Source organism: Mycolicibacterium cosmeticum, from assembly GCF_000613185.1.
GTDB classification, from domain to species: Bacteria; Actinomycetota; Actinomycetes; order Mycobacteriales; family Mycobacteriaceae; genus Mycobacterium; species Mycobacterium cosmeticum.
In genome coordinates, this window is the sequence record NZ_CCBB010000003.1 from 1861780 (window position 1) to 1972051 (window position 110272).

General features: G+C 66.4%; 119 protein-coding genes, 4 tRNA genes and 1 pseudogene (2 of these 124 running past the window's edge). 60 read left to right on the forward strand and 64 right to left on the reverse strand.

Annotated elements, in window-relative coordinates; genetic code table 11:
• Positions 1-1482: the 5' portion of an alpha/beta hydrolase gene (locus BN977_RS28230; protein WP_036403230.1), read on the reverse strand. 75 nt of this gene lie to the left of the window's left edge; 1482 of the gene's 1557 nt are visible here — the first part of the coding sequence; its start codon is at positions 1480-1482; the stop codon falls past the left edge of the window.
• 58 nt (positions 1483-1540) lie between these two features.
• Entirely contained in the window at positions 1541-2308 is a 768-nt protein-coding gene (locus tag BN977_RS28235; RefSeq protein ID WP_036404649.1) for a pyrimidine reductase family protein, read from the reverse strand.
• A 35-nt stretch (positions 2309-2343) separates the two neighbouring features.
• On the opposite strand from BN977_RS28235, the gene zapE reads away from it, so the two are divergent.
• The gene (gene zapE / locus BN977_RS28240) at positions 2344-3381 is read left to right on the forward strand and encodes a cell division protein ZapE (protein ID WP_036403232.1); all 1038 of its coding nucleotides are present in this window, start codon (positions 2344-2346) and stop codon (positions 3379-3381) included.
• A 32-nt stretch (positions 3382-3413) separates the two neighbouring features.
• Here the strand turns inward: zapE and BN977_RS28245 are convergent, their stop codons facing one another.
• From BN977_RS28245 to BN977_RS28260, 4 genes are read right to left on the reverse strand one after another with little or no spacing between them, the layout of a single operon-like run.
• Complete coding sequence (locus BN977_RS28245) at positions 3414-3938, reverse strand: GNAT family N-acetyltransferase (protein ID WP_036403235.1); 525 nt, start codon at positions 3936-3938, stop codon at positions 3414-3416.
• A 5-nt stretch (positions 3939-3943) separates the two neighbouring features.
• A complete protein-coding gene (locus tag BN977_RS28250) occupies positions 3944-4477 on the reverse strand; it encodes a hypothetical protein (protein WP_227456132.1) in 534 nt (177 codons plus the stop codon).
• A 52-nt stretch (positions 4478-4529) separates the two neighbouring features.
• Positions 4530-4955: a PPOX class F420-dependent oxidoreductase gene (locus tag BN977_RS28255; RefSeq protein WP_036403237.1), complete on the reverse strand. Its 426-nt coding sequence runs from the start codon at positions 4953-4955 to the stop codon at positions 4530-4532.
• A gap of 8 nt (positions 4956-4963) precedes the next feature.
• Complete coding sequence (locus tag BN977_RS28260; protein ID WP_036403239.1) at positions 4964-5692, reverse strand: Clp protease N-terminal domain-containing protein; 729 nt, start codon at positions 5690-5692, stop codon at positions 4964-4966.
• A gap of 86 nt (positions 5693-5778) precedes the next feature.
• Between BN977_RS28260 and BN977_RS28265 the strand changes: the two genes are divergently transcribed.
• A complete protein-coding gene (locus BN977_RS28265; RefSeq protein ID WP_024449804.1) occupies positions 5779-5964 on the forward strand; it encodes a hypothetical protein in 186 nt (61 codons plus the stop codon).
• 3 nt (positions 5965-5967) lie between these two features.
• On the opposite strand, the gene BN977_RS28270 is transcribed toward BN977_RS28265, so the two are convergent.
• Positions 5968-6465, reverse strand: a complete 498-nt coding sequence (locus tag BN977_RS28270) for a UCP032817 domain-containing protein (RefSeq protein ID WP_024449805.1) — start codon at positions 6463-6465, stop codon at positions 5968-5970.
• 109 nt (positions 6466-6574) lie between these two features.
• Here BN977_RS28270 and BN977_RS28275 point away from each other — a divergent pair, with 109 nt between their 5' ends.
• A complete protein-coding gene (locus tag BN977_RS28275) occupies positions 6575-6847 on the forward strand; it encodes a hypothetical protein (RefSeq protein WP_036403241.1) in 273 nt (90 codons plus the stop codon).
• A 62-nt stretch (positions 6848-6909) separates the two neighbouring features.
• The gene (locus BN977_RS28280; protein ID WP_036403243.1) at positions 6910-7206 is read left to right on the forward strand and encodes a hypothetical protein; all 297 of its coding nucleotides are present in this window, start codon (positions 6910-6912) and stop codon (positions 7204-7206) included.
• A gap of 12 nt (positions 7207-7218) precedes the next feature.
• Here the strand turns inward: BN977_RS28280 and BN977_RS28285 are convergent, their stop codons facing one another.
• A complete protein-coding gene (locus BN977_RS28285; protein WP_036403245.1) occupies positions 7219-7518 on the reverse strand; it encodes a hypothetical protein in 300 nt (99 codons plus the stop codon).
• 83 nt (positions 7519-7601) lie between these two features.
• Here BN977_RS28285 and BN977_RS32555 point away from each other — a divergent pair, with 83 nt between their 5' ends.
• A complete protein-coding gene (locus BN977_RS32555) occupies positions 7602-8315 on the forward strand; it encodes a hypothetical protein (protein WP_051561960.1) in 714 nt (237 codons plus the stop codon).
• Positions 8316-8357: 42 nt separating this feature from the next.
• Here the strand turns inward: BN977_RS32555 and BN977_RS28295 are convergent.
• From BN977_RS28295 to BN977_RS28310, 4 genes are all read right to left on the reverse strand, one after another.
• Positions 8358-8432, reverse strand: a tRNA-Val gene (locus BN977_RS28295).
• 13 nt (positions 8433-8445) lie between these two features.
• Positions 8446-8519 (reverse strand) — tRNA-Cys (locus tag BN977_RS28300).
• A 27-nt stretch (positions 8520-8546) separates the two neighbouring features.
• Positions 8547-8619: transfer RNA gene (locus BN977_RS28305), tRNA-Gly, on the reverse strand.
• A gap of 95 nt (positions 8620-8714) precedes the next feature.
• A complete protein-coding gene (locus BN977_RS28310) occupies positions 8715-9134 on the reverse strand; it encodes a DUF6636 domain-containing protein (protein WP_407661215.1) in 420 nt (139 codons plus the stop codon).
• A gap of 86 nt (positions 9135-9220) precedes the next feature.
• Between BN977_RS28310 and BN977_RS28315 the strand changes: the two genes are divergently transcribed.
• Positions 9221-9295, forward strand: a tRNA-Val gene (locus tag BN977_RS28315).
• Between the two features lie 223 nt (positions 9296-9518).
• Positions 9519-9797: a mycothiol transferase gene (locus BN977_RS28320; RefSeq protein ID WP_051561961.1), complete on the forward strand. Its 279-nt coding sequence runs from the start codon at positions 9519-9521 to the stop codon at positions 9795-9797.
• A gap of 52 nt (positions 9798-9849) precedes the next feature.
• On the opposite strand, the gene BN977_RS28325 is transcribed toward BN977_RS28320, so the two are convergent.
• From BN977_RS28325 to BN977_RS28335, 3 genes are read right to left on the reverse strand one after another with little or no spacing between them, the layout of a single operon-like run.
• Positions 9850-10542 (reverse strand): TetR family transcriptional regulator, encoded by a 693-nt coding sequence (locus BN977_RS28325; protein WP_084172697.1) that lies wholly within the window; start codon positions 10540-10542, stop codon positions 9850-9852.
• The gene (locus BN977_RS28330; protein WP_051561965.1) at positions 10539-11162 is read right to left on the reverse strand and encodes a PaaI family thioesterase; all 624 of its coding nucleotides are present in this window, start codon (positions 11160-11162) and stop codon (positions 10539-10541) included. The genes BN977_RS28325 and BN977_RS28330 overlap by 4 nt, the downstream gene beginning before the upstream one ends.
• A gap of 6 nt (positions 11163-11168) precedes the next feature.
• Positions 11169-11696 (reverse strand): flavin reductase family protein, encoded by a 528-nt coding sequence (locus BN977_RS28335; RefSeq protein WP_036403248.1) that lies wholly within the window; start codon positions 11694-11696, stop codon positions 11169-11171.
• A 123-nt stretch (positions 11697-11819) separates the two neighbouring features.
• Here BN977_RS28335 and BN977_RS28340 point away from each other — a divergent pair, with 123 nt between their 5' ends.
• Positions 11820-12485 carry a PadR family transcriptional regulator gene (locus BN977_RS28340; protein ID WP_024449833.1) on the forward strand — a complete coding sequence of 222 codons (666 nt, stop codon included), beginning with the start codon at positions 11820-11822 and terminating at the stop codon, positions 12483-12485.
• A 21-nt stretch (positions 12486-12506) separates the two neighbouring features.
• Here the strand turns inward: BN977_RS28340 and BN977_RS28345 are convergent, their stop codons facing one another.
• Positions 12507-14210, reverse strand: a complete 1704-nt coding sequence (locus tag BN977_RS28345; RefSeq protein ID WP_036403251.1) for a 3-ketosteroid-delta-1-dehydrogenase — start codon at positions 14208-14210, stop codon at positions 12507-12509.
• Between the two features lie 137 nt (positions 14211-14347).
• Here BN977_RS28345 and BN977_RS28350 point away from each other — a divergent pair, with 137 nt between their 5' ends.
• The gene (locus BN977_RS28350; RefSeq protein WP_024449835.1) at positions 14348-15493 is read left to right on the forward strand and encodes a 3-ketosteroid-9-alpha-monooxygenase, oxygenase component; all 1146 of its coding nucleotides are present in this window, start codon (positions 14348-14350) and stop codon (positions 15491-15493) included.
• Positions 15490-15768 carry a ferredoxin gene (locus tag BN977_RS28355; protein ID WP_036403254.1) on the forward strand — a complete coding sequence of 93 codons (279 nt, stop codon included), beginning with the start codon at positions 15490-15492 and terminating at the stop codon, positions 15766-15768. Before BN977_RS28350 ends, BN977_RS28355 begins: the two co-directional genes overlap by 4 nt.
• A gap of 22 nt (positions 15769-15790) precedes the next feature.
• Here the strand turns inward: BN977_RS28355 and BN977_RS28360 are convergent, their stop codons facing one another.
• Positions 15791-16408: a TetR/AcrR family transcriptional regulator gene (locus BN977_RS28360; RefSeq protein ID WP_024449837.1), complete on the reverse strand. Its 618-nt coding sequence runs from the start codon at positions 16406-16408 to the stop codon at positions 15791-15793.
• A gap of 239 nt (positions 16409-16647) precedes the next feature.
• Between BN977_RS28360 and BN977_RS28365 the strand changes: the two genes are divergently transcribed.
• The gene (locus tag BN977_RS28365; RefSeq protein WP_036403257.1) at positions 16648-17559 is read left to right on the forward strand and encodes a hypothetical protein; all 912 of its coding nucleotides are present in this window, start codon (positions 16648-16650) and stop codon (positions 17557-17559) included.
• A gap of 75 nt (positions 17560-17634) precedes the next feature.
• On the opposite strand, the gene BN977_RS28370 is transcribed toward BN977_RS28365, so the two are convergent.
• The 11 genes from BN977_RS28370 to BN977_RS28420 all read right to left on the reverse strand — a co-directional run bounded on the left by BN977_RS28370 (position 17635) and on the right by BN977_RS28420 (position 29136).
• Positions 17635-18417, reverse strand: a complete 783-nt coding sequence (locus BN977_RS28370; RefSeq protein ID WP_036403259.1) for an SDR family NAD(P)-dependent oxidoreductase — start codon at positions 18415-18417, stop codon at positions 17635-17637.
• Positions 18418-18437: 20 nt separating this feature from the next.
• Positions 18438-19514: a hypothetical protein gene (locus BN977_RS28375; protein WP_036403261.1), complete on the reverse strand. Its 1077-nt coding sequence runs from the start codon at positions 19512-19514 to the stop codon at positions 18438-18440.
• On the reverse strand, positions 19501-20541 hold the full coding sequence (locus BN977_RS28380) for an alpha/beta hydrolase (protein ID WP_036403264.1): 1041 nt from the start codon (positions 20539-20541) through the stop codon (positions 19501-19503). The genes BN977_RS28375 and BN977_RS28380 overlap by 14 nt, the downstream gene beginning before the upstream one ends.
• Position 20542: 1 nt before the next feature.
• On the reverse strand, positions 20543-21406 hold the full coding sequence (locus BN977_RS28385) for an SDR family NAD(P)-dependent oxidoreductase (protein ID WP_036403267.1): 864 nt from the start codon (positions 21404-21406) through the stop codon (positions 20543-20545).
• Positions 21403-21903 (reverse strand): hypothetical protein, encoded by a 501-nt coding sequence (locus BN977_RS28390; protein WP_024449843.1) that lies wholly within the window; start codon positions 21901-21903, stop codon positions 21403-21405. Before BN977_RS28390 ends, BN977_RS28385 begins: the two co-directional genes overlap by 4 nt.
• 73 nt (positions 21904-21976) lie before the next feature.
• Positions 21977-23044, reverse strand: a complete 1068-nt coding sequence (locus tag BN977_RS28395; RefSeq protein WP_051561967.1) for an acyl-CoA dehydrogenase family protein — start codon at positions 23042-23044, stop codon at positions 21977-21979.
• Positions 23041-24204, reverse strand: coding sequence for an acyl-CoA dehydrogenase family protein (locus BN977_RS28400; protein ID WP_036404673.1), 1164 nt, complete (start codon positions 24202-24204; stop codon positions 23041-23043). Before BN977_RS28400 ends, BN977_RS28395 begins: the two co-directional genes overlap by 4 nt.
• Before the next feature lie 2 nt (positions 24205-24206).
• Positions 24207-24983, reverse strand: a complete 777-nt coding sequence (locus BN977_RS28405) for a crotonase/enoyl-CoA hydratase family protein (protein WP_036403270.1) — start codon at positions 24981-24983, stop codon at positions 24207-24209.
• On the reverse strand, positions 24980-26404 hold the full coding sequence (locus BN977_RS28410) for an aldehyde dehydrogenase family protein (RefSeq protein ID WP_036403273.1): 1425 nt from the start codon (positions 26402-26404) through the stop codon (positions 24980-24982). Before BN977_RS28410 ends, BN977_RS28405 begins: the two co-directional genes overlap by 4 nt.
• Before the next feature lie 27 nt (positions 26405-26431).
• On the reverse strand, positions 26432-27538 hold the full coding sequence (locus BN977_RS28415) for a zinc-binding dehydrogenase (RefSeq protein WP_036403275.1): 1107 nt from the start codon (positions 27536-27538) through the stop codon (positions 26432-26434).
• Between the two features lie 11 nt (positions 27539-27549).
• The gene (locus BN977_RS28420) at positions 27550-29136 is read right to left on the reverse strand and encodes a fatty acyl-CoA synthetase (RefSeq protein WP_051562184.1); all 1587 of its coding nucleotides are present in this window, start codon (positions 29134-29136) and stop codon (positions 27550-27552) included.
• A 102-nt stretch (positions 29137-29238) separates the two neighbouring features.
• Here BN977_RS28420 and BN977_RS28425 point away from each other — a divergent pair, with 102 nt between their 5' ends.
• Together BN977_RS28425 and BN977_RS28430 are read left to right on the forward strand one after the other, a co-directional pair.
• Positions 29239-31164, forward strand: a complete 1926-nt coding sequence (locus BN977_RS28425; RefSeq protein ID WP_036403277.1) for a flavin-containing monooxygenase — start codon at positions 29239-29241, stop codon at positions 31162-31164.
• Positions 31161-32048, forward strand: coding sequence for an SDR family NAD(P)-dependent oxidoreductase (locus BN977_RS28430; RefSeq protein WP_036403279.1), 888 nt, complete (start codon positions 31161-31163; stop codon positions 32046-32048). The genes BN977_RS28425 and BN977_RS28430 overlap by 4 nt, the downstream gene beginning before the upstream one ends.
• Here the strand turns inward: BN977_RS28430 and BN977_RS33600 are convergent.
• A complete protein-coding gene (locus BN977_RS33600) occupies positions 32045-32614 on the reverse strand; it encodes a Dabb family protein (RefSeq protein WP_046873004.1) in 570 nt (189 codons plus the stop codon). The genes BN977_RS28430 and BN977_RS33600 overlap by 4 nt on opposite strands.
• A 528-nt stretch (positions 32615-33142) precedes the next feature.
• On the opposite strand from BN977_RS33600, the gene BN977_RS28440 reads away from it, so the two are divergent.
• On the forward strand, positions 33143-34378 hold the full coding sequence (locus tag BN977_RS28440) for an NADH:flavin oxidoreductase (protein ID WP_036403280.1): 1236 nt from the start codon (positions 33143-33145) through the stop codon (positions 34376-34378).
• Here BN977_RS28440 and BN977_RS28445 read toward each other — a convergent pair.
• The 6 genes from BN977_RS28445 to BN977_RS28470 all read right to left on the reverse strand — a co-directional run bounded on the left by BN977_RS28445 (position 34355) and on the right by BN977_RS28470 (position 41051).
• A complete protein-coding gene (locus BN977_RS28445; RefSeq protein ID WP_024449854.1) occupies positions 34355-35278 on the reverse strand; it encodes a LipP1 family hormone-sensitive lipase in 924 nt (307 codons plus the stop codon). The two genes, BN977_RS28440 and BN977_RS28445, sit on opposite strands and share 24 nt — an antisense overlap.
• The gene (locus BN977_RS28450) at positions 35275-36111 is read right to left on the reverse strand and encodes an IclR family transcriptional regulator (protein ID WP_024449855.1); all 837 of its coding nucleotides are present in this window, start codon (positions 36109-36111) and stop codon (positions 35275-35277) included. The genes BN977_RS28445 and BN977_RS28450 overlap by 4 nt, the downstream gene beginning before the upstream one ends.
• Before the next feature lie 178 nt (positions 36112-36289).
• Complete coding sequence (locus tag BN977_RS28455; RefSeq protein WP_036403285.1) at positions 36290-37756, reverse strand: FAD-dependent oxidoreductase; 1467 nt, start codon at positions 37754-37756, stop codon at positions 36290-36292.
• Positions 37753-38661 carry a biphenyl-2,3-diol 1,2-dioxygenase gene (gene bphC, locus BN977_RS28460; RefSeq protein ID WP_036403288.1) on the reverse strand — a complete coding sequence of 303 codons (909 nt, stop codon included), beginning with the start codon at positions 38659-38661 and terminating at the stop codon, positions 37753-37755. Before bphC ends, BN977_RS28455 begins: the two co-directional genes overlap by 4 nt.
• 13 nt (positions 38662-38674) lie before the next feature.
• Positions 38675-39856, reverse strand: coding sequence for an acyl-CoA dehydrogenase family protein (locus BN977_RS28465; RefSeq protein ID WP_036404680.1), 1182 nt, complete (start codon positions 39854-39856; stop codon positions 38675-38677).
• Between the two features lie 103 nt (positions 39857-39959).
• The gene (locus tag BN977_RS28470; protein ID WP_036403291.1) at positions 39960-41051 is read right to left on the reverse strand and encodes a ferredoxin--NADP reductase; all 1092 of its coding nucleotides are present in this window, start codon (positions 41049-41051) and stop codon (positions 39960-39962) included.
• 213 nt (positions 41052-41264) lie between these two features.
• Between BN977_RS28470 and BN977_RS28475 the strand changes: the two genes are divergently transcribed.
• From BN977_RS28475 to BN977_RS28490, 4 genes are read left to right on the forward strand one after another with little or no spacing between them, the layout of a single operon-like run.
• Positions 41265-42791 (forward strand): flavin-containing monooxygenase, encoded by a 1527-nt coding sequence (locus BN977_RS28475; RefSeq protein WP_234709724.1) that lies wholly within the window; start codon positions 41265-41267, stop codon positions 42789-42791.
• The gene (locus BN977_RS28480) at positions 42791-43594 is read left to right on the forward strand and encodes a mycofactocin-coupled SDR family oxidoreductase (protein ID WP_036403295.1); all 804 of its coding nucleotides are present in this window, start codon (positions 42791-42793) and stop codon (positions 43592-43594) included. The genes BN977_RS28475 and BN977_RS28480 overlap by 1 nt, the downstream gene beginning before the upstream one ends.
• Entirely contained in the window at positions 43591-44424 is an 834-nt protein-coding gene (locus tag BN977_RS28485; protein WP_024449862.1) for a mycofactocin-coupled SDR family oxidoreductase, read from the forward strand. Before BN977_RS28480 ends, BN977_RS28485 begins: the two co-directional genes overlap by 4 nt.
• 20 nt (positions 44425-44444) lie before the next feature.
• The gene (locus tag BN977_RS28490) at positions 44445-45305 is read left to right on the forward strand and encodes an SDR family oxidoreductase (RefSeq protein WP_036404683.1); all 861 of its coding nucleotides are present in this window, start codon (positions 44445-44447) and stop codon (positions 45303-45305) included.
• An 81-nt stretch (positions 45306-45386) separates the two neighbouring features.
• Here the strand turns inward: BN977_RS28490 and BN977_RS28495 are convergent, their stop codons facing one another.
• A complete protein-coding gene (locus tag BN977_RS28495; protein WP_024449867.1) occupies positions 45387-46253 on the reverse strand; it encodes an alpha/beta fold hydrolase in 867 nt (288 codons plus the stop codon).
• 252 nt (positions 46254-46505) lie between these two features.
• Here BN977_RS28495 and BN977_RS28500 point away from each other — a divergent pair, with 252 nt between their 5' ends.
• From BN977_RS28500 to BN977_RS28535, 8 genes are read left to right on the forward strand one after another with little or no spacing between them, the layout of a single operon-like run.
• Entirely contained in the window at positions 46506-47276 is a 771-nt protein-coding gene (locus BN977_RS28500) for an MlaE family ABC transporter permease (RefSeq protein WP_024449868.1), read from the forward strand.
• A complete protein-coding gene (locus BN977_RS28505) occupies positions 47273-48133 on the forward strand; it encodes an ABC transporter permease (RefSeq protein ID WP_036403298.1) in 861 nt (286 codons plus the stop codon). The genes BN977_RS28500 and BN977_RS28505 overlap by 4 nt, the downstream gene beginning before the upstream one ends.
• Before the next feature lie 9 nt (positions 48134-48142).
• Positions 48143-49330 carry an MCE family protein gene (locus tag BN977_RS28510; RefSeq protein WP_036403301.1) on the forward strand — a complete coding sequence of 396 codons (1188 nt, stop codon included), beginning with the start codon at positions 48143-48145 and terminating at the stop codon, positions 49328-49330.
• Positions 49327-50358 carry an MCE family protein gene (locus BN977_RS28515; RefSeq protein WP_024449871.1) on the forward strand — a complete coding sequence of 344 codons (1032 nt, stop codon included), beginning with the start codon at positions 49327-49329 and terminating at the stop codon, positions 50356-50358. Before BN977_RS28510 ends, BN977_RS28515 begins: the two co-directional genes overlap by 4 nt.
• Positions 50358-51440: an MCE family protein gene (locus tag BN977_RS28520; protein WP_024449872.1), complete on the forward strand. Its 1083-nt coding sequence runs from the start codon at positions 50358-50360 to the stop codon at positions 51438-51440. The genes BN977_RS28515 and BN977_RS28520 overlap by 1 nt, the downstream gene beginning before the upstream one ends.
• Complete coding sequence (locus tag BN977_RS28525) at positions 51437-52882, forward strand: MCE family protein (protein ID WP_051561969.1); 1446 nt, start codon at positions 51437-51439, stop codon at positions 52880-52882. Before BN977_RS28520 ends, BN977_RS28525 begins: the two co-directional genes overlap by 4 nt.
• The gene (locus tag BN977_RS28530; protein ID WP_036403304.1) at positions 52879-54096 is read left to right on the forward strand and encodes an MCE family protein; all 1218 of its coding nucleotides are present in this window, start codon (positions 52879-52881) and stop codon (positions 54094-54096) included. The genes BN977_RS28525 and BN977_RS28530 overlap by 4 nt, the downstream gene beginning before the upstream one ends.
• Positions 54096-55682, forward strand: a complete 1587-nt coding sequence (locus BN977_RS28535; protein ID WP_036403306.1) for an MCE family protein — start codon at positions 54096-54098, stop codon at positions 55680-55682. The genes BN977_RS28530 and BN977_RS28535 overlap by 1 nt, the downstream gene beginning before the upstream one ends.
• 18 nt (positions 55683-55700) lie before the next feature.
• On the opposite strand, the gene BN977_RS28540 is transcribed toward BN977_RS28535, so the two are convergent.
• Positions 55701-56180, reverse strand: coding sequence for an Rv2253/PknI dimerization domain-containing protein (locus tag BN977_RS28540; RefSeq protein WP_234709680.1), 480 nt, complete (start codon positions 56178-56180; stop codon positions 55701-55703).
• Between the two features lie 171 nt (positions 56181-56351).
• Here BN977_RS28540 and BN977_RS31605 point away from each other — a divergent pair, with 171 nt between their 5' ends.
• The 5 genes from BN977_RS31605 to BN977_RS28560 all read left to right on the forward strand — a co-directional run bounded on the left by BN977_RS31605 (position 56352) and on the right by BN977_RS28560 (position 59409).
• Positions 56352-56732, forward strand: a complete 381-nt coding sequence (locus BN977_RS31605; RefSeq protein WP_084172780.1) for a hypothetical protein — start codon at positions 56352-56354, stop codon at positions 56730-56732.
• A 1-nt stretch (position 56733) separates the two neighbouring features.
• Positions 56734-57156 carry an Rv2576c family protein gene (locus tag BN977_RS28545; RefSeq protein ID WP_051561973.1) on the forward strand — a complete coding sequence of 141 codons (423 nt, stop codon included), beginning with the start codon at positions 56734-56736 and terminating at the stop codon, positions 57154-57156.
• 122 nt (positions 57157-57278) lie between these two features.
• On the forward strand, positions 57279-57902 hold the full coding sequence (locus BN977_RS28550) for an Rv1363c family protein (protein WP_191262575.1): 624 nt from the start codon (positions 57279-57281) through the stop codon (positions 57900-57902).
• Positions 57899-58435, forward strand: coding sequence for an Rv1363c family protein (locus tag BN977_RS28555; RefSeq protein WP_191262577.1), 537 nt, complete (start codon positions 57899-57901; stop codon positions 58433-58435). Before BN977_RS28550 ends, BN977_RS28555 begins: the two co-directional genes overlap by 4 nt.
• Positions 58436-58551: 116 nt before the next feature.
• Entirely contained in the window at positions 58552-59409 is an 858-nt protein-coding gene (locus BN977_RS28560) for an enoyl-CoA hydratase (RefSeq protein WP_234709681.1), read from the forward strand.
• On the opposite strand, the gene BN977_RS28565 is transcribed toward BN977_RS28560, so the two are convergent.
• From BN977_RS28565 to BN977_RS31610, 6 genes are all read right to left on the reverse strand, one after another.
• The gene (locus BN977_RS28565) at positions 59396-59830 is read right to left on the reverse strand and encodes a hypothetical protein (protein WP_036403314.1); all 435 of its coding nucleotides are present in this window, start codon (positions 59828-59830) and stop codon (positions 59396-59398) included. The two genes, BN977_RS28560 and BN977_RS28565, sit on opposite strands and share 14 nt — an antisense overlap.
• A gap of 100 nt (positions 59831-59930) precedes the next feature.
• Complete coding sequence (locus BN977_RS28570) at positions 59931-60623, reverse strand: MspA family porin (protein WP_036404698.1); 693 nt, start codon at positions 60621-60623, stop codon at positions 59931-59933.
• Between the two features lie 462 nt (positions 60624-61085).
• On the reverse strand, positions 61086-61586 hold the full coding sequence (locus tag BN977_RS28580) for a DUF2510 domain-containing protein (protein WP_036403318.1): 501 nt from the start codon (positions 61584-61586) through the stop codon (positions 61086-61088).
• Positions 61587-61931: a hypothetical protein gene (locus BN977_RS28585; RefSeq protein WP_131590232.1), complete on the reverse strand. Its 345-nt coding sequence runs from the start codon at positions 61929-61931 to the stop codon at positions 61587-61589.
• 84 nt (positions 61932-62015) lie between these two features.
• On the reverse strand, positions 62016-62372 hold the full coding sequence (locus BN977_RS28590; RefSeq protein WP_036403321.1) for an STAS domain-containing protein: 357 nt from the start codon (positions 62370-62372) through the stop codon (positions 62016-62018).
• 28 nt (positions 62373-62400) lie between these two features.
• Complete coding sequence (locus BN977_RS31610) at positions 62401-62994, reverse strand: TetR family transcriptional regulator (RefSeq protein ID WP_051561981.1); 594 nt, start codon at positions 62992-62994, stop codon at positions 62401-62403.
• A gap of 74 nt (positions 62995-63068) precedes the next feature.
• Between BN977_RS31610 and BN977_RS28600 the strand changes: the two genes are divergently transcribed.
• Both BN977_RS28600 and BN977_RS28605 read left to right on the forward strand, forming a co-directional pair.
• Positions 63069-64205, forward strand: a complete 1137-nt coding sequence (locus BN977_RS28600; protein WP_036403323.1) for a 3-ketosteroid-9-alpha-monooxygenase, oxygenase component — start codon at positions 63069-63071, stop codon at positions 64203-64205.
• Positions 64205-64945 (forward strand): SDR family NAD(P)-dependent oxidoreductase, encoded by a 741-nt coding sequence (locus BN977_RS28605; protein WP_036403325.1) that lies wholly within the window; start codon positions 64205-64207, stop codon positions 64943-64945. Before BN977_RS28600 ends, BN977_RS28605 begins: the two co-directional genes overlap by 1 nt.
• 10 nt (positions 64946-64955) lie before the next feature.
• Here the strand turns inward: BN977_RS28605 and BN977_RS28610 are convergent, their stop codons facing one another.
• Entirely contained in the window at positions 64956-65666 is a 711-nt protein-coding gene (locus BN977_RS28610; RefSeq protein ID WP_036403328.1) for a VIT1/CCC1 transporter family protein, read from the reverse strand.
• A gap of 216 nt (positions 65667-65882) precedes the next feature.
• Between BN977_RS28610 and ctaD the strand changes: the two genes are divergently transcribed.
• A complete protein-coding gene (gene ctaD / locus BN977_RS28615; protein WP_036403331.1) occupies positions 65883-67628 on the forward strand; it encodes an aa3-type cytochrome oxidase subunit I in 1746 nt (581 codons plus the stop codon).
• Here the strand turns inward: ctaD and BN977_RS28620 are convergent.
• The 4 genes from BN977_RS28620 to BN977_RS28635 are packed head-to-tail and all read right to left on the reverse strand — an operon-like array spanning position 67611 to position 70630.
• Positions 67611-68483 carry a universal stress protein gene (locus BN977_RS28620; protein WP_084172699.1) on the reverse strand — a complete coding sequence of 291 codons (873 nt, stop codon included), beginning with the start codon at positions 68481-68483 and terminating at the stop codon, positions 67611-67613. The two genes, ctaD and BN977_RS28620, sit on opposite strands and share 18 nt — an antisense overlap.
• Before the next feature lie 34 nt (positions 68484-68517).
• Positions 68518-68982 (reverse strand): hypothetical protein, encoded by a 465-nt coding sequence (locus tag BN977_RS28625; RefSeq protein ID WP_234709682.1) that lies wholly within the window; start codon positions 68980-68982, stop codon positions 68518-68520.
• Positions 68979-69896, reverse strand: a complete 918-nt coding sequence (locus tag BN977_RS28630; RefSeq protein WP_036404710.1) for a nitroreductase family protein — start codon at positions 69894-69896, stop codon at positions 68979-68981. The genes BN977_RS28625 and BN977_RS28630 overlap by 4 nt, the downstream gene beginning before the upstream one ends.
• Positions 69893-70630 carry a Crp/Fnr family transcriptional regulator gene (locus BN977_RS28635; protein ID WP_051561988.1) on the reverse strand — a complete coding sequence of 246 codons (738 nt, stop codon included), beginning with the start codon at positions 70628-70630 and terminating at the stop codon, positions 69893-69895. The genes BN977_RS28630 and BN977_RS28635 overlap by 4 nt, the downstream gene beginning before the upstream one ends.
• A gap of 248 nt (positions 70631-70878) precedes the next feature.
• Between BN977_RS28635 and BN977_RS28640 the strand changes: the two genes are divergently transcribed.
• From BN977_RS28640 to BN977_RS28650, 3 genes are all read left to right on the forward strand, one after another.
• Positions 70879-72246, forward strand: coding sequence for a wax ester/triacylglycerol synthase family O-acyltransferase (locus BN977_RS28640; protein WP_036403333.1), 1368 nt, complete (start codon positions 70879-70881; stop codon positions 72244-72246).
• Positions 72247-72384: 138 nt separating this feature from the next.
• Positions 72385-72675, forward strand: a complete 291-nt coding sequence (locus BN977_RS28645; RefSeq protein WP_036403334.1) for a hypothetical protein — start codon at positions 72385-72387, stop codon at positions 72673-72675.
• A 74-nt stretch (positions 72676-72749) separates the two neighbouring features.
• Positions 72750-74114: a wax ester/triacylglycerol synthase domain-containing protein gene (locus BN977_RS28650; RefSeq protein ID WP_036403336.1), complete on the forward strand. Its 1365-nt coding sequence runs from the start codon at positions 72750-72752 to the stop codon at positions 74112-74114.
• On the opposite strand, the gene fdhF is transcribed toward BN977_RS28650, so the two are convergent.
• The 3 genes from fdhF to BN977_RS28665 form a co-directional block, all read right to left on the reverse strand.
• On the reverse strand, positions 74107-76827 hold the full coding sequence (gene fdhF, locus BN977_RS28655; protein ID WP_051561991.1) for a formate dehydrogenase subunit alpha: 2721 nt from the start codon (positions 76825-76827) through the stop codon (positions 74107-74109). The genes BN977_RS28650 and fdhF overlap by 8 nt on opposite strands.
• On the reverse strand, positions 76808-78004 hold the full coding sequence (locus tag BN977_RS28660; protein ID WP_234709683.1) for a complex I 51 kDa subunit family protein: 1197 nt from the start codon (positions 78002-78004) through the stop codon (positions 76808-76810). The genes fdhF and BN977_RS28660 overlap by 20 nt, the downstream gene beginning before the upstream one ends.
• 324 nt (positions 78005-78328) lie before the next feature.
• Positions 78329-79195 carry a universal stress protein gene (locus tag BN977_RS28665; protein ID WP_036403338.1) on the reverse strand — a complete coding sequence of 289 codons (867 nt, stop codon included), beginning with the start codon at positions 79193-79195 and terminating at the stop codon, positions 78329-78331.
• Positions 79196-79375: 180 nt separating this feature from the next.
• Here BN977_RS28665 and BN977_RS28670 point away from each other — a divergent pair, with 180 nt between their 5' ends.
• Positions 79376-80275, forward strand: coding sequence for a universal stress protein (locus tag BN977_RS28670; RefSeq protein WP_036404722.1), 900 nt, complete (start codon positions 79376-79378; stop codon positions 80273-80275).
• A gap of 22 nt (positions 80276-80297) precedes the next feature.
• On the opposite strand, the gene BN977_RS28675 is transcribed toward BN977_RS28670, so the two are convergent.
• The 3 genes from BN977_RS28675 to BN977_RS28685 are packed head-to-tail and all read right to left on the reverse strand — an operon-like array spanning position 80298 to position 82324.
• Positions 80298-80507, reverse strand: a complete 210-nt coding sequence (locus BN977_RS28675) for a hypothetical protein (protein WP_036403341.1) — start codon at positions 80505-80507, stop codon at positions 80298-80300.
• Between the two features lie 36 nt (positions 80508-80543).
• Positions 80544-81440, reverse strand: a complete 897-nt coding sequence (locus tag BN977_RS28680; protein WP_036403343.1) for a universal stress protein — start codon at positions 81438-81440, stop codon at positions 80544-80546.
• A 59-nt stretch (positions 81441-81499) separates the two neighbouring features.
• Positions 81500-82324 carry a universal stress protein gene (locus tag BN977_RS28685; RefSeq protein WP_036403345.1) on the reverse strand — a complete coding sequence of 275 codons (825 nt, stop codon included), beginning with the start codon at positions 82322-82324 and terminating at the stop codon, positions 81500-81502.
• A gap of 423 nt (positions 82325-82747) precedes the next feature.
• On the opposite strand from BN977_RS28685, the gene BN977_RS28690 reads away from it, so the two are divergent.
• The 3 genes from BN977_RS28690 to BN977_RS28700 are packed head-to-tail and all read left to right on the forward strand — an operon-like array spanning position 82748 to position 86567.
• Positions 82748-83584 (forward strand): ribosome hibernation promotion factor, encoded by an 837-nt coding sequence (locus tag BN977_RS28690; RefSeq protein ID WP_024450661.1) that lies wholly within the window; start codon positions 82748-82750, stop codon positions 83582-83584.
• A complete protein-coding gene (locus tag BN977_RS28695) occupies positions 83581-85626 on the forward strand; it encodes an erythromycin esterase family protein (protein WP_191262579.1) in 2046 nt (681 codons plus the stop codon). The genes BN977_RS28690 and BN977_RS28695 overlap by 4 nt, the downstream gene beginning before the upstream one ends.
• On the forward strand, positions 85623-86567 hold the full coding sequence (locus tag BN977_RS28700) for a 1-phosphofructokinase family hexose kinase (RefSeq protein WP_036403351.1): 945 nt from the start codon (positions 85623-85625) through the stop codon (positions 86565-86567). Before BN977_RS28695 ends, BN977_RS28700 begins: the two co-directional genes overlap by 4 nt.
• Here the strand turns inward: BN977_RS28700 and BN977_RS32995 are convergent.
• Positions 86551-86706: a hypothetical protein gene (locus BN977_RS32995; protein ID WP_165576379.1), complete on the reverse strand. Its 156-nt coding sequence runs from the start codon at positions 86704-86706 to the stop codon at positions 86551-86553. The two genes, BN977_RS28700 and BN977_RS32995, sit on opposite strands and share 17 nt — an antisense overlap.
• Positions 86706-86966 carry an Rv2628 protein family gene (locus BN977_RS28705; protein ID WP_036403354.1) on the reverse strand — a complete coding sequence of 87 codons (261 nt, stop codon included), beginning with the start codon at positions 86964-86966 and terminating at the stop codon, positions 86706-86708. Before BN977_RS28705 ends, BN977_RS32995 begins: the two co-directional genes overlap by 1 nt.
• A gap of 196 nt (positions 86967-87162) precedes the next feature.
• Here BN977_RS28705 and BN977_RS28710 point away from each other — a divergent pair, with 196 nt between their 5' ends.
• Positions 87163-87354 carry a DUF1918 domain-containing protein gene (locus BN977_RS28710; RefSeq protein WP_036403356.1) on the forward strand — a complete coding sequence of 64 codons (192 nt, stop codon included), beginning with the start codon at positions 87163-87165 and terminating at the stop codon, positions 87352-87354.
• 18 nt (positions 87355-87372) lie between these two features.
• Here BN977_RS28710 and BN977_RS28715 read toward each other — a convergent pair.
• The 5 genes and pseudogenes from BN977_RS28715 to BN977_RS28735 form a co-directional block, all read right to left on the reverse strand.
• Positions 87373-87972 (reverse strand): annotated as a pseudogene (locus BN977_RS28715) (dienelactone hydrolase family protein); the annotation flags it as partial.
• Between the two features lie 104 nt (positions 87973-88076).
• On the reverse strand, positions 88077-88553 hold the full coding sequence (locus tag BN977_RS28720) for a DUF5709 domain-containing protein (protein WP_036403358.1): 477 nt from the start codon (positions 88551-88553) through the stop codon (positions 88077-88079).
• A gap of 23 nt (positions 88554-88576) precedes the next feature.
• Positions 88577-89011, reverse strand: a complete 435-nt coding sequence (locus tag BN977_RS28725; RefSeq protein WP_036404730.1) for a CBS domain-containing protein — start codon at positions 89009-89011, stop codon at positions 88577-88579.
• A gap of 82 nt (positions 89012-89093) precedes the next feature.
• The gene (locus BN977_RS28730) at positions 89094-90209 is read right to left on the reverse strand and encodes an Rv2629 family ribosome hibernation factor (protein ID WP_036403360.1); all 1116 of its coding nucleotides are present in this window, start codon (positions 90207-90209) and stop codon (positions 89094-89096) included.
• Entirely contained in the window at positions 90199-90696 is a 498-nt protein-coding gene (locus BN977_RS28735) for a nitroreductase family deazaflavin-dependent oxidoreductase (RefSeq protein WP_306372267.1), read from the reverse strand. The genes BN977_RS28730 and BN977_RS28735 overlap by 11 nt, the downstream gene beginning before the upstream one ends.
• 90 nt (positions 90697-90786) lie before the next feature.
• Here BN977_RS28735 and BN977_RS28740 point away from each other — a divergent pair, with 90 nt between their 5' ends.
• The 6 genes from BN977_RS28740 to BN977_RS28765 are packed head-to-tail and all read left to right on the forward strand — an operon-like array spanning position 90787 to position 96234.
• Entirely contained in the window at positions 90787-91056 is a 270-nt protein-coding gene (locus BN977_RS28740; protein WP_036404733.1) for a hypothetical protein, read from the forward strand.
• Positions 91053-92855 (forward strand): acetate--CoA ligase, encoded by a 1803-nt coding sequence (acsA, locus tag BN977_RS28745; protein WP_051561995.1) that lies wholly within the window; start codon positions 91053-91055, stop codon positions 92853-92855. The genes BN977_RS28740 and acsA overlap by 4 nt, the downstream gene beginning before the upstream one ends.
• Complete coding sequence (pdhA, locus tag BN977_RS28750; RefSeq protein ID WP_036404738.1) at positions 92855-93841, forward strand: pyruvate dehydrogenase (acetyl-transferring) E1 component subunit alpha; 987 nt, start codon at positions 92855-92857, stop codon at positions 93839-93841. Before acsA ends, pdhA begins: the two co-directional genes overlap by 1 nt.
• Positions 93838-94815 (forward strand): alpha-ketoacid dehydrogenase subunit beta, encoded by a 978-nt coding sequence (locus tag BN977_RS28755; protein ID WP_036403365.1) that lies wholly within the window; start codon positions 93838-93840, stop codon positions 94813-94815. The genes pdhA and BN977_RS28755 overlap by 4 nt, the downstream gene beginning before the upstream one ends.
• Complete coding sequence (locus tag BN977_RS28760) at positions 94812-95957, forward strand: dihydrolipoamide acetyltransferase family protein (RefSeq protein WP_036403367.1); 1146 nt, start codon at positions 94812-94814, stop codon at positions 95955-95957. Before BN977_RS28755 ends, BN977_RS28760 begins: the two co-directional genes overlap by 4 nt.
• A 7-nt stretch (positions 95958-95964) precedes the next feature.
• Positions 95965-96234 (forward strand): acyl carrier protein, encoded by a 270-nt coding sequence (locus BN977_RS28765; RefSeq protein WP_036403370.1) that lies wholly within the window; start codon positions 95965-95967, stop codon positions 96232-96234.
• On the opposite strand, the gene BN977_RS32735 is transcribed toward BN977_RS28765, so the two are convergent.
• Positions 96194-96475: a hypothetical protein gene (locus BN977_RS32735; protein WP_036403373.1), complete on the reverse strand. Its 282-nt coding sequence runs from the start codon at positions 96473-96475 to the stop codon at positions 96194-96196. The two genes, BN977_RS28765 and BN977_RS32735, sit on opposite strands and share 41 nt — an antisense overlap.
• Positions 96476-96716: 241 nt before the next feature.
• On the opposite strand from BN977_RS32735, the gene BN977_RS28775 reads away from it, so the two are divergent.
• The 9 genes from BN977_RS28775 (at position 96717) to BN977_RS28815 (ending at position 106178) form a co-directional block, all read left to right on the forward strand.
• Entirely contained in the window at positions 96717-98327 is a 1611-nt protein-coding gene (locus BN977_RS28775) for a GAF domain-containing sensor histidine kinase (protein WP_084172781.1), read from the forward strand.
• Between the two features lie 91 nt (positions 98328-98418).
• On the forward strand, positions 98419-99897 hold the full coding sequence (gene arcD / locus BN977_RS28780; protein WP_084172703.1) for an arginine-ornithine antiporter: 1479 nt from the start codon (positions 98419-98421) through the stop codon (positions 99895-99897).
• Positions 99894-101153 carry an arginine deiminase gene (locus tag BN977_RS28785; protein ID WP_036403376.1) on the forward strand — a complete coding sequence of 420 codons (1260 nt, stop codon included), beginning with the start codon at positions 99894-99896 and terminating at the stop codon, positions 101151-101153. The genes arcD and BN977_RS28785 overlap by 4 nt, the downstream gene beginning before the upstream one ends.
• A 28-nt stretch (positions 101154-101181) precedes the next feature.
• Positions 101182-102186: an ornithine carbamoyltransferase gene (locus BN977_RS28790; RefSeq protein ID WP_036403378.1), complete on the forward strand. Its 1005-nt coding sequence runs from the start codon at positions 101182-101184 to the stop codon at positions 102184-102186.
• 9 nt (positions 102187-102195) lie between these two features.
• Positions 102196-103161, forward strand: coding sequence for a carbamate kinase (gene arcC, locus BN977_RS28795; RefSeq protein WP_036403381.1), 966 nt, complete (start codon positions 102196-102198; stop codon positions 103159-103161).
• A 66-nt stretch (positions 103162-103227) separates the two neighbouring features.
• Positions 103228-104076, forward strand: coding sequence for a universal stress protein (locus tag BN977_RS28800; RefSeq protein ID WP_036403384.1), 849 nt, complete (start codon positions 103228-103230; stop codon positions 104074-104076).
• Positions 104073-104351: a DUF1876 domain-containing protein gene (locus tag BN977_RS28805; RefSeq protein WP_036403387.1), complete on the forward strand. Its 279-nt coding sequence runs from the start codon at positions 104073-104075 to the stop codon at positions 104349-104351. Before BN977_RS28800 ends, BN977_RS28805 begins: the two co-directional genes overlap by 4 nt.
• 3 nt (positions 104352-104354) lie before the next feature.
• Positions 104355-104897 (forward strand): hypothetical protein, encoded by a 543-nt coding sequence (locus tag BN977_RS28810; RefSeq protein WP_051562001.1) that lies wholly within the window; start codon positions 104355-104357, stop codon positions 104895-104897.
• A gap of 81 nt (positions 104898-104978) precedes the next feature.
• Positions 104979-106178 (forward strand): alpha/beta hydrolase family protein, encoded by a 1200-nt coding sequence (locus BN977_RS28815; protein WP_036404749.1) that lies wholly within the window; start codon positions 104979-104981, stop codon positions 106176-106178.
• A gap of 14 nt (positions 106179-106192) precedes the next feature.
• Here the strand turns inward: BN977_RS28815 and BN977_RS28820 are convergent, their stop codons facing one another.
• Positions 106193-107056, reverse strand: a complete 864-nt coding sequence (locus BN977_RS28820) for a universal stress protein (protein WP_036403390.1) — start codon at positions 107054-107056, stop codon at positions 106193-106195.
• Positions 107057-107266: 210 nt separating this feature from the next.
• Here BN977_RS28820 and BN977_RS28825 point away from each other — a divergent pair, with 210 nt between their 5' ends.
• The gene (locus BN977_RS28825; RefSeq protein ID WP_036403392.1) at positions 107267-107626 is read left to right on the forward strand and encodes a hypothetical protein; all 360 of its coding nucleotides are present in this window, start codon (positions 107267-107269) and stop codon (positions 107624-107626) included.
• A gap of 95 nt (positions 107627-107721) precedes the next feature.
• Positions 107722-108714, forward strand: coding sequence for an Acg family FMN-binding oxidoreductase (locus BN977_RS28830; protein ID WP_036403394.1), 993 nt, complete (start codon positions 107722-107724; stop codon positions 108712-108714).
• Positions 108715-108726: 12 nt separating this feature from the next.
• On the opposite strand, the gene BN977_RS28835 is transcribed toward BN977_RS28830, so the two are convergent.
• Positions 108727-109548: a universal stress protein gene (locus BN977_RS28835; protein WP_165576380.1), complete on the reverse strand. Its 822-nt coding sequence runs from the start codon at positions 109546-109548 to the stop codon at positions 108727-108729.
• 191 nt (positions 109549-109739) lie between these two features.
• Here BN977_RS28835 and BN977_RS28840 point away from each other — a divergent pair, with 191 nt between their 5' ends.
• Positions 109740-110272, forward strand: the 5' portion of a protein-coding gene (locus tag BN977_RS28840) for an Rv1733c family protein (RefSeq protein ID WP_036403399.1). It continues 70 nt past the right edge of the window; 533 of the gene's 603 nt are visible here — the first part of the coding sequence; the start codon lies at positions 109740-109742; its stop codon lies off the right edge, out of view.

The window sequence follows — 110272 nt, forward strand, 5'->3', positions numbered from 1 at the left end:
GGGCGAGTAGATCGTCGCGCCGTGGCCGATGCCCTGCCAGATCACCCGACGGCTGGTGGCGCCGGCGTTGATGATGGTCGCGGCCACCGCGGCGACGCCCTCGTTGCCGATGATCGGGTCGTTCTGGACGCCGAGCAGCAGTACCGGAATCTTGAGGTCCTTGGGGTCCTTCGGGGCGTTGCCACTGGGCCAGCTCAGGCAGTTCACCATGCGCAGCGCACCGACACCGCCGAACTGCGGGTAGAGCTTCGGCCAGGCGACGACCAGCTCGCGCACCCGGTCGGGGGTGGGCCGGTTGAGGGCGTCGCTGCAGCCGTTGACGAACTGGCCGTCGGTCTGGCGCATCGCGTCGGCCTGGCTGATCAGATCGTTCAGGCCGCCGGCGTCACCGCCGCGGGCCGCGGCGAGCGCGCCGGCCACCGCGTTGGTGGCGGCCACCCGGTCACCCCGCGGGAAGGCCAGTGCGGTGCTGATGGCGTCGGCGACGGCGGCGACGCTGGCACCGCCGGGTCCGTTGCCGGCGCGGGCGGCGGCCAGGATCGCGTCGACGGCGCCCTTGGGGTCGGGCCCGAGCGGGCAGTTGACGGCGGCGCACTGGGCGGCGAAGGCGTCCAGTGCGGCCTGCTGACCCTTCACCTTCTGTTCGGCGGTGGCCTCGGCGTTGATCGCCAGCGGCAGCGGCGAATCCAGCACCAGGCGCGACACCTTGTTCGGGTGCGACCCGGCGTAGGCCAGCGCGACCTGGGCCCCGTTGCCGATGCCGAGCAGGGCTATGGTGTCTACGTTCCAGGTGCTGCGCAGTCGTTCGATGTCCTCGGCGGCGTGTGCGTTGTCGTAGGCCGAGTCGCCGGGGGCGATGGTGTCGGTGCAGCTGGTGGTGGCGGTTTGGGCGATGGCGCTCAGGTTGGCCACCGGATCGTCACCGGACTCGAACTGGGCCTGGTCGATCATCTCCTGGCGGTCGTAGGCGTCGCGGCAGTTGATGGCCGCCGAGGTGCCGGTGCCGCGGCGGTCCACCGCGACGATCGGGTGCGTCTTGAGCACGTCGGTGCCGCTGCGGCTCAGCCAGGCGGGCAGCTGGATCGACGACGGCAGGTCGGTGCCGGTGGTCATCACCAACGGTCCGGCGTCGGCGGGGGTGTCGGCCCGCGACGCCCGCACTACGCCGATCTCGAGGGTGCCGTTGGCGCCGCTGATCGGGTCGAGGTCGGCCTCGAAGGCGGTGCACTCCAGCTTGACGCCGGGCACCGGCGCCACCGCGGCCGTGCTGAACGTCTGCGCCGTGCAGTCCCGCCAGCCCTGCAGGTCGTTCTTGGGGGCGGCGATCGGGGGCGGCCCGGCCACCGTGCTGGTGGTCGGGGGCTGGCCCTGCGGGTGGGCGCCGGAGTCGGTGGCGTAGCGCGGGTTTGCGGCCAGCAAGGGAGCGCACGAGGTGAGCAGCATGACGGTCACACCCAGACCGATGGCCGCAAGTGGACGCATTCCCGGGGCCGTACGCATGCCGACCACAGTAGCGATGGTCAGCGCCTGCACTTGTGCACTAGCGGCTGTAGCGCGTGTACAGGTAGCCCTGCGAATCGGTGAGCACATGCCGGGGCTGCAGGCGGTGCAGCGCCTCGCGCGGGCTGTCGGTGACGCGTTTGGCGGTGCCGCCGACGACGAACGGGGCGATGGTCAGGCACAGCTCGTCGAGCAGGTCGGCGGCGATGAAGGTGCCGAGCAGGCTGGGGCCGCCCTCGGTCAGCACCCTGGTCAGCCCGAGGCGGCCCAGGGCGGCGACCATGGCGTGCGGGTCCACCTCGTCGGGGTCGCCGGCCGAGCAGTCGTGCACCTCGGCCAGCCCGGCCAGCCGGCCGCGCGCACCGCCGGCCGCGTTGTGCGAGGTGAGCACCAGCGGCGGCACCTCGGTGTGGGTGAACACCAGCAGATCGTTGTCCAGATGACCGGACCGGGTGACGATGGCGATGGGCGGGACCTCGGCCTGGCCACGGCTCTGGCGCCGGGCGCGTTCACCGGCGCCCAGGTGGGCCCCGGAGTAGTTCTCGGTGCGCACCGTGCCCGCACCCACCACGACGACGTCGGCGAGTTCCCGCATCACCCCGAACAGCGCCCGGTCGCCGGCCCCACCCAGCCCGCCGGAGCGTCCGCCGGTGGTGGCGGCACCGTCCAGGCTGGTGATGAAGTTGGCCCGGACCCAGCAGTCGGTGAGCCCGTCCGGATACGCGTAATGCTCGGCGAGCTGGCCGTCGGTGGTGCTCCCGGTGGGTTGCAGTGTTGTGAGTTCTGTCCCAGCGGCGGCATCCGGCATGGGGATCATTGCAGCACGTCGATAGGGTGCACGACATGCAAAGCGGCGAAGGTGTCGAAGCTCTGGTGGATCGGCACCCCAAGGTCACGCCGGAACAGCTGGTGGCGCGGCTGGTTCCGCCGCCGACGTTCGCCGATGTCAGCTTCGACACCTACCGGCCCGATCCGGCCGAGCCGTCGCAGGCCGAGGCCGTGGTGAAGTGCCGCTCGTTCTGCGAGCAGGCGCTGGCGCGGCGGGCCGGCAAGAAGAAACTGTTCGGCAAGCGTGAGGTGCTGCCCGGGGTGGGGGTGTACCTGGATGGCGGGTTCGGCGTCGGCAAGACCCACCTGCTGGCCTCGACCTATTACGCCCTGTCGGCGGCCGACGTGGCGCCGACCGCGTTCGCGACGTTCGGCGAGCTGACGCAGCTGGCCGGGGTGTTCGGTTTCACCGAGTGCATCGATCTGCTGGCCGACTACGTGGTGGTGTGCATCGACGAGTTCGAACTCGACGATCCGGGCAACACCACGCTGATCTCGCGGTTGCTCTCGGCACTGGTGGAGCGCGGGGTGTCGATCGCGGCCACCTCCAACACGCTGCCCGAGCAGCTGGGTGAGGGCCGGTTCGCCGCGCAGGATTTCCTGCGCGAAATCAACACGCTGGCGGCGATCTTCACCACGGTGCGGGTGGAGGGTCCCGACTACCGGCACCGCGGACTGCCGCCCGCGCCCGAACCGCTGTCCGACGATGACGTGCGGGCCCGTGCCCAAGGGGTGCCCGGGGCGACGCTGGACGATTTCGACGCGTTGTGCGCGCACCTGGCCACCATGCACCCGTCGCGCTATCACGCGCTGATCGACGGGGTGCGCGAGGTGTTCATCACCGGGGTGCACCCGATCGAGGACCAGAGCGTGGCGCTGCGGTTGGTGTCACTGACCGACCGGCTCTACGACGAAGGTATCCCGGTGCTGGCGTCGGGCACCAAGCTGGACACCATCTTCAGCGCCGAGATGCTGGCCGGCGGTTTCCGCAAGAAGTACCTGCGGGCCACCTCGCGCCTGCTGGCACTGACCGCGGCCGCGCAGAACGCCTAGCGGAGCGCAGGAGCGCAGCGACCCGGGAATTGTTACAGCGCCCGCACCATGACGTAGTCGTTCTCGACGTGCTCGCCGAGCCGAAAGGTCTTGGTACCGCTGACCGAGAATCCCGCTTTGGCGTAGAAGCATTGGGCCCGTTGGTTTTCCTGGTTGACGCCCAACCAGACACAGGCCGCGCCCAGCGCCGCGGCGCGCTTCAGCACCTCGGTCATCAGCGCCGTCGACACGCCGGCGCCGTGCACGTCGGGCAGCGCGTACATCTTGGACAGCTCGACTGCCGGCCGCAGGGGCACCGCCGCCGCCACGCCTGCGTCGTCGGGCGCCCCGCGAATCAGCATGGCGTAGCCCAGGATTCGGGCGTCGTCGCGGGCCAGCAGCACCACCCGCTGCGGGTCGTCGAGGTGGCCCGCGAAGTGGTCGGCGGACAGGTTGGCGGCGATGAACGCGGCGACGTTGGCGGGCGACACCGCGGGCGGGCAGGCCAGCGGGAAGGTGGTCGCGGCGACCTGCGCCAGTTCGGACAGATCTGCGGGGCCGGCCGGCTCGACGTGCACGGTCCCTACGGTAGCGGGGTGCCCGGCTGCCAGATGTTCCACTGCGCCAGGTGCGTGCCGGTCTGCGGGTTGAGCATCACCACGTTGGTCACCAGACCGCGGTAGACGTCCCAGTACACCGCGCCGTTCACGGTCGAGCCCGGGGGAGCGTTGAGCAGTGCGGTCTCCAGCGCGTCCGGGGCGTCGGTGTGCTTGGCGGTGTACGCGTCGGCGTACGGGGTGACACCGCTGAAGGTGGTGCTGATGGAGAGCTGGTACGGGTTCGGCGCGGAGATGACGTGCACCGTGATCGGCGCCTTCCACGGCCCGCCGGTGGCTCGCCAGCGCGGCGAACCGTTCCAGCCCCAGCCCGGCGGGACGTCGGTGGGCACTACGTCGTGCACGGTGACATCGGCGGCGAAATCGCCGAACCGCACGTGCAACGTGTCACCCAGATTGCCGATCGGGGCGATGGCGTCGGTGAACTTCGGTGCCGCCGATGCCTGCGGCGCCAGCCCGAACGCCATCGCCGCCGTCAATCCAGCAATCATTGCCGCCATCGCGCGAAGCATGTCTGGCATCTTGGCACATGCCTTCGCGCGCGTCGGAGGTTTAGTCGACCCAGGGGCCGTGCCCGCCCACCGCGTCGATGCGGATCCTGGTCAGGAAGCCGTCGGGGGCGTCCGCGGGCGGGAAGTGTTCGGCGGAGCCGAGCAGCGCGGTCGCCAGGTCCTTGAGCAGTTCGGGGGCGCCGCCCTCGACGATGCGCGCGGTCCCGTTCACCGACAGGTACTCGCGCTGCTGTCCGGGTTTGGGCGGAGCCAGGATGGTCAGCGCCACGTTCGGGTTGCGGCGCACGTTGCGAACCTTCTTGTAGGCGTCGGACAGGTGCGCGGATACCAGTTCGTCGCCGTCGGGGGTGGATTGCAGCGCAACCCACACCACCGACACCTGCGGGGTGCCGTCCGGGTTGATGGTGACCAGCGTGGCGTCGGCGCCCGCCCCGATCAGTGTGCGTGCGGCTTCGTTGAGTGTCATGGCATTCTCTACTCCGCGGCGCCGGAATTCATTCCCGACAGGGAGGACAGCAGCGACACCAGATCGGTCTCGGCGCGTTCTTTGTCGATGCCGACGCGGTGCAGCGGGCCGGTGCCATCCTCGGACTCCAGCAGTGCGAGCAGGATGTGCTCGGTGCCGATGTAGTTGTGTCCCAAGCGAAGTGCCTCGCGGAAGGTCAGCTCCAGCACCTTCTTGGCGGGCCCGCTGAAGGGCACCAGGCTCAGCTTCTCACCGGTGTCGGCGGGCAGGCGGACCGCGTCGCGCACGGCGGCCGGGGTGATGTCCTGCGCCTTGACAACGGCGATGCCCAGCGAGCCCTCGTCGCCGAGCAGGCCCAGGATGAGGTGGTCGGGGGTGATCTCGGTGTTGCCGGCGTCGCGCGCGGCGTCCTGGGCGGCGACGATCGCGGCCCGCGCGCGGGGGGTGAAGCGGGCGAAACCCTCGTTCGGGTCGATGGTGTCGGCCTTGGGGACGAAGCGCTTCTGCGCGGCCTGTTTGGTGACGCCCATGCGGGCGCCGATATCGGTCCAGGACGCGCCGGAGCGCCGGGCCTGGTCGACGAAGTGGCCGATGAGGTGATCGGCCACCTCACCGAGGTGTTCGGCGGCCAGCATCGCGTCGGTGAGTTGGTCGAGTGCGTCGTCGTGGACCGACTTGATGGCGCGGATCAGGGTGTCGAGGCTGACGGAGGACGTGGGCGACGGTGTATCGGTCATGCGTCAACCCTAGGTTGACTCTGGCTCGTCGTCAACCACTGGTTGACGACACGCGCGTGGTCGGCGCGGCGGCCTACTGTGGAGGCGTGCGTTACTTCGTGATCGGTATCGGCGTGGTGCTGGCGTTCTTCGGGACGGTGTGGGCCCTGCAGGGCTTCGGTGCGTTACAGGGCAGTCCGATGAGCAACACCACCACGTGGTCGATCATCGGTCCGATCACCGCGCTGATCGGCGTCGGAATCGCGGTCTATGCGTGGCGCCTGCGCAAGTAGCGGCTAACGACGTTGTCGCGCAGGTAGATTCGCCAGCGCCTCGTCGATCTGCCGGACCTTTTCCAAGTCGACACCCCACGGGTGCTCGACGCCGACGCGGCGGTCCAGGTCCCACAGCACGCACTGCTCGCCGGGTTCGGCGACCAACGACCACGCGATGACGGTGCGGCGCAACTGCTCGGCCATCGAGTCCGCGGTGGCCGGCGTGTCGCCATCCGGGTGGTGGTGCAGGAAGCGGCCGTAGGCTCGGTCGCAGAATGCGGCGTAGCGGGCGGTGCACAGGATCAGGCCGTGCCAGGCCTCGTCGACGGCGTGCGAGGGCATCCCGATCACCTGGTTGTCGCGCAGTGCTGCGCCGCAGCACCGAAGCCATTGGCGCAGACCGGTTTCGACAAGGTCGCGCGGTTGCCACGGGCACGTCTTGAACACCGCGTCGGGCAGCTCCAGGGCGGCGACGGCGGCGGCCGTCTGCCCGGGGTGGTGTCGGCGCTGCGTTCGCACAGTCCCACGATAGTGCTCACAACGGGCCGGCGGTCGCCGTGAACACATCGTGACACGCTGGTGAATCGGGCGCTGTGTCCGGGAAATAACCGTCTGACACCGTGCGCTGATGCAGACCTCAGCCGCGCGTGCTGTGCGGCCGGCCGTCGCCCACCGTGGCGATGTGCGCCAGGCCGAGTATTACCTGGACCTGCTCGACGAGTTGCGGGTGGCGGTCACCGAAGATCTGGCGCATCAGCGGGCGTCGCTGGCCAGGCGCGAACTCGACGGTGTGGGCTTCGGCGTGAGCCGGCTGCAGCGGGCCATCAAGATGAAAGAGACCGAACTCGCCACGCTCACCCGGTTGGCCGAGGCGCTCAGCTCCCGGTTTCCGACGGGGTAGGTGGCCAGATTCGCTCGTTCGTAGGACACCTGTGGCCGACGGGCTGCGCGTAGCGTTCTGGCATGAGCCTGCTGGCCGCGATCGGCGTTGCCGCCGTCGCCCTGTCGCTGGTGATCGGCGGCGCAGTCGTCGGGTGGCGGCGCCGAGCGGCCCGGCTGCGTGGCGAGACGCCGCTGCAGCGGTACCGGCACGAGGCGCGCAATCTGCGCGGTGCCTCCGGCCCGGCGCGGGGCGCCTTGGGTGGCGCGGCGGGGTTCTGGGCAACCGGTGACGGGACCGGATCCGGTGACGGCGGTCATGGTCACAGCGGTTGCGGCGGTGGCTGTGGTGGCGGCGGCTGTGGCGGTGGCGGAAGCTGACGGGTGCTCAGCTCACGCGATCGCGCGGGTGTCGGCACCGGCGTGGCGCACGGTCCAGCCGGCCAAGCTCAGCCGGCGGATCACCCGTGTCGACTGCTGCCGGACGTCGCCGTCGCGGCCCAGGCTGGTATGTCGGACGCTGATCAGGAACGGCCACTGCTCGGCGGCGTCGTAATGCACCACCGCAAAGACCGCTTCGCGGTCCAGCCAGACGCTGGCGATGCTGCCCAGTGGGCGCGGATGGTCGGGGGCGAGGGCAGACACCAGCGCAGCCAGCGACGCCGGGCCGCTCACCTCGAGGAGATCTGTCATGACTCAACTTTCTCGTGAATGGGGAACCGGATTCAACCGGTTTTGGTGGTAGACGTCGAAGGGTGACCGTCCGGAGGCTTGCGGTGCCCGTTCTGCCGATCCTGGCGGCGGTGCTCGCCGTGGCGTTTGTCGTGGCGCCGTCGCCGTTGGCCGCATCGGCGGGGGTGGGGTTCGGCGGTGAGGCGGATCTGCGGGCGGCTGCCGGTGTGGCGGTGCTCGACTACTGGGCGGCCGACACCCGGAATCTGACGGCGGGTCTGAGTGTCCTGACGGACTTCTGGTTTCGCTTCCACCTCGTCAAGGCCGTGTTGGCGGCGCTGCTGGTCCCCGTGTTCATCGCGCTGGCGTGGCGCTGTCGGCGCGCGGCGCCGTGGGGGCGGTGGTGGCGGGCCGGCGCCGCGTTCGGTGGGGCCGTGAGCGTCGGGCTGGCGGTGCTCTCGCTGCTGGCGGTGATGGCGAATGTGCAGGGTGCGGTGGCGCCGCTGTCGTCGCTGCTGCCGATGGTGCCCGACGAGGTGCGGAGCAGATTCGGTGGTGCGCTACGGGTGGGCGCGCAGGAACCCGCGGCGTTGCCGGTGTTGATCGGTGACTTCTCTCGGTATCACGCCGCGATGGCGGTGGTCGCCGGGCTGGTGGCCGCGGGGCTCATCGTCGCGGCGGTGTACTGGCGGCGAACCAGGGTCGGGGTCTGTGCAGCCGTGCTGGCGTGCGGGGCGCTCGTCATCGGGGTGGTGAACACGAAGACCGCGCTGGACCCGGTGCCGGCGCTGCAGGCCTTCTTCGACGGCGGATGGTGATTCGCCTCGCGGAATATGGCCGCTGAGCTGGGATGATGTTGCTGGTGCGCGATACTGGGATTGAACCAGTGACCTCTTCCGTGTCAGGGAAGCGCTCTCCCGCTGAGCTAATCGCGCCGGGTCCAACTTTTGGAGGTGGAGACGGGAATCGAACCCGTGTGCACGGCTTTGCAGGCCGTTGCCTCACCACTCGGCCACTCCACCGCTGGGGTTGATGCCACTGCACCTTCGAGCGGATGACGGGATTCGAACCCGCGACCCTCACCTTGGCAAGGTGATGCGCTACCAACTGCGCTACATCCGCGTGCCTCGGGTGAGATCGTCACCCGGTGCGGGATGGAACATTAGTCCAACCATGCGAAGAACCACAAATCACTTGGAACCGAACGGCAATCAGACTCAAAACAGCTGGTAAATCTCCCGTGAGAGCGAGAACCCGCGGCCACTGCTCGTATCGCGGCACGCGATCCCGTTCTCGGAGCTCTCGCACGTGAGCCGCCCGCGGGTCAGCGAGTCGCCGTAGCCGAGCACCCGTTCGCCGCCCAGGGTGGTGTCGCCGGCGCAGACGAACGCCGCGCGATCGCCCGGCGCGAGCCCGATGCCCTGGCCGTAGTCGAATTCGCAGTCGGCGGGTCGGGGCGGGGGATTCCAGTCGCGGTCGACGATGTCGCAGCGGGCGTAGTCGGCATCCAGCGCGCAGCCGACGTTGCCGCTCGGTGAGATGAACGTCACCAGATCGTCGGCGCCGGCCGTCGCCGCCGGGGCGGTCAGCGGCAACAGTGCGGCCGTCGTGATGAGGGCGAGTCTCCAACGCGTCACGGGCCAGACGCTACTGGCCGGGCGGCCACGGATGGTGCGATTCGGAGCCGGTGTCAGCGCCGTGCTAGTCTTCCCTCTCGTTCCCCGGTCTCGTAGCTCAGGGGGAGAGCGTCCGCCTCACACGCGGAAGGTCACTGGTTCGATCCCAGTCGGGACCACCACAAGAACCCCACTCAGGTGGGGTTTTGTGGTTTCTGGGCAGGGGGCTCTACACCCCTGCCGATCGAGATCCGGCCGAACTGGCGGCGTTGCGGTCGGTCGGCATCTCGCTGCGGTGCTGGCCGCCGCCTCTTTCGTCCACGCCGGAATGTCGTCCGGCAATAGGAGTCTCGCCGGGGCGTCACCTATTCGTCGTACCCAGCTTAAGTGCTGAAGGAGCCTGCTGTGACCGCTGTCCTGAACCCGGGGCGACCGTTCGCCGGCGGCGAGCGTGAACTGCTGGAGGACACGCTGAACCTCAACCGCGCCGAGCTGGTGCGCGCGGTCGAGGACCTCTCCGATGCCGAAGCGCATGAGAGGCGGGTGCCCTCGTTCACGGTCGAGCATCACATCGTCGGCACGGTCAGCCTGCGGTTCATCTATCTGGTCATGATCGCCGAAGTGGCCCGCCATGCTGGGCATGCCGACATCCTGGCCGAACAGATCAGAGCCCACCGGCGTTGAGCGAAAACGGTGGTCGTGAGGATCCAACGCACGGATCAGTTCTGGACCCGCGTCATACCGCCAGCGAGCGCGACGCCGCCCCGGGTCGTCCGGGACGGGTATGTGGTTCCGTTGCATCGCGCCGAATGCGGGCGTCCTCCCGGCGTTCGACCGCCGCGAGGACGTGGGCGAGTCGTGTCGTGAGTTCGGTGAGCGGTGTTCGCTGCTGTGCGACCGAGGACAGGTTGGTCGCCCACACGTCGGTCACCATGTCCGCAATGTTGCTGCGCAGCGCAGCGGGATAGCTGTCTGCCATTGCGGCGCTGAAGATTTCGACGATCTGGTCGCGTACCCGCTGTGCGTGCTCGGCAGCGGGTCCCTGTGCGTAGAGATACGGCCGGATCATCGCATCGGCCAGCCCGGGCGTGCCCGACAACCTGGCGGTGAGCAGCTCGAACACCAGAAGAAGTCGCGCGTAGCCGTTGGCCGATCCGCCCTCTGAGGTGTGGATTTCATCACCGAATGCCCGCAGCCAGCGGCGCAGGCAGGCCAGCAGCAAGTCGTCCTTGGAGGGGAAGTAGAGGTAGACCGTGCTGGCCGCGACGCCGGCAATTGCCGCGACCGCTCTCATCTGGCAGCTGTCGTAGCCAAAGTGTGCCAATTCTGTTGCGGCCGTGACAATCCGATCGCGCCGCTGCACTTTCGCTGTGGCCAGGTCAGGGGTGACAGCGGGCGACGACGGGAACACACGGCGGCGGTCGGTCATGTCGACTCTTTCGGACGGGAGTGCTGCCCAACAGCTGGATGGAAGAACACGCCCTCTGCGCACACCGAAACACCCTCGGCGGTCTCCAAGTGGCCGACGACGAACGTCTTGCGGCCCTCGACCCGGTCGATGCGCGCCTCGGCGTGTAGTCGGCCGAGCGGCGTGCCGGCCGCGTAGCGCACCGTGAGTGTTCCCGTCACTGCCGGGCGCCCGGGTCGGTGCGCGGCGGCACCGAGTACATGATCGAGCAGCAATGCGCACACGCCGCCGTGCACGTGTCCAGCAGGTCCCTCGTAGGCCGCGCCGAGTATCACATCGGCCCAAACGCTTCCATCGGACCGGTGGTGAACGACCACGGGGGGCGCCAGGGCATTGCGCAGTCCGATGACGGCGTTACCCCACGTCAAAATGCGGCCGTCACCGGATCGGGGCAGCCCGAATGATCCGGGTATCAGCGATCCGCTGAGTTCCTCCACTATCGCGTCCACCCTCGATCGGGCGGCCGCGATGGTGGCACGGTCGGCTCGGCTGCGAATGGTGACATCGACGAGGCGGCGGACGGAGTCTGTCAGTGCGGCGTACTCCGCTTCGCCGGCCGCGAAGTCGTCGGCAATTGACACTTTCGGCTAGCCCGTCGCGGACGATTCGGCTTCCAAGGCGGCGAACCCGCCGTAACCCCCGCGGTAGAACAGCAGCGGCCGTCCCGTCTCGGCCCGCAGGTTGGTGACGTGGGCGATGACGATCGTGTGGTCACCCGCTCCGTGCTCGAATTCGAGGTCGGCTTCGATGGTGGCCAGCGCGCCGTGGAGGCGTGGTGCACCGTTGGTGGCAGGACTCCAACCGACGGCGGCGAACTTGTCGATGCCGGCGCGAGCGAACTGAGCGCACACGGCTTCCTGGTCGTCGGCCAGGATGTTGATACACATCCGCCCGGTGGCGCGGATCAAGGGCCAACTCGTCGACGCCAGCGCTGGACAGAAGGACACGTATGGCGGCTCCAGCGATACCGAGGTGACCGATTGACAGGTGAAGCCCAGAGGCCGTTGTCCGTCATGGCCGGTGATCACGGCGATACCGGTGCAGAAGTGGCCCAAAACCTTGCGCATGTCATGCGGCTCCGGCGGTAGTGGCGCTGCGGTCTCGCTCGGTCTCATCGGCGTTCTCCTCGTGTCGTCCCAGGACCCAGGATCGAGACTGCGGTGGCGCCGTGCAACGGCGTATCCCGGCCAGCGGTTCATCGAACGCGGCCCGGTGACCTCGGTTGTTACCCTGGGCGAGTGGAAGAACCGGATCGGCCGACTGCGCCTCAGTTGACGCCCACCGGCTGGGCGCTCCTCGGGATGCTGTCCTATGAGCACGAGCTGTCCGGTTATGACATCCGCAAGTGGACCGAATGGAGCATGCGGTTCTTCTACGGCAGTCCGGCCTACAGCCAGATCTATTCGGAGCTCAAGAAGCTGGAGAACCTCGGGTTACTGACCTCGCGGGTGGAGAACAACGGTACGCGGTCGCGGCGGCTCTACAAGATCACCGAGACCGGCCTGGCGGCGGCAACCCAGTGGGCCCGCGAGACTCCGGCCGAACCACCATCCTTGAGACATCCGGCGATCTTGCGAGTCACGCTGGGGCACCTCAGCGATCCCCGGGCACTCAAAGAGATGTTGCAGGAGCACATCTCCTACGTCGACCAGATGCAGCGCGATGCGGCCAAGGAGGCCAAGTGGGCAGCTGCCGACCCGTCGTGGGCGTACGCGAAGATCGCGTTGGATTGGGCGAGCCGCTATTACACGGCCGAACGGGAGCTGGCCTTGGAGTTGATCAAGGATCTCGACGAAGCCGAGGCGAACTTCCCCAAAGTCGGTCAGGGCGCGAAGATTCCGTGGCCGGATCCCGAGTACTGGTATGAGATCGAGAAGAAGGCCGACGCCGACGACGCCGGCTGATCTTCCCGCCGCTGGGGACCCCTACCGGGTGGCCGCGTCGAGTGCGGCGATGTAGCCGTACACCAGGCCCTGGGCGATCGTCGCTCCGGCTCCGGGGTAGGTGTGCCCGAACGCATTGGCAGCGGTGTTGCCGATCGCGTACAGGCCGTCGATGACGGTGCCGTCTTCGCGGAGCACCCGGGCGTGATCGTCAGCCATCAGACCGCCGCAGGTACCGAGATCGCTGAGCACCATCTTGACGGCGTAGAACGGCCCTTTGGTGATCGGCCGTAGGTTCGGGTTCGGGGTGACGGTCGGGTCGCCGTAGTACCGGTCGTAGGCGCTGCGACCGCGCTCGAAGTCAGGATCCTCACCGGCGAACGCGTGTTCGTTGAACCTGGCGACGGTGGCGCTGAATTCGTCGACCGGGACACCCATTCGTGCGCCCAGCGCACTGAGATCGTCCGCGCGCACCGCGATTCCGGCGTCGTACCATTTCTGCGGAATGGGCATCCGGGGGAACAGTTCGGCGGCGAAGACATAGCTGTTGCGGTACTGCTGGTCGAAGACGATCCACATCGATTCCACCGCTGTACCGGCGTTCTCCCGCTGCAAGATGCGTTGCCCGAAGCTCATGTAATCGGCCGACTCGTTGGCGAACCGTCGGCCGTGTTGGTCGACGATGAACGATCCGGGCAGCGAACGCTCTGCCAACATGACCGCCGGCGCGGCGCCCGGTAGCGGCGCGACCGCCGGGAACCACCACGATTGGTCCATCAACCCGATGGCCGCTCCCACGTCCTGACCGAGGCGGATCGCATCGCCGGTGTTGGATTCGGCACCCAGACTCAGATTGCTGCCCAGTGACTCGGATTGGAATTTCCACCGCATGTCCATGCGGTGGTCGAAGCCGCCGGCGGCCAGCACCACCCCGCGCCGGGCGGTGATCGTGTACCGCACTCCGTCGTGTTCGACGATGGCCCCGCTGACGCGGTCCTGTTCGGAAATCAGTTCGGTCAAGGCCGTATTGAGCCAGATCGGGATTCCGGCGCGGATCGCCCCGGCGAACAGACCGGCCGCCAGCGCCTGACCGCCGGCGGCGTATCGCCGACCCAGCAGCAGCCCACCGACTCCTTGCGCTAGTCGTTTGACGAAGGTTGGGATGCCCTTGCGCGGGACACGGCTCATCAGGTTGAGCCAGCGGTAGTCCGCGCCCGTCGTGGGCATAGGGAAGCTGACTTCCATCACACCGGGGCGCAACGCCGACAGGTATTTCCCGAGGATCGCGGTATTCAGTGGCCGGCATTCGCAGGTGCGGCCGGCGGCGGAACCACCCGGAGCTTCGGGATGGTAGTCGGAGTACTCCTTGGCCCAGAACAGTTTCATCGGTGTGGTGCGGCGCAGCATGTCGATCGTGGCCGGCAGGTGCTGCAGATAAGCCTCTGAGCGTGCCGGTGCTGCGGTGTCACCGACGACCGACTCAAGATACGTCTGAGCGCGCTGAGCGGAATCGGATCCGCCGCACTCCTCGATGACGCGACTGGCCGGCAGCCAGATCGCGCCGCCGGACCGTGCCGTGGACCCTCCGACGACCGACGCCTTTTCGATCACGAGCACGGACAGCCCTTGCTCATGAGCGGCCAATGCTGCGGCGAGTCCGGTGCCGGAGCCGACGACGAGCAGGTCGACCTGGGTGTCGGCCACGGTCAGCCCCGCCGGGATGGTCTGGTGGTGAGAGACGGTCACGCTGGCCGACGATAGAGCCGCGGCCGCCGGGCACCATTCCGCTGTCCTGATGAGCGGAACGCGACCCTGTCACGGTGGCCGGACCGCAGTTCAATCAAAGGACAGCCCGACATCATCGATCGAAGGACGCACCGCAGATGACCACGCATTCCGATGCCGGCGATATCCGACTGATCGAGGCCGGATCAGTCCCCACCAGGTTCGCCAGAGGATGGCACTGCCTCGGATTGATCCGCGACTTCGGTGACGGACAACCACACCAGGTCAACGCATTCGGGCAGAAGCTGGTGGTCTTCCGGGGGCAGGACGGCGCCATCAACGTCCTCGACGGGTACTGCCGGCACATGGGCGGCGACTTGTCACAAGGGACCGTGAAAGGCAACGAGATCGCATGCCCGTTCCACGATTGGCGGTGGGGCGGGGACGGCCGGTGCAAGTTGGTGCCCTACAGCAAGCGCACCCCGCGCCTGGCACGTACCGCTGCGTGGCCGACCTTGGAGCAGGACGGCATGCTCTTCGTCTGGAACGACCCCGAACGCAACCCCCCGCCTCCCGATGTCACCATCCCGCGGATCGAGGGTGCGACCAGCGATTCGTGGACCGACTGGCATTGGTACACGACGGTGGTGCACACCAACTGCCGCGAGATCATCGACAACGTGGTCGACATGGCCCACTTCTTCTACATTCACGGCTCGCTGCCAACGCATTTCAAGAACATCTTCGAGGGCACCGTCGCCACGCAGTACATGAAGAGTGCGGGTCGTCCGGACGTGGGCGACCCCGAGGGATCAGTCATCCTCGGCACCACCTCGTTGGCCGCTTACCACGGCCCGTCCTTCATGATCGACGATCTCACCTACCACTACCAGGATTTCGACCAGCGCACCGTGCTGATCAACTGCCACTATCCGATCGACGCGAATTCCTTTGTGCTGCAGTACGGCATCGTGGTGGAGAAGAATGCATCGATGCCCGACGAGATGGCCACCCAGACCGCCGTCGCGCTGGGTGATTTCGTCAAGATGGGGTTCGAACAGGATGTTGAGATCTGGCGTAACAAGACCCGCATCGACAATCCGCTGCTGGTGGAGGAGGACGGCCCGGTGTACCAGCTGCGCCGCTGGTACGAGCAGTTCTACGTCGATATCGCCGACGTGACGCCCGACATGGTCGACCGCTTCGAATTCGAATTGGACACCACACGGCCGACCGAGGCCTGGATGAGGGAAGTGGAAGCCAACCTGGCGGCGCGCAGCGTTGCTTCCGGGCCGGTGGGATGACCGTCCGCATCGACAACCGACTCGATGACATCCCGATGGTGCCGGTGAGCTGCCGGCGCTGCGGGGCCGAGGTGCAGGTACGCAAGAGCAGCTGGAGCCAGACCAGCGTCCAATGGACGGCTCGGGCCTTGGCCCGGTGCCAAGAGCGTTGCCGGGCAGAGCAATTGACCGGCCATCCCGGTAACCATCTGTTCCTCGCATGTTCGGCGCTGAATGCGTCGATCGTCGATGCCGTGCGCACGGGCACGCTGCCAGTGGTCGACCATGGCCTCTGATGCCGCCGCAGTGCGATGAGAATTACCCGGTCGGCAGTGGCAAAGGCGTGAGCGGCGCCACGATCATGCTCATTGCGGCGCGCAGTGCCGAGCGCAGATTCGTGAAGTCGCCGTGTTCAACCCAGTGGAGATAGGCGTGCCGGCAGGCTTGGATGACGAACTGCGCCGGTAGCTCCCGGATGAAGGGGTCGGCGCCGAGGTCGTACCGCTTCGCCAGGAAATCGGTGATGGGGCCGACCAGGGCTTGACCCCAATCCAGCCATCTCAGCCGGTACTGCGGATCGTTGATGACCAAGGCCATGAACGTGCGATCCATCTCGACCCGCCCGCGCCGTGGCACTTCGGTACTGAATGCCTCGACGAGGATGTCGACGGCATCGGCATCTTCCTCGGCATCGGCGAGGAGCTGCTCGCTGAGCGAGCCGAACGCATTGAACAACGGTAGTACGACATCTTCTTTCACCGGGAAGTGGCGGTGGAAGGTGCGCGGTGCGATACCCACGGCTGCGCAGATCCGATCCACGGTTGCCGACGTGGACCCGTCCGCCAGGAAGATGTCCCGCGCCGCGATGGCGATCTCCAGCCGAAGTTCTTCCGCTCGACGGACCATCAGCTTCGCCGGCTTCGCTGGCGCATTCATGTTGCGGCTCCTCGGTTTCACGGCAATTCATGATCCTAACGATCGAGCAACCATTCCTCGTGTCTGTCGCATGGTTCCGCTCCCGGTCAGCGGAATTCCGCCCAGTTACACGCCTCGGAGGGCACTATCTTCATCCATGTCACATTCTGCCACTCAGACGTGATCTGACAGCGGACTTGCAAAGTTCACTCAGCCCTTTCCGTCCATACCTGGCCATCGCCGCCAGAAAGGAGAAACCTGTGAACGTCGATAACGGGGAACTCAACTACGACGACTACACCCATGACTTCATGGGCAAGGTCGGCAACATCCAGGACTTCTCCCGTGATTTCTTGGTCGGCCTGGCCCGCGTGTTCGAGGATGTCCTGAATTTCATGCCCTATGCGCACGTCAAGATCTACTCGGAGAAAGTCGGAATCAACACGGCGATGGACGTGGCAGCCGAGGTGTCGAGAGCAGGCATGCGCCAGGTGCTTCCGATGGGGCGTTATCTGGCCCCGCCGGGGTGGGATTGGAAGAACGCCCAATATCAGGCCATTCCCTTCGACGTTCAGACCGAGGACTTGACCAAGCCGGCGTTGATCCGGCTGATCAAGACGTACTGGGACCAGTACCTCAAGGGCCACAACTACTTCATCGACCAATGGACGAAGCTCATCCCGGAGGACGAAGTGTGGCTCGGTCTACCCGACATGTATCAGCTGATCATCGACTATCAGTATCCGAAGCTGGCCAAGGTCCTCAAGATCGAGCCGGTACATGTGGTCGACTTCCTGAAGCTGGCAGTCCTGAGCATCGACGGCACGTTGGGATACGGCGGTGAGTACATCGTGTACAACCCCGACCACGTGGTCTTGAACATGCGCCGCTGTGAGGTTCTGCAGAAGTACACCGATGAAGGCCTGTACCCGCCGGCCAGGGCGTGGATGAATTGCACTTTCGAGCAACGCATCTCGGCTCCCTTCTTCCCGGGTTGCAAGCTGGCCATCAACCTGCCGCCCAAGGATTTCAAATTCGCCCAAGGTGAACCGTTCTGCGTGTGGACGTACACGAGAGGAGAGGAGAACCACGCCGCCGCTGCGGCCGCCCCCGATCCTCGTGCCACGGCGATGGAGCGGATACCGCTGATGGATGTCACGGTAACGAACTAGCGTGCACTGTCGGCAAGGTGATGCCCATCGAGCGCCGCGGCTCGATGGGCATCGTCCACCAGTATGCCGCCGCGTTCAGGCGTGGGCGCCGCCGTCGACGCGGATCTCGGTGCCCGTGATGAACGCACCGTCATCGGAAGCGACCATGGCGATCACCGATGCCACGGCACTGGCGTCGCCGAGGATCGCATTCTCGTCACCGTGCAGCAGCGGCGTCTGCTTGGCCCACAAACCCAGGTCGTATCCCTCAGGCATCTTGTCCAACGTGCTGTTGGCCAAAGCGGTTGATATACCACCCGGTTGGATGTTGACCGCACGCAATCCCTGCTTGGAATACTCCAGTGCCAGTGAATGCGTGAAGCTCAGGATTCCGCCCTTGCTGGCGGCGTAGGCGGCCATATAGGGGTGGGCGAAGGTGGCGGCGGTGGAGGTGAAGTTGACCACCACCCCGTGCCCACTGGCCAGCAGAGCGGGCAGCGCCTGACGAGTCATCAGGAAGGTTCCTGTCAGGTTGACCGCCAGTGTCCGATTCCAGTCGGCCAGCGTCGTTTCATGGGTATGCGAACAGGTCTGCATCGCCGCGACGTTGACCAAGACATCCAATCCGCCGAGGTCGGCGACCGCGGCGTTCACCGCGGCGATCACGTCGTCTTCGACCGAGATGTCCAGCACGGCGGTGCTCAAGCGCTTGTCGGTGCCGGCCCCCTCGGCAGCCGCCGCGGTGGAGGCCAGGCCCTCCGGGGAGATGTCGTAGGCGACCACGGTGGCCCCTTCATCGAGCAGCCGTGCCGTGGTGGCCGCGCCGATACCGGAGCCCGCACCGGTGACGATGACGCGACGGTCGGTGAATCGATCCATGGGGGAGTGCCTTTCGGTGCTCAAGCCGGCTGGAACGCGCTCAGCGGGGCGTCGGCGGGATAGATCGCCGGGGCGCCGATGTCGTAGGCGGCGTTGAGTGCCGCGATGAACCCCGGGTCGTGCAGGGGCTCGCTGGGAATGTCGAGGTTGATGCCCTGTCCCTTCAGGTTGTCGACCAGCATGTCGATCGCCTTGTCGATGGTGAGGTCGTCCGAGCCGTCCATGTTCTTCTGGAGCTCGTCATAATCGGCGAACACTTCTGCCGACCAGTGCACCAGGAAACGCAGTTCGTCGGTGCGGTGCCGGGCGATGACGTCGTCACCGTTCTTCAGCAACCAGGCGTCGCGGTCGGTCGGGTCACCGGTGAAGACGGTCTCGAAGGCGAGTCCCGCCGGCACCTGTTGTTCCAGTGGACCGTTGGCCTCCCCGCGGTGCACCATCATCTCGTTCTGCACGACGACACCACGGTTGTTTATCGGCGGCAGTACCCGGCCCGGAGCCTTGAGGGGCCCGTCCGGCCAGTAGGTGAACCCGGATCCCTCGTCCAACGAGAACCACGTGATCACCTGGGCCATCTTGATCAGATAGTCGGTGAACAGACCCGACTTGCCCATCACACTGCACAGCCAGGTGGGGGCGTTCTCGTGGCGGACGCCGCGGAAACTCGGAGAGTCCAGATGGCCCGGATCGCGGTTGGCGCACGGACCGTTGATGTTGAACAACATCAGTTCGGGTTTGGCGTACTCGGCGTTCCAGTAACTCTTGGCGTGCTCCAGGAAGGTCGCGTTGTAGAAGCAGTCGTGCAGCTCGGGGTAGAGCACCGTGCCGTAATTCGCCAGGTAACCGCGAAAGGTCGGGGTGAGGAAGAGATCGAGCGACGGGGTGAACCCCTCGGGGAAGGCCCCGCTCATGGTGGCCATCAGCTCGTCGGCGGAGGCGAAGTGCTGGGCGATGATCAGGTTCCATGGTCCCTGGGTGCGTACCACGTCGAGAAGCCGCTCGCGTTGGTCGGCGGTGTAGACATCGCTGATCTCGCGGGGTGGGGCGACGGGCCGCAGGACATCGGACAGTTCTCGGCGACGCTCATCGGTCAGCATCGTGTTCTCCTTCGGTGGTGAGGTCCTCGATTGTGGACAGCTCGGCGGTTGTCAGCGTGGCGGGCGTCCGGTGATCGGGACACGCGTTCGACAGCTGGGTATGGGCGAGCTTTGCGGCCAGGAGCGCACCGGTTTCGGCCATCGCGAGACGACCTCGTGCGGTGGCATCCGAGCGCATCAAAAATCCGTGATACACACCGGGATAGCGAGTGACGGTGGTCTGCACGCCGGCGTCGCGCAAGCGGGTGGCATAACGTTCGCCCCAATCCCGGATGGGGTCGCATTCACCGGTGACGATGATGGCCGAGGGCAGACCACTCACCTCGGTGGTGTAGGCGGGTACCTGGTATGGCGAATGCGGAGTCCCCGCAACACGATCGACGATTTCGTGCATATAGGCGATATCGTCGAGGCTCAGTAGGGGAGCATCGGGCATCGCCGTGATGGACGGTGCGCCCATGTCGCGGTCCAATCCCGGGTAGAGCAGCACCTGCGCGGCCAGCGGCGGCCCGCCGTGGTCACGGGCAGCCAAGGCAACCGCCGCGGCCAGGGAACCCCCTGCGCTGTCGCCCACCACCGCCAGCCGACCGGCGTCGACGTCGAGGTCGTCTGCCTGCGCCGAGACCCATTCGGTGGCGGCGTAGGCATCGTCGAATTGGGCGGGCGGCGGAGCCTCGGGTGCTAACCGGTACTCCACGGCGGCGACCACGGCCCCGCTGGCCCGCGCCAGTTCTCGGGCCAGCGGCTCGAAGGAGTGGTTGGATCCCATGACCAGGCCGCCGCCGTGGAAATAGACCAGAACCGGTTGGCGGGAAGCTGTCTTGGGCCGGTACAGCCGGATCGGAATCGGGCCGGCGGGTCCCGGTGCGGTCACATCCTCGATGGCCGCCATGGTCGGCATGTCGGGGTGGGGGGCGGATTCGATACCGGCCCGTACGGCGGCGAGTCCCCGGGTGCGCATTGGCGCCAGCGCTCCCATGGCGGCGACGCGTGCGGCGGCGTCCGGATCCAGTTGTGGCGAACGCATTTCAGTTCTGGGCCGGGTCGAAGCGCCGTTCGGTGCGCAGTCGTGGCGCTTCCTGACTGGTCAGCACACGTGCCCGCTCCGACATGGCGGACCCGACGTAATCGGGCTGGGTGAGCAGGTAGAACTTGCCTTCAGCGGCCTGCTCGAACACCACTTCTGCCGCCGACAGCGGGTCCATGGCCTCGGCCTTGATGTCGAGCATCGCGCTGCGCTGCGCCTCGGCAGCTCCGGTGTCACCGGACTGCACGCCGCCGGCGGACTCGAAGATGTTGGACACCACAGCGCCCGGCAATACCGCCTGGATGTGCAGGTGATGATCGTGGCCGGCGGCCTGCACTTCCAGGTGCAGGCATTCGGTCAGGGCCAGCACCGCGTGCTTGCTCACGATGTAGGGTGCCTGCAGCGGAACGACGGCGACGCCGCCGATCGAGGACAGGTTCCACACCCATGCCGGCGATTCGGTGGCCATCATGTGCGGCAGGAAGGCGCGGATGCCGTGGAAGACCCCGCTGACATTGATATCCATGACGCGTTGCCAGTTGTCGACCGGTGTATCCCAGAGGTAGCCGAACTGTTCGACGCCGGCGTTGTTCACCAGCAGGCGTACCGCTCCGACATCCTGGTACACCCGGTCCGCCATGGTCTGCACGGCGACAGCGTCCCGAACATCGCAGACGATGTCGTGTGCGGAACCGCCTGCAGCGCACAGCTCTTCTCGCAGGGCGGCAATCGCAGCGGCGTCAACGTCGACGAGCACCACCGTCATCCCCAGCCGCGCGGCGTGGCGCGCCAAGCCGGCACCGATCCCGGCGCCTGCCCCGGTGATGACCGCTACACCGCCGCTGAAGGTTTCGCGTGCGTTCACGCCGGTTGAGAGGTGGCCGAGGTCTTGGCGGCGTGTTCGGCGAACGGGATCGAGTCCTCCGCGTCGAGCACGACGGTCATCGAGGTGAACACCAAGCCGTCACCGCGGCGCCGGATGCCGACGTCGACCACTCCGCTGGAGACGTCGAAGGGAATGTTGTTGGTGACCTGGTTGACGTAGAGGTAGAACCGGGCGGTGGTGACGTCACCGTCTGGACCGGGCTGGCTACCGGTGCGGAAGATGTTGGTGGCGTGGTGGCGCAGCGGGTACGGATTCTCGTTGCGGTGCGCGGTGAGCCAGGCCAGTGTCTCGGCCCCACCGGTCAGGTCGGCGGCAAGCAGATGCTCGAAGGGGCACGCCCCGGAATCCGAGCGGCTCAGATAGGTCATCTGGTCATCGATGCGGGCGGCGAGCTCGTCGAAATGTCCCTGGTCGTAGTGGAACCAGAAGCCGGCGATGAATTCCTGGACCTCGGGGAGGGTCAACTCGTTGCTCATATGCAGGAGTCAACCCCGACGCGGCCGCGCTGACACCGGCGGTGACCGGTCAGCGGAACAGCGTATGGTCCGCTCAGCTGCCGGCAGCGATCAACTCCCACAAGCCTTTCTGGCCCGCGGCCATGGCCGCCGCGGCGACCTGCCCATCCCAGAAATGCACGGAACCGAACTCGCATCGCCAAGCCAGTGCCGCGCGGGTGAATTCGGGTAGCCGGTGCTCGTGTGTCGTGCCGATCGCACCGTGGACCTGATGGCTGTTGCGGGTGACCACCGACGCCGCGTGACCGGCGCAGGAGCGGGCCACCGCTATCTGGAAGGCCAGATACGGTGATTTCCAGTGAGTTTCGATCGCCATGTTGAGCGCGGCTTCGGTGGCCGAACGTGCGAGCGCTGCTTGGGCCGCGGCGTCGGAGACGAGATTCTGGATCGCCTGAAATTTCGCCAGCGGACGCCCGAACTGGAGACGAGTGCTTACATGCTCCACCGACATCTGCACGGCGCGGTCCAGCGCGGCGCACACCTGTACGGCCCGGACCAGAGCTGCCTTCTGCTTGAGCTGGGTGACCAATGCGGGCGAGACCGGGTGTCCGTTGTGCGGTGTCGGGTCGACGACGACGACATCGCGTGGTTCGCCGATCAGATTGGTCCTCGGGCCGATCGCCAGTGCCGTCGTCGCGAGATCGACGACGCGGTACTCCGGGCCTGACGGCCACACCACCACGACGCGGTCAACCTCGCCGGCCCACGGCACCGGCACCTCGGCATGCCCGTCTCTGGGCAGCACGCACACGGTACGCACGCAGTCATCGCCGGAATCGCCGGTCACCGCTTCCCACAGCCAATTTGCCAGCAGGTCGTGCTCGGCAAGCGGCACCCGCACACCGTGCCGCACGGCGCAGGACAGTAGTTCGGCCGCCTCGCGCCAACCGGCGCCGCTGCCACCCGAGGCCTCGGCTCCGGTGAGCCGGACCAACCCGAGGTCGTCCAAGCGGCGCCACAGAGCGCGATCGAGGGTCGCACGCCGTCCAGGCACGCGTTCGGCGCTGCCGGCCCGGTAATCGGCAAAGACCGCGTCCATCATGGCGCTCAGATCGGCGTCCACCGCCGGCGCGGTGGTCCTGGTCAGGTCGGGGGCGTTCATCGCATACCCAACCCGCGCGCGATCACGCCGCGCAGCACTTCGTTGGTTCCACCGCGCAACGTGAAGCCGGGGCGTTGGTCGACCGCCGCGCTGACCAGATCGGCCCACACCGGTGGCGGTGCGGTCTCGTCACCCGTGCGCAGGTCGGCGAAGTCGGCGATATCGCCCTCCACGGTGGTGCCGAGCACCTTGACCACTGCGGCCGGTACGTCGGGTGTCTCCCCGCGCTGCAGGGCACCAGCCACCGCGGTACACATGTGGTGCAGGCCGGCCACCTGCGCCACCAGCCGGCCCAGTTCGACATCACCGGACTCTGCTTGGGCAGCAACGTTCGTGGTGTCGATCCGGTCAACGGCGTACGCCAGCAGCGGGAAGGTGGACAGGAACCGCTCTGGGCCGCTGCGTTCGAAGCTGAGCTCCGAGGTGACTTGGGTCCAGCCGTCGCCGATGTGCCCGAAGACCATGGTGTCGGGAACGAACACGGCGTCCAGGACGACCTCGTTGAAGTGGTGCGAGCCGTTCATCGCGATGATCGGCCGGATCTGCACGCCGGGGGAGTGCAGATCGACGATGAACTGGCTCAGCCCGGCATGCCGATGCGCAGGATCCACCGCAGCGGTGCGGGCCAGCACGATGAAGGCGTGCGCGCGGTGTGCTCCCGAAGTCCACACTTTGGTGCCGGTGATCGACCAGCCGCCGTCGACACGCACTGCGCGGGTACGCACACTGGCCAGATCTGAACCGGAATCGGGTTCGCTCATCCCGATTCCGAAGAAGCACTCTCCGGCGACGATGCGCGGAAGGAACACCGCCTTCTGCTCTTCGGTGCCGTACTTGAGCAGCGAGGGAACGATCTGCCGATCGGCGATCCAGTGTGCCGCCACCGGTGCGCCGCCGGCGAGCAATTCCTCGGTCACCACGAAACGCTCCTGGAATGAGCGACCATGCCCGCCGTACTGCCGCGGCACTGTCATCCCGAGCCAACCGCGCTCAGCCAGGGCCTTGGTGAACGTTTCGTCCCATCCGGACAGCCACCCGTCCACCGCCGGGGTGTAGGCCCCCGTGCTGAGTTGCTCGGCCAGGAACGCGCGGACCTCCTGCCGCAGGGCATCGGTATCGGGGCTGGTTGCCGCCGGCGGCACCAATCGCGGGAACGCCACGCTCATACGCTCCTCCATTTCGCGATGCGCCGGTCGTGTTCCGAGTCATGGTGGGCCAGCGGCTGCATGGCCGCGGCCAATGAAAGGGTCGATTCCAGCGATCCCGCTCGCGATTCCTGCAGTAGTCGCTTGGCCATCCGCAACGCGTGTGGGGGATTGACGGCGATCCGGTCGGCCAGGACGCGGGCTTGTTCCAGTAGGTCATCGTGGCGCACCACTCGGTTGACCAAACCCCACTCCAACGCGGTGGCCGCATCGATGCGTTCGCCGGTGAACGTCATCTCGGCGGCCCGGGCATACCCGATGGCCGGCGGCAGAAACCAGGTGCCGCCGTCGCCGGGGATCAAACCCAATTGCACGAAACTCTCGGCGAAAGAGGCGCGTTCGGAGGCGATGCGAATATCGCACATCATGGCCAGATCACAGCCGGCGCCGATGGCGGCGCCGTTGACGGCGGCGATCAGTGGTACTTCCAAACGGGCCAGGGCTCGGGGGATCCGCTGGATTCCGTCCACATAGGCCCGGCGCTGGTCGATGGCCGCCAAGCCGAACATGCCCAACCGATCGGCCATCTCTTTGACGTTGCCGCCGGCGGAGAAGATCTTGCCTGCACCGGTGAGGATGATCGCCCGAATTTCGTTGTCCTGGTTGGCGGCATCGATCGCACTTTCAAACGCCGCGATGACGTCCTTGCCGGTGATGGCATTGCCGACTTCTGGGCGGTCGATCGTCCAGAGTTGGACACCGCCCTCGGTGCGGATGTCCAGTGGTGCACTCATGCGTGTTCCTTGAGCTGAAGGGATTTGGTCTGGAGGTATTCCTCGAACCCGAACCGACCCAGCTCCCGACCGATACCGGACTTCTTGTAGCCGCCGAACGGGGCGGCCGGGTTGTAAGCACCGCCGTTGATGTCGAGTTGGCCGGTCTGCACGCCGCGCGCGAACGCAATCGCGGTGTCGTCATCGGCAGCCCATACGGCACCGGAGAGCCCGTAGGGGGTGCCGTTGGCGATGCGCAGGGCATCATCGGTATCGCGGTAGGGGATGACCGCGAGCACCGGGCCGAACACTTCTTCCTGGCCCAGTTCGGAGTCGGGGTCGACGTCGGCGAACACCGTCGGCGCCAGGAAGAAGCCCTTCTCGTGCACAGGGTCGGCCCCACCGACGAGCAGGCGGGCACCGTCGGACTGGGCGCGCTCGATGAATCCGCGCACCGTTTGGAACTGGGCGCGGGACGCCGAAGGTCCGATGCGGGTGCCCGGATCCCAGGGATCACCCACGGTGTAACGGGCGGTGGCGGCCTCGATCAGCCCGAGGGCCTCCTGGTAATGCGCCGTGGGCACCAGCATCCTGGTCCACGCCATGCACGTCTGTCCGCCGTTGAGGAATGCGTTACCGACGCCCACCTTCACCGCGGTGGCCAGATCGGCGCCGTCGAGAATCACGTTGGCGGACTTGCCGCCCAGCTCCAGCGCCACCTTTTTCACCGACCGGCCGGCCAGTTCCCCGACCCGGGCCCCGACGCTGGTGGAGCCGGTGAAGGACACGAAATCGACGTCGGGGTGTGCCGCCAGATGCTCGCCGATGACGCGTCCGGGCCCGGAGACGACGTTGATCACCCCGGGTGGGAGTCCGGCGTCCTGGCATGCCTCGATGAACTCGAACACCGATAGCGGAGCCTCGTTACTCGGTTTCAGCACGACGGTGCAGCCGGCCGCGATTGCCGGCAGCACCTTGGCCACGACCTGGTACAGCGGGTAGTTCCACGGGGTGATGGCCGCGACCACACCATACGGTTCACGCAACACCAGTGAGTTGCCGATGCGCTCTTCGAATGCGAAAGTGTCCATCACATCGGCAAATCCATGGGCCACGGCCAGCGGAACCTGAGTTTGCACCGTCTGCGCGACACGCACCGGTGCGCCCATCTCGGCGGTGATCAGGTGCGCGATATCGGGGAGACGCTTCTCCATGGCGTCGATGACCCGCTGTAGCCGGGACCGGCGTTCGGCGACGGTGATGGCCGGATCGAACGCCCGCCGGGCGGCCGCGACGGCGGCGTCGGCGTCGGCGGTGCCGCCCTCCGGTACGTAACCGATCACCTTCTCGGTGGCCGGATCGATCACGTCGACGACACCGCCGCCGGACGGGGCCACCCACTCGCCGTCGATGAACAGGGCGGGACGTTCGAATTGAGGCATGACGATGTCCTTTTCGGTGCGAGGCGCTCAGGGAATCAGGCTGGCGCGGACGTCGCGCTTGCCCTCGGCAGCGGCGAACGCGGCGTTGATGTCGTCGAGCGGGTAGGACGCTGCGGCCAGCCGGTCGAGGGGCAGCTGATGCTGGTGGCGGTCGAGGAAGGTCAACGCGCGCGACAGAACCGCCGGGTCGTAGAGCGACACCCCGACCATCGTCTTGTTGGTGAAGACGAAGCGCGACGGGTCGAACGGGAACGTCTGCCCGACATTGATGTTGCCGATCTCGACGTAGCGGCCGAACTGGGACAGCATCTGCAGGCCCTCCTCTATCGCCGAGGGATGGCCGACCACCTCGACCACGACATCGGCTCCGTGGCCGTCGGTGTGTTTGCGCACCGCCTTGGCGCGCTCCTTGGGCGTGGTGACCGCGTTGAGATCGATGACGGTGTCTGCACCGAAAGCGGTGGCCAGCTCCAGCCGCTCGGCGATGCCGTCGATGGCGATGATGTTGGCGGCTCCGCGAGCCTTCGCCACCGCGATCGCATACAGCCCCAGCGCCCCGGCGCCCTGGATCACGACGTGTTCACCGAGTTGCAGATCTACCCGCTCGAGTCCGTACATCACTTGGGAAAGGGCGCAATTGGCGCCGGCGGCGATCTCGTCGCTGACGGTGTCGGGCACGGTATAGACGACCGCTCCGGCGGGCAGCAGGTAGTAGTCGCCGTATCCTCCGACGAAGTATGGGGGCTGGTCGGCCCGGCTCAGCATCGCCATGGTGAGGTTCAGGCAGGCGTTGCGCCGTCCGGCCAGGCAGTTGCGGCAGACGTGACAGCTGTAGAAGTAGGGGAACACCACCCGGGTGCCTTCACGCAGCGGTTTGCCGTTGGAGTCCGTGGCCACGCCGGCGCCGAGAGCGGCTACGGCGCCGACCATTTCGTGGCCGAGCACGGTGGGCAGCTGCCCGCCCAGACCGCGGGTGGCGAAGGTTCCGTGCCAGGCGTGCACATCTGATCCGCAGATGTTGGCGCGCAGGACGCGGATGAGGATCTCACCCGGGCCGACCTCGGGCAGGGTGACCGTTTCGATCTGGAACGGCGTCCTGGGTTCGTCGAACCGGGCGATACGACCCTGATACACGTGTTTTCCCTTCAGTTGCTGATGAATTCGCGGCTGAATTGCTCGCGCAGGTCGCGTTTGAGCAGCTTGCCGCTGGGGTTCTTGGGCAGGGCGTCGACGAAGAAAACCTGTTTGGGGATCTTGAAGCCGGCCAGATGGGCGCGGCAGTGTTGCAGTACCGCGTCTTCGGTGACATCGGCGCCGGCACGCACCACCACGGCGGCGACCACGGCCTCGACCCAGACCGGGTGCGCTATCCCGAATACCGCGACCTCTTCGATGCCGTTGTGCCGGTAAAGCACTTCTTCGACCTCACGGCTGGCGACGTTCTCCCCGCCGGTTTTGATCATGTCCTTCTTGCGGTCCACCACATGCAGCAGGCCGTGCTCGTCGTAGAAGCCCAGATCGCCGGAGTGAAACCAGCCGCCGGCGAATGCTTGGGCCGTCTGGTCCGGCGCGTCGAGGTAGCCGAGCATCAGGTGTGGGCTGCGGTGCGCGATCTCCCCGACAGTCCCGACCGGTACGGGGGCGTTCTCCTCGTTAAGGATGATCGTTTCGACGTTGACGACCGGTCGGCCCGCGGCACCGGCGTGCGCGTCCTGCTGCTCGGGCCGCAACGCCGACGCCAGCGGGGCCATCTCGGTTTGCCCGTAGAAGTTCCACAGCCGCAGGTTGGGGAGCCGGTCGCGCATCTCGTGCAGAATCTCGGTGGGCATCGGCGAGGCGCCGTAGTACCCCTTCTGCAGCGAGGACAGGTCCACCTCGTCGAACACCGGGCTGCGCAGCAAGCTGATCCACACCGTCGGTGGCGCAAAGTAGTTGGTGACGCGGTGGCGCTCGATGGCGCGCAATACCAGTGCTGGATCGGGCCGCGGGAGGATGACGCTGGTCGCCCCGAGGTAGATGTCGGTGGCCAGGAAGTTGTCCAATTGTGCGCAGTGATACAGGGGCATCGAGTGGATTTCGATGTCGTCACCGGTCATGGCGCCGGCCGTGATCGTGCTGACGTACTGCCACATCAAGCTGCGGCTACTGTGCATCACGCCTTTGGGCCGCGACTCGGTGCCGCTGGTGTACATCACCCGCACGAGCTGATCGTCATCGAGGTGGCAGTCGGGCAACCGCGCCGTGGTGGTCAGCCATTCGGCGAAGTCATCCCAACCACGGGGGCTGCGCTGCCCGGCGGGCAGCAACGCCACTTTCGTCCGTACCGAGGAGCCCAGGGCCATTGCCTGCTCGGCCACCTGGAGCAGACCATCCCCGACGATGAAACCACCGGCCCGACTGTGCCCGAGGATGAACGAGATCTCTTCGGGCTTGAGCATGAAGTTGATGGGCACCAGCACCACGCCTGCGCGGGCGGTGGCGAAGGCCAGCACGGCGTATTGCCAACAGTTGCGCGACAGCAGTGCCAGCCGATCGCCGGGCAGCAGGCCGTGTTCGTGCAATGCCGCGGCGGCCCGGTCCACCGCAGCGTCGAAGTCGGCGAAGCTCAGCACGACGTCGCCGTCGATGATCGCCGTCTTGTCGGGCTGTCTGCGGGCCGACCGGCGGGGGATATCGGCCAGACTGTGGCTGCGAGCCCGGGCGATGACCGCGGCCAGGTCGTCGGAGTGCATGAGCGGCACAGTAAGCGCGGCGACCCACGTTGTGGTGGTTCGTCTCCCGCTCAGTAGACAAGGCGGGGGGAGCACCGGTCGTCGCCTTCGATACTCGATTCCATGACCGCCACCACTGAACCGTCCTCGCTCGCGGATCACGCCGCCGACCGGGAAACGCTGCGACGCCATCTGTTGGCGGCCGACCCCGGTGTGTTGGTCGCGGTATTGGCGCAGATGACCGGCGATGCGTCCGTCATCGATCGGTTCGCCACCGAGATCACCTATGTGCTCGATCCGCCCGAGCGCGCCGGGCGCACCAGCGCCAAGGCAGCTGCCGAACTGGCCGACGCGATCATCGACGCCCTCGACCGACCGCGGGCCGCCGATGCCATCGCCCCCGATGACCGGGAGTTGTTCGCCCGGTTGCTGCCGGTGGCACTGGGTACACCGGTCGAGGACGAGCAGGTGGATCTCCTTCTGGAGCAGGGTGGTTTCCGGCCGTCACAGCCGACACTGCCCAGGACGACGCCGATCCCGAAGTCGACGACGATGGTGATCATCGGTGCGGGTATCGCCGGGATTGCAGTGGCCCTGGCCGCCGCCGAGGAAGGTGTGCATTTCGAGATCTTCGAACGCAATCACGAGGTGGGCGGCACCTGGCTGACCACCACCTACCCCGGTATCGGTGTGGATACGCCGTCGGCCTACTACTCGCTGTCTCGGGAAGTGAACCCGGATTGGTCTCATTACTATCCGCAAGGCGCGGAGTACCAGTCCTACCTGGTGGCGCTCGCCGACAAGCATGATCTACGCCGCCACATCCGGTTCGGCACCGAGGTCGAAGCGCTGTGGTGGGACGAGGAACGGCAGCAGTGGCAGATCCGTTCGCGGGATGCGGACGGTACGCAGAGGGTCGACTACGCCAGCGTGGTGGTGACCGCGGCGGGCTATCTGAATCGCCCACGGTGGCCCGAGCTGAAGGGTCGGGAGACGTTCGGCGGCCGCAGTATTCACTCGGCACAGTGGGATACCGAGCTGGATCTGACGGGTAAGAAGGTCGCGGTCATCGGGGCAGGTTGCACAGCCGTGCAGATCGTCGACGCCTGTGTCGATCAGGTGGACCATCTGACGGTGTTCCAGCGCCAACCGCACTGGGTGGCGCCGCGCAAACGACGCTCCGATGAGGTGCCCGAGTATCGGAGGTACTTGGGCAGGGCGCTGCCGTATTACGCGAACTGGCATCGCCTGAAGTCGTATTGGGCAACCGCGGACAACAATTACCCGGTCATCCTGCAAGACCCGGAGTGGTCCAAGACGCACCTGTCCATTTCACCGGCCAATGATGTGCTGCTGCAGATGTGCTTGGAGTACATCGATGAGACGTTCGGGGCGGGGACCGAGTTGGCACGAAAAGTCACACCGGACTTCGCGCCGTACGGCAAGCGCATCATCCGCGATCCCGGCGGGTACTACGCCGCGCTGACCCGCGAGCATGTCGACGTGGAAGCCAGTGAACCTGCGGAGGTCAATGCCGCCGGCATCGTCACCGCCGACGGCCGCCAGATCGACCTGGATGTCATCATCTATGCCACCGGCTACCACCTGGACTTCCTGTCGACCGTCGATATTCGCGGGCGCGACGGCAAGACCCTGGCGCACGTGTGGGGCAAGAGCCCCAGCGCCTACCGCGGCGGCACCGTTCCCGGGTTCCCGAACCTGTTCATCACCTCGGCACCCAACTACAGTCCCGGCCACGGCGCCGGCGCCAATTTCTCGATGGAAGTCCTGGCGCACTACATCCTGGAGTGCCTGCAGTTGATGGCCATCCGGGGCGCATCGACCATCGAAGTCACCGAGCGCGCCTTCAACGACTACGTGGCGGATATCGACGAAGCGATGCAGGACACCGTCTGGTGCCACACCCCGAACGCGCACACCTATTATCGGTCGCAGTCGGGTCGGGTGGTGGTGGCCACACCGTTTCGGTTGGTCGACCTGTGGCGGCAGCACCGCGCACCGATCGAAGCAGACTTCATCCTGCGATGACCCACTTACTCGCCGGGAGAACGGCATTGGTCACGGGCAGCAGCCGCGGGATCGGTCGGGCGATCGCACAACGATTGGCTGCCGAAGGCGCCACCGTCGCGGTGACCGCACGCGCATACACGCCGTCGGTGTCCACCCGCGCCGGACGGAGCGAGGCCATCGCCGGCACCATCGAGGAAACCGTCACCCTCATCGAGCGAGCCGGCGGGACCGCCTTCGGTGTGGCCGCCGACCTCGAGGACGCTACCGCGCGGACCGCGCTCGTCGATGCGGTGGTCGAGCGCACCGGCCGGATCGACATCCTGGTCAACAATGCCGGCTTCGCCGACTACGCGAAGGTCGAGGACATGCCGATGGACACCTTCGACCGCACTGTCGAACACTATCTGAAGACACCCTTCGTGTTGACCAAATGTGCTGTCCCACATATGCGCAACCAAAGAGCCGGCTGGATCGTGAATATCGGCTCGGTCACCGGTGTGGCTCCGGTGCGGCCGTACCGTGACTACAACAAGACTGCCGGTGACGTGATCTATGCCTCCTGCAAGGCGGCCCTGCACCGATTCACACAGGGAGTCGCGGCCGAGTTACTCGACGACAACATCGCCGTCAACTGCGTGGGGCCCTCGACTGCCGTCCGTACGCCAGGAGCGGCCTCGCTCATCCCGGACAGTTTTCCCACCGAGCCGGTGGAGTATCTGGCCGAGACCGTCTTGGCGATGAGCCATCTGCCCGCAGCCGAACGCACCGGGCTGGTTGCGTTCAGCCTGCACTATCCCTGGTCTCAACAGCTGACCGTGCGATCCCTGGACGGGCGTACGGTGTTGCCGCCGTTGCAACCACCGGCGGCGGCCAATCCCAACATCCTGTCGGCCGGCGTCTAGACCGGTTGGCGCAGTATCGATTCGGGCGCCGCGCAGAAGCTGTGGCACACCCGGTCGCGGACGATCATGTCGGTGGTCTCGGGGTCGAACCAGCGATCCACCACCGCCCAGTGGATCGGATGCATGAGATACGGGCCCATCAAGCCGTCGACGTCGGTGAATTCCTGTTCGAAGACATGGGTCCACTCACTGGTCCCGATCGCCTCGTCGACGCGGCTGAGCTGCCACGCCGTGATCGTCGAGACATAGCGTGGCATCATCGCCAGTTCATGTTCGAACGCCGCCACCGTGGCCGCGTCGGTCTCGGGGGTGACCCGCAGCAGCAGGGTGCGATACACCGTCCCGGTGCCTCGATGTCGTGCGCGGCCGCGGTAGGTTGCACCGTTGACATGGGTGATCGCCGGGTCATCGAGTACGGTGTCGAAATCGGCTTGCCGCCAGGCGGTGTCGTCGGCGAACCGCAGGTGGGCCAGGATATCGCCGCCATTGCGTGAACCGGGCAGCGTCGGCTGCACGATCCAGGTGAGCGCGCCACTGCGCTGCGCAGCGGCGCGGAGCTCAGCCATGATCCGCTCGCGATCGGTCTCGGTGGTCTCGATCAGACGCGTCACGCCCAGCGTCTCGACGGAGTGTTCCGAGGTGGCCGGCGGCAGCGCCGGCACGTCCTCGACGGTCACGTCGGCGGCGGCCGAGGCGACGCTGCGGCTGCGTTGCGTGATGAGATCGGACACGCTGTCCCACCATTGCGCCACCGCGGGGTCGGGACGGCCCTGCCAGGTCATGCGCCACCACGCCTGGGCATCGGGCAGCGACCAGGTGATGGTGACGACGTTGGCCCGATCGTCGAACCAGATGGGTGGGCTGACCAGGACTTCGCGCAGCGTCATGCCGCGGCGCCGCGCCGCGGGGGCGTATCCGGCCAGGTAGGAATCCACGAAGCGCCGAGCACATCCGGGCTCGGTGACCACCCGGTCGACGACGAGGACCTCCGACATGGCCCGAGGCTATGGTCTGGGACCCAGGCGGTGTCGATGCTCTCCCGACCATCGGGAATCCGCCGTCGACCGCGGCCCGCGCCGCGCGATGGTAGGGCAATGACGGATCCGTTCAGCCCAGCCCGGCTGGGACCTATCACATTGCGCAATCGCGTGATCAAAGCCGCTACGTCCGAAGGCCGTTCACCGCATGGCATGGTCACCGACGACCTGATCGCGTTTCACCGATCCTTCGCCGAGGGTGGTGTCGGGATGACCACCGTCGCGTACTGTTGCGTCTCACCCGAGGCGGCCAGCGCTCCGGGACAGATCGTCATGAACGTGGCCGCGTTGCTCGGTCTGCGCAAGCTCACCGATGCCGTGCACCAGGCGGGTGCGGCGATCTCGGCGCAGCTCGGGCACGCCGGCGTGGTCGCGCAGCGCGCGCTCACCGGCGTCACCGCGGTGGCACCCAGCAGGTTCATCAACCCGACCTCCTTCGCCTACTGCCGGGCGATCAGCACCGACGAAATTCGCACGGTGATCAAGCAATTCGGTTCCGCCGCCCAGGTTGCCGTCGACGCCGGATTCGATGCCGTCGAGTTGCATTTCGGTCACCTCTACCTTCCGAGCTCATTCCTGAGCCCACTGATCAACCGCCGCAAAGACAGCTACGGTGGCTCCATCGACAACCGCTCGCGGCTGGTGCGCGAGATCGCCGAGCATGTGCGTGCGGTGGTAAATGACCAGATTGCCGTGATCGCCAAACTGGACATGGATGACGGCCTTCCCGGCAGCATCTGGATAGACGAGGCGCTTCGCACAGCGCAACTCCTCGACGGCGATGCCACTCTGGATGCGCTGGAACTCACCCAGGGGTCATCGGTGTACAAACCGATGTACCTGTTCCGCGGCGACGTGCCGGTACGGGAATTCGCCACGGTGATGCCACCGGCACTGCGTCCGGCGATCAGGTTGTTCGGCAAGCGGACGATGGGGGTGTATCCGTATCAGAATCTCTACATGCTGGAGGCTGCGCGTCAGTTCGTGCCCGTCATGAGCAATACCAAGCTGATTCTGCTGGGCGGCATCACCGATCGCGAGCATCTGGAGACCGGACTGCGGGAGGGTTTCGATTTCCTCGCCATGGGCAGGGCGCTTCTGCGCGAGCCCGACCGGGTGAACGTCATGATGGCCGAACCGGGTTCCCGTAGTCGGTGCAATCACAACAACAAGTGCATGGTGACCGTGTTCGGGCGCACGCACTGTGTGCTGGACCCGGTCCAGCGCTACGGCGCTGCCGCCACGCCCGACCGCGGCACCCCGGATCTGTCAGTCGCCGAGCAGCTGACCTAAGGCGCGGCCGGCTTGCCGGCGGGCGCGCTGGGCGATATCGAACATCGGCATCGTCATGAACCCGTGGATGCCGCCTTCGAACGCGCACCGCGTCGTCGGCACACCGGCGGCCTCCAGGGCGTCGGCGTAGGCAATGCCCTCGTCGCGCAACGGATCGTGGCCAGCCAGCACGATCACCGCGGGCGGCAATCCGGTGAGCGTGGCCTGCAGTGGTGATGCGTAAGGGTGGACCCGATCACCGACGGCTGGAACATACTGATCCCAGTACCACTGCAACGCGGGACGCGGATTGTAAAAACCACGGCCGAACAACCGATATGACGGTGTGTCGAAGTCGGCGGCGATCACGGGGTACAGCAGTAGTTGGGCCGCCAGAGTCGGGCCCCCGCGGTCGCGGGCCATCAGGGCGACCACGGCCGCCAGATTTCCGCCGGCACTGTCTCCGCCGACGGCCACCTTCGTCGGGTCGGCACCCAGGTCGACCGCATGCTCGCTGGCCCAGCAGGTGGCGGCGTAGAGATCCTCCGCCGCGGTGGGCCACCGGTGCTCGGGTGCCAATCGGTAGGCAACCGAGACGACAACAGCCGGAACGAGGTTGGTCAAACTGCGACACAACCCGTCGTGGCTGTCCAGGTCACAGAATACGAACCCGCCGCCATGGGCATATATCAGCAGGGGTGCCGGCTCTGCCGTGTGTGGTCGATACACGCGGATATCGAGGCGGCCGTTGTCGACCGGGATCTGGTAGTTCTCCACCGAACCGACGGGTTCGGGATCAGGGTTGGCGACGAAACGGGCGCGGATCGCTGCCCGGGCCTGCTCGCCGGTCATCGTGTGCACGGGCGGGAAACCGGAGTCGAGGGTTTCGATCACGCCCGCGATCTGCGCGTCGAGCGTCATGCCGGCAGCAGGGCGCCCGGGACCTGGCCGTTCCCGGGACCGCCACGCAGCGGACGCAGCGGCTGCAAGGTCGGTGCCACTCGTTCCGGACCGTCCTCGGCATTGCGCCAAATGCCCATCGCCGTCATGCGTACGGGTGCTGTCAACTTCTGGTCGAAGCTCATCCGGTTCATCGGGCCGCACACCGACACGGCCGCGACCGCGGCACCGGCCGGACCGATCGGCGCTGCGACACAACCGAAGCCGGGAAGGGATTCCTCGCGTTCGAAGGCGACGCCGTGCGCGCGGACCTTGGCCAGTTCGGCTGCCAATTGATGACTCGACCCGATCGAGAACCGCGTCCTGCGGCGGTCGAGGTCGACTTGTGCCGAAGGGCTGTCGGCGAGGATGGCCTTGCCGACAGCTGTGCAATGCGCGGGCTGGCGTCCTCCGACACGGGTGGGGATGGCGGTGACCATCTGGCCTCCGATCTTCTCCAGGTACACCACGTCGGCGCCGTCGAGGACGGCCAGATGGACAACCAGTCCGGTGGCGCGGTGCAGGTCGCGGAGCAAGGGGATGGCCGCCCGATGGATGCGATCCTGATGCACCGCCAGGGACCCGAGTTCCACGAGTCGCATGCCCAGCTCGTAGTCGCGGCCGTCGCGCCGTAGCCACCGCAGGTGCACCAGGCGCTCCAGCATGCGGTGTGCCGAGGACCGGGGGAGGCCGGTACGGCGCACGATTTGCGCCAAGGTGAGGCGACCCGGCCCGTCGAAGGCGTCCAGCACCAGAGAGATTCGGTCGATGACAGCACTGGGCGTCTCGGCGGTCTTCTCGACAGTCATTGTCATGAGAGATCTCCCATCAGGCTCGGATATGACTATTAGTAATATGACTGTTTGTAGCACACTGCTGTGCCGCTTGTCACATATCGGCCAAGATTCGAATTGGGTCACGACAGAAGCCCCTGTCGCATACGCGACAGGGGGACTCCAGGGGATCGACTCGGCGCAGCGCGCCGCCGGGGCGTTACCCGATTGCGGCGGCGCGACCGGCGCGCCGTCCGTAGAAACTGCCATCGCCGAGGGACACGCCGCTGGCGTAGCCCCACGCCGCCAGGCCTGCGGCACTCCGCCCGGCGGCGAACAAACCGGGGATGGGCTCGCCGCTGACGTGCAGCACCTCGGCATCAAGGGAGGTGTGCAGACCACCGAGGGTGAAGCCACCGGTGCTGTCGCGGAGGTCGATGGCACCCACCGGGGATTTGATCGGGTTGAGCCACTGCGCTTTCTTGTGCAAAAGCGGATCCTCGCCGCGCGACGCGCCCTCGTTGTATGCATCGACGGTGGCCCGTAACGAGTTCGGCGGTAGCCCGATTTCGGCCTCCAGATCGGCGACGGTGTCGGCGACCCACGTCGGCGGCCGAAGCATCAACCGCGGTGTCAGGGACGCTATCGCCTCCTCCTGGGCGTCGCCGTCGATGATCAGGTACGCGGTGTTGTTCTGGTGATACAGCGTCAGTTGCCCGACCCTGCCCGGATAGGTGTCCTCGGCGACATAGCGTTGACCGCGTTCGTTCACCAGGATTCCGCGCACCAACTGCTGGGGATCGATGAACAGCGCCACCTCGGTGGCATCCATGTGCGCCAGGTCAGCCCCGAGTGCCTGCGCCATCCGGATGCCCTGCCCGTCGTGCTGCTCGACCGAGGCGGCCGGTCGCCCGGCGATGCGGGGCGTGTACCGGGTGACCATGCCGGCGTTGTAGGCGAAACTGCCGGTGGCCAGGATGACGCCGCGGCGGGCGCGGATATCGACGACGGTGCCGTAGCGCCGGGCCCGGATACCCGCGACGCGGCCGTCGGATTCCACGATCAGCGACTGCACACGCACGTCGTACAGCGACCGTGTTCCGGCCGCCGTCGCGGTGTCGACGAGGCCTTTCATCAGCATGAAACCGGCGCTGGACTCGCCTTGCTTCTTGTTCTGCATTTGGGGTATGTGCCCGCGCGGCGCGGGCTCGGCAATCGTGTTGAACGGGTAGGCATTTTCGCCGCCGCTGTACATCAGCCCCTGGTCGCCTATCGGCTCCCAACCGGGTTCTCCGAAGAATTCGGCTTTGAAGGGCACCCCGCAGCCCACCAGCCAGTCGAAGTGCGCGACACTGCCTGCGCAGTAGTCGGCGATACGGTGCTCGTCGGCGCCTGGCCCCATGGCGGCGTTGAGGAAGGCGGCCATGTTCTCCGGTGAATCCTCGAAGCCGCATGCCTTTTGGAGGGCTGTTCCGCCGCCGAGGTAGATGAAACCACCCGCCATGGCGGCCGCACCGCCCCATGCGCTGGTGCGTTCGAGTACCAGCACGTCCGCCCCGGCGCGTGCAGCCTCCACTGCGGCGGCGGCACCGGCGACACCGTAACCGGCGATCACCACGTCGGCCTCGTCGGCCCACTCGGTCACCGCGCTGATCGGGATGGGGTGGACGTCGTCGCCGGGGGTCATGGGCGCATCGCGGCGGGAAGGTCCGACACCCATTGGTGGCCCCAATAACTGTCGGCGGTGATTTCCTCAGCGGTGTAGGAGGATTCGTCGACGCGCATCCCTTCGGTGCCGAACTCGATGTCCCAGTCGCCGGGACTGCGGACGTAGAACGACACCATCTTGTCGTTGGTGTGGCGGCCCAGCGTCGAGGACAGTTGGAAGCCTTCGGTGTTGACTCGGTCCAGGGCCTGCCCGACGGCATCGAGGGTGTCGACCTCGACCATCAGATGGATCAGCCCGGGATCACGCAACGTCTGAGCGGGGCAGATCGCCAAGCTGTGGTGGCGCTGATTGACGCCCATGAACCGAACCCGTACCGGGCCGAACTCCGGCGGAACCGGAACGCGGAATGCGCCGCGGGACTTGAAGCCCAAGACCTCGGTGTAGAACTCGAACAAGCCGTTGACGTCGAGTGCGGGCAGCACCACATGCCCCAGACCCTGGTCGCCGGTGACGAACCGCGCCCCGTGCGGCGTGATGACGGGGGAATGGTCCAGCACCGCACCGTGGAACACCTCCACGGCGGTGCCGGCCGGATCCTCGAAGGCGATGACCTCCTCGACGCGCCGGGTGTCGGCCTCTTCCAGCGAGAGCTGCTTGAACGGCACCCCGGCGGCGTCGAGGGCGGCCTTGACCCGCTCCAGTTCGGCGTGGTCACGTACCTCCCACCCGACGGTCATGATCTTGTCGACCTCGCCGGGCACGATGATGATGCGGGCGGCGCGTTCGTCCATGCGCAGATACAGCGCGTCGTCGCGCGGTCCCTGCCCTTGGGCGAATCCGAGCACGTTGAAGGCGAAATGGCGCCAGCGCTCGATATCGGCGGTCGAAGCGGTGACATAGCCGAGGCTCTTGATCAGTCCCATGTGAGCTGTCCTCTCAGATCATCGCCCGCAGCGGGCCCTGCGGGTCGACACCCAGCGAACTGAGCGCCGAGGCGTGGTACACCGTGCCGGGAACGTGGATGGCGTGGGCCTGGCCGACGTGTACATCGCGCCAATACCGTTGCAGGGGTTTGTCCATCCGGGCTGCGTTGCCACCGCAGCGCGCGAAGATCTCGTCCACGGCCGAGACCGCGCGCCAGACCGCGCGCACCTGGGTGCGCCGACCGGCCGCGCGGTCCTCGAAAGACACCTCCTTGCCGGCGTCCACCATGTCGAAGATGCGGTCGGCATTGGCCAGTAGTTCCTGGCGGCCTGCGTTGATGTCGGCGGCGGCCTCACCGATCGCGTACATCACGTAGGGATCGTCCTTGATGGCCACACCGCTGGAATTCACCCGTTCACGCTGGTAATCGAGGGCGGCCGCCAGCGCGCCCTCTGCGATGCCGATGGTTGCCGAGCTGATGCCGAGCGGGAACATCGTCGACCACGGCATCAGGTAGAGCGTCTCGGTCATTCCGGCCTCACGCTGAGCGGTGCCGTCCATCACCTTCATCGCGTCCATGGTGCGGTAGGACGGTACGAAGGCATCCTTGACGATGACGTCCTTGGAACCGGTGCCGCGCAATCCGACGACGTTCCAGGAGTCCTCGACGATCTCGTAGTCCTTGCGCGGCAGGATCATGTGCAGCATCTGGGGTGGCATCAGGGGCTTGCCGTCGGCGTCACCGATCATCGCGCCCAAAAAAATCCAGTCGCAGTGGTCGGTGCCCGAGCTGAACTGCCAGCGGCCGTTGAAGAGGTAGCCGCCTTCGACCGGCACAGCCACACCTTGAGGGGCATAGGGGGAGGCCACCCAGGTGTCCACATCGTCGGCCCAGATCTCGGCGGCCACCCGCGGGTCGGCATAGGCCAGTTGGTAGGGGTGGACACCCACCACGCCGTTGATCCAGCCGGCCGCGGGATCGAGGGCGGCCGTGGCCATCACCGTCTCGGCGAATTCTCGCGGATGAACCTGCAGACCGCCGTGGGTGCTCGGTTGCAGAAGGCGGATGTTGCCCGCCGATTTCATGAGCTTGACCGTGTCGTCGGTGAGTTTGCCGATCGTCTCGGCTTGAGGTCCTTGGCTGCGCAGCTGGTCTGCCATGTCGCGCACCCGGTCGATTACCCGCTCGGTCATCATGTGGTCCTATCGTCGAGGGCTCTTCAGAGATGATCTATCGCCTCGTATACGCGGGCGAAGACCGTTCCCGGTCAGCGGAAATCTGTTCCGCGGGTGACGCTCAGAACTCGATGTACAGGTCATCGGAGACCGGCCGGGCCTGGCAGCCGAGGATCAGCCCTTCGGCGCGATCCTCGGGTTCCAGAATGTCGCACCGGGCCATCTCCACCTCACCGCGCACCACGGTGGCGGCGCACGATCCGCACTGCCCCTCCTTGCAGGAATAGGGCACGTCGACACCCGCCGCTACCAGAGCGTCGACCAGCGTCGCGCTCCGCGGCCAGCGCAGCTGATGGCTGGATCCGTCCAGGTCGACGCGTAAGGTGGCCGCATCACCGTCATCGGAATCGATTGCCGCAGTGGCTGCCTCGTCGGCGAAAGGGTCACCCGACAGCGATTGGAACACCTCGAGGTGCACCTGCCGGCGCGGCACCCCCACCTCGGCGAGCGCCTCCTTGATTACGGTCATGAACGGTGCGGGACCACAGACGAACGACTCGAACCCCGCAGATGCGGCATAGACGGTTCGCGTGAACCCACTCATCTGGGCGCGGGTGGGCAGACCCTGGAGCGACTCCAGCCAGTGCAACACGCTCAGCCGGCCCGCATAACGAGCGGCGAGCTCGCGCAACTCGGCGGCGAAGATCACCGATCGTTCGTCACGGTTGGCGTAGCACAGCACCACCCGACCCGTTCCGGCTGCCAACACCGACTTCACGATCGAGATGATCGGCGTGATCCCGCTGCCGGCCGCCCACAACAGGAAATCGGCATCCAGGTTCTCGGGCGTGAACGTCCCCGACGGTGGCAACACCTCGATGGTGTCGCCCGGGGAGATGTTGTCGCACAACCAGTTCGAACCGTAGCCTCCGACGGTCCGCTTCACCGTGACCTTGAGTTCGGCATCGGTGTGCGGTGAGCTGGCCAGCGAGTAGCACCGAGCCACCGAGCCGGTCCGGTCACTGGGCACGCGCAGCGTCAAGAACTGCCCGGGCCGGTAGGCGAAGCGGGCGCGTTGATCGTCGGGCACCGTGAACACCAGCGAGCGGGCGTCGGGACATTCCTCGATGACGTCGGCCACCGTCACTCGGACACCCCTGGACATCGAGGGGCCCATGCCCGCCGTGTCGGCCGCGCACTCGAGGTCGGTCATGTTCGGTGAGTCTGACCGTGATGGCGGCGCGGGCCAACCCGGCCCGTCCGATAGTCGGGATACCCATTCAATCCGTCCGGTGACCGGGAAGAGCGGCGGGCACCGTCGGGGCGGACGCCTACCGTACGGCGGGTGAGCTCGAGTAGCCGTGTGGATGTCGTGGTGGTAGGGGCTGGCTTCGGTGGCCTGTATGCGCTGCACAAGTTCCGTTCGATGGGGCTGTCGGTGCGGGTGTTCGAAGCCGCCCCGGATGTTGGCGGCACCTGGTACTACAACCGGTACCCAGGGGCGCGTTGTGATGTCGAGAGCGTGGACTATTGCTACTCGTTTTCCGATGAGCTCCAACAGGAGTGGACCTGGACCGAGAAGTACGCGACCCAAGGCGAGATCCTTCGCTACATCAACTGGGTGGCCGACAAGCTCGATTTGCGGCGCGATATCACCTTCGACACCAGGGTGGTTTCGGCGATCTTGGACGAGCACACCCTGCGCTGGACCGTCGGCACCGATGGGGGCGAATCGGTTGATGCCCGATTCGTGGTCATGGCCACCGGTCCGCTGTCGGCCGCGGTGACACCGAACATCCCGGGTTTGGGCAGCTTCGGCGGGGAGATCTACCACACGGCGCACTGGCCACACGAGAACGTCGACTTCAGTGGCAAACGGGTCGCAGTGATCGGAACCGGATCCTCGGGCATCCAGTCGATCCCGATCATCGCCGAACAAGCCGACCACCTGTACGTCTTTCAGCGCACGCCGAATTACAGTGTGCCGGCCGGTAATCGCCCACTGACCGCCGAGGAGATCGCCGACATCAAGGCGAACTACGCCGAGCGGCGCAGGATGTCATGGCGCAGTGGCGGCGGCTCGCCGCACGTGGCGCACCCGAAATTGACGATGGAGGCCAGCCCGCAGGAACGCGAGGAAGCGTTTGAGAGGCGCTGGGAGCTCGGCGGTGTGCTGTTCTCCAAGACGTTCAGCGATCAGATGATCACCCTGGAGGCCAACGAGGAGGCGCGCAAGTTCTACGAGAACAAGATCCGCGCCGTCATCGACGATCCACAGCTCGCCGACATGTTGATCCCCACCGACCATCCGATCGGCACGAAACGGATCTGCACCGACACCAACTATTTCCAAACCTATAACCGTGACAACGTCACGCTTGTCAGCGTGCGCAAGACGCCGATCGAGTCGATCGACGAAACCGGGATCAACACCGAGGACAAGCACTACGACATCGATGCCCTGGTGCTGGCCACCGGATTCGACGCGATGACCGGCACGCTGGCCAAGATCGACATCGTCGGGCGCGGTGGCCAGAAGCTGGTTGACGACTGGGCGGCCGGACCGCGCACCTACCTGGGACTGGGCACCGACGGCTTCCCCAACCTGTTCCTGGTATCCGGCCCCGGTGCGCCCGCGGTGCTGGCCAACATGGTGCTGCACGCCGAGGCGCACATCAACTGGATCGCCGACGCCATCACCTATCTCGACACCCACGGTTACGCAGCCCTGGAACCGACCGTCGACGCGGTGGACAACTGGGTCGCCGAATGTGCGCAACGCGCCGAGGCCACCCTGTTCACCAAGGCCAACTCCTGGTACATGGGCGCCAACATTCCCGGAAAGCCCCGGATGTTCATGCTCTTCCTGGGTGGGTTCGGGACCTACCTGGACATCTGCAACGAAGCTGCGGCCGCCCGCTACAAAGGATTCGATCTGTTGAAGGCACCCTGATGCCTGATCTGCGCGACCAGGTTGTCCTGGTCACCGGCGCAGGCCGGGGCACGGGTCGCGTGCATTGCCGGCGTTTCGCCGAGGCCGGTGCCGATGTCATCATGCTCGATCACCGGCATGCCGCCGATGACCTGAAGGAGACGGCCGCGCAGGTGCACGGGCGCGGGCGACGCAGCTTTGCCGGTGTCGGCGATGTCGCGGACGCGACCGAGGTCACCGCGGTGGTTGACGCCGGGGTGCGCACCCTCGGTCGCCTCGATGTCATCGTCGCCAACGCAGGCATCCACACTGCGTCCGCACCGGCGTGGACCATCAGCCCCCAGGACTGGCAGCGCACCCTCGACATCAACCTCACCGGTGTGTGGCACACCGTCAAAGCCGGTGTCCGGCATATCGGGCCGGGCGGTGGCTCGGTGGTGATCATCAGCTCCACCAATGGCCTGCGCGGTACCGCAGGCACCGCGCCGTACACCGCCAGCAAGCATGCCGTCGTCGGGCTGGCCCGCACGTTGGCCAATGAACTTGGATCGCGACGGATCCGGGTGAACACCATCCACCCGGGAGCTGTCGCGACGCCGATGGTGCGCAACACCGCCACCTACAAGCGGCTCCGTCCCGATCTGACCAATCCCACTGAGGCCGACGCCGTCGAGGTCCTCGCCGCCCGCAACCTGCTCCCGGTGCCCTGGGTCGAACCGGTCGATGTGGCCAACGCCGCGGTGTTCCTCGCGTCCGATGACGCCCGATACATCACGGGTACCCAGCTGGTCGTCGATGCGGGCCTGACCCAGAAGACCACATGAGCGCGCGTTTGGCAGGCAAGACCGCACTGATCACCGGCGCGGCTCGCGGTATCGGACGCGCTCAGGCCGTCAGATTCGCCCAAGAAGGCGCGGCGATCATCGCCATGGATATCTGCGGGCCTGTCGACACCGTGCGGATTCCTCCCAGCGGCCCACAGGATCTGGACGAGACCGCCCGCTTGGTCCGGCAGGTCGGTGGCCGCATCGTCACGGAAATCGTCGACGTACGTGACCCGGCCGCCCTTCGCCACGCAACCGACAGTGCCGCCACTGCGTTCGGCGGTATCGACATCGTCTGCGCCACTGCGGGCATCACGTCGCGCGCGCTCGCCGATGAGATGTCCGAAGCGACGTGGCGCACCATGCTGGACATCAATCTCACCGGCGTGTGGAGTACCTGTGCTGCGACGGCGCCGCACCTGATCGACCGCGGGGCGGGCTCCATGATCCTGGTCAGTTCCATTGCCGGGCTGCGTGGTCTGGTCGGGGTGGCGCACTACACCGCGGCCAAGCACGGCGTGGTGGGGCTGATGCGCAGCCTTGCTCACGACCTGGCACCGCACAACGTCCGGGTGAATTGCGTGCACCCGACCAACGTCGACACCGACATGATTCAGAATGACGTCGTGCGCAGCGCATTCCGCCCGGATTTGGATCGCCCGCCCACCCGGTCGGAATTCGCCGACGCCGCGGGCGCGATGAACCTGCTCGCCGTTCCCTGGGTCGACCCGGTCGACGTCGCCAACGCCTGCCTGTTCCTCGCGTCAGATGAGGCACGGTATATCACCGCCGTCACCCTGCCCGTCGATGCGGGGGCAACCCAACGATGACCGACAGGACCGATGCGAGGATGCTAGTGCCGAAGACCTACGCGGTGACCGGCGCGGCGTCGGGGATGGGGCGCGCCGTCGCGGCGCGGCTTCGGGCCGACGGGCATCGGGTGATCACCGTGGATATCCGCGACGCCGACGTCGTCGCCGATCTGTCTACGCCCCTAGGCCGGTCGCATGCCGCAGCGGCCGTACTCCACGATGCCGACGGGCGCCTCGACGGTGCGGTCCTGGCGGCCGGGCTCGGGCCGCGGCCAGGCATCGCGAATGTCCCGCGCATCATGTCGGTCAATTACCTCGGCGTCGTCGAATTGTTGGAGGCGTGGCGGTCCGCTCTGGCTGCCGGAGGCGCCAAAGTGGTGGTGGTAGGTAGTAATTCGGCGACCACCATGCCCATGGTGCCGCACCGTGCGGTACGCGCCTTGTTGCGCAACGACCTCGACACTGCCGTCCGGGCCGTCCGTATCTTCCGCAAGGCCGCGTCGCCCATGGCCTACGGTGCGTCAAAGATCGCGCTCATGCGTTGGGTACGTCGCACCGCCGTGCAACCCACATGGGCCGGCGCAGGCATACGTCTCAACGCCATCGCCCCTGGTGCGATCAGTACGCCGCTCCTGGACGAGCAACTGGCCACCCCGCGCGAAGCCAAAGCCGTCCAGTCTTTTCCGGTGCCGGTGGGAGGGTTCGGCGCGGCCGAACACCTCGCCGAGTGGATGTGCTTCATGTTGACCGATGCTGCCGAATTTCTATGCGGCAGTGTGATATTCGTGGACGGCGGATCGGATGCCTATTTCCGGGCTGACCACTGGCCACGTCGTGTCCCGGCCGTGGGGCTGCCCCGTTATCTGTATCGGCTTGTCAGTCATTCACGATTACGCTGAACACCGGGAGTGCGTGCCCAAAACCGACGTTTGGCCGGTTGGTTCTCGGCTTCTTCGACCCAAACGTGAGTTTGGGCGGACTCAGCTGCTCGGGCGGTTCAGGAACCCGAGAACCACCGATTCGAATGCCTGCTTGGCTTCGATCATGGCCCAGTGCCCGCAGCGCGGGAAGACATGCAGTTCCGCATTGGGAATGGTCCGCATCGGAATGAGGGCCATGTCCAAGGGGCTCACGCGGTCATCGCGCCCCCAGGCCAGCAGTGTCGGGGCGGCGACTTTGTGCATCTGTGCCCACGGCAGCGGCAGGTCCGACGACGCCATGGCCGCCATCATCGCGGCGAACGCGGCCTTGCCGTACATCCGTCGCGCGGCCGCGAGCGTTTCCGGGTCGGTGGCCAGTGCCCACCGCTCCTCGATGAGTTCGTCGGTGACCACCGCGGGGTCGAAGACCATCGAATGCAGCCACCGGATCAGGGTGTCGCGGCTGGGCTCCTCGGTGAACTCCTGAAGGAGGCGGATCCCTTCGCTGGGGCCGGGGGAGAACACATTGGTGCCTATCCCGCCGATGCTGACCAGCCGACCTACGCGCTGGGGTGCGTTGATCGCGACACTGATTCCGACACCACCGCCCATCGAGTTACCGATGATGTCGACGCGCTCGACCCCGAGCGCGTCGAGGAACGGAGTCACCGCACCCTGTGCCGTGATCATCGGATGACCACCCCAGTCGTCGGAGACACCGAAACCTGGGAACTCCAGCACCAGGCAGCGATGCTGCTCGGCGAACACCGGCAGCACGCCGCGGAAGTTGCGCCAGCCGGTCACGCCGGGCCCGGATCCGTGCAGGAACAGCACGGTCGGCCCGTCGCCGGCATCGTAATAGCGCAAAGTCCCAGCACTGGTGTCGATTTCGCGCAGCCCACCGAAGCGCTCAGCTTCGTCGACCATCAAAGTGGAATCGGACATCCACCCTCCCGGGAGTTGGATCACTGTCCAGCTCAGCTTCGCCCCCGAAGCGCAGCAGGTGCAACGCGACATTCCGCTGACCGGTGACTGCACGTGCGCTCGCCAGAGGCGTGACTTCGGTTCCCGATGGGCGGGACACTGCCTGCCACGTCGGGACCGGGGCTGTCATGGTTCCCGGTCGAGAGTGTCCCGGATCACAGGATCCGGTCGCCGATCAGGGAACGGAGGGCCGCGATGCCACAAGGACGGCTCGCAGCCCCGCTGCAGGCGGTGGGCGGGCTGTTCGCCATGTCGGTGGATGCGGCCAAATACGTGGTTCGTGGCCCGTTCCAGTGGCGCGAGTTCCTGGATCAATCGTGGTTCGTCGCTCGTGTCTCACTCGCGCCGACCCTGTTGGTGGCCATTCCGTTCACCGTCCTGGTGTCGTTCACCCTCAACATCCTGCTGCGCGAACTCGGTGCGGCCGACCTGTCCGGGGCCGGCGCCGCGTTCGGGGCGGTGACCCAAGTCGGGCCCATGGTCACGGTGCTCATCGTGGCCGGCGCCGGCGCCACGGCGATGTGTGCGGACCTCGGATCGCGCACCATTCGCGAGGAGATCGACGCCATGGAGGTCCTCGGTATCAACCCGGTGCAGCGGTTGGTCACGCCCCGCATGCTGGCATCGGGTTTGGTGGCCCTGCTGCTCAACAGTCTGGTGGTCATCATCGGCATCCTCGGCGGCTACCTCTTCTCGGTGTTCGTGCAAGACGTCAACCCCGGCGCCTTCGCCGCCGGCATCACGTTGCTCACCGGCGTTCCGGAGGTGATCATCTCCTGCATCAAGGCCGCGCTGTTCGGCCTGATCGCCGGCCTGGTGGCCTGTTACCGCGGCCTGACCATCTCGGGCGGTGGGGCCAAGGCCGTGGGTAACGCCGTCAACGAGACCGTCGTCTACGCCTTCATGGCTCTCTTCGTGATCAATGTCGTCGTCACCGCCATCGGCATTCAGATGACGACCCGATGACAGGATCGCTGTTGACAGTGCAATCGACCTACCCACGCTTGTCCCGAGTGGTGCGCCAACCTGCGGTCGTGGTGGGCGGAATCGGCGACCATGTGCTCTTCTATGGTCGCGCGCTGGCGGCCATGCCCTACGCGGCCATGCATTACCGCCGGGAAGTGATCCGGTTGATCGCCGAAATAAGCATGGGCGCGGGCACCTTGGCGATGATCGGCGGCACCGTGGTGATCGTCGGTTTCCTGACACTGGCCACCGGTGGAGTCTTGGCCATTCAGGGATACAGCTCGTTGGGCAATATCGGCATCGAGGCCCTCACCGGCTTCCTGGCCGCCTTCATCAACGTTCGCATCTCGGCCCCCATCGTTGCGGGGATCGGGTTGGCCGCCACCTTCGGTGCCGGCGTCACCGCCCAGCTGGGCGCAATGCGGATCAACGAGGAGATCGATGCCCTGGAATCGATGGGCATCCGAGCGGTGGAGTATCTGGTCAGTACCCGCATCGCGGCCGGCATGCTGGCCATCACACCGCTGTACTCGATCGCAGTGATCCTGTCGTTCGTCGCCAGCCAGTTCACCACCGTGGTGCTCCTCGGACAATCCGGTGGCTTGTACGACCATTACTTCAACACCTTCCTGAACCCCATCGACCTGCTGTGGTCGTTCCTGCAGGCCTTGCTGATGGCCTTGGCGATCCTGCTGATCCACACCTACTACGGCTTCTTCGCCAACGGCGGTCCCGCGGGTGTCGGTGTGGCGGTGGGCAATGCGGTGCGCACGTCGCTGATCGTCGTCGTCTCCATCACGTTGCTCATCTCGCTGGCCGTGTACGGCTCCAACGGCAACTTCAACCTCTCCGGTTAGCAGGCTGTGATGTCGCGTGACGCTGTTCGAATCTTGACCGGCCTTCTGGCCCTCACGGTGGTCGCCGGCGCCGTCGCCGGTGCGGTGGTGCTCTTCCGGGGAGGAGCCGCCCCGACGGTGGCGGTGACCGTCGTCGCTCCGCGTGCCGGCTTGGTGCTCAACCCGGAGGCCAAGGTCAAACTGCACGGAGCTCAAGTCGGCAAGGTCGTCGCGATCGACGTCCTGCCTGACGGGCAAGCTGCCATTCGCCTGGCGATGAACCCCGACGATCTGTCCCTCATCCCGGCCAACACCCATGCCCAGATCGCCTCCAGCACCGTCTTCGGCGCGAAGTTCATCGACCTGGTCCCGCCCGAGAGCCCCTCACCGGACACCATGCATGCCGGTCAGGTTCTCGACGCCCGGCACGTGACCGTCGAGGTCAACACGGTCTTCGAGCAACTCGTCACGGTGCTCGCCCAGATTCAGCCAGAGAAGCTCAACGAGACACTCGGTGCCCTGGCCCAGGCATTCGACGGGCGCGGCGCCAAACTGGGGGAGACCATGGGCCAGCTCGATGACCTGATGACCAAGATCGATCCCAGCCTGCCCACATTCAGCCACGAAATCAGCACTCTGCCAACCGTCCTGAATGCGTATGCCGACGCCGCACCCGATCTGATGAGTACCGTGCGCACCGCCACGGCATTGAGCGACACCGTCGTGGATCGCCAGCGCGACCTCGACCGCCTGCTGATCAGCTCGATCGGCTTGGCTGAAACCGGCAACGAGGTCGTCGCCGCCGACAGCGATCCGTTGATCGACGTCCTGCACCTCCTGGTTCCCACCACCACGCTGACCAACCAGTACAACCCCGCTCTGACCTGCGCACTCAAAGGGGTGGAACCACTGGCCCTTGGTGCACCGCAACCGTTGCCCGGGGTCATGCTGCTCGACTCGTTCCTGTTGGGCACCGAACGCTACCGCTACCCGAAGAACCTGCCGAAAGTCGCAGCGACGGGCGGGCCACAGTGCATGGATCTGCCGAATGTCGGCTTCGGACAACGTCCTCCGTTCGTGGTCACCGACATCGACGCCAATCCCGCGCAGTACGGCAATCAAGGGATTCTGTTGAACTCCGACGCGCTCAAGCAAGCCTTGTTCGGTCCCCTGGACGGGCCGCCCCGCAACACTGCCCAGATAGGACAGCCAGGATGACCGCCCGCTACGGCACCGCGATCAAGTTCGGCGCATTCGGTCTGACCATGGCCGTGCTGACGGGCGCACTGTTCGTGATCATGGGGCAGTACCGAACCGGGACGACCAACGGCTACACCGCGGTGTTCGCCGACGCCTCCAGCCTGCGTGCCGGTGACTCGGTACGCGTGGCGGGCGTGCGGGTCGGCACCGTCGACGACGTGGCATTGCAACCCGACAACACGGTGCTGGTGCGCTTCGATGCCGACCGCGACATCGTGCTGACCACCGCGACGAAGGTCGCCGTGCGTTACCTGGACCTGGTGGGTAACCGCTATCTCGAATTGCTCGACGCCCCCGGATCGACCCGACTGCAGCCGCCGGGATCTCAGATTCCGCGTGAACGCACCGAGCCCGCACTCGATCTCGACCTGCTGCTGGGCGGGCTCAAACCCGTCATCCAGGGTCTCAACGCCCAGAACGTCAACGCCTTGACCAACTCGCTCATCCAAATTCTGCAAGGCCAAGGCGGCACGGTGGAATCGCTTATGGCGCATACGTCTTCTTTTACCCAGGCCGTTGCCGACAACGGACAAACCGTGCAGCAGGTGATCGACAGTCTGCGCACCGTCATGGCCACGGTGGCCAACGACGGCGACCAATTCACCGGCACCGTAGAGCGCCTGCAACAGTTGGTCACCGGCCTGGCGCAAGACCGCGATCCCATCGGCGATGCCATCAACGCACTGGACGCCGGCACGGCGTCCCTGGCTGATCTGATGACCCAAGCCCGCCCGCCGTTGTCGGGCACGATCGACCAGCTCACCCGGCTGGCCCCGTTGTTGGCCGACGACGAGGCCAAGGCGCGGCTGGACCTGTCGCTGCAGAAAGCGCCGGCAAACTATCGCAAACTGGTGCGGCTGGGTTCCTACGGCAGCTTCATCAATCAATACTTGTGCGGCATGAACGTGCGGGTCACCGACCTGCAAGGGCGGACCGCCTACTTCCCTTGGATCATGCAAACCACCGGACGCTGCGGAGAACCCTGATGCTGAAATATCGCGGATCCCAATTGGTCCGCAGCGGACTCATCGGCATCGTGTTGATCGCGCTGATCGTCGCGGTCGGACTGCAACCCCAGGCACTGCTGTCCTGGGCGACGTCGCTGAAATATCGGGCGCTCTTCGCCGAGGCCGGCGGCCTCACCGCGGGCAACGACGTCAAAGTCTCCGGGGTCACGAAGGGTACGGTCGTCGACGTCACACTGAGCCACGGCAAAGCACTGGTGACCTTCACCCTCGACAGCACGGTGCGCCTGGGCACCGAGACCACGGCCCATATCCGCACCGGAACGGTGCTCGGTGCGCGCATGCTCGCACTGGAGCCCGCCGGCACCGGTGCCCTTCACGCCTCGGACACCATCCCACTGACGCATACGTCCTCTCCGTATTCGCTGACCGACGCCGTCAGCGATTTCACCGCTAACACTGCGGCCACCGATACCGGCGCCCTGACCCAGTCGCTGGACACTCTCTCGGACACCATCGACAGGATGGCTCCGCAACTCGGCCCGACGTTCGACGGGTTGAGCCGGCTGTCCGAAACCATCAACGGCCGCAACGAATCTCTGGCCGGTCTGCTCAAGAGCGCGGCAGATGTGACCGGCATCCTGTCGCAGCGCAGCCAACAGGTCAACACGCTGCTGCTCGATGCCAACACGCTGACGCAGGTTCTCGACGAACGGCGATACGCCATCGTCACACTGCTGGCCAATACCTCGGCGCTGGCACAACAGCTGTCCGGGCTGGTACAGGACAACGAGAAGGAACTCGCGCCCACCTTGCAGAAACTGAACTCGGTGACCGCGATGCTGGAAAAGAACCGTGACAACATCGCCGGCGCCCTGGCCGGGTTGGCCAAATACCAGGTCACGCAGGGTGAATCGGTGAACAACGGCTTCTATTACAACGCCTTCATCGGCAACCTGCTGCCGTCGCAAACCCTGCAGCCGTTCCTGGATTACGCGTTCGGGTTCCGCCGCGGCACCAACGCGGGCCAGCCGCCCGACAACGCGGGCCCCCGTGCCGAGTTCCCCTGGCCGCACAACGGTATTCCGGGAGGTAGCCGGTGATCACGCGACACAAGAAGCGGTTCAGCAGGGCCGCGCTGGCCACCCTGACCGCCGTGGGTATCGCCGGCGCAGCAATCCTCGTGCGAGCAACGGTCTTAGGACCGACCACCATCACGGCCGACTTCAGCTCGGCCACCGCCATCTATCCCGGCGACGAGGTCCGTGTTGCCGGTGTCAAGGTCGGGACCATCACCGATATCCAGCCCGCCGGCGACCGCGCCACGCTCACCCTGGCCATCGACCACGGCGTGGCCGTACCGGCCGATGCCAAAGCGATCATCATGGCGCAGAACCTCGTTGCGGCCCGCTACGTGCAGTTGACGCCGGCCTACGAGGACAACGGCCCGGTGCTGACCGCCGGCGCCCACCTCGGCCTCGATCGCACCGCAGTGCCCGTCGAGTGGGACCAGGTCAAAGAGCAACTGATGCGCCTGGCCACCGACCTCGGCCCGGTGAGCGGATCTTCGGCTACCTCGTTGAGCCGGTTCATCGACAGCGCTGCCACCGCCATGGACGGCAACGGTGACAAACTGCACCAGGCGATCAGCCAACTGTCGGGGGTGGGCCGCATCTTGGCCCAGGGCAGCGGCAACATCGTCGACATCATCAAGAACCTGCAGATCTTCGTGACCGCGCTGCGCGACAGCAACACGCAGATCGTCGAGTTCCAGCATCGACTCGCCAGCGTCACCGGGGTGATCGACGGTAGCCGCTCCGACCTGGATGCAGCGCTGACCAATCTGGCATCCGCCGTGGGCGACGTCCGTCGATTCATCGCCGGTACCCGCGACCAAACCGCCGAGCAGTTGCAACGGCTGAACAACGTCACCCAGAACCTCGTCGACAACAAGCTCAAACTCGAAAACGTGCTGCACGTCGCCCCGAACGCAATCGCCAACGGCTACAACATCTACAACCCCGACAGCGGAACCGCAGTCGGTGCCTTCGCGATGTCGAACTTCGCCGATCCGGTCAGCGTGGTCTGTTCGGCGATCGCAGCCGTGAAGAACGCCACGGCGGCCGAGACGGCGAAGCTGTGTGCCCAATACCTCGGTCCCGCTTTGTCGTTGATCAACTTCAACTACCTGCCGATGCCGTTCAACGCCTACCTTCGCAAGGCGCCCAGCCCCGAGAACCTGGTGTACACCGACCCCGCCATCGCACCCGGCGGGCCGGGTGGTCGCCCCCAGCCGGTATCCGAGCCTCCGGCCGTGTCCGCCTACACCGGCGCCGGCGACATCACGCCCCCAGCTGGATGGGGTGCACCACCCGGGCCGCCGGGGGCATACGCGCCCAACGGGTTACCCGCCGATCCCGCTCCCGCACTGTTCCCCGGGGCGCCCATCCCGCCCGGGACACCCGCACCGCAGACGCCCCGCAGCCTGCGCGACATGCTGCTGCCCGCCGAAGCCGGCCCGCCGGTCTCAGGAGGTACACCGTGAACACCCGTCGCTCCCTGCCCCGGCTGGCAGCAGCCGCCGCCTGTACAGTACTGACACTGTCCGGGTGCGCTTTCAACGGCCTCAACTCGCTGCCGCTGCCCGGCACCGTCGGCCGCGGCTCCGATGCGACCGTGTATCACGTCGAGCTGGCCAATGTCGGTACGCTGGAGGCGAACTCGCCGGTCATGGTCAGCGATGTGATCGTAGGCAGCGTGTCCCGGATGACGGTGCGGGACTGGCACGCCGACGTCGAGGTCTCGGTCCAGCCGCACGTCGTCATCCCCGCCAATGCCGTTGCCACCGTCGGCCAGACCAGCCTGTTGGGTTCCATGCACATTGCCTTGGACCCGCCGGTCGGGCAGCAGCCGACGGGGCGGTTGTCGCCGGGCGCAGTACTCGGACTGAACCACACCTCCACTTACCCCTCGACCGAGCAAACCTTGTCGTCGTTGTCAGTGCTGGTCAACGGCGGCGGGCTCGGCAAGATCGGCGAGCTGGTCCACGAGTTGAACGCCGCGCTCGACGGTCGCCAGGACAAGATCCGCGATCTGCTCACCCGGTTGGACAACGTCGTGGGCATCTTCGCCGACCAACGCGACGACATCAACGCCTCCATCACCGCACTGAACCGGTTGTCGGGCACACTCGCGGGCCAAAGTGACGTCATCACCCAAGCGCTGCACCGTATTCCGCCCGCACTGGATGTACTGGTCAAGGAGCGCCCCCGCATCACCGCCGCGCTGCAGAAATTCGGCCGTTTCAGCGATACCGCGACAAAACTCATCAGTTCGGCACGGGATGATCTGCTGACCAACCTGCGCAACTTCGAGCCCACCTTACGGGCGTTGGCCGACGTCGGGCCCAATCTGGCGGCCGATCTGGCGTTCATGCCGACCTACCCGTACCCGCAGAACTTCATCGATCGTGCCATCCGGGGTGACTACCTCAACGAGTTCATCACTTTCGACTTCACCATCCCCCGGTTGAAGCGCGGACTGTTCCTCGGTACCCGGTGGGGACAGGAAGGAGCTCCGCTGGTTCCTGCTCCGGGAGATCCCTGGTACGCGAACTACACCAAAGACCCGCTCAACATGCCGCTGACACCCGCTCCGAACGCGGTCGCGACGATGCCGCCGTTGGTCGACGCACCGGCACCTGCCGCGGCACCGGCCCCGGCAGCTGAGCAGGCAACCCCGACGGCCGGAGGCAACTAGTGCTCACTCGATTGGTCCGCGCCCAGCTGGTCATCTTCACGATCGCCTCGATCATCGGCGTGACGGTGATGGTGGTGGCATACCTGCAAGCTCCCACCTTGCTGGGCATCGGCCGGATGACCGTGACACTGCAGCTACCGGGCACCGGTGGTCTATACCGGTTCTCCAACGTCACCTACCGCGGCGTGCAGATCGGGAAGGTCACCGATGTACGCCCCACCCGCGACGGTGCCGAAGCCACCCTCTCACTGAATACGACGCCGAGCATCCCGGCCGACGTGCATGCCGCGGTGCTCAGCGTGTCCGCGGTCGGTGAACAGTACGTCGACCTGCAACCACGCAACGATGCGGGCCCCTTCCTGCGGGACGGCGCGACCATCCCTGCCACGCAGGCGTCGATTCCGCAAGCGGTCGGCCCCATGCTGGATCAGGTCAGCGCCCTGATCGGCAGCATCCCCGAGGACAAGATCCGGCCGCTGCTCGACGAGACGTTCAGGGGATTCAACGGTTCCGGCGCGGACGTCGGTTCTCTGCTCGATTCCTCGGCGCGCCTGATTGCCGACGCCAACGCCACAGCCGATCAATCCCGCACCCTCATCGACGACAGCGCCCCACTGCTCGACGGGCAAGCCGAATCGATCGATGCGATTCGGACCTGGGCACACAGCCTGGCCGGGATCACCCAGCAGCTGACTGACGACGACCCGGCGGTCCGGACGTTGCTACGGGATGGACCGGATGCCGCTGACGAAGCCTCGCGGCTGTTCAACCAAGTCAAACCCACCCTGCCGGTCCTGCTGGCCAATCTGACCAGCATCGGCCAGGTCGCCGTCACCTACCATCCCTCCCTGGAGCAGCTGCTGGTGCTCCTGCCGCCCGTTGTCGCCTCGACCCAGGCCTACGGCGCGCCGAAGAACAACCCCATCGGAATGTCGTTGGGCGACTTCACCCTCAACATCGGGGACCCGCCGGCCTGCACGGTCGGTTTCCTCCCACCGTCGGCGTGGCGCTCGCCCGAAGACACCAGCGACATCGACACGCCGGACGGTCTGTACTGCAAGCTGCCGCAGGACTCACCGATCGGAGTCCGCGGTGCGCGCAACTATCCGTGCATGGGTAAGCCGGGCAAGCGGGCACCGACCGTCGAAATCTGCGACAGCGACAAGCCCTACGAACCGTTGGCGATGCGCCAGCATGCTCTCGGCCCGTACCCGATCGATCCGAACCTGCTCGCGCAGGGCATACCTCCGGATGGCCGCATCGACCGTGACCCTGCGATCTACGGGCCGCTGGAGGGCACCCCGCCGCCGCCCGCCGGCAACGGTGAGGCCGGGCCACCGCCACCGCCGACCGAGCCGGCACCCGGCCCTGAACCGGCACCCGTCGGCCCCGAGCCGGCGCCGGCTGGTCTACCCGCGGCACCAAGTGCATTCCAGCCCAACGGATCTGGTGGCCCGTCGGTGGCGATCGCCACCTACGACCCGCGTACCGGTCAATACGCCACGCCCGATGGCGCGGTGTTCCGGCAAACCGACTTGGCGCCGCGCGCCGGTGAACGGACCTGGAAGGATCTCTTTCCCAGCTGACCGGCTCGGTAGCCGGCTTCAGCCGGTCTTGATCAGCTTGAACGGCATGGTGATGAACAGGACCTTGCTGCTGCCGCAGTTGCCGCTGACGCCGGTCGTCGAGTCCTCGCCCATCAAAGTGGTGGACGTCGGGTCCATTCCGCTGCCATCGTCGGTGGCCGGATAGAAGCGGAACACCTGCAATCCCGGACCGGCGCCGCCGTCGGGGCACGGCTGCCACCGGTCAACCATCTTCTTGACGAACCAGACCCCACTTCTCTGGTAGATCGGTGCGTTCCAGCCGAAATCACTGCTCACCGATCCGGTGCATTCGCCGGGATAGCTACACGTCGTGGTGATCGACCACGTGCTGCGAATGCTCGCCTCGTCGTGATAGATGTCGTTGGTCTTCGCCCACTCGCCGTTCGACGTGGCGATGTACGTGCCGTTGAGACCCCACTGCGGGGATGCCCCGGCGACCGACGGATCGACCATGCCCAGTGCCACGGCAGACACCATGCCCGCAACAAATGAGGTCCTGGACAACCGCATAACCACTCCTTCATGGTCGGCACGCGCCAGCGGCGCAGCAGGTTTCACCTTCTCTCCTCCCGCCCGCGATGACAGCGGCCCTCCCGCCCAGCGGACGATGCGCTGGCGAAACGCGCCGGCGGTGGCATGGTGGCGGCCATGCGGTCTTCTGCGGCAGCAGCGGCGGTCACGGCCTTGCTCCTGGGTGCTCTCACCCCGGCAACAGCGAACGCCGATCCGGACGAGTGCAACGACCCCTCCTGCGTTCCCGGCATCACCGGTGGTGTCGTCCTGGGCGCACCGTGTGCCGACACGGCGCGCTATGTGTTCGGCACGACGTCCTGGGGCCGGTTGGTGTTCTGTGGGTCGCCGCGCCGGTACGAGCCGCGCTACTTCCGGTCACCGCCCTTGAAGGGCGTCCGCGCGGAGAACTCGCCATGCGAAGGGGCGCTGAACACGGTCGCACAAGCCCCAGATGGGCTCTTCCTGACCTGCATTGCCGTCGAGGGCTCCACCCGGTGGGTCCGAGGTGATACCTGAGATGCGCGCAATCCGCCTCCGCGCTGCCGGATGTGTCGTCGTCGTCCTGTGCGCCGGTTCAGGCACGCCCGCTCAAGCCGATGACGAGGTGCCGCTGCACCGGGTGACCTATACCGTGACGGCCGAACTGCCCGGTCATGCCGCCGTCTACTACCGCGACACCGACCCGCCGACGTGGGCTGACTACAGCCACAATCCCTATCAGTTCAGTCCCCGAGATGACATCAACCTGGCACCGGGAACACCGTGGATCCGCGACGCAATGCTGGCCGACCCGGCCCAGTGGGCGATGGTCACGGTCACCACCGCGGGACAAGTGCCCGACGACCGCCAGATTCTGCGCTGCCAACTGAGCGTCGACGGCATCCAAGTCAGCCAAGCCGAAGGGGCCCGCGGGGCATTGTGTTCCGTACGCCATTGGTGAGGCATCACGGACCGGCCGGAAGGTGACCGCTGGCCGGGACGGCGGAAACCGAGGGCGATCGGCCTGCCTTAGCGTGTGGCGACTGTCACACGTCGAGCCCACAACCGGCACCTGGAGGAATCATGCCCGTTCTCAGCAGCGCAGCCCGGACGGATGAAACCGAAGACACAGCCTCCGAGGCGGATTGCGGGGAGAGTTCGGACGAGGATGCGACCGACCCGGCCTTGGACCCAACCCAACCGGCCGAACCTCGCCGACGACGGCCGAAGCTCAGCACGGTGCTCGCCTACATCGCCGTGTCGGCCGGCATCGCGATGCTCGCCGTCAGTGGATACCTGCTCCGGGAACACCGGGCATACGAGCAGGAGCAACAACGTAGGGACGAATTCGCCAGGGCCGCTTCCCAAGCGGTGATCACGTTGATGTCGATCGACAGTGCCAAGGTGGCCGACAATGTCCGTCAGATCATCGACAACTCGGCCGGGCAGTTCCGCGACGATTTCCAAGCGGAGGCGGACGACTTCATCAAGACGGCGCAAGCCTCGAAGGCGGCGACCAAAGCGACCGCGCAGGTCGCCGCGGTCGAAACGATGACCGCGAACTCGGCGACGGTCCTCGTGACGGCCGCGACCACCGTCAGCGATGACGCCGGCGCCAACCAACAACCGCGGAGCTGGCGGCTGAGCGTCGACATGGAGCGAGACGGAGAACAGATCAAGTTGGCGAAGGTGGAGTTCATCCCATGAGCAGCGACGGTGCCGCGACGGAACAGACCATCGGAGTGCGGGGACGTCGGGTGCGACGGTGGTGGCGCTCGGTGACTGTGACCGCGTTCTTGATAGGTGCCGCCGTGGTAGCAGCCGTTACCTATCTTGGTCCCACCCGTAGTGATCAGGAGACCACGGCGGCGGCCGCGCAGGCCCTCGACGCGGCGAAGCAAGGTGCGGTGGCGTTGCTGTCGTATACGCCCACCAGTTTGGGCGACGATCTCGCCAAAGCTCGAACCCACCTAACCGGAGAATTCCTGACCTACTACAGCCAGTTCGCCGACCAGATACTCATTCCGGCGGCCAAACAGAAGGATGTCCACGCCACTGCCAGTGTCGTTCGGGCCGCTGTCATCGATGCACACGCGGACACCGCCGATGTGTTGATCTTCGTCAATCAGAACACCACCAGCAAGGACAATCCCGTATCCGTGCCGGCGGCCAGCAGCGTGAAAGTTGGGCTCACCAAAGTCGATGGTGCATGGCGCATCTCGTCTTTCGATCCGGTCTGACCGGTCCGGATGTGTGAGCCGCCCGACTCCCGTTGAGCGGAAAATCATCTCCGGCCCGGCAGCGTGTCCGCGCATCCTGGTGGTGTTCGGTTGGGCACGGGATGAAGGGGCGCGGCGTGACGAGAGCTGACCACGACGTGGTGACGTATGAAGTCAACGGCAGCGTTGCCGTGGTGACGATGAACCGGCCCCAATACCGCAACGCGCAGAACTCGGTCATGACATACGCGTTGGACGCGGCGTTCCAGCGCGCGGTCGAAGACGACACCGTCAGCGTCATCGTGCTCGCCGGCAGTGGTGAGCACTTCAGCGCCGGCCACGATATCGGAACCCCGGAACGCGACCATCACGTGTCGTACGACAACAAGGCGGCATTGTGGTGGGACCACGTCGACAAGCGCGGTGGTGACCAGCGTTATGCGCGCGAGATGGAGGTGTACCTCGGCATGTGCCGGCGGTGGCGCGAGATCCCCAAGCCGATGGTGGCCATGGTGCAGGGCGCGTGCATCGCAGGCGGATTGATGCTGGCCTGGGTGTGCGACCTCATCGTCGCAGCCGACGATGCATTCTTCGCTGATCCGGTGGTGCGCATGGGGATTCCCGGGGTCGAGTACTTCGCGCACCCGTGGGTGCTCGGCCCGCGGTTCGCCAAGGAGATCCTGTTCACCGCAGAGCGTTTCACCGCCGCGCGTGCGTATGAGGTCGGGATGGTCAACCGGGTGGTGTCCCGCGAAGCGCTGGAGACGGCAACGCTCGAACTCGCCGAACGGATCGCGCAGATGCCGGCGTTCGGCCTGGCGCTGACCAAGAGGGCCGTCAATGCGTGCGAAGACCAGATGGGCCTGCGCAACGGTATGGAGAGTGTCTTCGGCCTGCACCACTTCGCACACGCCCACAACGCAGAGACGGGATCCGGATCGCTGGGCGGAATGGACGTCAAGGTGATGGCCGCCCGCAACGTCACATCAGGGTGAGTTCGAACGGATAGGTCAACGCGCCTCCCGGCGCACCACCACACCCGGTGTCAAAGGATGAGGTGAGGGATCCGATATGTGACCGCGCATCCCATTCATAGACGTCACGGGTGGGGATCACCGGGCCGTAATAGACGTCACCGCAGCGCAATCCGTCGGGAACGTCGACGGTCAGTGTGTAACGTCCGTCGGTGAGCTGGGCATCACCCGCATAGGGGAAAGCCTTGGCAATGGGTTGCGGAATGGCCTGAACATGCACGCATTCGCCGTCACACCCGGAGAGATTCCAAATCCAGGTATGGAAGTCGTAGCGGCCGTCGACGTGCATCGTGAAATTGCCATGTGGTGTGTCGGCCGCGGCAGAGGGCGCAACGAACACCGGTCCCAGTACGATCGCCAGGCTGAACACCGCTCGTCTCATAGCGTGAACACTGGAAGCGCCGAGACGTGCGGGCGGTTGCAGCGTCCGGTGAGTGGGAGTAGCTCCACCACGTGCATCACTGTCCCACAGTGTGGCCGAACTACACCGATTTGGTGACGCCGACGTAAGACAGTACGACATCCGACTGGTCGGTGCGCCTGATCAGCGTGGCGTACGAGCGGATGAAGGACTGTCCCACGCAACCGTCGATCTTGACGTGGAAGTTCGTGATCATCACCCAGGGATCCGCGCTCTTGAATTCCTTCTTGTCGACGGGCACCACAATCACCAGACCGGGTTTGAGTCCGACGGTGATGACTCCGTTGACAGGCGTCGAAACGGCCGGCACCACCGTCGTCGGCAGGGCGGCCAGTGGTCCCGATACGCCCAGCGTTGGGGTGATGCCCGCGCTTCCGGCCATCGTCACACCATTGGAGGTGCTCATGTCGATTCCACAGCCGATTTCGTAGCCGACCTCGAACACACCGCGGGGCTCATCGGGTCCACGTAGTGAGCCGATGAAGGTTCCGCTGGAGAGGTACTCGCGAGATGAGACCGCGGTTGTCAACGGCGGTACCGGCACCTGTGACTCGTCCTTGGCGCCGAGCGTGAGGGTCCAGCCGTCAGGGGTGTTGACGACGGCGGGCTCGTTGGAAGCAACGCGGCCGTCGTCCGGGGCCGTCGTCGCTGCGACGGGCTCGACATCGGGGTCAGCCTGCGCCGGCGATGTGACGGTCGCAGAGATGACGATGCACATGGCGGCAGCGAGCGATCGGCGGACGACCTGGGCCATCTGCGTCATGGCGACACCGTAGGCGGCGCCCGATTCGGAGCGGCGGACTCGCGGGCGCGGCATTCCGGGTCGATGTTGATTCGTAACGGGAAAGCGATCTATAGCCCGTTCGTAATGGAAACCGCCCGATCTGAGGTGACATATCCTGGAGGGCAGGTCATCGCAAGCCGAGGGGGCAACGGATGAGAACCCGTCTTTGCGTTCGTGCTGTGCTGGTGAGTGCACTGAGCGTTGTCGCCCTTGGTCATGCTACCGGCGTGGCTGTCGCGCAACCGGATCCGTCACCGCCCTGGGTGCCGTCGATCATCGATCAGTTGATCACACAGACGCCTGTGCTGTCGGTGGATCCGACCGACCAAGGTGGGCCGGCAACACAATGGGGCGGGTTCGGGATGTTCTGCCAGAACCAGGGTGTCTCGTGTCGCTGAAGACGCCCGCAGCGCCCTGAAACCGCTGAGTTGCCTATCTCAAACCCGGCATGGGTCCGTGGTCCTTGAGGTAGTCCTGCACTCCTTGGACGCAACCGCGTCGGAGCTCGCGGTTGCGACGGAGGCGTGGATTGTCGCCCAAGTTGATCTTTCCGATCAACGCCAGATGGCACGCGTCGTCCGGGTCCTGGCCCATTGCACTCACCGCACCGGCCTTGTGGTAGCCGATGTCGTAGCCCTCCTGGTACCAGTCCGTGGAGGACGTGTTCTGCGCCAAGACGTACCAACCGATGCCACCCGCCACCAGGACGACGGCGGCGATCACGGCGATGATTCGGCTGCGTGTCTTGTGCCTGGCCTGCGCCGCCGCCACATCGTGGACCCACTGCGGCGGCACGTAGAGTCCGGGCGCGGGATGTGCTTGTTGCGGAACGGGTTGACGGTGCTCCGTCCACTGCCGCCCATCCCACCAACGCAGCCCTCCGGTGGTCGGGTCGGGGAACCAGCCTGGGGGAGTGCCGGTGCTGTAGGTCATCTAGACCTGACCCGTTCGCACGTAGGTGTGCCACCATTCGGCATAGGCCTGGGCCTGTTGCGCGTCCTGGTTCAGCTTCTTTCGGGATTGCGAGTTGTGAATGAGCGCAACCCAATTGAGGATCAGGATCGACAGAAAACTCCACCAGCCGACGATGAGGTTCTGGGTCTGAGCCGATCGCAGCGCGGCGTCGCATTGCGCATAGGTCCCCTGGACGGTCCGGCGCTGGTTGAACCAGAAGATCAACGCACCGATATGGCTCATCGTGGTGACCTGGAAGATCGGCACCTCCGGCGGAGGCGGATAGCCCGCGTGAGGATTCGGCTGCTGAATCGGACCTGCCACGCGATTTCCCCCTTTTGTCGTGCTCCCCGTCTAGCAGCTTAAGGGCACGCCGGCGGTGGTCGAGACACGAATCCGGCCGGGCCGTTACGCCGTGACCGCGCTCAGGGCCGCATCCAACGTCGGCACCACGCCCAGGACGCCCGCGAAGCCGATCAGATCGAGCGGGCGGGCGGTGGCCGGCCCGTCGGCGACAACCGCCAACCGGGTGCCGGCGGGCAGGGCGTCATGCGCGGCGACCAGCACGCCCATGCCCGTGGAGGCCAGGAAGTCGACGGCGCTCAGATCGACGATGACGGCTTGCGGGGCCTTCGCCATGATCGCTGTCAGGGCGGCTTCCAGCTGCGGGGAGGTGATCATGTCGACGGTCCCGGTCACGGCCAGCACGGTGACGGCACCGATCTGGCGTTCGGCGATGGTGCAGGTGGCTGGATCTGGGCTCATGGCCGCCTCTCGGGTGCGCTGTGCTTCTTCAGCCGACGATAGCCGCGGTCGCCACGGGGTCGGATGCCGGTGCGGTCAGCAGCGCGGCGAGCATGGTGACGATCTCGTCGACGGAGCCAACCGAGTCCGCCGACCGCTCACGTTCGGCGAGCAGGGCGAACATCGTGGTGCCGAGGGCCGCGATGCGGCGGCGCCGCGCCGAGGAGTCTGTGGTCGGCACCGCGCGGGCCAGGCGGTCCAGCACCTCACCCCAGGCCGAGTTTGGCGCCCCGTCGGTATCGGTAGGCAAGTACACCGCCGAGGCCCGGAGGAATGTTGCGTAACAATCGCTCTCGACGGTCGTCAGGGGGAGCACCAGCACGCGCAGCAGGGCGTGGACATCGGCGGTGGGGCCGATCGCGTCGAGCATGAGCCGTCGTTCGCGCTCCATCGGCTCGAGCCGGCGCCGCACCACGGCATCGATCAACTCCTGCCGGTTGCTGAAGTAGTAGTTGACCGCGGAGTTGTTGCGCTGGCCGGCGGCGAGTGCGATATCGCGCAGCGGCACCTGGGCGCCGCGCGCGGCGATCAGTTCTTCGGCCGCATTCAAGATCGCGGTCCGGGCTTGCTCACCTCGCCTCATGAGCCGAATGGTAATCACGGCTCACGAAATAAGCGAATGTGCTTAAATTACCCCGGACGACTTGAGGAGGCGCCATGACGACAGACATCGACGACGTCCGCGAGATCGACACCGGTCGGCCCATGCAGCGCTTCGCGCGTGGGTGGCATTGCGTCGGGCTGGCCGCGGACTTCCGCGACGGGACGCCGCATGCCGTCAACGCGTTCGGCACCCGGTTGGTGGTGTTCGAGGACTCGCAGGGCCGCCTCCAGGTGCTCGACGCCTATTGCCGGCACATGGGTGGTGATCTGTCGCAGGGTTCGGTGAAGGGCGATTCGGTGGCCTGCCCGTTTCACGACTGGCGCTGGGACGGCGCGACCGGTAAGTGCTCGCTGGTGCCCTACGCCAAACGCACTCCGCGGCTGGCCCGTACCCGGCGCTGGCCCACGGGTGAGGTGAACGGCCAGCTACTGGTATGGCACGACCCCGAGGGCTCCCAGCCCCCGGCTGAGCTGTTCCCCCCGACCATCGACGGCTACGACGAGGGGCGGTGGTCACCGTGGTCCTGGAACTCGATCCTCATCGAGGGCTCGCACTGCCGCGAAATCGTCGACAACAACGTCGACATGGCGCACTTCTTCTACATCCATCACGCATACCCCACCTACTTCAAGAACGTCATCGAGGGACACACCGCCTCGCAGTTCATGGAATCCAAGGCGCGCCCCGACACCACCAAGAACTACGAAAAGCTCTGGGAGGGAACAAAGCTGCGCTCGGAGGCCACCTACTTCGGGCCCGCCTACATGATCAACTGGCTGCACAACGACGTCGCGCCCGATTTCACGATCGAGGTGGCCCTGATCAACTGCCACTACCCGGTGACCCACGATTCGTTCGTCCTGCAGTGGGGCGTGGCCGTGCAGCTGATCCCGGGCATGCCCCCGGAGAACGCCGCCAAGCTCGCCAAGGCGATGAGCCGGTCGTTCGGCGAAGGTTTCCTGGAGGACGTCGAGATCTGGAAGCACAAGAGCCGCATCGACAACCCGCTGCTCACCGAAGAGGACGGCGCGGTGTATCAGCACCGGCGTTGGTATGAGCAGTTCTACGTCGATCTCGCCGATGTCACCAGCGATATGACCGATCGCTTCGAGTTGGAGGTGGACACCACGCACGCCAACGAATTCTGGCGGCGCGAAGTGGCCGACAATCTCCAGCAGGCCGGGGCGTGATGGCCGACCTGCAACACAAGGTCGCGTTCGTCACCGGGGCGTCGTCCGGACTCGGAGCCGAGACGGCCCGGCTGCTGTCACGCCAGGGCGCAACCGTTTTCGGTATCGGCAGGGATGCCGCCCGCCTGGCGGAGGTGTTCGCCGACGTGCCCCACGGTTCCTACGCCGTCGTCGACGTGACCTCCGCGCAGGCCTGCCGCGACGCGGTGCAAGAGTGCGTCGCGCGGTGGGGCGGCCTGGACATTCTGGTCAACGTGGCGGGCCGACATCAGATGCGCCGCGCGGAAACGCTGACCGATGAGGACTGGGCCGAAGACCTCGCCGTCAATCTTACCGGCCCGGCGTCGCTGTGCCGGGCCGCCCTACCGCATCTGCTTGACCGCGGCGGGAACATCGTCAACGTCGCGTCCATCGCCGGGGTAGAAGGTCAGGCGTACTCGGCCGGGTACTGCGCGGCCAAGCACGGCCTGATCGGGCTCACCCGAGCGCTCGCGGTCGAGTACACCAAGGACCGCCTTCGGGTGAACGCCGTGTGCCCCGGTGGGATGCTCACCCCGCAGATCGAGCAGTTCAGCCCACCCGAGAATCCGGACTTCGACCTCATCCTGCGCTCCGCCGCGCCACGCGGATTCATGCAACCGCTGGACGTGGCCAACATGATCGCCTTCCTGGCCAGCGATGCGGCGGCCGCCATCCACGGTGCGGTCTACCGCGTCGACAACGGCAAGGTTGCCGGCTAGCGGCGGGAACTCAGCCCACCACCGTTCCGACGAGAAGCCCGATGGCGTAGGTGATGGCCAGGGCCAGACCGCCGCCGACGATGTTGCGAAGAACGGCTCGACCCCGCGGCGCACCGCCGAGGCGTGCCGACACCGAGCCGGTGATCGCGAGGGCCACCAGGACAGCGACCACGGTGACCGGGATCCGCGCGCTGGGTGGGGGCAACAGGATCGCCAGCAGCGGCAGCAGAGCCCCGGTGATGAAGGCGGCCGCCGAGGAGAAGGCGGCTTGCCAGGGGTTGGTGAGATCGTCCGGGTCGATCCCGAGTTCGGCTTCGACGTGGGCCGCGAACGCATCGTGCGCGGTGAGTTCGGTCGCGACCGCCTGGGCTGTCGACTCGGATAGGCCCTTCGCCGCATAGATCTGCTTGAGTTCCTCCAGCTCGGCCGCCGGGTCGTCGCGCAGCTCGCTGCGCTCCTTGGTCAACAGGGCCCGTTCGGTGTCACGCTGCGTGCTCACCGACACGTATTCGCCCAGCGCCATCGAAACCGCGCCGGCCGCCAGCCCCGCGATACCGGCCATCAGGATGGGGCCGCGTTCCACCGTCGCCGCGGCGACACCGACGACGATGCCTGCGGTGGAAACGATTCCGTCGTTGGCACCGAGCACCCCGGCTCGCAGCCAGTTCAGCTTCGAGGAGACGGAGCCGGTATGCGGCTCGGCGGGATGCGACATGGCCATCAGATTATGCAAGGCACAGCCGCTCTGCCAGCAAATGTAGCCTCACCAAAGTGTTGGCGGGCAAGGGTGTTCGGCCGACTGCGCCACCACGGCGACCGGAACTAGGGTCTTTGTGCTCTAGTTCCGGTCGCCACCGTTGCGCAGGGTTGAGGTGTTCGGGCGTCAGCACGGCGACATGGCTGTGCCGCCGCCAAGCCGTCATGGAAAGAAGGCCGCGTGGTAGCCGAAGCACCCCCGATCGGAGAACTCGAGGCACGGCGTCCGTTCCCGCAACGGGTGGGCCCCAACGGCAACCTGGTCTACAAGCTGATCACGACGACCGATCACAAATTGATCGGCATCATGTACTGCGTCGCGTGTTTCATGTTCTTCATGGTCGGCGGCCTGATGGCGTTGCTGATGCGTGCCGAGCTGGTGCGGCCGGGTTTGCAGTTCCTGTCCAACGAGCAGTACAACCAGTTGTTCACCATGCACGGCACGGCGATGCTGCTGTTCTACGCCACCCCGATCGTGTTCGGCTTCGCCAATCTGGTGCTGCCGCTGCAGATCGGCGCCCCGGATGTCGCTTTCCCGCGGCTGAATGCACTGTCGTTCTGGCTGTTCTTCTTCGGCGCGCTGATTGCGCTTGCCGGGTTCATCACTCCCAACGGCGCAGCAGATTTTGGCTGGACCGCCTATACGCCCCTCTCGGATGCCGTGCACAGCCCAGGCGCCGGGGCCGACCTGTGGATCCTGGGTATTGCCGTGGGCGGTCTGGGCACCATCCTGGGTGCGGTCAACATGATCACCACGGTGGTGTGCATGCGCGCCCCTGGTATGACGATGTTCCGGATGCCGATTTTCACCTGGAACATCTTGGTGACATCGGTACTGGTCCTGGTGATCTTCCCCTTGCTGACCGCGGCGCTGTTCGCGCTCGCCGCCGACCGCCGACTGGGTGCGCACATCTATGACCCCGCCAACGGCGGCATGGTCCTCTATCAGCACCTGTTCTGGTTTTTCGGCCACCCCGAGGTCTATGTCATCGCGCTGCCGTTCTTCGGGATCATCAGCGAAGTGGTGCCGGTGTTCTCGCGTAAGCCGATCTTCGGTTACACCACCCTGATCTACGCGACGTTTGCGATCGGGGCTTTGTCGGTGGCCGTGTGGGCGCACCACATGTACGCCACCGGAGCCGTTCTGTTGCCGTTCTTCTCGTTCATGACGTTCCTCATCGCGGTGCCCACCGGGATCAAGTTCTTCAACTGGATCGGCACCATGTGGAAGGGCACACTCACGTTCGAGACACCCATGTTGTTCGCGGTGGGCTTCATGGTGACGTTCCTGCTCGGTGGCCTGTCCGGCGTGCTGCTGGCCAGCCCGCCGCTGGACTTCCACGTCACCGATTCGTATTTCGTGGTGGCTCATTTCCACTACACCTTGTTCGGCACCATCGTGTTCGCCACCTACGCGGGCATCTACTTCTGGTTCCCGAAGATGACGGGCCGCCTGCTCGACGAACGCTGGGGCAAGCTGCACTTCTGGTTGACGTTCATCGGTTTTCACACCACCTTCCTGGTGCAGCACTGGCTCGGTGACGAGGGCATGCCCCGTCGGTACGCCGACTACCTGCCCACCGACGGGTTCACCACGCTCAACGTCGTCTCGTCGATCGGCGCGTTCATCCTGGGCATCTCGACGCTGCCGTTCGTGTGGAACGTGTTCAAGAGCTGGCGCTACGGGGAACCGGTTGTGGTGGACGATCCGTGGGGTTACGGCAACTCGCTGGAGTGGGCCACCTCGTGCCCGCCGCCGCGGCACAACTTCACCGAGCTGCCCCGGATCCGGTCCGAGCGGCCGGCGTTCGAGCTGCACTACCCGCACATGGTCGAGCGGATGCGCGCCGAGGCGCATGTGCGTGCGCCGGGGCACACCGACCAATCCGGCGCGCCCGATCAACTGACTTCAGATCATCCGCGGTAGAGCCGCAGCGACCGACTGCTGGGGCACGTTCTGGCGTGCCACCAGCACCGCCAACTCGGCGCGATCGGCGTGCGTGGTGCCACCCATGATCGATGCGATATCTGATGACCGCACACCCTCGACCACCACGACGCCACCGATATCCGGGTTGGCATGGAGGAACTGAGCAATGCCGGTGCTCGCGGAAATCGTGGAAATCGGGTAGATGCGCAACGCAGGGAATCGGTGCTTCCAGTCCGACACCAGGTCGTCCAGCGCCTTCTCAGGTGGCGCAGCGTGCCCATGGAGCGCCACACCGACCGCCAACACCGGCCAATCCCGGTACCGTGCCTCGGCCGACGCAGCGGCGACGACAGCCGAATCGTCATCCGTTCGGCTATCCACCGGCACGATGACCCACGGCTGCGCCTCGTCGGCGGGCGAGCCCTCGTCACGGCGGATGATCCCCACCGGGCAGGCCGCCAGTTCGGCGAGCGTTGCCGCCGTCGAACCCAGCACCGACCGGGCCACTCTGCCCATGCCGGACGATCCGACGCAGATCATCGCCGCGTCGCTGGATTCGGCGAGTAGCACGCCGGACGGTGAGCCTTCTGCGATGGACGACTGCACCGTCACACCCGCGTCGTGTTGATCGATGACACGTCGCGCCGATTCCAACGCATCCTTGGCGCCGTCCACTCTCTGCCGGTACTCGTCGGCCGACAGCGGGCCCGTCAGATCGGTGCGGATCACATAGACCAGGCGAAGTGCGGTGTTCTGGCGTAGCGCCTCACCGACCGCCCAACGGGCCGCATTCTCGGCCTGTGCGGATCCGTCGATACCGACGATGATCGGCTTGGTCACGGACGTTGACATCGGATGTCCTCCTGTATCGGATCGAATGTGGCAGTCAGCGTGTGGATTCGGAGCCGGCACCGACGGCACGGACACCGGCGGCCGGTCGTTGCGGCATCCATCCGATCAGGGCCAGGTAGAAGCCCAGTACACCGATGACTACAAAACCGATGCGCCAGAAGGTTTCTGCGCCGATCGTGTGCTCGGCAACCGTGGCGAAGACGGCAGGGAAGGCCAGCAGCAGGACGCCGCGCACCACCATCATCCACCCGAGCAGCGACACGACGATCGCCGCGAAGCCACGCCAGTACGGATGTAGGGAAACGACCACGAGTCCGGCCAGCAGCACGAAGGCGCCGACCACCCACGACCAGACCGGCGTGGATTCGAAGTCGTCGAGCAGATGCGTCATGTCCCAACCGCGTGCCGTGACGGTGACGGCGATGATGGCGAAGAACGGACCGAGAACGCGGGCGAAGGCCCGGGTGGCGGCGGTCGGTGACGATGCTGGCGACATCATGGTGGTGGGTGTCCTTCTGGCCGAAACTCCATCACATGTGAAAGAGGCTTGCGCGGCGACAGGGTGACGGGCCAGGACGACGAACTCATCGATGCACCATCAACTTCCGCCCCGGCTCGACCCACCCTGATGAGGAGTTGCGGGGTGCCGCGCTGGCCGATCAAGGCACGCAGCAGTTCCCTGGGCTGAGCGAGCTCGGTCATGTGGGAGAGCGTGCAGGAAGCATGGCCCGCCAGCGTGCACTCGAGCAGAACGGCCGAGAGCGCCTCCCCACACCGCAGCAGGTCGTGGTGGGAATCCTCGTGGGAGGTGGACAGCACCACGACCTCGGAGCGGTCGCCATCCGGACTCCACCAGGCCAACTCGGACCCAAAGGTGTGGTCGTTGTGCCGGATCTCCGCAGTGAGCCTGGACATTTCGGCCAGCTGAGGCCGGTCGACGGTCAACACCGTGTCGAACATGACGTGGTAGGGAATGACCGTCTGGCGCAGCCTCACCTCCAGGTCCGGCCAGGCCGCCGGCGCGCGGAAGTGGTTCAGATCGGTGCGGCGCGCCAAGATCGCCTCGGCACGCGCACAAGCCCGGGGCGATACCTCACCGGCCACCGGGCGAACGCGGATGGTGGCCAGGTGCAGCGGGACATCCGGGTTCGGAAATCGCTGAACCTCGGCTTCCCAGCCCGAAGCCGACAACGCGACCACCAGATGATCCAGGGCAGCACCACAGCTCAGATACACCTCGCGTCCGAGCGGATCGATGTTGGTCAGCGCTCGACCGATGTCGGCGTAGAGGTGAAGCGTCGAAGATCCTTCGGCCACCCAGCGCCAGGGCTGACTGTTGTAGAGCGACGGTGCGCGGCAGGCCATCTCCACCGCGTCGCACAGGACCCGTGCCTTGAGTTCGGTTCCGGTCATGCCGGGCACCTCCTCCGGACATCCGGAAAGGCGCCTTGTGCCCTGCGGCGCAGGGCGTCCAAGTCGTACACGTCGAAGCCGCCAGGTGTCGTGACGAGCCAACCGCGCTCGACGAACTTGGCGAGCGCCTGGCTCACGGCCTCGCGCCGGGCACCGGCAAGTTGGGCGAACTCGTGCCTGGTGAGCGAGTGATACACATGCACGGTCGGGTCGACGTGCTGGCCGAATCGGTCGGCGAGACCGACGATCTGCCGCGCAACCCGGGTCGCAACGTCGGCGGCGACCACGTCGGCGATCTCGGACTCGCGTTCTTGCACTTGACGAGAGAGCGCCTGTAACCACCGCTGGGTGAGATCGGGATGCCGGTGCGCCAACCGCCGTAGCGACGAGCCGGTCAGCCATCCCGTCCGTACCAGCGTTTGGCACGTCGCGCTCTCGCCCCGCGGGCCGGGGTCGAATATCGACAGTTCTCCGACAACATCGCCGGGGCCCTTCACGTCGCGGACCACCTCGCTGCCGTGTGCCACCGTGCAGGACATCTTGACCAGGCCCGAGATGATCACGTACACCCGATCGCCGGGCTCACCCTGACCGAACAGCCGATGACCGGAAGGGAAGTCCGCGAGGTGAAAGGCGGTACCGCATATATCGGCGAGATGCGTTGCCATCTCGGTGCCCTGCCCGTCGAACAGCCAGCTGCGCATGACGACGGACTCCCACGTCGCCCGCGGCATCGGTATCAATGGATGAAGGCGGGTGACAGCGCTGCCATCGGTCTGCACACTCATGGGTCGACTCGCTCGGCGGTGTTCTTCACGGCGGCCGTCCCTTCGGTGTCGGATCTCTTCCCGCAGACCATCGTGCATCGCGGGTCGGCTCATAAAGGAGGGTCCAAAGTCCTCAGTCGGGTACCGAGTATCTCCTCACCCATTCGGGACCTTCGCCTCTACGCGCGGGTCGGTCCTGGGCGAAGAGTCACTGCATGGACCAGTTGTCCCCCTTGGATGCGGCATTTCTGGAAGCCGAGGATGCCGACCGGCATGTGAGCCTTGCCCTCGGTGCCGTGGCGGTGCTCGAGGGCCCCATGCCGGTCTATGACAGCATCGCGGATTCGATCGCGACCCGAGTCGCGAAGGTGGCACGGTTACAGCAGGTCTTGCTCACGCATCGGCTGGATCTGGCTGCGCCACAGTGGAAAGCAGATCCACATTTCGATCCGTATCACCACATTCACCGCGCGGCACTTCCGCACGGTGGCGACGACGGGGCGCTGTTCCGGTTCGTTGCCGACGTCATGGAACGCCGCTTGGACCGCGATCGGCCGCTCTGGGAATGCTGGATCATCGAGGGTGTCGAGGGCGGACGCTGGGCATTGTTGATGAAGATGCACCATTGCATCGCCGACGGAATCGCCACCGTGCAGGTTCTTTCCGGGCTCAGCGATCAGGGAAATCGCGGGACCTTCGCCACTGAGATCCGTGCCGCGGCGGTGAACGCCGACGCCGGTCCGAAGGCGGCAGGCATCAACCTGAACCCGTTGGGTTGGGTGAATGCGGCGTGGCGAGGCGCGGCCGCGTTGCCCGGCGCGATGGCCACGACCCTGGCCGGGGCTGCGCAGCTCGCGATGGGATTGCTGGATCCGGCCGCCGGGTCGTCCTTGAGGGGCCCGGTCACCACGATGCGGCGCTACAGCGCCGCACAGGTTCGGCTGCGGGACGTCGAGAAGGTCGCCAGCGTCTTCGACGTCACGCTCAACGACGTGGCCTTGGCGGCCATCACCTCCAGTTACCGGGACGGCCTGCGGCGTCGTGGCACCGAGCCGCAGCGAACGTCACTTCGGACGCTGGTACCGGTATCCGTCCGCGACAATAATGCGTTGGAGCGAACCGACAACAGGGTGTCCTTGATGCTGCCGCTGCTTCCGGTGGAGAAGCAGGATCCGGTGCAACAGCTCCAGTCGGTGCACCGCCGACTGGCGAGGTCGAAGAGGACAGGCCAGCGGGAAGCGGGGAGCATTTTCGTGGGCGCGGTGAGCGCGTTGCCCTTCCCCCTGACGGCCTGGGCGGTACGGATGCTCATGCGGTTGCCGCAGCGTGGTGTCGTCACGCTGGCAACCAATGTGCCGGGCCCGCGGCGCCGGCTCAAGATCATGGGTTGCCGGGTGCTGCGTATCCTGCCGGTACCGCCGATTGCTCTGCAGCTGCGTACGGGAGTCGCGATCCTGAGTTACGCCGACGGTCTGTATTTCGGAATCACCGCCGACTATGACGCCGCCTCCGATGTCGACGAGCTGGCACGCGGCATCGAACGGGCGGTGCAGCGGCTCACCGCCCTCGCAGCGCATCGGTAGCCGGCGCGGTGGTACCGCAATAGTGACCGAGCGCGGGACCATCGGCCACCTCAGGTAGGGACTTTCGTCGCTATCGGCTGATCAGGAGGGTGAATACCGTTGGCCGCGTAGGTAAGTCCACCTTTCGAAGGAAACACGATGACCCAAACCACGAAACCCCAGCCACCGGCGACTCAGTCGGTCGATCTGTTCGACGAGGTTCGAGAATCCGCCCGGGCGGGCCAGCATGCGGCCGCCGAGGCGCTGCGCAAGTTCAGTCGTACCCTCGACGAAGCGATTCCCGAGGCGGTCCATCCCCTGCGGACCAAGATCATCGACGCGGCAGTCGACTTGGCCGACACCTTGGCGGCCGCCCAATACCAATTCAATCGCAAGCTCATCCGCAGTGCCGACCGTACGTTGACCCGCACAGACGCCGACGAGAAGTGAACCGCGCCGGGGCGAGCCGTGACCCCGCGCGGCTCGCCCCGGCTGCTCGGGATCACCGGGGAACAGGACGTGCCGTGACCACCTTTTTGCGCAGCAGTGACGCGTTCATCTGGTCGATCGGTGCCGATCCCCGCATGCGGTCGACGATCGTCTCGTTGATGCTGCTGGACCGATCACCCGACTTCATGACCGTTGTCAGGCGTTTCCGAGGTCTCAGCCACCACGTGCCGATGTTCCGTGGCCGGGTGGTGCCCTCGCGGTGGCCCCTGCCACCGCGCTGGCGGCCCGACCCCGAGTTCGACCTCGCCTTCCACGTTCGCCGGGTGGGCGCGCCCGGCGCGGGCGACCTCGATGCGGTCCTGGAATTGGCCCGGGTGGCCGCGATGGCAGATTTCGATCCGGCCCGTCCGCTGTGGGAAGCGACGGTCATCGACGAGATGACCGGCGGGGGAGCAGCGTTGCTGTGCAGGATGAACCACGCGCTCACCGACGGCGTGGGTGCCGTCGAGATCAGCCGGTACCTGTTCGATGATCCGCGGCAGATCGGCTGCCGGCCTGCATGTGCCGTCACCGTCCCGCCGGAATCAACCTGGCTTCCGACGATGAGCCCCATCGGCGAGGTTGTGTCGGCGTCGGTTGGAGCGGCAGTGCGGGCACTGCAGGGTTCGGTGCGCACCATGCCGGGGCTGCTCGCCCACGCGACCCGGCATCCGGCCGGCTCGGTACGGTCGGCGGGCGCGACCGCCGCATCACTGTGGCGCGCCGCCGGCCCGCACCGGCGTGGATCGCCGTCGATGTCTGCGCGCAGCAGCGTTCGTACGGTCTTCGTGCACGAGGTGCCGACCCGGGCGCTGCACCGGGCCGCAGCGGTCGCCGGTGGCTCGCTCAACGACGCCTTCCTCGCCGCCGTCGTCACGGGATTGCGGCGCTATCACGCCGACCGTGGCACGGTCGCGGAATTCATGGTGACCATGCCGATCAATCTGCGCAACGCGACGGATCGGCCGGGCGGAAACCGGACAACGTTGATGCGGTTCCGCATTCCCGCCGGACCGGCCGATCCCGCGGTGCGGATGCACGACATCCACCGGTTGGCCGGTGCCCAGCGCGCGGAGAAATCCCTGGCCTACACCTCGGTACTGGCCGGCGCGGTGAACCTGGCACCGCGTTGTTACATCCGGTCCCAGTTCGGGAATGTCGACTTCATCGCCAGCAACGTACCCGGCCCGGCCACGCCGGTAAGCCTGGGTGGTGCCGCCGTGCGGCGTCAATACGCCTTCTCGCCCACGCTCGGGTCGGCGTTCAACGTCACGCTGTTGTCCTACAACGAGGTGTGCGGCATCGGATTCAATGTGGACACCGCGGCGATACCGGATGTCGAGCTGTTCCGCGAGCACCTCATCGCCGGCTTCGACGAGGTGGTGGCGCCGCTCAGGTGAGCGTGCGGCCCGATTCACCAGTGTCACGGGCGTTCTCGGCCGGTAATTCCCGGGTCAGGTGCACCGCCGTCATCTTGTATTCGGGCGTGTGCGTCGTCGGGTCACGTCCCGGGCCGAGCAACGCGTTCACCGCGACGTCCGGGCAGCCGAAGGTGGTGAACACCGTTGCCGGCGGCAGGCCGTCGTCGAGACGGCACGGCATGGTCGCTGCGCCGTGGCGACTGCAGATGCGGACGGGGTCTCCTTCGACCAGGCCGAGGGCCGCCGCGTCCCCTGGCGATATGTCCAGAACGGGGCCACCGGTCAATGCGGCCGTCACCGATCGGCTTGTCATGGTTCCGGCATTGAACGCGTACAGCTGACGGCCCGTGATCAGGGTGAATGGATAGCTCTCGTCGTTCATTTCGGTGCTGCGGCGATAGTCGACGCGGCGCAAGGCGGCGCGTGCTCCGATTCCGGGAAAGGCGTCGGTGTGCAACACCCTCGTCCCGGGGTGCGAGCTGTCCGGACATGGCCATTGGAGGCCGCCGGGGTGGTCCAGGCGGGCGTAGGTCATGCCGGCACCGGCGGGCCAGACGCGACGGATCTCATCCCAGATGTCTGCGGGCTGCCGATACGAGAACGCCTGACCCCAACCGCATGCGGCAGCGGCAAGGCTGATGATCTCGGCGTCGCTCTTGGCCGATCCCGGCGCCGGTACCGCAGCCCGGACCCGTTGGACGCGACGTTCGGAGTTCATGAAGGTGCCGTCCTTCTCGAACGCCGACGCCGCCGGGAGGAACACCGTGGCGCAGCGCCGGGCTGTCTCGTTGAGGAAGAGATCCTGCACCACGAGGACCTCCAGCTGATCCAGGGCCTGCCGTACGACGCCGGTCTGCGGCTGGGTCAGCAGGATGTCCCATCCGATCACCCAGAGGGCCTTCACGGTGCCACTCCCGGCGGCATCGAGCATCTCCATGGCGTCCAGTCCGGTCGCATCGGGAATCGGTGCCGCCCAGATGCCGGCGGTGTGATCCTTCGCCGTTGCCAGCGGGACCGAACCGGTCAGGTGGTGCGGTTCGCACCCCATCAGGGCGGCGCCTTGCACATTGTTCTGACCGCGCAGCGGATTGCACCCGGTGCCCGGCTTCCCCACATTGCCGGTGAGCAGGGCCAGATTGGCCAGGCACATGACGGCTTCGGTGCCCTGCACCTGCTCGGTCACACCCAGGCCGTGAAACTGGAGCGACGGGCCCTGCTGGGCGTACAGGCGTGCGGCGCGCCGGACGTCGGCGGGATCCAGGCCGGTGACCTCTACGGTCCGCTCCGGCACGTAGTCCGCGATGAACGCGCCGAAGTCATCGAACCGGTCCACCCGCCGAGCCACGAAATCCGCTGCCAGCAAACCTTCATCGAGAATCACGGCCGCCATCGAGTTCAACACCGCCACCACGGTTCCCGGCCGCGGCCGGAGATGGACGTCGGCGTATCGGGCGAGCTCGATGCGACGCGGATCGATCACGATGAGGTGTGCTCCGCGCAGGACGGACTGCTTGATGCGCGCTCCGACGATGGGGTGCGCCTCGGTGGTGTTCGAGCCGCACACCATGATGGTGCGGGCCATTTCGATGTCGTCGAACGAATTCGTCGCGGCACCGGTGCCGAACACCGACTTCAGGCCCGCGGCGCTCGGCGCGTGACACACTCGCGCGCAGCAGTCGATATTGTTGGTGCCCAGCGCCACCCTGGCGAATTTCTGGGCCAGATAGTTCTCCTCGTTGGTCGCCCGTGCCGAACTCAGCACTCCCACCGCCGCCGGGCCGCTCCGATCGAGGACCTGCCGGAAACCGGCGACCGCCGCGGCGATGGCTTCATTCCAGTCGACGGAACGCCACTGCCCGGCGGCGTCGCGCACCATCGGCGTGGTGATCCGATCCGGCGAATGGGTGAAGCCGAACCCGTAGCGTCCCTTGACGCAGAGGTGGCCCCGATTGACCGGCGCATCGAAGAGCGGGCGGATCTCGGTGATACGACCGTCACGGGTACCGACCGACATCTCGCATCCCACCGCACAGTACGGACACGTGGTGCGCGTCCACGCGGTCGGCGGCGCCGCGCTCGCCGCCCCGGCATCGGTGAGGGCCTCGGTCGGACAGGTGTCGACGCACGCTCCGCACGAGACACACGAACTCGCAGCCAAGGTGGCGCCCGAGTCGGGCACCACCTTGGACTCGATTCCACGGCCGTCGATGCGCCACACGAATTGGCCTTGCACCTCGTCGCAGATCCGCACACAGCGCCAACACGAGATGCAGCGGTTCAGGTCGACGTGGATCGCCGGATGCGACTGATCGATCAGCTCGAGCATCGTGGTGCCGGCCGGGACGACAGCGTGGTCGGTGAGAAGCCGATGCAACGGCAGGTCCGGCGAGTCGGCCACCGCGGCGGCCGAATAGCGCCCAACCAGCATCTGTAACAGGCTTTTTCGGAGGGCGTGCAGGGCAGGGGTGGCGGTACGAACGACCATCGCATCGGTGACGGGCGTGGTGCAGGCGGCGGTCGGCCGGTCCGCGCCCGCGACGTCGACCACGCAGAGCCGGCATGTGCCCGATGGGCGCAGTCTGGGATCGTGGCACAGGGCGGGGATGTCGATGCCCGCTGCGCCGGCTGCCGACAGGATCGACGTGCCGTCGGGACAGGTCACCGCCAGCCCGTCAATGGTCAGTCGGGGCACCGTAGAGCTCCTTGCCGTAATGGGTGATCACGCTGAGGGCGAAATCCGCGAGGCCGCCGCCGTGCCCACACAGGCTGGTGGCGGCCAGCGTCTGCACGATGGATTCCCATTCGCCGCGCTCCGACCGGGCCGGCGGCCGGCTGAACAGGGTTTCGATGCGGGCCGCGCCGACCCGGCACGGCGTGCAGGCGCCGCAGGATTCATAGGCTCCGAACCGGAACACGTGGTGCACCAGATCGACGATCGAGGTGCTGTCATCGAAAGCGATGATCCCACCGTGGCCTACACCGGCACCGATATCGCGCAGCGGGCCGAATGCGAACGGCACGTCCAGATGTGCCGGCGGCACGATACCGGCGAGTGGACCACCGACGATGACACCGCTCAGTTCACCTGCCACCCCGCCACCGAGATCGTCGACTATCTCCCGCAAGGGGATTCCGAATTCCACCTCGTAAAGCCCGGGGCGGTTGAAGACCGAGTTCAGCGATACGGCCTTGGTTCCCCGGCTGGATCCCGACCCCATGGCGGCGAACTCGTTGCCACCGTGGCGCAGAATCCACGGCACACCGGCCAGGGTCTCCACGTTGTTGACGACGGTGGGCAATCCGAACAGTCCTGATTCCGCCGGATACGGGGGTCGCGGTCGGACCATCGGACGTCGGCCTTCCAGCGCATTGAGGAGTGCGGATTCTTCGCCGCAGACATAGCTGCCGTGGCCTTGGGCGACGGTCACCGTCACACCACGCGCCCGGCCGAACGCCGCCGGACCGAGGATACCGGCGTCCTCGGCCTCGGCCACCGCGGTACGCACGGCCGCCAGCGCGCGCGGATACTCCCGCCGGACATAGACATACGCCAGTTCGGCGCCGATGGCGAAGGCTGCGATGGCCAAGCCCTCGAGCATCGCGTGCGGGTCGTTCTCCAACAGGATGCGGTCGATGTAGGCGCCGGCATCACCTTCGTCCGCGTTCACCACGACCACACGCGGGCCGGCCGGGCCTGTCCGCGCGGAACGCCACTTACGGCCGGTCGGGTAGCCGGCGCCACCCCGCCCTCGCAACCGGGCCGCCTCCACCTCGGCCACGGTGGCCTCGGCGCCGATGCTCAGGGCCCGTCGCAGACCCTGATAGCCGCCGTCACGGAGGTACGCCCGCAGATCGGGAGCTCCACCCATGGCGCAGCGACCGAGGATAACGGCGGTGCCACAAGCGACCTCGACGAGAGGCTCGGTCGTGTCATCACCACGTGCGGGAGCGTCATAACAGCGGCCCAGGCAGTACACGCGTGGATCGGCGGACTCCGCACCGGCCCACCGTTCGGGGTTTCGGTGGCGTGCCGCGAAACACGCCGTCCCCTGACAGGGCTGCGCATCGATATCCACCGCCGCGAGGTGATAGAACGATTGCGCCATTGGCGGGCGGCGGTCGTCATGCCGTGGTGTCGCCACACCCATGAGTCTCGGTCCGGTCAGCTCGGCCCGATAGGGGCCAAAGTCACCTCACCACGGGCCGTACCGGGGTGCGATGAGCACCGAGCAGTGCAGGTCGGTCAGCGCGGCGTAGAGGCCGGGGTCGCCGAGTTCGGTCAACTGATTGGCGGTGTCGTGACCCAGGACGATCAGTCCGACGGTGTCGACGTGTTTGGCCAGGTAGTTGATGGGACTGCCGGCGACCGCGATCGCCTCGATATCGACTTCCGGATACAGCAGGCGATACCGGGCCAGCGCGTGCTCCAGGTTCACTTTGGCATACCTGTTGCCCTCGGCGGTGGCGTGACTGTCATGGATGTCGGTGAATCGGGGGCGCCAGCCGGTCACCACTCGCAGCGCGGTGTGCCGCAGTCGGGCTTCGTCGATCGCGTGCCCGAGCACGGTGGGACATTCGGGGGAGTCGGTGAATCCCGTGACGATGAAACGGTCCCGGTGTCCGGGTTCGTCTCCGTTGATGACGGCCACCAGGCAATGGGATTGGTCGAGCAGCTGCGCAAGCTCGGCGCCGCGGTGGGTGCCAGGAGCTTCACCGACGCCGGCGGCATCGACGCAGAGCATCGCGGCCGACTGCGATGCCTTCGCCAGTGCGGTGAGCTTGCGTTCGTAGACGATTTCGACCTCGATCTTCACCGGGCGGTTGGTCGATTCGATGGCCATGGCCGCATGCCGGACGGCGCTCTCAGCGACGGCGAAATCATGTGCGGTGCACAGGCTGTCGAGCCGGGCCGTCTCATGCGGTTCGATCGCGTACAGCAGCCGTAACGGAAGGTCTCGGACCAGCGCCTCGTCGACGGCCCACAGCGCAACGTTGAGCGCCCGGCGGGATCCGTCGATGGCGACGACGACGGCCGGGGACGGGGGTGCGATATCGCGCATGTGGAACTCCGTAGCGGGCTTGTTGGTGCTTGCCCTCGAACCTAGGTTCCCGCGCTGCGACGGGACGAGGGCCGAAGGTCACTTCGAGGCCGCCGTTGAGCACCACAGCGGCAGCACCGCTGGGCAACTGATGACTTTGGTCCCTCGTAGCCCGGGCCACCGGGGATCAGAATGCTCCTCATGAAGCCTGCTGACCAAGTGAACGGAAAACGGTTCGGCGTCATTGTCGGGGCCGACGGATCGCCCGCGTCGCGCGTCGCGGTCGACTGGGCGGCCCGCGAGGCCGAGTCACGTGGCAGCACTCTGACCGTCGTGCATGTGGTCCCGACGGGCACGATGGTGTCCTGGATGGACGTGCCGATCACCGAGGGCTACTGGGCCGAACGTGACCGACGCGCCGAGAAGGTGATTGCCGACGCCCTCACGCTCGTTGCCGACGCGATCTCGGATCGGCCGGCCATCACGGTGGCGAGCCGCATCATGGAAGCTCCCACCGTCCCCACGCTGGTCGAGATGTCCGCGACGGCCGAGATGGTCGTGGTCGGATGCCGTGGTCTGGGCGGTGCGGGCCGACTGCTGCTCGGCTCGGTCTCCACCGGCCTGGTGCACAGGGCACACTGCCCGGTCGCCGTCGTGCGCGACGAGGATCCATTGATCCCGGACCCGGCGCACGCGCCCGTGGTGGTGGGCATCGACTGCTCGTCGGCATCTGATCTGGCCACCGACATCGCATTCGACGAGGCCGCACGCCGGGATGCGCAACTCGTCGCCGTGCACGTCTGCAGTGACCACATCGACGACCTCGCCGATTACCTCTGGACCGATGCCGAGCGGTCGGCCCGGCGTGCGCTCGCCGAGTACCTCGAGCGCTGGACGCGTCGGTACCCGAAGGTGACGGTTCGCGCCGTGGTGGAACGCGATCACCCTGCTCGACGACTGCTCGAGCACGCCGACAAGGCGCAGCTGCTCGTCGTCGGCAGCCACGGACGCGGCGGCTTCGACGGTATGTTGCTCGGTTCGGTGGGCTCTGCGGTCGTCCACGGGGCACGGATGCCGGTGATCGTCGCCCGGCGATCGTGATTTCCCGACGCAGCATCTCTGTTCAGGTGTAGCCGCCGTCCTCCTCGGGCTCGTCAGCCCACAACCGCTCATCGTCCTCGTCGACGGTCGTCCGCTGTTCGAGCACATCGGCCGGGTCGGCCTCGACGTCGCCGATGGGCTCGTCCGCGAACAGCGTGGGCGCGACCACCCCGTCCGATTGCTCGGCGAGGTCGGCATCGTCGGCGCGAGGGATCGCTGAGACCGGGTTCATGTCGTTTGCTCCTTTCTGCATGGCTGTGCGACCGCGTCAGTCGTTCCGCGCAACGATCAAGGGGGTATCGATCTCGTGGGCGATCACCGAACTGACCGACCCGAGCAGCATGCCGGCGAAGCCGCCGCGTCCGTGACTGCCGAGGACCACCAGCTGCGCCTTTTTCGCCTGCGCCAGAAGATGTTCGACCGGGTGATCGCGCACGATGACCTTGTGTACGGTGACGTCGGGATAGCGTTCCTGCCATCCGGCCAGCCGCTCGGACAGGATCTCGCCGGCCTCGGCTTCGACCGCCGACCACGGTAGCGGCATTATCTCCGGCCACTCCACGTCGCTGAAGGCGTGCACTGCGACCAGTTCGGCATGGCGCCACGAGGCTTCGTCGAACGCCAGGGCCGTCGCACGCTCGGACGCGGGCGAGCCGTCGACACCGAGCACCACCGGCCCGTTCGCGTGCTCTGCGGCAACGGTGCCGCGGACGATCGCGACAGGGCAATGTGCGTGGTGCAGCAGCGCGGTGCTGACCGATCCCAGGAGTGCGCGGCCCACCGCGCCCATCCGCCGGCTGCCGACCACCACCATGCCGGCTTGCTTGGTCAGGTCGATCAGTGTCGGCACCACTGCGGCGACCGGTGTCTCGGTAGTGATGTGCAGCTCGACGCCGGGCACGCTTTCGCGGGCGATGCGCACCGAGTCGGCGATGACTTGGTCGGCTTGTTGTTGCTGCCAGAGGCCGAATTCCTCGCTGATCGGTGAACCGAACATCCAGGGACCGGACCAACCGGCGCTGAGGGTGGTGATGACGTTGACGATGGTCAGGTCCTGGCCACGGCGGGCGGCCTCGGCGGCCGCCCACCGTACCGCGTCATCCGAAGCTCCCGAACCGTCGACCGCGGCGAGGATGCCCTGCTGGAGTTTGGTGTTGAGGCTCATGAACTGTTCCTTTCATTACGGGGATTGATGGTGGTGCTCGATGGAAGTGAGCGTGGATGTCAGCGCACGACCAGAACCGAGCAGCGGCCGTGCGGGAGAGGTGAATAACTCTGTGGGCCAACGATTGTGGTCACCTTGTCGGCCTCATCGGCGCCGAGCACGGCCAATTGGATCTGTCCGTCGGCGTTGTCGGCGAGGAACCGGGGCAGGTCGGCCAGTGTCGGCACCGGGTAGACATGCACATCGGGATAGCGTTGCGTCCACAGCGCGACGCACTGCTCAAGCTCCGTGTACGGGGTCTTGCCGAAGTCGTCTTGCCAGACTCCGACCGCGATGAGCGCTGCGTGCCGATTTCTGGCTTCGTCCAAGGCCGCGCGGAAGACGGCATCGTCGCGCTGCGCTCGTCGGAAGCCGACCACGATCACCCCACCGTTGCGGTCCGCCGCTACGGAATCGCCGTGCCGCACGACGGCCACCGGGCAGTGTGCGTGTTCGGCCACTGCCTGGGCCGTCGAACCGAGCACCTTGCCGGCGACCCAGTCGATCCCGGTCGATCCGACACAGACGAGCGCGGCGTCACGTGATTCCGCGATCAGTGCGGCCGCCGAATGCCCGCGCCGCACCACGGGGTCGGCGGAGACCGGTTTGCCCGTTGCCGCAATGGCTTCGACGGCGCGGTGCAGCGCCCGCTCGGCGAATTCGTTGTCGATTTGGGTGTCGCTGTGCACGGTTCCCGGCAAACGTTCGTCGTCCACAACGCAGATCAGCCGCAGCGGAGCATCCCGCCTGATCGCTTCGTCGACGCTCCACAATGCCGCATCAACCGCGGCTTCGGATCCGTCGATACCCACGACCACCGGCGGGTTATCGGAGTGCCGGTGCATCAGGAATTCCTACGTTCTTGCTGCAGTTGGCAACTCGACCGCCGTCCAGGACGGTCACGGGCATCGGTCCGGTCCGGTGGTCGCCGCGCGCGTGCACACCGTGGGCCGTTCGCGGCCGGTGATGGGCGCGGTAGAGGACCGCAATGCCGACGACGGCCATCAGGCCGGCGAGAGCGGGACGTTGTTTGCCCATGGTGACCTCATACCTAGACCGAGAACTCTGAATCGATTGGCTTCTGCCACCACGAATTCGACCACTGGCCGCAGGTGATGACTAGGGACCGAAGTCCCTGAACCGAGGGCCATTTGTCGAGCGAGCCGGGTCGGCCAGATTAGAAAAATGCGGTTCCAGGCGGCGCCGGCATACTCGCCGGTGACCTTCGGCCCTAACGATGCGAGCCTGTACGGCGTACCAACATAGGCATGACCGACGGGCCGCAGGCCGTACCTGCCATCGAAGTTGAGATCTCCACCGACGGCGACTTTCCGGATGTCGGCGACTACGCACGCACCAAGCTGGGTAAGCTCGCGCGGCTCACCCATGTACCGGTGTCACACGCTCGGCTCCGGCTCAGCAGGCACCGCGATCCGGCCGTCGAGCATCCAGTGGTTGCGCAGGCCCGCCTCGACGTCGGTGGACAGGTGATCTGCGCGGAGACCGAAGCGTCAACAGCGGACGCGGCCATCGACGAGTTGGAATCGCGGTTGCGGGTCCGGCTGATGCGTGTGCTGGACGCCAGAGGCTGGCGGCACCGTCGCGAGGACACCCCGCCGTGGCGACGGCCGACAGGGCGCGTCGGGGCGGCTTCCGAAGTGGTTCCGGACATCGTTCGGCGCAAGTCCTTCGCGATGGCTCCCTGCACCGTGGATATCGCCGTGGGTGAAATGGAGTTGCTTTCCTACAACTTCCACCTCTTCCACGAGATCGGCTCCGGCACAGCGGCCCTCGTGTACCGCGGTGGTCCGACCGGCTACCGGTTGGCCTTGGTGGCGCCGGCGCTGGCTGCGCAGGTGGCCGCGTACCGCCGGCTGGTGACGATCAGTCCCCATCCGCTGCCGTGCCTCAGCGAGTGCGAGGCACGCGATCGCCTGACGCAGCTCGATGTCCCCTTTCTGTTCTTCATCGAGGCCAGTCAGGGTCGTGCCTGCGTGCTGTACCGCCGCCACGACGGTGACTACGGACTCATCACCCCGGCGGCCCAGGAGCAGCCGGTCGTCTACAACACGAAAACACCGATGACGAAACGGAGTGACTCATGACCATTGCGCGGGCTCTGGGCGGACATCAGCCCAGGCGAATGTTCCGGGATCGCCGCGAGGCCGGTCGAGTCCTGGCGGAGCTGCTGGGCGGCTACCGCGGCAAGGAGGGCGTCGTCGTGCTCGGCTTGGCCCGGGGCGGCGTGCCGGTGGCATGGGAAGTCGCTGCGGTACTCGGTGCGCCGCTGGACACATTCATCGTTCGGAAGTTGGGTGCGCCCGGACACAACGAATTCGCGATGGGTGCCCTGGCCACCGGTGGCCGGGTGGTGGTCAACGACGACGTCATCCGGGCACTCCGGGTCACCCCACAGCAACTGCGCGATGCCGCCGAACGGGAGGGCCGCGAACTCGCGCGGCGCGTCAGCGCTTACCGGGCCGGCCGGCCACCGGTGGAGTTGGCCGGCAAGACGGTGATTCTGGTCGACGACGGCCTGGCGACCGGGGCCAGTATGTTGGCCGCCGTCGAAGCGCTGCGCGAGATGGATCCGGCCGAGATCGTCGTCGCGGTTCCCGCGGCCCCCGAGTCGACATGCCGGGAGTTCGCGTCGCTGGTGGACGATTTGGTCTGTGCGTCGATGCCCACGCCGTTCCTCGCCGTGGGGGAGTCGTTCTGGGACTTCGAACAGGTCACCGATGACGAGGTGCGTGAGCTTCTCGCCACGCCGACCGTGGGTCTTGCCACCGCCCGGCTGCGGATCGCCGAAACACCGGCAGAGATCATCGCCCGCTGCGCTGTCGATGCGCCTTCGGGTATGCCGCCGATCGAGGCGCTGGAGGAGATCGTCGGTGACGCAAGGGTCGTCCTGATCGGTGAGGGCTCACATGGCACGCGCGAGTTCTATGAGGCGAGGGCTGAGATCACCAAATGGCTGATCGAGGAGAAAGGCTTCTGCGGTGTGGCGGTCGAAGCCGACTGGCCGGACGCGTATCGGGTGAATCGGTACGTCCGTGGCTACGGGGGTGATACCTCTGCGGACGAGGCCTTGAGCGGATTCGAACGCTTCCCCGCCTGGATGTGGCGCAACACCGTGGTGCGCGACTTCGTCGGATGGCTTCGTCTGCACAACACCGAGCGGCGGGCGCAGGGCCGGCGCGAAACCGGTTTCTACGGGCTCGACCTCTACAGTCTGCACCGTTCGATGGAGGAGGTCATCAACTTTCTGGAGAATGTGGATCCTGATGCGGCGCAACGGGCCAGGGACCGATACGCCTGTTTCGACCGCACCTCCGGCGATGACGGACAGGCATACGGTTTCGCCGCCGCCTTCGGCGCCGGAATGTCCTGCGAGCGGCAGGTGGTCGAGCAGTTGGTCGAGCTGCAACGTGCTGCACTGCAGTACGCGCATCGGGACGGACTGTTGGCCGAGGACGCGCTGTTCTACGCGCAGCAGAACGCGCAGACCGTCCGAAATGCCGAGGTGTACTACCGGTCCATGTTCGGCAGCCGCGTCACATCGTGGAACTTGCGGGACCAACACATGTTCCAGACCCTCAAGACGTTGCGTGCCCATCTCCATCGACACGACCATGACGAACCGGTCGGGATCGTGGTGTGGGCGCACAACTCGCACGTCGGGGACGCCAGGGCGACCGAAGTCGGTGCGGATGGTCAGCTGACACTCGGTCAACTGGTGCGGGAAGGTTATGGCGAGCAGTCCCGACTGATCGGCTTCACGACTTACAGCGGCACGGTCACCGCCGCCAGCGAGTGGGGTGGGGTCGCCGAACGCAAGGCGGTCCGGCCGGCCCTCAACGGCAGCGTCGAAGAACTCATGCATGAGGTCGACCGGCCCGAGTTCTTGGTGTCGGCACAGATCAGTCGTGACGCCGCCGAGCCGCTGGACACCGTTCGCCTGGGGCGGGCGATCGGCGTGATCTACTTGCCGGCGACCGAACGGCAGAGTCACTACTATCACGTGCGCCCCGGTGAGCAGTTCGACGCGATCATCCACATCGACCGCACGACCGCGTTGGAGCCCCTCGAGCCCACCGGCACGTGGGTCGCCGGGGAAACACCGGAAACCTATCCGACCGGCCTATGAGTGATCCGGTGATCCTCACCCTGACGATGAATCCGGCACTCGACGTCACCGTCGAAGCCGACCACGTCCGTCCCACCGACAAGATACGTTGCCGCGCAGAGCGATACGATGCCGGCGGTGGTGGCGTCAATGTCGCCCGGTTCGCTCACGTCCTGGGTGCCGACGTCCTGGCGGTGCTGACGGCGGGTGGGCCGACGGGGACACACGTCGTGGATCTGATCGATGCGGCACGCGTGCCCAATGTGCCCGTCGCCGTGCAGGGGATCACCAGGCAGAGCCTCACCGTGAATGAGTGTGCATCGGGTCGGCAGTACCGTTTCGTGCTACCCGGGCCCGCACTGACGGCCGAGGAGCAGCGGCGGTGCCTCGACCTACTGGCCGACGCCGCGGCGCCTGCGGACTTCGTGGTCGCGAGCGGCAGCCTGCCGCCCGGCGTGCCGCCCGACTTCTATCAGCAGGTGGCCGACATCTGTCGCCGGCGCAATGTCCGCCTGGTCGTCGACACCTCCGGCGGAGGGTTGACACACCTCACCTCGGGCGTGTTCCTGCTGAAGCCGAGCGTGCGGGAACTGCGCGAATGTCTTGGCCGTCCGCTCGCCTGTGAAGCCGAGCAGGCGGCAGCCGCGCGTGAACTCATCGATGCCGGCAGGGCCGAAGTGGTCGTTGTCTCACTCGGCGCTGAGGGTGCGCTTCTGGTGACGGCGCACGACAGTTCTCGGCTTGCCGCCATCCCGGTGTCCGCGGTCAGCGGGGTGGGTGCCGGAGATGCTCTGGTCGCGGGCGTGGTCGTCGGGCTGGCCCGGGAATGGCCGCTTCCCGCGGCGGCGCGCTACGGAATCGCGGCAGCGACGGCGAAACTGCAGACGCCGGGCACCTCGGCGTTCAGCCGGACCGAGGTCGACTGCCTTTTCGATGGTTTCGACGCTACAGCGGGGCGCTGAACGCGATCGCCATCACGGCGTCCAGCCAGAACGCCGGCACATTGTCGAGAGCGGGCTGCCCCGCGGGGGCGCCACAACCGGGCAGGACCTCGGCCGTGGGGTCGTCGTGGTGCACCACCGCACCGGTGCAGCGGATCATCAAGCCGCCACGGCGACGTCGATCGACAGGGCATCGGCCAGTGCATGCGCCGCGGCCCAGTTACCTTCACAGACCGTGCGGGCGAAGTCCGCGGCGATGCTGCTGTGCACGCCGAGCTGTGCCAGCCAGTTCGCTACCGTCGTGTCGAGCTGATCGGCCGACACGCAGACACATCGTTCCTGGTGCAGGCGATCGGTGAGAACGTACCTGACGGCCGGAGTGGCGCCCTTGCGCCGGCTCAAGTAGGTGAAGGTCTTCATCGGTAGCTCCTCGGTGCGTCCGTCTCTCCATCACATCAATCCGGAGCGCCGTCGGATACGGCCGTATATCCCTGTTTCGGAGTGTCTTTGGTCCCCGATGCCGGTGGGGTCACGGACCGGCGGTAGGGGCCAAAGGCCCTTGTGGGCCGGCGACCATCGGCCGAAAATCGAGGTGCGGCAGCGAGAGGAGGGTCACATGCGTGCCAAGGTGGGTGACTGGCTGATCGTCAAAGGTCCCACCGTGGGCCAACCGGAGCGGCGCGGCGTGATCACCGATGTGCGGTCCGGTGACGGCGTACCGCCCTACATCGTTCGCTGGCTCGACAGTGATGCCGAGACGATGGTGTTTCCTGGGCCGGATGCGGTGGTCGAGACGGCGGATGAATAGCGGATCAGGCCGGCCGGTTCACGAGGCGGTGACGCCGGCCAGGTGCCGGATGAACCAGTCTCGTGCCAACAATGCTGCCCGCTCCAGCGTGCCGGGTTCCTCGAATAGGTGTGTGGCGCCGTCGATGACAGCGATGCGGCACTCGGCGGTCATCGCTGCCTGAGCGCGCCGATTGAGTTCCAGCACGATCTCGTCGCGCCCGCCGACTATCAGCAGGGTCGGCGCGGTGACATCGACCAGTCGCGGGCCTGCGAGATCGGGACGACCTCCGCGGGACACCACTGCCGCGATGTCGATCCGCTCGTCGGCGGCCGCCGCCAGCGCCGCACCGGCTCCCGTGCTGGCACCGAAGAACCCGATCGGTAATCCGGCGGTACCGGGCTGACTCGTGAGCCAGCCGGTGACGTCGACGAGTCGGTGCGCCAACAGCCCGATATCGAAGACATTGGCGCGGTCGGCTTCCTCGGCGGGGGTGAGCAGGTCGAACAGCAGCGTTGCGAACCCCGCGTCGTTCAGCACTTTCGCGACGTACTGGTTGCGCACGCTGAGTCGGCTGCTACCGCTGCCATGCGCGAATATGATTGCGCCGCAGGCATGTTCTGGGACAGTCAGCAAACCGTCCAGGTCGGCGGTGGTGGTTGTCACCCGCACCGGCGCGGTTGTGACAGCGTGGGACTGCTGCATGTCAGTGTGCTCCCTGGTAAAGCCCGGTCCAACCGGGGTCATTCGTCGACAACAGGACCTTGGTCGGCGTTCTCGATGACGTGCACAGCCGCCTCCTCTGCAGACGCCGCCCCACCACAGATGCCGAGGTCGGTCGCGATGAGTTCCGCTTCGGTGTCCTCGCCCAGCCCGCGATCGGGGGCGACCAGTCGTCCGGCACGGTCGCGTCCGACCTCCTCATGCCGGGGGAACTCGGCCTCCTGTTCGGCGGCATCGGAGCGGCGCAGTTCGGCCTCGTCCAACGGCACGTTGACGCGTGCCGCCGGATCGGGCTCCTCCTGCGCCAGAAGACGATCCATATCGCCTGACGGGATGAGAGCGTCCGTTCCCACCGGCCGTTCCGATGGCGAGAAGCCCTCGTCGAGCGCATCGGTGACGCCGCGGTCCACCAGCGTGTCCTGGGGTTGCAGCTGATCCTCCGTGTCAGAGGCGTCTGGGCCGGTGACGGGAGCGCCCGCCAGTTGCGAGTTACTCATCTGCCATTCCTCGTGTGTGCTTGTCAGTTGCTGGTGATGGCCGGTTGAGCGCAGATGGCCTTGACGAAGCCGACGATGGCGTGCTCGGGCAGATGGCGGGCGATGTCGGCCTCACTGACGATGCCGACCAGCCGGTGGTTCTCGATCACCGGCAGCCGGCGTATCTGGTGCTCCTCCATCACATCGAGCATCTGCTGAATGTCGGCCGTTGCATCGACGTGGTAGACCGCGCCCTGGGCCAGTTCGCCCACCGTCATCGCATCGGGGTCATGACCACCGCCAAGGCATTTCACGACGATGTCGCGGTCGGTGACCATGCCGTGCAGGCGGTCGTCGTCGCCGCAGATGGGCAGCGCCCCGACGCCCAGTTCGGCCATGCGGCGCGCCGCCGCGGTGACCGTCTCGTGTTCGCCGACGCAGGTGGCGCCGGTGTGCATGATGTCGCGTGCTGTGGTCATGATGTCCTCTCGATACGCCATATTCTTGGATCGTCCTGTTCTTCCTGATTCTGGGTCGCCGGCGAGGCGCCCTCTAGGGTCCTTAGACCCTCGATGGGTTGACCCTCGGGTAGCGCAACAGCGCCGCCACCCCGTCGGTGAGCGACGGTCCGTCCTGTACCTGCACCACCGATGCGTCCGACGACACGGCCAGGAACGGTAGGGCTTCATCGGCCGGCGCCACCCCTTCGGGTGCTTCGCCGAACTCGGAGAGTGAGTCGGCATCCGCTGCGACGATCGTGAGGTCTCGTCCGGTGACGACCGTGGCGCTGCCCAGCGGCCCGACGATCAGTGTCTCCACGGCACCGTCGGACAACGCCGCACACACGTCCGGTAGACCCTGGACTGCCAGGCCCGACCGGCGCGCGATCTCGGCCTCGTAGCGGGCCACTGCGTCGGCAGCCCGGTCCTGCTCCAGGCGGGCGAACTCCGCGGCCACCCGCTCGGCGACCTCGGGTTCGGTGGTGCGGCGGCCGTGTGCGCCGCCCGGAAGGGGCACGGCCAGGGTGCCGATCCGGGGCGGCAGCGCCGAGATCAACTCGGTTCGGGCCCGGACTTCACCGCAGACGAAGACGATGGCGGCGCCGCAGCTATCCACGGCAGCGGTGACGTGTTCGGCGACGAGACGGATGTTCATCCGCACCGCCTCCTCGGCGGAGTGCTCGACATCGCCGTAACCGTGCCAGCCCGCGGCCGCCGGTTTGTGGACCGGAAAGCCGGGACCCTCAACGGTTTCGATGTGAGTTCCGTGGTGTCCGTGCACTGCGAGGTCGGCACCGAGGTGATCGACGGATGCGAATACGTACGGCGGGTGTGATGCCGAAACTGCCAGCACGGGAAGCAGATACGGGTAGGGGGACACGCGCAGAACCGTGGCCCGCGGTACCGTGCCGAGTTGCTTGTCGAGCAGCACGCCGTCGGGCCCGGCGATGATCAAGCGGCCCTTTCGGCCCACTGCCGGGAAGCTGCGGACCGCGGCGCGTTGCAAGGTGGCGATCACGTCTGCGGCCACCCCTTTGTCCTCCAGTTCCCTGGAGATGGTCGTCCAGCGGGCATGTGCCTGTTGCACCGCGTCGTGTGTTTCGTGGCTGTCGTCGATGAGCAGCGAAACGAACGGCCCGCGTGCCTTGGTGAGTGTGTGCAGGGCGTTATCGGTCATGTCGGGCCTCCTTGGTGTCGGTCGCCAGGTCGAATTCGGCGAACTGGTCGATCCCGAAGCGTTCGAATACTCGCCGCCGCCGCGCAGGCAGCGCGGCGGCGGCCGCGGCACTGTCGATGACGCGGGGGTTGGTTGCCTCGTGGCGTTCGCCGCCGACGGTGACGGTGGCGGTTCCTGCGGTGCGGGCGTTGAGGAGCCAGTCCGTGTCGGCGCCGTAGGGCAGCGGGATGAGCAAGCCGGTCGCGGTGGGGATCGCCACGACCGGGGTTCGATGAACCTTGCCGGTGCGGCGCCCGACGTGCTGGATCACCGAGGCGTACCAGTGTTTACGGCCCGCCAGTTTCAGCATCAGCGGATTGAGCAGACGTTTGTTGAACCTGCGCAGCGTCGAATGGGCCGGTTGAGTGGAGTTGTTCGGCATCTCTTGATGGTGATCGAACGTGACGTTCGTGAGCAGGGGTAAAGGGCACCCGCCGTCGAGGACCAAAGTCCCTTGGGCGCACAGGTGACTTTGGTCTCTATGCCCCCTTCGGCCCGCCGGAACACGATGGGTGAGCACCTTCCGGAGGGAGTGACGATGGGTACCGCGACCACCCGCCCCAGCCTGTCCCGAAGCCAGCTCGACAACGTGGCCTGGCAGTTTCTTCGATCGGAGTTCACCGGCGAGGTCTACGCACATTGGCCCATCGACCGTCGGCTCGAGGCGTTCCTGCTGCATCGCGGCTACCGGCAGTTGCGCGACGACGGCACGGCTTGCAGCGCATTGCTGGACTGCGTGATGGCCAACTTGCCGGTCGCCGCGCAGATCGGCGTGCTACCGGCACACAACGCCGGACCGTCGTCGTGAACGTCATCACCAAGGACGCCGGGGATTGGGCTGTCACCCCGAATCTGGTTGATTACGAGAAGATCCGCGCCGCGTTCGACTGGTCCGCCATTCCGGACCTGTGCAGGGGCATGGGGGCCGGCCGGTGCAATATCGGATACGCCGCCGTGGACAGGAACGCCGAGGGACCCCTCTCCTCGCACACCGCCCTTCGCTTCGTCGCCGCCGCGGGTTGGGACGGGGTCTTGGCCACCCGGGACCTCGATTACGCAGAACTCGGGCGCCTCTGCCGGCAGTTCACCAATGTGCTGCGGGCCCTCGGGGTGAGCAAAGGTGACCGGGTCTTCACGCTGCTCGATCGGTGCCCGGAGCTCTACGTCACCATTCTGGGTGCCTTGCGCAACGGCAGCATCGTCTCGCCGTTGTTCGCGGCGTTCGGCCCGGAGCCCGTCTTCACTCGGCTCCATGGTGGGGCCGCGAACGTGTTGGTCACCACCAAGTCGCTGTACGAGAAGAAGATTCTCGCGATCCGCCACAGGTTGCCGTCGCTGCGCCATGTTTTCGTCATCGACGACCATCAGTGCGACAGCGCCGGTCCCGGGACGATGGGCTTCTGGAGGTGGATGGACGCGGCGGATGACGACGCACCGATCGAGCCCACCACCGCCGAGGACCCGGCGTTGTTGCATTTCACCAGCGGCACCACCGGAACACCCAAGGCAGCCGTGCACGTCCACGGCGCGGTCACCATGCACTACGTCACCGGTTTGTACGCACTCGACCTGCACCGCGACGACATCTATTGGTGCACGGCCGATCCTGGATGGGTCACCGGACTGTCCTACGGTGTGGTCGCACCGCTCGTGCACGGCGTCACGTCCATCGTGGACGAGGGTGTCTTCGACGCCCAACGCTGGTATCGAATCCTGGCCAGCCAGGGCGTCACGGTGTGGTACACCGCGCCGACTGCGATCCGGATGCTCATCAAGGCCGGTGCCGAGTTGGCCGGCTCGTTTCACTTTCCCCGGCTTCGCTTCATCGCCAGTGTGGGAGAACCGCTCAACGCCGAGGCGGTGTGGTGGGGAAAACGGGTGCTCGGCTTACCGATTCACGATAATTGGTGGCAGACCGAGACCGGCGGCATCATGATCGCGAACACGCCGGCGTTCGACATCAAGCCCGGTTCCATGGGCAGGCCACTACCAGGGGTCGAGGCCAGCATCGTGCACCGCCACGAGGACGGTACGGTCGAGGTCGTCGACGAGCCGGGCGTGGAAGGGGAACTGGCGCTCAAGGCGGGGTGGCCGTCGATGTTCCGTGGCTACCTGGATCAGGAGCAGCGGTACCGGAATGCGTTCGTCGGCGATCGCTACCTGACCGGGGATCTGGTCAAGAAGGACGCCGACGGCTATTACTGGTTCGTCGGGCGGAGCGACGACGTGATCAAATCGGCCGGGCATCTGATCGGTCCGTTCGAAGTGGAGAACGCCCTGACCGATCATCCGGCAGTGGCCGAAGCCGCGGTGATCGGTATCCCGGACTCCGTGGCCGGCGAGGTGGTCAAGGCGTTCGTCACGCTCAAGGACGGGTACCGTCCCGACGAGGACCTCCGGCGTGAGCTGATGGCCCAGGCCCGGACCCGCCTGGGAGCGGCCGTGGCGCCCAAGCAGATCGAGTTCGCCGAGGGGTTACCGCACACCCGCAGCGGCAAGATCATGCGGCGGCTGTTACGGGCCCGCGAACTCGGTCTGCCCGAAGGTGATACCTCCACCGTCGAAATGGGTGAGCGGATCGATACCGACGTGGTGGTGCGACCGTGATCACGCGTGACGCGGCGAACGCCCTCCTTTCCGACATGATCCGGGTCCGCCGGATGGAAGAGAAATGCGCCGAGCTGTACGGCGAGGGCCAGATCCGCGGTTTCCTGCACCTGTATGTGGGTGAAGAAGCGGTCGCCGCCGGCTCGATCCGGGCCCTCGACGCCGACGATGCCGTCGTCTCCACCTACCGCGAACACGCGCATGCCCTGCTGCGCGGTGTCCCCATGACGTCGATCATGGCCGAGATGTTCGGCAAGGTGCAGGGCTGCTCACGTGGCCGGGGCGGCTCCATGCACCTGTTCGACGCCGAACGGAAGTTCTACGGGGGCAATGCCATCGTGGGTGGTGGCTTGCCCCTGGCCGTGGGCCTGGCATTCGCCGACAGGCAGTTGCGCCGCGACCGGATCACGGCATGCTACTTCGGTGATGGGGCCGTGGCGGAGGGGGCATTCCACGAATCGCTGAACATGGCGGCCCTCTGGCGGCTGCCGGTCTTGTTCTGTTGTGAGAACAACCTCTATGCCATGGGCACCGCGCTCGCACGTGCCCAGTCACAGACCGACCTGACCGTCAAAGCCGGCGCGTACAACGTGCCGACCTTGGCCGTCGACGGCATGGACGTGGCGGCGTGTCATACCGCGGCCCAGCAGGGTGCCGCGCACATTCGGGCCGACGGTGGGCCGTTCTTCCTGGAGTTCCGCACCTATCGCTTTCGCGCGCATTCGATGTTCGATCCCGAGTTGTATCGCGACAAGTCCGAGATCGAGCAATGGCGCAGGCGTGATCCGATCGGCACGTTCGGTGACCGGTGCATGCACGACGGCGTGCTGTCCGCGGCCGACATCGACGCACTCGAGCGGTCGGCGGATGCCGAGGTGCAAGACGCCGTGGCGTTCGCCGAAGCCGGAACCTTCGAGGACATCGGCGATCTCACCCGCGACGTGCTGACTCCCACTCCAACTCCGACTGCCGGGCGGGTGCCATGAAGACGAGCTATCGCGCCGCGGTGCACGAGGCGATGCGGGACGCCCTGCGCGCGGATTCGCGGGTCGTCCTGATGGGGGAGGACATCGGTCGGTATGGCGGCACCTACGCGGCCTCCAAGGGGCTCCTGGACGAGTTCGGGACCGAGCGGGTGCGCGATACACCGCTGTCGGAACTCGGTTTCGTCGGTGTCGGCATCGGTGCGGCGCTGGGTGGGTTGCTTCCGATCGTCGAAGTGATGACCGTCAACTTCAGCCTGCTCGCCCTGGATCAGATCGTGAACACGGCGGCGGCCTTGCGGCACATGTCGGGCGGACAGTTCTCCGTACCGCTGGTGGTGCGGATGGCAACCGGCGCGGGACGGCAACTGGCGGCCCAACATTCACACAGTCTTGAAGGCTGGTATGCCCACATCCCGGGTATCAAGGTGGTCGCGCCGGCGACGGTGGCGGACGCCTACGGCATGCTGACCGCCGCCGTGCAGGACCCTGACCCGGTGATCGTGTTCGAACACGTTCAGCTCTATAACAGCTCGGCCGATGTGGAGGCACTGAACCCGACCGACATCACCGGCGCAGCGGTCCGTAGGACCGGGACCGCTGTCACCGTCATCACCTATGGCGGATCCCTGCCCAAAGTGCTCGACGCCGCCGACCGCCTGGCCCTGGACGGAATCGACTGCGAAGTGGTCGATCTGCGGGTGCTCCGTCCGTTGGACAGCGCCACCTTTCTGGATTCGGTGCGCAAAACGCACCGCGCCGTCGTGGTCGACGAAGCGTGGCGGACCGGAAGCCTGGCCGCCGAGGTGGTCGCCCAGATCGCCGAGGGGGCGTTCTTCGACCTCGACGCCCCGGTCGCCAGGGTTTGCAGTGCGGAAGTGCCGATGCCCTATGCCCGCCATCTGGAGCAGGCCGCGCTGCCGCAGCCGGACACCATCGTCGCCGCGGTCAAGGGGTTGTTCGGGAGACCGTCGTGATCGAGTTCAAGATGCCGGCCCTCGGCTCGGACATGGACGAGGGCACGCTGAACGAGTGGCTCGTGGAGCCGGGTGACCCGGTTCACCGCGGCCAGGTGGTCGCGGTGGTCGAAACCACCAAAGCGGCCGTCGAGGTGGAGTGTTGGCACGACGGCACCGTGGGGGAACTGCTGGTCCCGGTCGGCCAGACCGTTTCGGTGGGAGCGCCGCTGGCCACCTTGCTCGAGGCGGGAGAGAGCGCGAACGTCCCGGCGGCACCGGTGCCGGCGGCGGTGGGCGCGCCGTCGGTGTCCGCCGGCCCCGAGCATCGCCGATGGGTGTCGCCGGCCGCCCGCCGACTGGCGCAGTCACGGCATGTCGACCTCGACTCGGTCACCGGATCCGGGCCCCAGGGGGCGGTGACCATCAGCGATGTCGAACGCGCTGCGACCGCCCCGGCTCCGGTGACCGGCCGACGCGTGGCGGCGAGTCGCGCCACCGAGATGAGGAAGTCGATCGCGGCGGCGATGGGGCGTTCCAAGCGCGAGATACCGCACTACTACCTCGCTCACGAGGTCGTCATGGACACCATGCTGAGCTTTCTCGATGAGCGCAATGCCCAACGATCCGTCACCGAACGCGTGCTGCCGGCGGCGTTGTTGGTCAAGGCGGTTGCCGTTGCGGCCCAGCGTTTTCCCGAGTTCAACGGGTTCTGGCGCGACGGTGAGTTCCGCGCCGCCGACGGCGTGCACGTCGGGGTGGCCATCGCGCTGCGCGGCGGTGGACTCGTGGCACCCGCCATTCACGCCGTGCCGGAAAAAGGCCTCGACGAGGTGATGGCCGCACTGACCGACGTCGTGGCCCGGGCTCGGGCCGGGTCGATGCGCAGCTCCGAGATGTCGGATCCGACCATCACCATCACCAATCTGGGCGATCAGGGGGTGGACACCGTCTTCGGTGTCATCTATCCGCCGCAAGTGGCCCTCGTCGGCTTCGGTACACCCGCACCACGGGTGCGTGCCGTCGACGGGGGAATCCGCATCGCAACCACCGTGCACGCGACCCTGGCCGCCGATCACCGCGCCAGTGACGGTCACCGCGGGGCACTCTTTCTCGCCGCGATCGACGAACTTCTGCAGCAACCGCGCACGTTGGAAGGGTGAGGACCGGATGACCACCGACGAGACTCGCGAACAGCTACTGTCAGCGCTGCTGGACATCGCGCCCGAGGTCGACACCGACGCCATCGACGACCACGCGCCGTTGCGGCGTCAGGTCGACCTCGACTCGATGGATTGGCTGCGCTTCCTGCGCGGGGTACACCAGCGGTTCGGTGTCGACATCCCCGAGGCCGACTACGACAAATTGCAGAGCCTGGCCGACCTCGTCGGGTACGTGTTCAGTCGAACGGAACTTCGCTCCAGGTCCTCCTTCTCGTGATACGTGCGTCCGCGGCGAGCTGACGCGCCGCGAGCGCGCGCAGGCGGGTTTCGGCCGCCTGCTTACGTACCTGCCGCGCGCGGGCGACGGTCTGCCGGGCGAGCACCTTCCCGTCGCCGGGATCTCCCTGAACCCGCGCTCGGTAGGCCCGCTGCCTGCAGGCATTGCCGCAGTATTGCGCATCGGCACGACCGTAGAAGGTCGTGCCGCACTGCCAACAATGCAACCGCTGCGCGGCCATGGCTGACACGTTACCGCTATCCGTAACGGTATGCGCCCTGACCTGCTCATTTCCCGGAATATTGACGGCGGTGACTCTTTTCTTGGCGCCGATTTGCTGGCAGACTCGGACCAGGTAATCCGGTGGCGCAGGGGAACGGGTGACTGAAGACAACAGACCGAGCTCGGCCTTCGCGCGGCGGCCGGACGAGCTGCGGCGCATCCACGATCAGCTCGACGAGCTGGCGGCCGACCGCGATCAAATGGGATTGCTGCTCCAACTGGCGATCGAGATCAGCTCCGACCTGGAGCTGGATCCGACGCTATATCGGATCATCCGCGCTGCGCTCACCCTCACCGGTGCGCGCTACGGCGCGATCGGCGTTTGGGGTCCCGACGACCTGCTCACCTCGTTCGTGCACGAGGGCATGGACCCGCGCACCGTGGAGCACATCGGTCACCTACCGGTCGGCAAGGGAATATTGGGGGCCCTGCGCGAGCGGACGGACCTGCTGAACCTGCGGGACCTCACCGAGCACGCCGCCTCGGCCGGCTTTCCGGAAGGACATCCGCCGATGCGGTCCTTCCTCGGCATGCCGATCCGGATCCGGGGCGAACCGTTCGGCAGCCTGTACGTGGCCGACGACCGGCCCGGACACAGCTTCACCGGCGCCGATGAGCTGACCGCCCGCGCGTTGGCGTCGGTGGCAGCGGTCGCGATCGACAATGCCCGATTGTTCAACCAGATGCGGGTCGCCGCGTCGTGGACGAACGCCAGTCGCGAGATCACCGCCGCGGTGCTCTCCGACGAGCAACCCGAGATGCTGCGGCCACTGCGGCTCATCGCCGAACGCGCGCTGCAGCTCACCGACGCGGAGCAGGCCATCGTGCTGATCCCCGACGACCCGGATGCCGCCGAGGACGAGGTGCAGACGTTGGTGGTGTCGGCCGCCGTCGGCACCTATGCCGACGACGTGTTGGGGCAGCGCATCCCGGTCGCGGGTTCCACCACCGGCGCGGTGTTCCGCTCCGGTGAGCCGGTGATCACCGAGACCTTCCGCCGCCCGATCGAGTCCTTCACCGATGCCGGTGAACGGCCGGCGATTGTCGCACCGTTGCGCGCCGAGCAACACACCCTGGGCGTGATCGCGGTGGCGCGTAATGCTTCTGGGCCGCCGTTCGACACCTCCTACCTCAATCTGGTGAGTGACTTCGCCGGTCACGCGGCCATCGCGCTCACAATTGCCAAGGCCCGGCGCGATACCGCGGAACTCGACCTGCTTTCCGATCGGGAGCGCATCGCGCACGATCTACACGACCAGGTGATCCAACGCGTGTTCGCGGTGGGGATGGACTTGCAAGGCGTCATCGCCCGGATGCGGAACCCCGCATTGATCCAACGGGTTTCCCGGTCGGTCGACGAATTGCAGTCGGTGATCACCGATATCCGGACCACCATTTTCAATCTGCAGAAGTCATCGGCAACGCACGAGGGGTTTCCGGCACGGATCCATGACGTGTTCGAAAGCCTCACCGAGAGCATCGATGTGGCCGCCTCGCTCAACGTCAGCGGTCCGCTGAGCGTCGTCACGGCCACGCTGGCCGACCATGCGGAAGCCGTCTTCACCGAGGCGCTGAGCAATGCCATCCGCCATTCAGGCGCGGCCGAGATCATCGCGAGCATCACGGTCGGTGATGATTTGTCCATCATGGTCTCCGACAACGGCAAGGGCATACCGCCCGACAACCAGCGCAGCAGCGGCCTGCGCAACCTGGCCCGGCGGGCCGAGTCGGCACATGGCCAGTTCACCGTCGCCGATCGGCCGGGCGGCGGTACCGATGTCGTCTGGAGTGTGCCGCTCACCGTGGAATGATCTCGACGTGCCCCGGCAGGGGCTGAGAGTCCCGAAACTCAAGGGACCAGTGGCCCTATCGGGCGACGGTATCCGGGAAAACAATCGGTTCATGGCCACTTCGAGCATGTCGCCTCCAGGCGAAACACGCGCCGCCGGAACCAAACCCGGCTTGACCTTGACCGCACTCACCGCACTGGTCGTCGGATCGATGATCGGCAGCGGCATTTTCGCGTTGCCGTCCCAGATGGCCGGCAGTGCGGCTCCAGGCCCCCTACTCATCGGGTGGGTGATCACCGGGGCGGGCATGCTGATGCTCGCATTCGTCTTCCAACGATTGGCCGAGCGTAAGCCGGATGTCGACGGGGGCGTCTACGGTTACGCGCGGGCGGGATTCGGCAACTACATCGGCTTCACATCGGCCTTCGGCTACTGGGTGTCGGCTTGGGTGGGAAACGTCGCATACCTGGTGTTGTTGTTCGCCACCGTCGGCTACTTCTTCGACGCGTTCGCCGGCGGTGTCACCACACCGGCCATCATCGGGGCCTCGATTCTGCTGTGGGTGGTGCACGCCATGACCCTGCGCGGGGTGAAGACCGCCGCAATCGTCAATGTCATGGTCACCATCGCCAAGGTGGTGCCGATCCTCACCTTTATCGCCATTGCCGCCGTTGGCTTCAAGGCGGGGCTGTTCACCGCCGACTTCTGGGGAACCAGCACACGCATCGACGGCCAATCGCTGGGCGACACCATGTCCCAGGTGAAGAACATGATGTTGGTGACGGTGTGGGTGTTCATCGGCATCGAAGGCGCCGCCGTGTACTCCCAACGCGCAGCCGCGCGAAAAGACGTCGGACGGGCGACGGTTCTGGGCTTCGGCGTTGTACTGGCATTGCTGTTGCTGGTGAACCTGCTGTCCTATGGGCTGATGACGCAGGCCGAGCTGGCCGGACTGCCCGATCCTTCGATGGCCGGCGTGCTGAGAAGCCAAGTCGGCAGCTGGGGAGCGGCCTTCATCTCGATCGGTCTGATCATCTCGCTGCTGGGCGCCCTCATCGCCTGGGTGATGCTGTGCGCCGAGATCATGCGGCTACCGGCGAAGGAAGGCGTGCTACCCAAAGCGCTGGCCCGTGAGAATGCACACGGCGCCCCGGCGAATGCGTTGTGGCTGACCAACATCTGCGTGCAGATCCTGCTGTTGTGGACACTGGCCAACCAGAGCACGTACCTCAATCTCATCCTGCTCGCGACATCGCTGATCCTGTTGCCCTACCTGTGGTCGGCCGGGTATCAGGTGCTGCTCGCGGTTCGAGGTGAGACATACGAAGATGGACACGGCCGTGCCCGCGACCTGATCATCGGCGTGCTGGCCCTGGTGTACGCGGTGTGGTTGGTGTACGCCGGCGGTTGGAAATACCTGCTGGTCGCGGCCGTCTTCTACCTGGCGGGCACCGCGCTGTACATCTGGGCGCGCCGGGAGAACCGGCTTCCCCTCTTCACCACGGCGGAAAGAGCCATCGTCGCCATCGTCGGGGCGACGGCGGGCGTGGCCGTGGTGCTGATGAGCAGCGGACAGTTGACCGTCCTGTGAAGGCCGATGCGAGTGGGCTCGGGGTCTGGTCTGAGGCGGGCACGCTACGGCGCACCTTGGTGTGTGCACCCGGCCTGGCACACCAGCGGCTGACCCCGCAGAACCACGAGGAGCTGTTGTTCGACGACGTGGTGTGGTTACAACAGGCCCGGCGAGACCACTTCGATTTCGTGGCGAAGATGACCGACCGCGGCGTGGAGGTGCTGGACTTACACGACCTGCTCGCCGACGTGCTCGACACCGCCGAGGGCCGAGCATGGCTGTTGCAGCGCAAGATCACGGACGACCTGGTGGGTGCGGGCCTGACCGATGACGTCCGCGCCTGGCTCGGCGAGATGCCATCGGAGACACTGGCGCAGTTCCTGATCGGTGGAGTCGGATACACCGAGCTGCCAACGGGATTGGGAGGCCAACTGCTGGCCGCGCTGCGGGAGAGGGATCCGGCCGGTTTCGTACTGCGTCCATTACCCAACACCCAGTTCATGCGCGACAACAGCTCGTGGATCTTCAACGGTGTCACCCTCAACGCGATGTACTGGCCGGCCCGGCAACAGGAGACGCTGCTGACCGCCGCGGTGTACAACTTCCATCCGGTATTCGCCGACCAGAAATTCGACGTCTGGCTGGGCGATCTGGACCAGGTGGCTCGTGACCATGGAGCGGCGACGCTGGAGGGTGGCGATGTCATGCCGGTGGGCAACGGGGTCGTGGTTATCGGCATGGGGGAGCGTTCGTCCCACCAGGCCATCACCCAGGTGGCGCGAAACCTGTTCGCCGCCGGCGCCGCCGAACAGGTCATCGTCGCGGGTTTGCCTAAGACTCGGTCCGCGATGCACCTGGACACCGTGTTCACGTTCTGTGACTACGACGTGGTGACGGCCTATACCCCGGTGGTCGACGGCGTGGTCCCGTTCACCTTGCGGCCGGACGACACCGCGCCGTCCGGCTTGGACGTCCGGCGGGAAGCGCGCGGCTTGGTCGAGACGATCGGCAGAGCCATCGGTGTCGAACTCAAGGTCATCACCACGGCCGGTGACATCTATGGCGTTCAGCGCGAACAATGGGACGACGCCAACAACGTGGTCGCGCTCTCGCCGGGTGTGGTGATCGGATACGACCGCAACACCTTGACCAACACCGCCTTGCGCAAGGCCGGGATCGAGGTCGTCACCATCGACGCCAGCGAATTGGGTCGCGGCCGCGGCGGCGGCCGCTGCATGACCTGCCCGATCCTGCGTGATCCGCTCTACAGCTGACCCTTTCGTTGCCGGACGAGGATGAGAAGTGGCCTTCAACAACCGTAACCGCAGTGTCCTGAGCTTGATTCATCACTCCGCCCAGGACCTGAACTATCTGCTCGATTTGTCTCGTGATCTCAAACGCGCCAAGTACGCGGGACAGCGATCATCGCGTCTGCAGGGCAAGAACATCGCGTTGATCTTCGAGAAGACGTCCACCCGCACCCGATGTGCCTTCGAGGTCGCCGCGTATGACGAAGGGGCGCACGTCACCTATATCGATCCCGCTTCCTCGCAGATCGGGCACAAGGAGTCCATGAAGGACACCGCGCGGGTGCTGGGACGCATGTATGACGCCATCGAGTACCGCGGGTCGGCACAGCACACGGTCGAAGAATTGGCGGAGTACGCCGGTGTTCCGGTGTTCAACGGCCTCACCGACGATTTTCATCCGACACAGATGCTAGCCGACGTGCTGACGATGACCGAGCATTGCCCGAAACCGTTGACGGAACTCAGCTTCGCCTTCGTCGGCGACGGGCGCAACAACGTCGCCCAATCGCTGCTGTTGGTCGGCGCCAAGCTGGGCATGGACGTCAGAATCGGTGCACCACGGTCGCTCTGGCCACACGCCGAACATGTGACGATGTGTGAGCGCCTCGCGACGGCGTCCGGAGCCCGGGTCGAAGTCACCGACGACCCGGCGGCCGCGGTGGCCGGTGTCGACTTCATCTACACCGACGTCTGGGTGTCCATGGGGGAGCCGCTGGACACCTGGTCGGAGCGGGTGGCGCTGCTGTTGCCATTTCAAGTCAACGCCGCGATGCTGGCGGCCGCCGGCAACCCGCGGGTCAAGTTCATGCACTGCCTGCCTGCCTTCCACAACGGCGAGACCAAGGTCGGTGCCCAGATCGCCGCGCAGTACCCGGAACTGGCGGGTGGAATCGAAGTCACCGAAGAGGTTTTCGAAAGCCCGGCGAACATCGCTTTCGACCAGGCGGAGAATCGGATGCACACCATCAAGGCGGTTCTGGTGGCCGCACTCGGCTGAGGGGACGCCATGCGGATTGTCATCGCCTTGGGCGGCAACGCGTTACTGCGCCGTGGTCAGCCGATGACCGCCGAGAATCAGCGGGCCAATATCCGGGCCGCGGTCCGCAACATCGTGGCGGTTGCCGGCGGTAACGAGCTGGTCGTGGCGCACGGCAACGGGCCGCAAGTGGGCCTGCTCGCGTTGCAAGCCGCGGCGTATCACGACGTCGTCGACGAGGCCACGCCGTTCCCTCTGGACGTGCTGGGTGCCCAGACCGACGCGATGATCGGATACGTGATCGAGCAGGAGCTCCGCAATCTCCTGCCCGCCGGGCAATCGGTGGCGACGGTGCTGACGATGATCGAAGTGGACCGCCACGATCCGGCTTTCCGGCATCCGACGAAGCCGATCGGCCCGGTCTACGACCGCGTCACGGCGGAGAAGCTGGCGGCTGCCGGCGGATGGGTGGTCGCACCCGACGGCGACAGCTTCCGGCGCGTGGTGCCCAGCCCACACCCCAAGACCATCGTCGAACTCGGTGTCATAGAACAGCTGGTCGAGCAGCAGGTGATCGTCATCTGCGCGGGCGGCGGTGGCATACCGACGGTGCGCGACGACAACGGCGACCTGGTGGGAGTCGAAGCCGTCATCGACAAGGATCTCGCGTCGGCGTTGCTCGCCGCAGAACTCGGCGCGGATCTACTGGTGATCGCCACCGATGTGGATGGCGTGTACACCGGGTGGGGCACGGCCGGGCAGCGCCGGCTGGACCGGATCCACCCCGACGATGCCGAAGCGCTGTCGTTGCCCGCTGGCTCGATGGGGCCGAAGGTGGAAGCGGCGTGTGGATTCGCTCGCAGTACCGGCGGGGATGCGGTGATCGGTGCCCTGACCGATATCGCCCGCATCGTGGCCGGATCCGGCGGTACCCGGGTTTCGGTGAGCGGGGATGGGACCAAGGTCCCTGCGCGCAGAGACCAAAGCCAGTCGTGAAGACGCTTCAGGCGGCCATAGCCTCAGGTGATCACTGACATGTTCGGATGACCGAAGGCCTTGCCCATGGACGTCTCCACCCCGCCGGTCGTTGCCTACGTCGACGGATCGTCGTCCTCTAACGCCGTTGTCCGGGCCGCAGCACGGGAGGCGACCGACCGCGGCGCCGCCCTGTTGCTGCTCGCCGCGGTTCCGGTTTTGGACGGATCTCGTACCGCCCGCGAACGGCAGGCCGCGGAGGCGCTCCGATCGGCGATGACAGAGGCTCTCGATGCGGCGGGCGCCGGCCTGCGGGTCGATACGCGAATCGATTCCGGAGGTGAGGCAGACAAACTCGTCGCCCGCTCGCACTGTGCTGCGCTGCTCTGCCTCGCGGCGCGCGATGCCCGAGCATCAGCGGTGTTGGGTTGGGCGCGGTCACCGGTGCTGTTGGTATGGAATCCGCAGCGGCAGCGGTGGGTGTCCGAGGACGGGTGGGTGGTCGCGGTCATCGGAGCGGAAGCGGACGCGGGGCGGGTGCTGCGCGCCGCGATGGTCGAGGCACGCCTGCGCGACAGTTCCGTGATGGTGCTGGCTCCGCACGGAACAGAACCTGATGAGTATGTGCGCATCGCCGAATCGGTCTGCCCGGAACCCGATCTCGAGGTGTGGGTGCTGCCGCGACCTACCGACCTGGTCGCGATGCTGTTGCAGCATCCCGACCTTGATCACCTGATCGTCACCACGGCCGATGACACCGCGCTGCTGGCATCGCTGCTCGGAAACCGCGAATTGGATGCGATGCAGGCGCGGCTGGAGGTTCTCGTGTTGCCCCAGACCAAGTTGCCATGGCCGGAGGTGACATTCGGCCCTGTTCGGCCGGACCGCAGCGCGATTACCGTGCATGACAACCGAATAGGAGGGCTGCAAAGATGAACGACTCGACCCGACAGGACAGAGAATGGGCCATCGGCGTGTGCGTCGACGAGCACGATGACCATACCCGGGCCACCGCATGGTTGGTCGGTGACACCCGCGATCTGACGGGAAGCGGTGTGGCCCGGCGCAATCCGGTCGACCGGGATGTGCCGGCGATCGGTGATGAACTCGCGGTGGCACGGGCCCTGCACGACCTCGCCGAGAAACTGCTCACGGCCACCGCCGGTGATATCGAGGACGTCACGCACGAACACGTGCGGTCGTTGCACTGAATCATGACCATGATTCGCGCACCCCGACGTCGCTGGTATCGCTCGGTGGCGGCGGTAGCCGCTGTCACGTTCGGTGTCGCCGGGCTGGTCGTGACGGCGTTGGTGGTGATCGGTCGGTCCGGCGCCCCGCAGGACACGGGCCATATCACCCGGTCCGAGCGCACGGCCTTCGTGCAATGGTGGTCGTCCACCTACGGCGAGGTGACGGCGCTGCAGAATGCGCTCGACGCCGCGCAGCGCTCGGTGCATCGCGGTGACCGGCCCGGTCTCACCGCGGCGTGTCAGAGGATGCATGACATCGCCGCCGTCGAACTCGTCGCCCATCTGCCCGCACCGCAACCCGACCTGAGCGCCGAGCTCGAGGCGGCGGTCACCGATGCACACGCCGCGGCGCATATGTGCCTGTCGGTGTTGGAGCAGACGCAGAACAGCTACGACGCGGAGTTCGTGTCCGATGTCGATCAGGCGGATCGGCAGCTGAAAGCCGCGGTGGCGGACGCCAACAAGTACCTTGCCGGGGAATCGACGGGATCGGCCGGCCAATGACCGCCGATGGTGTCGTCGTCGGATCGGGTGGAGACCCAGTGCTCCTGCCTCTGGCCGGTTCTCGCCGATAGCGTCCTGACGATGAGACCGACACTGCACGGCGCACTCCAACCGTTCACCCGGACCGGTGGGTACTACGCACGGTCCTGGCGGGACTATCTGTACGGCGGCTCGAAGGATCTGCCCATCGCCCGGCCGACGCTGGCCCTGGCGGCCGAGGCCCTCCGTGATGAGGTGGCGTTGATCGGTCTTCGCGCCCGCCGCCCGCTCGGCAACGAGCATGAGTTCGAGCGGATTCACGACGAGGTCGTCGCCGCGCTGGAATTCTATGGCGACCGCGGCTGTCTGACCGATCCCACCAGCTTCTTCGCCGCACCAGGTCCGCTGGGAGACGTCGAGGTGACCCCGGTACGGCGCGGAAGCCGGTTCTACGCCCGGATGCGCTGGGACAGCGGCTTCGTCCCGGCGCCAGGCGAACCCGGCGGGTCGCGGTGGACCACGTACCGCGCGAACGCCAGGGGATATGGACTTCTCTTGCGCCACCGCGAGCCCCGTCCGTGGTTGGTGTGCGTTCACGGAACCGAGATGGGCCGGGCTGCCATCGATCTCGCGTTGTTCCGGGCCTGGTATCTGCACGATTCGCTGGGCCTCAACGTGGTGCTCCCGGTGCTTCCGATGCACGGACCCAGGGCCAACGGGCTGCCCAAAGGCGCGGTCTTTCCGGGCGCGGACATTCTCGACGACATCCACGCGACAGCGCAGGCCGTATGGGATATCCGCGGTCTGTTGGACTGGATCCGCCGGCAGCAACCGGGCGCCGCGATCGGACTGTACGGACTGTCACTGGGTGGTTTCATCGCCGCGCTGGTGGCGAGCCTCGATCGGTATCTGACGTGTGCGGTGCTGGGCGTGCCGGTCGCAGACCTCATCGACCTGCTGAGCCGGCATGCCGGTCTGGACCGCAATGACCCGCGGCGCCGAACAATCCTGTTGGCCACCACGCTCGGTCGGATGATCTCACCGCTTGCCCTGTCGCCACGTGTCCCGCCCACCGGGAGATTCATCTACGCAGGTTTGGCGGATCAGGTGGTGCACCCCCGCGAACAGGTCACCAGGCTGTGGGAGCACTGGGGCCGGCCGCAGATCGAATGGTATCGCGGTGGACACACCGGGTTCTTCCACTCGCGTCCGGTGAACCGCTTCGTGGTCGATGCGTTGGTGCGGTCCGGCCTTGTCGCGCAGGGCATCGGTTCGCCCGGTCCCGCGGAGTTGGCCGGCTGAGTTCTGACGAGAAGTCAGCGTGAGCGCACCACCACGATCGGTGCCGTCGCCGCCTGGGCCACGCTGCCGCTGACGGAGCCCAGAAGGGCGCCCGCCACCGCCCCGTATCCGTGGCTTCCGACGACGACAAGCTGCGCGGTATCGGACAATTCGACCAGCCGACGGCCGGGCTGGTCGCGAACGACCACGCGGTGCACGTTCACCCGCGGGTAGCGGCGCTGCCAGGAGGCCAGCTGGCCGGCGACCTCGGCATCGACGTCCGGCCGCAGTTGCTCCCAATCGAATCCGGGCAGTTCGAAGGCGCCCGCGGACCACCACGCATGCACGGCGACCAGGTCGACGCCGCGGCGACCAGCCTCCTCGAATGCCAGGGTGGTCGCTTCCTCGGACGCCGCGGACCCGTCGTAACCCAGCAGGACCGGAGCGCGTAAGTCCGGCGGTCGGTGACTGTCATGGATCACCGCCACCGGGCAATGGGCGCGATGCACCATGGCGGTGCTGACACTGCCGAGAACGGTACGGGCGACCGCTCCGCGACCGCGCGAACCCACCACGACCATTCCGGCGGTGCGCGACGCGTCGATCAACGCGGCGGCCGGCGCCGCGTGCGCGTACTCGGTGACCACTTCGACGGATCCGTTCGTCGCCTCGTGCACGGTGCGGGCGGCCGCGTGCAGGATGTCCTTGCCCCGATCGCGCAGCCATTCCAGATACCCGTTCGGCGCCGGGGCCACCGGCCACGCGGCGATCGGCGGTGCAGCGGCGTGCAACAGGACCAGTGTTGCCCCGTGCAGCGCCGACTCGCCTGCGGCCCACTCCAACGCGACGTGTCCGGGTTCCGAGCCATCCACGCCGACAACGATTTTCTCGATCTTCACGTGTTGTCCTGCCGTCCTCTCTCGATTCCGGGAACGAGCGGCTGCCCAGGACTCTAGTGGTAGCGCTCGACCGTGTTCCAGTGCCATATGTCCCCGGGTGAGGCCACGCCGCGAAGGGACTTCAGGCCCTAGTGCCCGGGTCGCACGGGGTGATGTGATTCCCCGACGTCCCGCGACACGCCGGGGACGAGTGGATAAGGAAGTGGGCTGATGGATACTTCGACTGGCGTCTCGGCAGGAAAACCGGTGGCAGAGCGGCACGGCGGAAGCCCGGCGTGGCTCAACTGGCTGTTGGCGCTGTTGACCGTGCCGGTGGCGATGGCGGTGATGCTGTTCGCTTTCGGAGCCGTGATGGGCCTGGCGCGATGCACCGAGGGTGCGTGCCCCCATATGGGTCCCGGGGAATTCTGGTTCGGGATTCTCGGATACGGCCCGCCCTTCGTGGCTTTGGCGGCGATCGTTGCATCATTTTTCACCGCATCACGCAAGCACGCGGTCTGGGTTCCGGTGGTGGCACTCGGGCTTCTGGTCACCGATCTCGCCGTCCTGGCGATCACTTTCCGGCCATAGGTCCTTCGCCCCGACAACTTCCGGCCCTGACGGCAGCGCGCATCGAGCGCGCAGAGTGCAAGGGCACCACGATTCGAAGTAGAGGTACGCCCACCATGTCCGGTTATCGTCTCGACACCGAAACGGCGAACGCCGCCTTGTCCTTGGCAACGCGGGCGCCATCGGTACACAATTCACAGCCCTGGCGTTGGCGGGTGGGACCGCACAGTGTGCACTTGTTCGCCGAGCGATCCTTGCAGCTCGAGCACACCGATCCTGACGGCCGCGACCTGCTTGTCAGTTGCGGGATCGCGTTGAACCACTGCGCCGTCGCGCTGGCGGCACTGGGCTGGCAGGCCAAGATTCATCGGCTGCCCAACCCGGAGGAGCCCGATCATCTCGCGTCGCTGGAGCTGCACCGGGGCCCGGCCGGCGAGATGGATATCTCACTGGCTTCGGCGATCCCGCGCCGCAGAACCGACCGGCGGCACTTCAGCGCGTGGCCGGTGCCACCCGGGCACGTCGCCATGATGGGTGCTCGTGCCGCGCGCATGGGAGTGACGATGCGTCGCATCGATCCCGACGACGATTTCCGCGCGATCCTGGAGTGGGCACGACGCCGGCACGGTGAAGACGCCGGCTACCTGAGCGAACTGGCGGCGTGGAGTGGGCGTTACGGTGCGGTGGCCGGTGTTCCGGCGCGCAATACCCCGGCACCTGACCTGGACGCCCAGGTGCCCGGGCGCATCTTCGCGGGCACGGCGCTGTCTCAACCCGAAGATTCGACCGCAGCGGACGATCACGGTGTCCTGCTGGCGCTCGGGACCGCCGCGGATGATGCGGTGGCGCGTCTGCGAGCGGGTGAAGCGACCAGCCAGATCCTGCTGACGGCGACGTCCATGGGGCTGGCGAGTTGCATCTTCACCGAGCCGCTGGAGCTTACCGAGACACGTGATCAGTTGCAGGCCAGGGTGTTCGGCAGCAGTCATTTCCCACAGGTGCTGCTGCGCATCGGTTGGCTGCCGCCGAACGCCGACCCGTTGCCTGCAACGCCGCGGCGTGCGCTCAGCGACGTCGCAGGACGACTGGACGGTGAGCGGCTGGATTAGCCAGCCCCGCTCTCACCGAACGATCAGCACCGAGCAGTTACCGTGCGGTGCCAGGGAATGGCCGTGGGGTCCGACGATATCGGCAACCTTGTCCGCATCGCGGTTCCCGACAACGGCGAGCCCTACGTGCATCTCGGGGTGGTCGGCGAGAAAATCGGACACCTCGGCTCCGTCGATGACGGGGCGCACATCAACGCCGCGGTATCGGTCACGGAGGTCTTGCACGCGCGAGCCGGGCTCACCAGGAACCGCGCCGACACGACGATCTTCGCGATTGTCCACCGCCACTACCGCGCTCCCGCGCAGCTGTGCTTCTCGCATGGCCTGAGAAACGATGTCCGGGTTATCCGGAGCCGAGTCGATGCCGACCGCGATCCAGTTCTTGTCCGTCGTCGTCTCGGCATCGTCACGGGTGCGGATCACGGCGACGGGACAATGTGCGCGGGCAGCCACCTCCATTGCGGTGGAACCCAGCACCATGCTGGCCACCTGACCGATCCCAGACGATCCGACGCACAGCAGTGCTGCGTTGCGCGACTCCTCGGTCAGCGCCTCGCCCGGCGGTCCCGCGACGATCGCGGTGTCGATCGTGACGCCCACGTCGCTGGTTCTCACCGCTGAAGAGGCCTCGCGCAGAGCCGTCTCGGCATACTGGGTCTCCGGAGTGGTCGCCCCGTCCTCGGGGTCGGGCCCGGCCTCGGAGGTCAGGACGTGCACGAGTCGCAGCGGCGTGTTCAACGCCTTGGCTTCGGTGGCTGCCCAGATCGCGGCTCGTATAGCGGTGTGTGAGCCGTCGATTCCCACGACCACCGGTCGTGCAGCGCTCTCGTACATCGATCTCCCCCTCATCGTGGCGCGCGGCCGTTGCTGCGCTTTCTCGGCGAGGGTAAAGGCCTGCGGCCCGGCCGAGGAAGGGCCATTGGTCCCAAAGGTCGACGCAGGCGGTGACCTTGGACCCTAAGCGTGTCGGCGCACATCGGACATGCTGAGGACATCACTACCGGTCGGCTATCGGAGGAGCGGACGTGGACAGTTTCATCATCGGTCTCGGCGGTGTCGCCGGAGCCCGATTGCTCAGCCGTAACCCACTGGTGCGGATCAGCGACCGAATCGAGGATCTGGCAATGGTTCTCGCGATGGTGTTCGTCGTTCTGGCCGCACCGGTTGCGGCAGCCGTCGGCACCGCGGTACACGACACCCAAGCACACCGCTACGCCGACCAGGCGGCGACCCGCCACCTGGTGCAGGCCACCGCCCAAGACGACACCACGGTCATCATGCAGCGCACCCAGAGCACGTACGCCGTCTGGGCCCGGTGGACCGCCGCGGGCGCCGACCATCTGGGTGTGGTGCCCTGGCCGGCACCGGCGAAAACCGGTGCCAAAGGCGATATCTGGGTGAATGCGCAGGGTCTGAACACCACGGCGCCGACCGATGTCCGTCAAGCCGTCGTCGACGCGGTGGCGGTTGCCGTGCTGCTGTGGGGCGGCATCGCCACCGCATCGGCCGGCTCCGTCTGGGCGGTGCGGCGGCGCCTCGACCGGGTCCGACACGCAAC

What these genes read in the sequence shown, in the direction of transcription:
- BN977_RS28235 (WP_036404649.1), bottom strand. Translation starts at nt 2,308, where the DNA reads ATGCCGGATGCCGCCGCTGGGACAGAACTCACAACACTGCAACCCACC.
- zapE (WP_036403232.1), top strand. Translation starts at nt 2,344, where the DNA reads ATGCAAAGCGGCGAAGGTGTCGAAGCTCTGGTGGATCGGCACCCCAAG.
- BN977_RS28250 (WP_227456132.1), bottom strand. Translation starts at nt 4,477, where the DNA reads ATGGCGGCAATGATTGCTGGATTGACGGCGGCGATGGCGTTCGGGCTG.
- BN977_RS28255 (WP_036403237.1), bottom strand. Translation starts at nt 4,955, where the DNA reads ATGACACTCAACGAAGCCGCACGCACACTGATCGGGGCGGGCGCCGAC.
- BN977_RS28260 (WP_036403239.1), bottom strand. Translation starts at nt 5,692, where the DNA reads ATGACCGATACACCGTCGCCCACGTCCTCCGTCAGCCTCGACACCCTG.
- BN977_RS28275 (WP_036403241.1), top strand. Translation starts at nt 6,575, where the DNA reads ATGCAGACCTCAGCCGCGCGTGCTGTGCGGCCGGCCGTCGCCCACCGT.
- BN977_RS28280 (WP_036403243.1), top strand. Translation starts at nt 6,910, where the DNA reads ATGAGCCTGCTGGCCGCGATCGGCGTTGCCGCCGTCGCCCTGTCGCTG.
- BN977_RS28285 (WP_036403245.1), bottom strand. Translation starts at nt 7,518, where the DNA reads ATGACAGATCTCCTCGAGGTGAGCGGCCCGGCGTCGCTGGCTGCGCTG.
- BN977_RS28325 (WP_084172697.1), bottom strand. Translation starts at nt 10,542, where the DNA reads ATGACCGACCGCCGCCGTGTGTTCCCGTCGTCGCCCGCTGTCACCCCT.
- BN977_RS28335 (WP_036403248.1), bottom strand. Translation starts at nt 11,696, where the DNA reads ATGAGACCGAGCGAGACCGCAGCGCCACTACCGCCGGAGCCGCATGAC.
- BN977_RS28350 (WP_024449835.1), top strand. Translation starts at nt 14,348, where the DNA reads ATGACCACGCATTCCGATGCCGGCGATATCCGACTGATCGAGGCCGGA.
- BN977_RS28355 (WP_036403254.1), top strand. Translation starts at nt 15,490, where the DNA reads ATGACCGTCCGCATCGACAACCGACTCGATGACATCCCGATGGTGCCG.
- BN977_RS28360 (WP_024449837.1), bottom strand. Translation starts at nt 16,408, where the DNA reads ATGAATGCGCCAGCGAAGCCGGCGAAGCTGATGGTCCGTCGAGCGGAA.
- BN977_RS28370 (WP_036403259.1), bottom strand. Translation starts at nt 18,417, where the DNA reads ATGGATCGATTCACCGACCGTCGCGTCATCGTCACCGGTGCGGGCTCC.
- BN977_RS28375 (WP_036403261.1), bottom strand. Translation starts at nt 19,514, where the DNA reads ATGCTGACCGATGAGCGTCGCCGAGAACTGTCCGATGTCCTGCGGCCC.
- BN977_RS28380 (WP_036403264.1), bottom strand. Translation starts at nt 20,541, where the DNA reads ATGCGTTCGCCACAACTGGATCCGGACGCCGCCGCACGCGTCGCCGCC.
- BN977_RS28390 (WP_024449843.1), bottom strand. Translation starts at nt 21,903, where the DNA reads ATGAGCAACGAGTTGACCCTCCCCGAGGTCCAGGAATTCATCGCCGGC.
- BN977_RS28395 (WP_051561967.1), bottom strand. Translation starts at nt 23,044, where the DNA reads ATGAACGCCCCCGACCTGACCAGGACCACCGCGCCGGCGGTGGACGCC.
- BN977_RS28405 (WP_036403270.1), bottom strand. Translation starts at nt 24,983, where the DNA reads ATGAGTGCACCACTGGACATCCGCACCGAGGGCGGTGTCCAACTCTGG.
- BN977_RS28410 (WP_036403273.1), bottom strand. Translation starts at nt 26,404, where the DNA reads ATGCCTCAATTCGAACGTCCCGCCCTGTTCATCGACGGCGAGTGGGTG.
- BN977_RS28420 (WP_051562184.1), bottom strand. Translation starts at nt 29,136, where the DNA reads ATGCACTCCGACGACCTGGCCGCGGTCATCGCCCGGGCTCGCAGCCAC.
- BN977_RS28425 (WP_036403277.1), top strand. Translation starts at nt 29,239, where the DNA reads ATGACCGCCACCACTGAACCGTCCTCGCTCGCGGATCACGCCGCCGAC.
- BN977_RS28430 (WP_036403279.1), top strand. Translation starts at nt 31,161, where the DNA reads ATGACCCACTTACTCGCCGGGAGAACGGCATTGGTCACGGGCAGCAGC.
- BN977_RS33600 (WP_046873004.1), bottom strand. Translation starts at nt 32,614, where the DNA reads ATGGCTGAGCTCCGCGCCGCTGCGCAGCGCAGTGGCGCGCTCACCTGG.
- BN977_RS28440 (WP_036403280.1), top strand. Translation starts at nt 33,143, where the DNA reads ATGACGGATCCGTTCAGCCCAGCCCGGCTGGGACCTATCACATTGCGC.
- BN977_RS28445 (WP_024449854.1), bottom strand. Translation starts at nt 35,278, where the DNA reads ATGACGCTCGACGCGCAGATCGCGGGCGTGATCGAAACCCTCGACTCC.
- BN977_RS28450 (WP_024449855.1), bottom strand. Translation starts at nt 36,111, where the DNA reads ATGACAATGACTGTCGAGAAGACCGCCGAGACGCCCAGTGCTGTCATC.
- BN977_RS28455 (WP_036403285.1), bottom strand. Translation starts at nt 37,756, where the DNA reads ATGACCCCCGGCGACGACGTCCACCCCATCCCGATCAGCGCGGTGACC.
- bphC (WP_036403288.1), bottom strand. Translation starts at nt 38,661, where the DNA reads ATGGGACTGATCAAGAGCCTCGGCTATGTCACCGCTTCGACCGCCGAT.
- BN977_RS28465 (WP_036404680.1), bottom strand. Translation starts at nt 39,856, where the DNA reads ATGACCGAGCGGGTAATCGACCGGGTGCGCGACATGGCAGACCAGCTG.
- BN977_RS28470 (WP_036403291.1), bottom strand. Translation starts at nt 41,051, where the DNA reads ATGACCGACCTCGAGTGCGCGGCCGACACGGCGGGCATGGGCCCCTCG.
- BN977_RS28475 (WP_234709724.1), top strand. Translation starts at nt 41,265, where the DNA reads ATGGGGCTGTCGGTGCGGGTGTTCGAAGCCGCCCCGGATGTTGGCGGC.
- BN977_RS28480 (WP_036403295.1), top strand. Translation starts at nt 42,791, where the DNA reads ATGCCTGATCTGCGCGACCAGGTTGTCCTGGTCACCGGCGCAGGCCGG.
- BN977_RS28485 (WP_024449862.1), top strand. Translation starts at nt 43,591, where the DNA reads ATGAGCGCGCGTTTGGCAGGCAAGACCGCACTGATCACCGGCGCGGCT.
- BN977_RS28490 (WP_036404683.1), top strand. Translation starts at nt 44,445, where the DNA reads ATGCTAGTGCCGAAGACCTACGCGGTGACCGGCGCGGCGTCGGGGATG.
- BN977_RS28495 (WP_024449867.1), bottom strand. Translation starts at nt 46,253, where the DNA reads ATGGTCGACGAAGCTGAGCGCTTCGGTGGGCTGCGCGAAATCGACACC.
- BN977_RS28500 (WP_024449868.1), top strand. Translation starts at nt 46,506, where the DNA reads ATGCCACAAGGACGGCTCGCAGCCCCGCTGCAGGCGGTGGGCGGGCTG.
- BN977_RS28505 (WP_036403298.1), top strand. Translation starts at nt 47,273, where the DNA reads ATGACAGGATCGCTGTTGACAGTGCAATCGACCTACCCACGCTTGTCC.
- BN977_RS28510 (WP_036403301.1), top strand. Translation starts at nt 48,143, where the DNA reads ATGTCGCGTGACGCTGTTCGAATCTTGACCGGCCTTCTGGCCCTCACG.
- BN977_RS28515 (WP_024449871.1), top strand. Translation starts at nt 49,327, where the DNA reads ATGACCGCCCGCTACGGCACCGCGATCAAGTTCGGCGCATTCGGTCTG.
- BN977_RS28520 (WP_024449872.1), top strand. Translation starts at nt 50,358, where the DNA reads ATGCTGAAATATCGCGGATCCCAATTGGTCCGCAGCGGACTCATCGGC.
- BN977_RS28540 (WP_234709680.1), bottom strand. Translation starts at nt 56,180, where the DNA reads ATGGTGTCTGCCGTGGCACTGGGCATGGTCGATCCGTCGGTCGCCGGG.
- BN977_RS31605 (WP_084172780.1), top strand. Translation starts at nt 56,352, where the DNA reads ATGCGGTCTTCTGCGGCAGCAGCGGCGGTCACGGCCTTGCTCCTGGGT.
- BN977_RS28545 (WP_051561973.1), top strand. Translation starts at nt 56,734, where the DNA reads ATGCGCGCAATCCGCCTCCGCGCTGCCGGATGTGTCGTCGTCGTCCTG.
- BN977_RS28550 (WP_191262575.1), top strand. Translation starts at nt 57,279, where the DNA reads ATGCCCGTTCTCAGCAGCGCAGCCCGGACGGATGAAACCGAAGACACA.
- BN977_RS28555 (WP_191262577.1), top strand. Translation starts at nt 57,899, where the DNA reads ATGAGCAGCGACGGTGCCGCGACGGAACAGACCATCGGAGTGCGGGGA.
- BN977_RS28565 (WP_036403314.1), bottom strand. Translation starts at nt 59,830, where the DNA reads ATGAGACGAGCGGTGTTCAGCCTGGCGATCGTACTGGGACCGGTGTTC.
- BN977_RS28570 (WP_036404698.1), bottom strand. Translation starts at nt 60,623, where the DNA reads ATGGCCCAGGTCGTCCGCCGATCGCTCGCTGCCGCCATGTGCATCGTC.
- BN977_RS28580 (WP_036403318.1), bottom strand. Translation starts at nt 61,586, where the DNA reads ATGACCTACAGCACCGGCACTCCCCCAGGCTGGTTCCCCGACCCGACC.
- BN977_RS28590 (WP_036403321.1), bottom strand. Translation starts at nt 62,372, where the DNA reads ATGAGCCCAGATCCAGCCACCTGCACCATCGCCGAACGCCAGATCGGT.
- BN977_RS31610 (WP_051561981.1), bottom strand. Translation starts at nt 62,994, where the DNA reads ATGAGGCGAGGTGAGCAAGCCCGGACCGCGATCTTGAATGCGGCCGAA.
- BN977_RS28600 (WP_036403323.1), top strand. Translation starts at nt 63,069, where the DNA reads ATGACGACAGACATCGACGACGTCCGCGAGATCGACACCGGTCGGCCC.
- BN977_RS28605 (WP_036403325.1), top strand. Translation starts at nt 64,205, where the DNA reads ATGGCCGACCTGCAACACAAGGTCGCGTTCGTCACCGGGGCGTCGTCC.
- BN977_RS28610 (WP_036403328.1), bottom strand. Translation starts at nt 65,666, where the DNA reads ATGGCCATGTCGCATCCCGCCGAGCCGCATACCGGCTCCGTCTCCTCG.
- BN977_RS28620 (WP_084172699.1), bottom strand. Translation starts at nt 68,483, where the DNA reads ATGTCAACGTCCGTGACCAAGCCGATCATCGTCGGTATCGACGGATCC.
- BN977_RS28625 (WP_234709682.1), bottom strand. Translation starts at nt 68,982, where the DNA reads ATGATGTCGCCAGCATCGTCACCGACCGCCGCCACCCGGGCCTTCGCC.
- BN977_RS28630 (WP_036404710.1), bottom strand. Translation starts at nt 69,896, where the DNA reads ATGACCGGAACCGAACTCAAGGCACGGGTCCTGTGCGACGCGGTGGAG.
- BN977_RS28635 (WP_051561988.1), bottom strand. Translation starts at nt 70,630, where the DNA reads ATGCCGCGGGCGACGTGGGAGTCCGTCGTCATGCGCAGCTGGCTGTTC.
- BN977_RS28640 (WP_036403333.1), top strand. Translation starts at nt 70,879, where the DNA reads ATGGACCAGTTGTCCCCCTTGGATGCGGCATTTCTGGAAGCCGAGGAT.
- BN977_RS28645 (WP_036403334.1), top strand. Translation starts at nt 72,385, where the DNA reads ATGACCCAAACCACGAAACCCCAGCCACCGGCGACTCAGTCGGTCGAT.
- BN977_RS28660 (WP_234709683.1), bottom strand. Translation starts at nt 78,004, where the DNA reads ATGGGTGGAGCTCCCGATCTGCGGGCGTACCTCCGTGACGGCGGCTAT.
- BN977_RS28665 (WP_036403338.1), bottom strand. Translation starts at nt 79,195, where the DNA reads ATGCGCGATATCGCACCCCCGTCCCCGGCCGTCGTCGTCGCCATCGAC.
- BN977_RS28670 (WP_036404722.1), top strand. Translation starts at nt 79,376, where the DNA reads ATGAAGCCTGCTGACCAAGTGAACGGAAAACGGTTCGGCGTCATTGTC.
- BN977_RS28675 (WP_036403341.1), bottom strand. Translation starts at nt 80,507, where the DNA reads ATGAACCCGGTCTCAGCGATCCCTCGCGCCGACGATGCCGACCTCGCC.
- BN977_RS28680 (WP_036403343.1), bottom strand. Translation starts at nt 81,440, where the DNA reads ATGAGCCTCAACACCAAACTCCAGCAGGGCATCCTCGCCGCGGTCGAC.
- BN977_RS28685 (WP_036403345.1), bottom strand. Translation starts at nt 82,324, where the DNA reads ATGCACCGGCACTCCGATAACCCGCCGGTGGTCGTGGGTATCGACGGA.
- BN977_RS28690 (WP_024450661.1), top strand. Translation starts at nt 82,748, where the DNA reads ATGACCGACGGGCCGCAGGCCGTACCTGCCATCGAAGTTGAGATCTCC.
- BN977_RS28695 (WP_191262579.1), top strand. Translation starts at nt 83,581, where the DNA reads ATGACCATTGCGCGGGCTCTGGGCGGACATCAGCCCAGGCGAATGTTC.
- BN977_RS28700 (WP_036403351.1), top strand. Translation starts at nt 85,623, where the DNA reads ATGAGTGATCCGGTGATCCTCACCCTGACGATGAATCCGGCACTCGAC.
- BN977_RS32995 (WP_165576379.1), bottom strand. Translation starts at nt 86,706, where the DNA reads ATGATCCGCTGCACCGGTGCGGTGGTGCACCACGACGACCCCACGGCC.
- BN977_RS28705 (WP_036403354.1), bottom strand. Translation starts at nt 86,966, where the DNA reads ATGAAGACCTTCACCTACTTGAGCCGGCGCAAGGGCGCCACTCCGGCC.
- BN977_RS28710 (WP_036403356.1), top strand. Translation starts at nt 87,163, where the DNA reads ATGCGTGCCAAGGTGGGTGACTGGCTGATCGTCAAAGGTCCCACCGTG.
- BN977_RS28720 (WP_036403358.1), bottom strand. Translation starts at nt 88,553, where the DNA reads ATGAGTAACTCGCAACTGGCGGGCGCTCCCGTCACCGGCCCAGACGCC.
- BN977_RS28725 (WP_036404730.1), bottom strand. Translation starts at nt 89,011, where the DNA reads ATGACCACAGCACGCGACATCATGCACACCGGCGCCACCTGCGTCGGC.
- BN977_RS28730 (WP_036403360.1), bottom strand. Translation starts at nt 90,209, where the DNA reads ATGACCGATAACGCCCTGCACACACTCACCAAGGCACGCGGGCCGTTC.
- BN977_RS28740 (WP_036404733.1), top strand. Translation starts at nt 90,787, where the DNA reads ATGGGTACCGCGACCACCCGCCCCAGCCTGTCCCGAAGCCAGCTCGAC.
- BN977_RS28755 (WP_036403365.1), top strand. Translation starts at nt 93,838, where the DNA reads ATGAAGACGAGCTATCGCGCCGCGGTGCACGAGGCGATGCGGGACGCC.
- BN977_RS28765 (WP_036403370.1), top strand. Translation starts at nt 95,965, where the DNA reads ATGACCACCGACGAGACTCGCGAACAGCTACTGTCAGCGCTGCTGGAC.
- BN977_RS32735 (WP_036403373.1), bottom strand. Translation starts at nt 96,475, where the DNA reads ATGGCCGCGCAGCGGTTGCATTGTTGGCAGTGCGGCACGACCTTCTAC.
- BN977_RS28775 (WP_084172781.1), top strand. Translation starts at nt 96,717, where the DNA reads ATGGGATTGCTGCTCCAACTGGCGATCGAGATCAGCTCCGACCTGGAG.
- arcD (WP_084172703.1), top strand. Translation starts at nt 98,419, where the DNA reads ATGGCCACTTCGAGCATGTCGCCTCCAGGCGAAACACGCGCCGCCGGA.
- arcC (WP_036403381.1), top strand. Translation starts at nt 102,196, where the DNA reads ATGCGGATTGTCATCGCCTTGGGCGGCAACGCGTTACTGCGCCGTGGT.
- BN977_RS28800 (WP_036403384.1), top strand. Translation starts at nt 103,228, where the DNA reads ATGGACGTCTCCACCCCGCCGGTCGTTGCCTACGTCGACGGATCGTCG.
- BN977_RS28805 (WP_036403387.1), top strand. Translation starts at nt 104,073, where the DNA reads ATGAACGACTCGACCCGACAGGACAGAGAATGGGCCATCGGCGTGTGC.
- BN977_RS28810 (WP_051562001.1), top strand. Translation starts at nt 104,355, where the DNA reads ATGACCATGATTCGCGCACCCCGACGTCGCTGGTATCGCTCGGTGGCG.
- BN977_RS28815 (WP_036404749.1), top strand. Translation starts at nt 104,979, where the DNA reads ATGAGACCGACACTGCACGGCGCACTCCAACCGTTCACCCGGACCGGT.
- BN977_RS28825 (WP_036403392.1), top strand. Translation starts at nt 107,267, where the DNA reads ATGGATACTTCGACTGGCGTCTCGGCAGGAAAACCGGTGGCAGAGCGG.
- BN977_RS28830 (WP_036403394.1), top strand. Translation starts at nt 107,722, where the DNA reads ATGTCCGGTTATCGTCTCGACACCGAAACGGCGAACGCCGCCTTGTCC.
- BN977_RS28835 (WP_165576380.1), bottom strand. Translation starts at nt 109,548, where the DNA reads ATGTACGAGAGCGCTGCACGACCGGTGGTCGTGGGAATCGACGGCTCA.